At 65.4% G+C, this 115343-nt stretch carries 118 protein-coding genes (2 of these 118 cut by a window edge); 97 read left to right on the top strand and 21 right to left on the bottom strand.

Going from position 1 to position 115343, the window contains the following annotated elements; translation table 11 throughout:
• From BM197_RS13085 to BM197_RS13270, 38 genes are all read left to right on the top strand, one after another.
• Positions 1-710, top strand: partial view of an FHA domain-containing protein gene (locus BM197_RS13085; protein ID WP_090712246.1) — the 3' portion only. 589 nt of this gene lie to the left of the window's left edge; only the last 710 of its 1299 coding nucleotides appear in the window; its start codon lies beyond the left edge, outside the window; the stop codon is at positions 708-710.
• A 1-nt stretch (position 711) separates the two neighbouring features.
• Positions 712-2352 (top strand): serine/threonine-protein kinase, encoded by a 1641-nt coding sequence (locus BM197_RS13090; protein WP_090712248.1) that lies wholly within the window; start codon positions 712-714, stop codon positions 2350-2352.
• Entirely contained in the window at positions 2349-3077 is a 729-nt protein-coding gene (locus BM197_RS13095) for a hypothetical protein (protein ID WP_090712250.1), read from the top strand. Before BM197_RS13090 ends, BM197_RS13095 begins: the two co-directional genes overlap by 4 nt.
• A gap of 127 nt (positions 3078-3204) precedes the next feature.
• Entirely contained in the window at positions 3205-8454 is a 5250-nt protein-coding gene (locus tag BM197_RS13100) for an Ig-like domain-containing protein (protein ID WP_143095079.1), read from the top strand.
• 25 nt (positions 8455-8479) lie between these two features.
• A complete protein-coding gene (locus tag BM197_RS13105; protein WP_090712253.1) occupies positions 8480-9448 on the top strand; it encodes an AAA family ATPase in 969 nt (322 codons plus the stop codon).
• Between the two features lie 20 nt (positions 9449-9468).
• A complete protein-coding gene (locus BM197_RS13110) occupies positions 9469-10836 on the top strand; it encodes a DUF58 domain-containing protein (protein WP_090712255.1) in 1368 nt (455 codons plus the stop codon).
• Positions 10833-13286 (top strand): transglutaminase TgpA family protein, encoded by a 2454-nt coding sequence (locus BM197_RS13115; RefSeq protein ID WP_090712257.1) that lies wholly within the window; start codon positions 10833-10835, stop codon positions 13284-13286. The genes BM197_RS13110 and BM197_RS13115 overlap by 4 nt, the downstream gene beginning before the upstream one ends.
• Before the next feature lie 4 nt (positions 13287-13290).
• Complete coding sequence (locus tag BM197_RS13120) at positions 13291-13893, top strand: FHA domain-containing protein (protein ID WP_090712259.1); 603 nt, start codon at positions 13291-13293, stop codon at positions 13891-13893.
• 4 nt (positions 13894-13897) lie between these two features.
• The gene (locus tag BM197_RS13125) at positions 13898-14440 is read left to right on the top strand and encodes a DUF6121 family protein (RefSeq protein ID WP_090712261.1); all 543 of its coding nucleotides are present in this window, start codon (positions 13898-13900) and stop codon (positions 14438-14440) included.
• 19 nt (positions 14441-14459) lie between these two features.
• Positions 14460-15098, top strand: coding sequence for a spermidine/putrescine ABC transporter substrate-binding protein (locus tag BM197_RS13130; RefSeq protein WP_090712263.1), 639 nt, complete (start codon positions 14460-14462; stop codon positions 15096-15098).
• 317 nt (positions 15099-15415) lie between these two features.
• Positions 15416-15790 carry a 30S ribosomal protein S12 gene (gene rpsL, locus BM197_RS13135; protein ID WP_090712265.1) on the top strand — a complete coding sequence of 125 codons (375 nt, stop codon included), beginning with the start codon at positions 15416-15418 and terminating at the stop codon, positions 15788-15790.
• Positions 15790-16260 (top strand): 30S ribosomal protein S7, encoded by a 471-nt coding sequence (gene rpsG, locus BM197_RS13140; RefSeq protein ID WP_090712268.1) that lies wholly within the window; start codon positions 15790-15792, stop codon positions 16258-16260. Before rpsL ends, rpsG begins: the two co-directional genes overlap by 1 nt.
• Positions 16261-16350: 90 nt before the next feature.
• Entirely contained in the window at positions 16351-18465 is a 2115-nt protein-coding gene (fusA, locus tag BM197_RS13145) for an elongation factor G (protein WP_090712270.1), read from the top strand.
• Positions 18466-18608: 143 nt separating this feature from the next.
• On the top strand, positions 18609-19802 hold the full coding sequence (gene tuf / locus BM197_RS13150; RefSeq protein ID WP_090712272.1) for an elongation factor Tu: 1194 nt from the start codon (positions 18609-18611) through the stop codon (positions 19800-19802).
• An 857-nt stretch (positions 19803-20659) separates the two neighbouring features.
• Positions 20660-20968 carry a 30S ribosomal protein S10 gene (gene rpsJ / locus BM197_RS13155; protein WP_005050520.1) on the top strand — a complete coding sequence of 103 codons (309 nt, stop codon included), beginning with the start codon at positions 20660-20662 and terminating at the stop codon, positions 20966-20968.
• Positions 20969-20976: 8 nt separating this feature from the next.
• Positions 20977-21633, top strand: a complete 657-nt coding sequence (gene rplC / locus BM197_RS13160) for a 50S ribosomal protein L3 (protein WP_090712274.1) — start codon at positions 20977-20979, stop codon at positions 21631-21633.
• Between the two features lie 4 nt (positions 21634-21637).
• The gene (gene rplD / locus BM197_RS13165) at positions 21638-22336 is read left to right on the top strand and encodes a 50S ribosomal protein L4 (protein WP_090712276.1); all 699 of its coding nucleotides are present in this window, start codon (positions 21638-21640) and stop codon (positions 22334-22336) included.
• A 2-nt stretch (positions 22337-22338) separates the two neighbouring features.
• Positions 22339-22638 carry a 50S ribosomal protein L23 gene (rplW, locus tag BM197_RS13170; protein ID WP_090712278.1) on the top strand — a complete coding sequence of 100 codons (300 nt, stop codon included), beginning with the start codon at positions 22339-22341 and terminating at the stop codon, positions 22636-22638.
• Between the two features lie 17 nt (positions 22639-22655).
• On the top strand, positions 22656-23495 hold the full coding sequence (gene rplB, locus BM197_RS13175; RefSeq protein ID WP_090712280.1) for a 50S ribosomal protein L2: 840 nt from the start codon (positions 22656-22658) through the stop codon (positions 23493-23495).
• 12 nt (positions 23496-23507) lie between these two features.
• Positions 23508-23789, top strand: coding sequence for a 30S ribosomal protein S19 (rpsS, locus tag BM197_RS13180; protein WP_090712282.1), 282 nt, complete (start codon positions 23508-23510; stop codon positions 23787-23789).
• A gap of 25 nt (positions 23790-23814) precedes the next feature.
• A complete protein-coding gene (gene rplV, locus BM197_RS13185) occupies positions 23815-24180 on the top strand; it encodes a 50S ribosomal protein L22 (protein WP_090712284.1) in 366 nt (121 codons plus the stop codon).
• Positions 24180-24935 (top strand): 30S ribosomal protein S3, encoded by a 756-nt coding sequence (gene rpsC, locus BM197_RS13190; RefSeq protein WP_090712286.1) that lies wholly within the window; start codon positions 24180-24182, stop codon positions 24933-24935. The genes rplV and rpsC overlap by 1 nt, the downstream gene beginning before the upstream one ends.
• Positions 24936-24937: 2 nt before the next feature.
• Positions 24938-25357 (top strand): 50S ribosomal protein L16, encoded by a 420-nt coding sequence (gene rplP, locus BM197_RS13195; protein ID WP_090712289.1) that lies wholly within the window; start codon positions 24938-24940, stop codon positions 25355-25357.
• Positions 25357-25680 carry a 50S ribosomal protein L29 gene (gene rpmC, locus BM197_RS13200; protein ID WP_090712290.1) on the top strand — a complete coding sequence of 108 codons (324 nt, stop codon included), beginning with the start codon at positions 25357-25359 and terminating at the stop codon, positions 25678-25680. The genes rplP and rpmC overlap by 1 nt, the downstream gene beginning before the upstream one ends.
• Complete coding sequence (gene rpsQ / locus BM197_RS13205; RefSeq protein WP_090712293.1) at positions 25680-25994, top strand: 30S ribosomal protein S17; 315 nt, start codon at positions 25680-25682, stop codon at positions 25992-25994. Before rpmC ends, rpsQ begins: the two co-directional genes overlap by 1 nt.
• Before the next feature lie 34 nt (positions 25995-26028).
• Positions 26029-26397, top strand: a complete 369-nt coding sequence (gene rplN, locus BM197_RS13210; protein WP_090712295.1) for a 50S ribosomal protein L14 — start codon at positions 26029-26031, stop codon at positions 26395-26397.
• Positions 26398-26399: 2 nt separating this feature from the next.
• Positions 26400-26759, top strand: coding sequence for a 50S ribosomal protein L24 (gene rplX / locus BM197_RS13215; RefSeq protein WP_090712297.1), 360 nt, complete (start codon positions 26400-26402; stop codon positions 26757-26759).
• Positions 26759-27346, top strand: coding sequence for a 50S ribosomal protein L5 (gene rplE / locus BM197_RS13220; protein ID WP_090712299.1), 588 nt, complete (start codon positions 26759-26761; stop codon positions 27344-27346). The genes rplX and rplE overlap by 1 nt, the downstream gene beginning before the upstream one ends.
• A gap of 243 nt (positions 27347-27589) precedes the next feature.
• A complete protein-coding gene (rpsH, locus tag BM197_RS13225; protein WP_090712301.1) occupies positions 27590-27988 on the top strand; it encodes a 30S ribosomal protein S8 in 399 nt (132 codons plus the stop codon).
• A 6-nt stretch (positions 27989-27994) separates the two neighbouring features.
• A complete protein-coding gene (rplF, locus tag BM197_RS13230) occupies positions 27995-28531 on the top strand; it encodes a 50S ribosomal protein L6 (protein ID WP_090712303.1) in 537 nt (178 codons plus the stop codon).
• Positions 28532-28533: 2 nt separating this feature from the next.
• A complete protein-coding gene (gene rplR, locus BM197_RS13235; RefSeq protein ID WP_090712305.1) occupies positions 28534-28893 on the top strand; it encodes a 50S ribosomal protein L18 in 360 nt (119 codons plus the stop codon).
• Positions 28890-29612, top strand: a complete 723-nt coding sequence (rpsE, locus tag BM197_RS13240; protein ID WP_090712307.1) for a 30S ribosomal protein S5 — start codon at positions 28890-28892, stop codon at positions 29610-29612. The genes rplR and rpsE overlap by 4 nt, the downstream gene beginning before the upstream one ends.
• Complete coding sequence (rpmD, locus tag BM197_RS13245) at positions 29612-29794, top strand: 50S ribosomal protein L30 (protein WP_177216840.1); 183 nt, start codon at positions 29612-29614, stop codon at positions 29792-29794. Before rpsE ends, rpmD begins: the two co-directional genes overlap by 1 nt.
• Entirely contained in the window at positions 29794-30471 is a 678-nt protein-coding gene (rplO, locus tag BM197_RS13250; protein ID WP_090712309.1) for a 50S ribosomal protein L15, read from the top strand. Before rpmD ends, rplO begins: the two co-directional genes overlap by 1 nt.
• 161 nt (positions 30472-30632) lie before the next feature.
• Positions 30633-31955, top strand: a complete 1323-nt coding sequence (gene secY / locus BM197_RS13255; protein WP_090712311.1) for a preprotein translocase subunit SecY — start codon at positions 30633-30635, stop codon at positions 31953-31955.
• Positions 31952-32545 (top strand): adenylate kinase, encoded by a 594-nt coding sequence (locus BM197_RS13260; RefSeq protein WP_090712313.1) that lies wholly within the window; start codon positions 31952-31954, stop codon positions 32543-32545. The genes secY and BM197_RS13260 overlap by 4 nt, the downstream gene beginning before the upstream one ends.
• Entirely contained in the window at positions 32545-33372 is an 828-nt protein-coding gene (gene map, locus BM197_RS13265) for a type I methionyl aminopeptidase (protein WP_090712315.1), read from the top strand. The genes BM197_RS13260 and map overlap by 1 nt, the downstream gene beginning before the upstream one ends.
• Positions 33373-33404: 32 nt before the next feature.
• Entirely contained in the window at positions 33405-34289 is an 885-nt protein-coding gene (locus BM197_RS13270) for an aminodeoxychorismate lyase (RefSeq protein WP_245762542.1), read from the top strand.
• Between the two features lie 136 nt (positions 34290-34425).
• On the opposite strand, the gene BM197_RS13275 is transcribed toward BM197_RS13270, so the two are convergent.
• Complete coding sequence (locus BM197_RS13275) at positions 34426-36330, bottom strand: BglG family transcription antiterminator (RefSeq protein WP_090712317.1); 1905 nt, start codon at positions 36328-36330, stop codon at positions 34426-34428.
• Positions 36331-36559: 229 nt separating this feature from the next.
• Between BM197_RS13275 and BM197_RS13280 the strand changes: the two genes are divergently transcribed.
• The 16 genes from BM197_RS13280 to glmM all read left to right on the top strand — a co-directional run bounded on the left by BM197_RS13280 (position 36560) and on the right by glmM (position 48800).
• A complete protein-coding gene (locus BM197_RS13280) occupies positions 36560-36916 on the top strand; it encodes a PTS sugar transporter subunit IIB (RefSeq protein WP_090712319.1) in 357 nt (118 codons plus the stop codon).
• On the top strand, positions 36909-37175 hold the full coding sequence (locus BM197_RS13285; RefSeq protein ID WP_090712321.1) for an HPr family phosphocarrier protein: 267 nt from the start codon (positions 36909-36911) through the stop codon (positions 37173-37175). Before BM197_RS13280 ends, BM197_RS13285 begins: the two co-directional genes overlap by 8 nt.
• Before the next feature lie 64 nt (positions 37176-37239).
• Positions 37240-38850 (top strand): phosphoenolpyruvate--protein phosphotransferase, encoded by a 1611-nt coding sequence (ptsP, locus tag BM197_RS13290; protein WP_245762548.1) that lies wholly within the window; start codon positions 37240-37242, stop codon positions 38848-38850.
• A 2-nt stretch (positions 38851-38852) separates the two neighbouring features.
• The gene (locus BM197_RS13295) at positions 38853-40433 is read left to right on the top strand and encodes a PTS mannitol transporter subunit IIBC (protein ID WP_090712325.1); all 1581 of its coding nucleotides are present in this window, start codon (positions 38853-38855) and stop codon (positions 40431-40433) included.
• On the top strand, positions 40430-40870 hold the full coding sequence (locus tag BM197_RS13300) for a PTS mannitol transporter subunit IIA (protein WP_090712328.1): 441 nt from the start codon (positions 40430-40432) through the stop codon (positions 40868-40870). The genes BM197_RS13295 and BM197_RS13300 overlap by 4 nt, the downstream gene beginning before the upstream one ends.
• Entirely contained in the window at positions 40867-42012 is a 1146-nt protein-coding gene (locus BM197_RS13305; protein ID WP_090712330.1) for a mannitol-1-phosphate 5-dehydrogenase, read from the top strand. Before BM197_RS13300 ends, BM197_RS13305 begins: the two co-directional genes overlap by 4 nt.
• Positions 42013-42157: 145 nt before the next feature.
• Positions 42158-42379: a translation initiation factor IF-1 gene (gene infA / locus BM197_RS13310; protein ID WP_090712332.1), complete on the top strand. Its 222-nt coding sequence runs from the start codon at positions 42158-42160 to the stop codon at positions 42377-42379.
• Positions 42380-42461: 82 nt separating this feature from the next.
• Complete coding sequence (rpmJ, locus tag BM197_RS13315; protein ID WP_090712353.1) at positions 42462-42575, top strand: 50S ribosomal protein L36; 114 nt, start codon at positions 42462-42464, stop codon at positions 42573-42575.
• A gap of 142 nt (positions 42576-42717) precedes the next feature.
• On the top strand, positions 42718-43092 hold the full coding sequence (rpsM, locus tag BM197_RS13320; protein WP_090712355.1) for a 30S ribosomal protein S13: 375 nt from the start codon (positions 42718-42720) through the stop codon (positions 43090-43092).
• A 43-nt stretch (positions 43093-43135) separates the two neighbouring features.
• Positions 43136-43534 (top strand): 30S ribosomal protein S11, encoded by a 399-nt coding sequence (gene rpsK / locus BM197_RS13325; protein WP_090712357.1) that lies wholly within the window; start codon positions 43136-43138, stop codon positions 43532-43534.
• A 127-nt stretch (positions 43535-43661) separates the two neighbouring features.
• Complete coding sequence (locus BM197_RS13330) at positions 43662-44654, top strand: DNA-directed RNA polymerase subunit alpha (protein WP_090712359.1); 993 nt, start codon at positions 43662-43664, stop codon at positions 44652-44654.
• A gap of 49 nt (positions 44655-44703) precedes the next feature.
• Positions 44704-45249 carry a 50S ribosomal protein L17 gene (rplQ, locus tag BM197_RS13335; RefSeq protein ID WP_090712361.1) on the top strand — a complete coding sequence of 182 codons (546 nt, stop codon included), beginning with the start codon at positions 44704-44706 and terminating at the stop codon, positions 45247-45249.
• Positions 45250-45395: 146 nt separating this feature from the next.
• A complete protein-coding gene (gene truA, locus BM197_RS13340; protein WP_090712363.1) occupies positions 45396-46313 on the top strand; it encodes a tRNA pseudouridine(38-40) synthase TruA in 918 nt (305 codons plus the stop codon).
• A gap of 137 nt (positions 46314-46450) precedes the next feature.
• Positions 46451-46897 carry a 50S ribosomal protein L13 gene (gene rplM, locus BM197_RS13345; protein ID WP_090712365.1) on the top strand — a complete coding sequence of 149 codons (447 nt, stop codon included), beginning with the start codon at positions 46451-46453 and terminating at the stop codon, positions 46895-46897.
• Between the two features lie 28 nt (positions 46898-46925).
• Positions 46926-47411 carry a 30S ribosomal protein S9 gene (rpsI, locus tag BM197_RS13350; protein ID WP_090712367.1) on the top strand — a complete coding sequence of 162 codons (486 nt, stop codon included), beginning with the start codon at positions 46926-46928 and terminating at the stop codon, positions 47409-47411.
• Between the two features lie 27 nt (positions 47412-47438).
• Complete coding sequence (gene glmM / locus BM197_RS13355) at positions 47439-48800, top strand: phosphoglucosamine mutase (RefSeq protein ID WP_090712369.1); 1362 nt, start codon at positions 47439-47441, stop codon at positions 48798-48800.
• Positions 48801-48861: 61 nt separating this feature from the next.
• Here the strand turns inward: glmM and coaA are convergent, their stop codons facing one another.
• Entirely contained in the window at positions 48862-49818 is a 957-nt protein-coding gene (coaA, locus tag BM197_RS13360) for a type I pantothenate kinase (RefSeq protein WP_090712371.1), read from the bottom strand.
• Between the two features lie 34 nt (positions 49819-49852).
• On the opposite strand from coaA, the gene glmS reads away from it, so the two are divergent.
• The 10 genes from glmS (at position 49853) to BM197_RS13410 (ending at position 58121) form a co-directional block, all read left to right on the top strand.
• Positions 49853-51703 (top strand): glutamine--fructose-6-phosphate transaminase (isomerizing), encoded by a 1851-nt coding sequence (gene glmS / locus BM197_RS13365; RefSeq protein WP_090712373.1) that lies wholly within the window; start codon positions 49853-49855, stop codon positions 51701-51703.
• A gap of 67 nt (positions 51704-51770) precedes the next feature.
• Entirely contained in the window at positions 51771-52157 is a 387-nt protein-coding gene (locus BM197_RS13370; protein WP_090712374.1) for a holo-ACP synthase, read from the top strand.
• Positions 52154-53260 (top strand): alanine racemase, encoded by a 1107-nt coding sequence (gene alr / locus BM197_RS13375; protein ID WP_090712376.1) that lies wholly within the window; start codon positions 52154-52156, stop codon positions 53258-53260. The genes BM197_RS13370 and alr overlap by 4 nt, the downstream gene beginning before the upstream one ends.
• Positions 53257-53736, top strand: coding sequence for a tRNA (adenosine(37)-N6)-threonylcarbamoyltransferase complex ATPase subunit type 1 TsaE (tsaE, locus tag BM197_RS13380; RefSeq protein ID WP_090712378.1), 480 nt, complete (start codon positions 53257-53259; stop codon positions 53734-53736). Before alr ends, tsaE begins: the two co-directional genes overlap by 4 nt.
• Positions 53737-53765: 29 nt before the next feature.
• Entirely contained in the window at positions 53766-54383 is a 618-nt protein-coding gene (tsaB, locus tag BM197_RS13385) for a tRNA (adenosine(37)-N6)-threonylcarbamoyltransferase complex dimerization subunit type 1 TsaB (RefSeq protein ID WP_090712380.1), read from the top strand.
• The gene (gene rimI, locus BM197_RS13390; protein ID WP_090712382.1) at positions 54380-54868 is read left to right on the top strand and encodes a ribosomal protein S18-alanine N-acetyltransferase; all 489 of its coding nucleotides are present in this window, start codon (positions 54380-54382) and stop codon (positions 54866-54868) included. Before tsaB ends, rimI begins: the two co-directional genes overlap by 4 nt.
• Complete coding sequence (gene tsaD / locus BM197_RS13395) at positions 54865-55938, top strand: tRNA (adenosine(37)-N6)-threonylcarbamoyltransferase complex transferase subunit TsaD (RefSeq protein WP_090712384.1); 1074 nt, start codon at positions 54865-54867, stop codon at positions 55936-55938. Before rimI ends, tsaD begins: the two co-directional genes overlap by 4 nt.
• A gap of 280 nt (positions 55939-56218) precedes the next feature.
• A complete protein-coding gene (locus BM197_RS13400) occupies positions 56219-56959 on the top strand; it encodes a DUF4190 domain-containing protein (RefSeq protein WP_143095080.1) in 741 nt (246 codons plus the stop codon).
• Positions 56960-56976: 17 nt separating this feature from the next.
• Positions 56977-57300, top strand: a complete 324-nt coding sequence (locus BM197_RS13405) for a hypothetical protein (protein ID WP_218151871.1) — start codon at positions 56977-56979, stop codon at positions 57298-57300.
• A gap of 5 nt (positions 57301-57305) precedes the next feature.
• Positions 57306-58121 (top strand): nitroreductase family protein, encoded by an 816-nt coding sequence (locus BM197_RS13410; protein WP_090712388.1) that lies wholly within the window; start codon positions 57306-57308, stop codon positions 58119-58121.
• 14 nt (positions 58122-58135) lie between these two features.
• On the opposite strand, the gene BM197_RS13415 is transcribed toward BM197_RS13410, so the two are convergent.
• Both BM197_RS13415 and BM197_RS13420 read right to left on the bottom strand, forming a co-directional pair.
• Entirely contained in the window at positions 58136-58609 is a 474-nt protein-coding gene (locus tag BM197_RS13415; RefSeq protein WP_090712389.1) for an SRPBCC family protein, read from the bottom strand.
• A 115-nt stretch (positions 58610-58724) separates the two neighbouring features.
• Positions 58725-59909: a class I SAM-dependent methyltransferase gene (locus BM197_RS13420; RefSeq protein WP_090712391.1), complete on the bottom strand. Its 1185-nt coding sequence runs from the start codon at positions 59907-59909 to the stop codon at positions 58725-58727.
• A gap of 145 nt (positions 59910-60054) precedes the next feature.
• On the opposite strand from BM197_RS13420, the gene groES reads away from it, so the two are divergent.
• The 3 genes from groES (at position 60055) to BM197_RS13435 (ending at position 62873) form a co-directional block, all read left to right on the top strand.
• A complete protein-coding gene (gene groES / locus BM197_RS13425; RefSeq protein WP_090712393.1) occupies positions 60055-60351 on the top strand; it encodes a co-chaperone GroES in 297 nt (98 codons plus the stop codon).
• A gap of 97 nt (positions 60352-60448) precedes the next feature.
• Positions 60449-61447: an EamA family transporter RarD gene (rarD, locus tag BM197_RS13430; RefSeq protein ID WP_090712396.1), complete on the top strand. Its 999-nt coding sequence runs from the start codon at positions 60449-60451 to the stop codon at positions 61445-61447.
• Positions 61448-61595: 148 nt separating this feature from the next.
• The gene (locus BM197_RS13435) at positions 61596-62873 is read left to right on the top strand and encodes an ABC transporter substrate-binding protein (RefSeq protein WP_090712399.1); all 1278 of its coding nucleotides are present in this window, start codon (positions 61596-61598) and stop codon (positions 62871-62873) included.
• A 134-nt stretch (positions 62874-63007) separates the two neighbouring features.
• On the opposite strand, the gene BM197_RS13440 is transcribed toward BM197_RS13435, so the two are convergent.
• From BM197_RS13440 to BM197_RS13455, 4 genes are read right to left on the bottom strand one after another with little or no spacing between them, the layout of a single operon-like run.
• Positions 63008-63757, bottom strand: a complete 750-nt coding sequence (locus BM197_RS13440) for an ABC transporter ATP-binding protein (RefSeq protein WP_090712401.1) — start codon at positions 63755-63757, stop codon at positions 63008-63010.
• A complete protein-coding gene (locus BM197_RS13445) occupies positions 63754-64758 on the bottom strand; it encodes an ABC transporter ATP-binding protein (protein ID WP_090712403.1) in 1005 nt (334 codons plus the stop codon). Before BM197_RS13445 ends, BM197_RS13440 begins: the two co-directional genes overlap by 4 nt.
• Positions 64745-65728 (bottom strand): branched-chain amino acid ABC transporter permease, encoded by a 984-nt coding sequence (locus BM197_RS13450; protein WP_090712404.1) that lies wholly within the window; start codon positions 65726-65728, stop codon positions 64745-64747. Before BM197_RS13450 ends, BM197_RS13445 begins: the two co-directional genes overlap by 14 nt.
• Positions 65729-65737: 9 nt before the next feature.
• On the bottom strand, positions 65738-67045 hold the full coding sequence (locus BM197_RS13455; RefSeq protein ID WP_425435728.1) for a branched-chain amino acid ABC transporter permease: 1308 nt from the start codon (positions 67043-67045) through the stop codon (positions 65738-65740).
• Positions 67046-67313: 268 nt separating this feature from the next.
• Between BM197_RS13455 and guaB the strand changes: the two genes are divergently transcribed.
• Positions 67314-68816, top strand: coding sequence for an IMP dehydrogenase (gene guaB / locus BM197_RS13460; protein WP_090712406.1), 1503 nt, complete (start codon positions 67314-67316; stop codon positions 68814-68816).
• A gap of 283 nt (positions 68817-69099) precedes the next feature.
• Positions 69100-70218 carry a GuaB3 family IMP dehydrogenase-related protein gene (locus tag BM197_RS13465; protein WP_090712408.1) on the top strand — a complete coding sequence of 373 codons (1119 nt, stop codon included), beginning with the start codon at positions 69100-69102 and terminating at the stop codon, positions 70216-70218.
• 10 nt (positions 70219-70228) lie between these two features.
• Here the strand turns inward: BM197_RS13465 and poxB are convergent, their stop codons facing one another.
• The gene (gene poxB / locus BM197_RS13470) at positions 70229-71959 is read right to left on the bottom strand and encodes a ubiquinone-dependent pyruvate dehydrogenase (protein ID WP_090712410.1); all 1731 of its coding nucleotides are present in this window, start codon (positions 71957-71959) and stop codon (positions 70229-70231) included.
• A 211-nt stretch (positions 71960-72170) separates the two neighbouring features.
• Between poxB and BM197_RS13475 the strand changes: the two genes are divergently transcribed.
• The 6 genes from BM197_RS13475 to guaA all read left to right on the top strand — a co-directional run bounded on the left by BM197_RS13475 (position 72171) and on the right by guaA (position 78770).
• Positions 72171-73901 (top strand): glycerol-3-phosphate dehydrogenase/oxidase, encoded by a 1731-nt coding sequence (locus BM197_RS13475; protein ID WP_090712411.1) that lies wholly within the window; start codon positions 72171-72173, stop codon positions 73899-73901.
• Between the two features lie 88 nt (positions 73902-73989).
• A complete protein-coding gene (locus tag BM197_RS13480; RefSeq protein WP_090712413.1) occupies positions 73990-74520 on the top strand; it encodes a cation:proton antiporter regulatory subunit in 531 nt (176 codons plus the stop codon).
• 2 nt (positions 74521-74522) lie between these two features.
• Positions 74523-75899: a cation:proton antiporter gene (locus tag BM197_RS13485; RefSeq protein ID WP_090712415.1), complete on the top strand. Its 1377-nt coding sequence runs from the start codon at positions 74523-74525 to the stop codon at positions 75897-75899.
• Complete coding sequence (locus BM197_RS13490; protein ID WP_245762543.1) at positions 75886-76737, top strand: SURF1 family protein; 852 nt, start codon at positions 75886-75888, stop codon at positions 76735-76737. Before BM197_RS13485 ends, BM197_RS13490 begins: the two co-directional genes overlap by 14 nt.
• Before the next feature lie 4 nt (positions 76738-76741).
• Positions 76742-77191 carry a DUF3817 domain-containing protein gene (locus BM197_RS13495; protein ID WP_090712417.1) on the top strand — a complete coding sequence of 150 codons (450 nt, stop codon included), beginning with the start codon at positions 76742-76744 and terminating at the stop codon, positions 77189-77191.
• The gene (guaA, locus tag BM197_RS13500; protein WP_090712419.1) at positions 77187-78770 is read left to right on the top strand and encodes a glutamine-hydrolyzing GMP synthase; all 1584 of its coding nucleotides are present in this window, start codon (positions 77187-77189) and stop codon (positions 78768-78770) included. The genes BM197_RS13495 and guaA overlap by 5 nt, the downstream gene beginning before the upstream one ends.
• A 522-nt stretch (positions 78771-79292) precedes the next feature.
• On the opposite strand, the gene BM197_RS13505 is transcribed toward guaA, so the two are convergent.
• Positions 79293-80300 (bottom strand): EamA family transporter, encoded by a 1008-nt coding sequence (locus tag BM197_RS13505; protein ID WP_090712421.1) that lies wholly within the window; start codon positions 80298-80300, stop codon positions 79293-79295.
• An 86-nt stretch (positions 80301-80386) separates the two neighbouring features.
• On the opposite strand from BM197_RS13505, the gene BM197_RS13510 reads away from it, so the two are divergent.
• Positions 80387-80941, top strand: coding sequence for a CGNR zinc finger domain-containing protein (locus BM197_RS13510; protein ID WP_090712523.1), 555 nt, complete (start codon positions 80387-80389; stop codon positions 80939-80941).
• Positions 80942-81093: 152 nt separating this feature from the next.
• On the opposite strand, the gene BM197_RS13515 is transcribed toward BM197_RS13510, so the two are convergent.
• Entirely contained in the window at positions 81094-81750 is a 657-nt protein-coding gene (locus BM197_RS13515; protein ID WP_090712423.1) for a pentapeptide repeat-containing protein, read from the bottom strand.
• Between the two features lie 100 nt (positions 81751-81850).
• On the bottom strand, positions 81851-82657 hold the full coding sequence (locus tag BM197_RS13520) for a Bax inhibitor-1/YccA family protein (RefSeq protein WP_090712425.1): 807 nt from the start codon (positions 82655-82657) through the stop codon (positions 81851-81853).
• 160 nt (positions 82658-82817) lie between these two features.
• On the opposite strand from BM197_RS13520, the gene BM197_RS13525 reads away from it, so the two are divergent.
• From BM197_RS13525 to panD, 3 genes are read left to right on the top strand one after another with little or no spacing between them, the layout of a single operon-like run.
• Complete coding sequence (locus BM197_RS13525) at positions 82818-83834, top strand: glycerophosphodiester phosphodiesterase family protein (RefSeq protein ID WP_090712426.1); 1017 nt, start codon at positions 82818-82820, stop codon at positions 83832-83834.
• 35 nt (positions 83835-83869) lie between these two features.
• Entirely contained in the window at positions 83870-86266 is a 2397-nt protein-coding gene (locus tag BM197_RS13530; protein WP_090712428.1) for an ATP-dependent helicase, read from the top strand.
• On the top strand, positions 86266-86676 hold the full coding sequence (panD, locus tag BM197_RS13535) for an aspartate 1-decarboxylase (protein WP_090712430.1): 411 nt from the start codon (positions 86266-86268) through the stop codon (positions 86674-86676). The genes BM197_RS13530 and panD overlap by 1 nt, the downstream gene beginning before the upstream one ends.
• 107 nt (positions 86677-86783) lie before the next feature.
• Here the strand turns inward: panD and BM197_RS13540 are convergent, their stop codons facing one another.
• The gene (locus BM197_RS13540; protein WP_177216841.1) at positions 86784-87551 is read right to left on the bottom strand and encodes an oxygenase MpaB family protein; all 768 of its coding nucleotides are present in this window, start codon (positions 87549-87551) and stop codon (positions 86784-86786) included.
• Positions 87552-87712: 161 nt separating this feature from the next.
• On the opposite strand from BM197_RS13540, the gene sucC reads away from it, so the two are divergent.
• The 8 genes from sucC to BM197_RS13580 all read left to right on the top strand — a co-directional run bounded on the left by sucC (position 87713) and on the right by BM197_RS13580 (position 98808).
• Positions 87713-88876 carry an ADP-forming succinate--CoA ligase subunit beta gene (gene sucC / locus BM197_RS13545; RefSeq protein WP_090712434.1) on the top strand — a complete coding sequence of 388 codons (1164 nt, stop codon included), beginning with the start codon at positions 87713-87715 and terminating at the stop codon, positions 88874-88876.
• 16 nt (positions 88877-88892) lie between these two features.
• Positions 88893-89780 carry a succinate--CoA ligase subunit alpha gene (sucD, locus tag BM197_RS13550; protein WP_090712436.1) on the top strand — a complete coding sequence of 296 codons (888 nt, stop codon included), beginning with the start codon at positions 88893-88895 and terminating at the stop codon, positions 89778-89780.
• A 97-nt stretch (positions 89781-89877) separates the two neighbouring features.
• Positions 89878-91155 carry a cell division protein PerM gene (locus tag BM197_RS13555; RefSeq protein WP_177216842.1) on the top strand — a complete coding sequence of 426 codons (1278 nt, stop codon included), beginning with the start codon at positions 89878-89880 and terminating at the stop codon, positions 91153-91155.
• Positions 91156-91206: 51 nt separating this feature from the next.
• Positions 91207-91821 (top strand): phosphoribosylglycinamide formyltransferase, encoded by a 615-nt coding sequence (gene purN, locus BM197_RS13560; RefSeq protein ID WP_090712438.1) that lies wholly within the window; start codon positions 91207-91209, stop codon positions 91819-91821.
• Positions 91822-91824: 3 nt separating this feature from the next.
• The gene (gene purH / locus BM197_RS13565; protein WP_090712440.1) at positions 91825-93414 is read left to right on the top strand and encodes a bifunctional phosphoribosylaminoimidazolecarboxamide formyltransferase/IMP cyclohydrolase; all 1590 of its coding nucleotides are present in this window, start codon (positions 91825-91827) and stop codon (positions 93412-93414) included.
• A gap of 94 nt (positions 93415-93508) precedes the next feature.
• Positions 93509-94720, top strand: a complete 1212-nt coding sequence (gene ddaH, locus BM197_RS16755) for a dimethylargininase (RefSeq protein ID WP_090712441.1) — start codon at positions 93509-93511, stop codon at positions 94718-94720.
• Between the two features lie 393 nt (positions 94721-95113).
• Positions 95114-96994 (top strand): ABC transporter ATP-binding protein, encoded by a 1881-nt coding sequence (locus BM197_RS13575; RefSeq protein ID WP_090712444.1) that lies wholly within the window; start codon positions 95114-95116, stop codon positions 96992-96994.
• A complete protein-coding gene (locus BM197_RS13580; RefSeq protein ID WP_090712447.1) occupies positions 96991-98808 on the top strand; it encodes an ABC transporter ATP-binding protein in 1818 nt (605 codons plus the stop codon). Before BM197_RS13575 ends, BM197_RS13580 begins: the two co-directional genes overlap by 4 nt.
• Before the next feature lie 95 nt (positions 98809-98903).
• Here the strand turns inward: BM197_RS13580 and BM197_RS13585 are convergent, their stop codons facing one another.
• Positions 98904-99242 carry an MGMT family protein gene (locus BM197_RS13585; protein WP_090712449.1) on the bottom strand — a complete coding sequence of 113 codons (339 nt, stop codon included), beginning with the start codon at positions 99240-99242 and terminating at the stop codon, positions 98904-98906.
• Entirely contained in the window at positions 99211-99660 is a 450-nt protein-coding gene (locus BM197_RS13590) for a GNAT family N-acetyltransferase (RefSeq protein ID WP_090712451.1), read from the bottom strand. Before BM197_RS13590 ends, BM197_RS13585 begins: the two co-directional genes overlap by 32 nt.
• A gap of 188 nt (positions 99661-99848) precedes the next feature.
• On the opposite strand from BM197_RS13590, the gene BM197_RS13595 reads away from it, so the two are divergent.
• Complete coding sequence (locus BM197_RS13595; protein WP_090712453.1) at positions 99849-101063, top strand: NADP-dependent isocitrate dehydrogenase; 1215 nt, start codon at positions 99849-99851, stop codon at positions 101061-101063.
• Positions 101064-101124: 61 nt separating this feature from the next.
• Here the strand turns inward: BM197_RS13595 and BM197_RS13600 are convergent, their stop codons facing one another.
• Positions 101125-101544, bottom strand: coding sequence for a hypothetical protein (locus tag BM197_RS13600; RefSeq protein WP_090712455.1), 420 nt, complete (start codon positions 101542-101544; stop codon positions 101125-101127).
• A gap of 115 nt (positions 101545-101659) precedes the next feature.
• Here BM197_RS13600 and nagB point away from each other — a divergent pair, with 115 nt between their 5' ends.
• Complete coding sequence (gene nagB, locus BM197_RS13605; RefSeq protein WP_090712457.1) at positions 101660-102439, top strand: glucosamine-6-phosphate deaminase; 780 nt, start codon at positions 101660-101662, stop codon at positions 102437-102439.
• A gap of 125 nt (positions 102440-102564) precedes the next feature.
• Positions 102565-102825: a hypothetical protein gene (locus BM197_RS13610; RefSeq protein WP_090712459.1), complete on the top strand. Its 261-nt coding sequence runs from the start codon at positions 102565-102567 to the stop codon at positions 102823-102825.
• A gap of 43 nt (positions 102826-102868) precedes the next feature.
• Here the strand turns inward: BM197_RS13610 and BM197_RS13615 are convergent, their stop codons facing one another.
• The 3 genes from BM197_RS13615 to purU are packed head-to-tail and all read right to left on the bottom strand — an operon-like array spanning position 102869 to position 105470.
• Positions 102869-104224 carry an FAD-binding oxidoreductase gene (locus BM197_RS13615; RefSeq protein ID WP_090712461.1) on the bottom strand — a complete coding sequence of 452 codons (1356 nt, stop codon included), beginning with the start codon at positions 104222-104224 and terminating at the stop codon, positions 102869-102871.
• Entirely contained in the window at positions 104221-104574 is a 354-nt protein-coding gene (locus BM197_RS13620) for a YrdB family protein (RefSeq protein WP_245762544.1), read from the bottom strand. The genes BM197_RS13615 and BM197_RS13620 overlap by 4 nt, the downstream gene beginning before the upstream one ends.
• Before the next feature lie 20 nt (positions 104575-104594).
• Positions 104595-105470 carry a formyltetrahydrofolate deformylase gene (gene purU, locus BM197_RS13625; protein WP_425435730.1) on the bottom strand — a complete coding sequence of 292 codons (876 nt, stop codon included), beginning with the start codon at positions 105468-105470 and terminating at the stop codon, positions 104595-104597.
• 167 nt (positions 105471-105637) lie between these two features.
• Between purU and BM197_RS13630 the strand changes: the two genes are divergently transcribed.
• The 7 genes from BM197_RS13630 (at position 105638) to mnhG (ending at position 113159) form a co-directional block, all read left to right on the top strand.
• Entirely contained in the window at positions 105638-106873 is a 1236-nt protein-coding gene (locus tag BM197_RS13630) for an MFS transporter (protein WP_090712465.1), read from the top strand.
• A gap of 75 nt (positions 106874-106948) precedes the next feature.
• On the top strand, positions 106949-109870 hold the full coding sequence (locus BM197_RS13635; protein ID WP_090712466.1) for a Na+/H+ antiporter subunit A: 2922 nt from the start codon (positions 106949-106951) through the stop codon (positions 109868-109870).
• Positions 109867-110343 carry an NADH-quinone oxidoreductase subunit K gene (locus tag BM197_RS13640; RefSeq protein WP_090712468.1) on the top strand — a complete coding sequence of 159 codons (477 nt, stop codon included), beginning with the start codon at positions 109867-109869 and terminating at the stop codon, positions 110341-110343. The genes BM197_RS13635 and BM197_RS13640 overlap by 4 nt, the downstream gene beginning before the upstream one ends.
• Complete coding sequence (locus BM197_RS13645; RefSeq protein ID WP_090712470.1) at positions 110340-111902, top strand: Na+/H+ antiporter subunit D; 1563 nt, start codon at positions 110340-110342, stop codon at positions 111900-111902. Before BM197_RS13640 ends, BM197_RS13645 begins: the two co-directional genes overlap by 4 nt.
• Positions 111899-112483 carry a Na+/H+ antiporter subunit E gene (locus BM197_RS13650; RefSeq protein WP_090712472.1) on the top strand — a complete coding sequence of 195 codons (585 nt, stop codon included), beginning with the start codon at positions 111899-111901 and terminating at the stop codon, positions 112481-112483. Before BM197_RS13645 ends, BM197_RS13650 begins: the two co-directional genes overlap by 4 nt.
• Positions 112483-112746 (top strand): MrpF/PhaF family protein, encoded by a 264-nt coding sequence (locus tag BM197_RS13655; protein ID WP_090712475.1) that lies wholly within the window; start codon positions 112483-112485, stop codon positions 112744-112746. Before BM197_RS13650 ends, BM197_RS13655 begins: the two co-directional genes overlap by 1 nt.
• Positions 112743-113159: a monovalent cation/H(+) antiporter subunit G gene (gene mnhG / locus BM197_RS13660; protein WP_090712477.1), complete on the top strand. Its 417-nt coding sequence runs from the start codon at positions 112743-112745 to the stop codon at positions 113157-113159. The genes BM197_RS13655 and mnhG overlap by 4 nt, the downstream gene beginning before the upstream one ends.
• Here the strand turns inward: mnhG and nagA are convergent.
• Both nagA and BM197_RS13670 read right to left on the bottom strand, forming a co-directional pair.
• Positions 113156-114322, bottom strand: a complete 1167-nt coding sequence (nagA, locus tag BM197_RS13665) for an N-acetylglucosamine-6-phosphate deacetylase (RefSeq protein WP_245762545.1) — start codon at positions 114320-114322, stop codon at positions 113156-113158. The genes mnhG and nagA overlap by 4 nt on opposite strands.
• A 110-nt stretch (positions 114323-114432) precedes the next feature.
• On the bottom strand, positions 114433-115343 hold the 3' portion of the coding sequence (locus BM197_RS13670) for a 1-phosphofructokinase family hexose kinase (RefSeq protein WP_090712479.1). 4 nt of this gene lie beyond the right edge of the window; only the last 911 of its 915 coding nucleotides appear in the window; its start codon lies off the right edge, out of view — the gene reads right to left on this strand; the stop codon is at positions 114433-114435.

The raw sequence follows: 115343 nt of genomic DNA on the forward strand, positions 1-115343 counted from the left end.
TACCAGCAGGTCCGGCCCCGGTTCACGAAGAGACCCGGGTGTTCCACACCAGCACGGGCAGCGGCGCACCGGCTACGGCAGAGGCTGAGACAGAGGCCGACGGCTACGACTACCTCTTCGGGGCAACGGTGTTCCGCCCGATCGGAGCCGCCGCCGTGCTCGCCGACGACGACGAGGATGCCGCGTCGTCGATGCCCGAGACACACTTCCTAAGCGAGGCGGAGGCCCCGCCGCGCCCGGCAGCACCGGGACCGGTTCTCGGTGACCATGACGGACGGACGATGCTCGCCGCCGACATTATGGCTGCCCGCAAACGGCCGGGTTCAGGATCGGCACCCACCTCAGGTCCCACCCCGAACGCGCCCCGGCCGCCCGCCCACCGCTACGTGCTCTCCCTGCCGGAGGGTAAGTCGCAAGCGCTGTCGGCGCCGGTCATCCTCGGCCGTGCGCCGAGCGTCTCCAACGTCCCCGCATCGGTTCTGCCCCACCTCGTCACGCTGGTCGGTGACGACATCTCCCGCAGCCACCTCCGCGTCGCTGTTGAAGGCGACACGGTGGTCGTGACCGACCTGCACTCGAGCAACGGCACGCACATCATCGCCCCCGGCAAGCTTCCCCAGTTGCTGCGGGCAGGCGAACCGACCCCGGTCATCACCGGTACGACCATCGACCTCGGCAGCGACGTGCTTCTTCACGTCACGGAGGCGTAGGGTGCCGGCGCGTTCCGTCGCAACCCCGCCCGAGCTGCCCGGCTTCCGGTACACGCGATTGCTCGGCTCCGGCGGGTTCAGTGACGTGTACCTGTATGAACAGGACCTCCCGCGCCGGCTCGTCGCCGTCAAGGTCCTCGCGTCCGAAGAGCTCAGCGACACATCGCAGGCCGCGTTCGTCGCCGAGGCGAACCTCATGGCGCAGCTGTCTGCGCACCCCTACATCGTCACGATCTATCACGCCGCCGTGGCCGCAGACGGCCGGCCGTACTTCGTGATGGAGTACTGCTCAGGCCCGAGCCTGGCCGAGCAGTACAAACGCGCTCCGTTCGGCGTGGCCGACGCCCTCCGCACTGGCGTGCGGGTCTCCAGCGCCGTGGCCACCGCCCATGCCGCCGGCATCCTGCACCGCGACATCAAGCCGGCCAACGTGCTGACGAACAGCTACGGCTGGCCTGCGCTCACCGACTTCGGCATCTCCAGTGCGGTCGACATCGAACTACCCTCGAACACGACGACGCGCGACGCCGCAACCGCCCCAACCGCTGCAGCCGCAGCCACCGCGACGGGCACGATCGGCATGTCCATCCCGTGGTCACCGCCCGAAATGTTCGACGACCATCCCCAGCCCGACGTCCGCAGCGATGTGTTCTCCCTCGCGGCAACCCTGTATACGCTGCTCGTGGGGCACACACCGTTCGAGGTGCCGGGCAAGCCGAACGGCACGGTGGACCTGATCGGACGGATCGAACGCGGCTCGATCACCCCGATCACGCGCACGGACATCCCGCGATCGCTCGTCTCGATCCTCCACAAGGGCATGGCGCCGTCCGCCGACGACCGCTTCGCCACCGCCGTGGACTTCGCCCGTGCGCTCCAGCGCGTCGAGATGGAGCTCTCCTACGCCCCGACCGCCATCGACGTACCGAACCTCACCGTCCTCGAGCGGGTTCACGACAACGAAGCTGCCGAAGCCGGTGCCGCAACCCGCATCCGCGGCGTCGCCAGCGTAGAGGCCCAGCCGGTAGCGCCGCCGGACGCCGCATCCGCGGACGCTGCGAAGGACCGCGGGGCCGAGCTGGGCGCGGATCCGACCGTGATCCGGCGGATGCCGTCCGTCCAGCCCGATGGGAACCCTGCCCCGTCGGTAGCGGCGGAGAACACGGTCATCCGCCCGCGGGCTACGGCCGAAGTGGAGCAGGAACCCACAGCCGTCCCTGCGCCGCGCCGGAGGCTTTGGCCGGTTCTCGCCGGTGCCGCCGGTGTGCTTGTTCTCGGAGGCGTGGTGTCATCAGCACTGCTCCTCGCGCCGGAGCAGCCGGACGCCGCCCTGGCCCCGACACCCAGCGCGACATCCAGCCTCGTGACCCTCGGGGTACCGACGCCGGCCGCGGTGGGGGTGACCCCGAGCGCCGACGGCACCAGCGTCACGTTCGAATGGGAGAACCCAGAACCGCAGGACGGCGACAAGTTCGTCTGGAACCGCAGCGACGGCCCGAACCGAGGACCGAAAACCCCGACCGGATCCACCTCGGTCACCATCGACGGAGTGGACTCGAACACGCAGGTCTGCGTCGAAGTCCTCATCGTCCGCACGAACGGCAAGCTCTCTACCGAGCCATTGGAGATGTGCAGCAAGTGAAGCCGCCACGCATCGAATTCTGCGGCGAATGGTACGACCTGACCCCCGGGCAGCCGTTCTTCGTCGGCCGGGAATCAGACCTCGTCATCGACGAAAACCCGTTCCTGCACCGGCGCTTCCTCTCGATCACGCTCGAGAACGAGCTCTGGTGGCTGAGTAACGTCGGCAACCTTCTCTCCGCCACCGTCACGGACACGACCGGCCAGGTGCAGGCGTGGCTAGCGCCCGGCGCCCGGCTTCCGCTCGTCTTCCCCGAACTCCAGGTCCTGTTCAGCGCAGGGTCGACCACCTACGAGTTCGCGATCCACTCCGAGTCCGAGTTCTTCGGGACGACCGCGCTGACGACAATGCAGGCAGGCACCACCACCGTCGGCCCGGTGCACCTCACGAGCAGCCAGCGCCTTCTCGTCGTGGCGCTCGCCGAGAACGTGCTGCGCCAGGACTCACCCGGTCGGGGAGAGATCCCCACATCAGCGGATGCCGCGGCACGGCTCGGCTGGACCCTCACCGCTTTCAACCGCAAGCTCGACAATGTCTGCGACAAGCTCGACCGGGTCGGTGTCCGCGGGCTGCGCGGCGGTCGGGCCAAGCTCGCGACGGGACGCCGTGGGCGACTGGTCGAATACGCCGTGTCGTCCCGCCTCGTCGACGCCGACGATCTCGTGCTGCTCGATCGGGAAAAGGACGCTCCTGCTGCCTCTCCGGCCGAGGGGTCAGGGTCGTGAATGGTGACGGGCAGGCGCATTCATATGACTGTAATTTCCCCGTGACCGGCGTGTTAGCGTAGGACCCGCTCCTGTCGAGGATTCCGGGGAACACAAACAACAATGCTGATCGTGGGGGGACGACAACGTGTTGAGGTGGCTGAAGGCGCGCAAGGTGACGGCATCCGTCGTCGCGCTCTCGGTTCTCGTCGCCGTTCCCGTCACCGTCGCGGTGTTGCACGAGGGATTCCCCGTCACCGACGTCGACCTAAGCGCCCGTGACGTCTGGGTCACGAATGGTACTGAACTGCAGGCAGGCCGGCTCAACCGCCAGATCGAAGAGCTCAACGCCTCGGTCGCGACCGTATCCAACGACATCGATGTGCTGCAGAACGGCGAGAACGTGCTCCTGCACGACCGCTCGGCGTCGAGTGTCGAGCGCATCGACTCGGCTTTCACCACGCTGGTGCAGCGCGCCGACCTGCCGCCGAACGCCGCTGTGTCGCTCGGCGACACGAACCTCTCCATCCTAGAGCCGGACACCGGTGAGCTCTGGGTGACGAGCACCGCGGGGGAGCTCCGGTTCTCGACCATCGACGCGAAGCCGATCGCGAAGCTCGGAGCAGAAGCGCAGAGCGTCGTCTCGAGCAAGGGAACGGTCTTCGCCGTCTCACCGACGAAGAAGAAGCTGTACACGTATCCGGTCGCCGGCGGAAAACCGACCGTCACCGAGCTCCCAGCGCTCACGGACTACCAGTTGTCTGCGGCAGGCGAACAGGCCGTCATCCTCGACCTCGCCAAGAACCGCCTGGTTCTGGATGCCGCGACGACGATCGCGCTGCCGGACACCGGCATCAAGATCCAGCAGGTGAGCGCCACCGGGGGAGAGGTGATCGTGGCCACCGGCTCGTCCCTGCTCCGTGCCCGGCTGAACGACAGCACACCCCAGGCGATCAAGGCCAACATCACCAACCCGGTCAAGAAGGCGGGCGGGGTCTCGTCGCCGGTGAACCTCAACGGCTGCGCCCACGGCGCCTGGTCGGGCGCGAGTCGCTACCTCGCTGTCTGCGGCGATGCGTCGCCGAGCCGGCAGGACATCGAACCTCTCGCGGAGGGCACGGCGCTCGAGTTCCGGGTCAACCGCAACGTCATCGCGCTGAACAACCTGCAGACCGGTGACGTCTGGCTGGTCGACGCGAACATGCGCCTGGTGAAGAACTGGGAAGAAGTCACTCCTCCGCAGGAGGAGGACGGCGAGGAGGGCGACGAGAAAGCGTCCACGCAGTCGTTCGAAGACACCCTCGCCGACCGCACCGAGCAGAACCGCCCGCCGATCGCGCGCGATGACGCCCTCGGCGCGCGCCCGGGCAAGAGCACCATTCTGCCGGTGCTCGACAACGACACAGATCCCGACGGCGACGTCCTCACCATCGGGCGGAACCTCCAGGGACTTGCGCCGGAATCCGGCAACGTCGAGTTCATCGACGGGGGCAGGGCGCTGCAGTTCACGCCGAACCCGGAACAGTCAGCCGGGACGGTCTCGTTCCGGTACTCGGTCTCAGACGGTCGCAGCGGCGGCGTCTCCGAGGCGAACGTCAGCGTGACGATCATGCCGACTGAGGCGAACTCTGCACCGGTCGAGCAGCGCAAGGGCGCCGTCTCGGTCGAGGCGGGCCAGAGCATCACATACAACCCGCTGATCGACTGGCGCGATCCTGATGGGGACGACGTCTTCCTGCAATCCGCCGTCAGCGATAACGGTGATCTGGTCCGCTTCTCGCACGAAGGTTTCGTCACCGTCACCCACACCTCCGGCCAGCTCGGTCCCCGCGATATCGTCTACGTTGTCTCCGACGGCACCGAGACGGCATCCGGAACGTTCACCGTCGACGTCAAACCGACAGGAACCCTCAACCCGGTCGGCACCCCCGACCACGTGGAGACGTTCGTTGGCGAGCCGGTCGAAGCATTCCCGCTCGCCAACGACCTGTCGACGAATGGAGGACAGCTTGCCCTCCTCGGCGCCGAAGCGCTGCAGGGCGGCATGTCGGTCATCCTGAAATCCGACACCAATTCGATGCAGCTCGTCTCGGGCAAAACCGGCACCTATTACATCCAGTACACCGTCGGCGCCGGGGCAGCGACGAGCATCGGCATGATCCGGGTCGACGTGAAGGACGTCCCCGAAGAGGTCCAGCCGCCGATCGCCGTGCACGACACCGGGTACCTGCGCCCGAACGAGCCGACTGTGCTCAACGTGCTCACGAACGACGTGTCGCCGAGCGGCAAGGTGCTCGCCGTCCGTTCCCTCGACATCCCGGATGCCGCCCGGGTCCTGTCGATCGAAGTGCTCAACTCCTCAGTGGTGCGCGTCACGTCGAGCGCCGCCGTCACCGAGCAGCTGCAGTTCAGCTACACCGTCTCCGATGGCCAGAACGAGACGGTCAGCACTGTCGCGATCGTCCCGGTGCCGCCGCTGACCAAACATCAGGCGCCGATTGCCGCCGACGACGTCGTCACGGTCCGCGCCGGCGACATCGCTAGCGTCCCCGTGCTCGACAACGACATCCACCCCGACAACGCCGTCATGACACTCGACCCGGAACTCGCCGAGCCGGTTCAGGCGGGGCTGGCCTTCGTTTCCGGCGACAAGGTCCGGTTCCAGGCACCGCGCGAGACCGGCGTGTACTCGGCCACCTACTCGGTCACCGACGACTTCAAGCAGAAGGCCGTTGCCCGCATCACGTTCAACGTCGTGGCCGCCGACGAGAAGGTCAATGAGGAACCCGCACCGAGGACGCTTACCGCGCGCGTCTTCGCCGACTCGTCGGTCACCGTCAATGTCCCGCTCGACGGCCTTGATCCCAACGGGGACTCAGTTGTCTTCGACGGACTCTCCAGCGCCCCGGAGCTGGGGAGCGTCACCGACTCCACCAGTCAGAGCTTCACCTACACTGCCGCGCCCGGTTCAGCCGGAACAGACGTGTTCAGTTACGCGGTGAAGGACGCCTACGGTGCCTCCGCGCTGGGAACCGTGCGAATCGGTGTGATCCAGCGCCCGGCGCAGGATTCGCCGCCGATCGCCGTCGACGACACGATCGAGGTCCAGCCGGGCCGGGTCGCGACCGTGCCGGTGCTCGGAAACGACTCCGACCCCAACGGCTACACGATCGAGGTGAGCAAAAAACTCAAGGACGTGCCGGAGGGCATCACCGCGAGCGTGGAGAAGAAGCGCCTCGTCGAGATCGAAGCGCCCGACGAGGAGACGAGTTTCGTCGTCCGCTACGAGATCACCAACGGCCAGGGCGGCTTCGACACTGCTTTCGTGCAGGTGCGCGTGACGAAGGATGCCACGATCGCCCCGCCGACGCTGGTCGACCACATCGTCGAACCCGATGAGGTGATCGGCGAGAAGACCGTCGACATCGACGTGCGAGACGGCGCCAACAACTCCGGCGGCAGCGTCGACGACCTCGCGATTTCCGTCGAGGGACCGAACCAGGGCAGCGCCGAACTCCTGCCGAACGGGCTCGTGCGGGTCACCCTCGGCGACGACCGCACCGCGATCGCCTACCGGCTCACCAACACGATCGATGCCCTCAGCTCGGCTGCGTTCATCGTTGTCCCGCCGTTCTCCGACGGACTCCCTCCCCGGATCAAGCCGAATCTGGAGACCCAATACGTCGACATGAACGAGACGAAGACCTGGAAGCTCTCCGACGTCGCCGAGTCGCCGTCCGGCAAGGAGATCCGGATCACCGGAGCGAACACGGTAAGCGCGATCAAGAGCGACGGAACGCCGAACTACGTCAACGACCAGACCCTGACCTTCACTCCTGCGCTGGATTACCGGGGCCCGGCTAGCATCACCTTCGAGGCCACAGACGGTTCACGCACTGGCGTGGACGTCCTCGTGCTCCCGATCACCGTCGGCGACCCGGAGATGAAGGACGTCGCCCCGACCTACACACCGCCCGAACTCACCATCGAGGCCGGCGAGCCCGCGCAGACCCTCGACCTGCGGATGGCCAGCGACCACCCGAACCCCGAGGTCCTCGCCGCGCTCAGCTACAGCGGGCTCTCCGCCGCGACCGGGGGCATCCAGGCCGGCCTGTCGGGTTCGACCCTCACCGTGTCGGCTCCGTTCGGAGTGCAGCCGGGCACCGCCACGACGCTGAACTTCACGATCACCTACAAGAAGTTCACGATCCCCGGCACCGTGCACGTGCGCGTCGTCTCGTCGTCGCAGCCGCTCGCCTCAGCCGTCGACGACTCCTACGCCGATGGCCGCTCGAGCACGCCGGTCACTCTGCCCGTGCTCGCAAACGACTTCAACCCCTTCCCCGGCCAGCCGCTGAAGATCATCGATGCCGGCGTGAGCAACGGGGCCAACGCGACCGTGAGGATCAGCGGCTCCAACCTCGTGATCACGCCCGGCCCGGACAAGACCCAGCAGATCAGCGTGATCTACACGGTCGAGGATGCCACCGCGGACCCGAACCGCCACGTGCAGGGACGCGCAGACGTCATGGTGACGAGCGCGCCCGACCAGCCACCTGCTCCGACGCTCGCGGCGAGCCCGAAGAAGATCGCAGCGACAATCAAGCCGTCACCGTCGAACAACGGAGCGGCGATCTCGAGCTACACGGTCACGCGCAACGACGGTGTCAAGCAGAGCGGGCAGGCCGGGGAGACGCTGACCTTCGCCGGAGAGAACGGAACGCAGTACAGCTTCACGGTCTTCGCCACGAACAAGGTCGGCAACAGCGAAAAGTCGGCGTCGAGTTCGGCGACGTCGTACGGCAAACCAACTGTTCCCCGCAACGTGTCTCTTGAGAACCCGAGTGGGGACTACGCCCCGACTCCGCTTCGGCTGACCTGGGCGGCCCCGAGCGACGACGGCGGCGGGGTCACCAGCTACAACTGGCAGGTGGAAGGCGTCGAGTCCGGAACGACCGGAGGATCGACAACCCGAGCAACGACACAGGCGAACACCGGGGACAAGAATTACAACGGACGTGTTCAGGCGTGCGGCCCCGGAGGCTGCAGCGACTGGTCCGAGTACTCCAGTGTGTACGTGAAGGAAAAACCACCGCCGCCACCGCCCCCACCACCACCACCACCGGGGCCGAAGTACGAAAAAAATCTGTCACTTGCAAAGGGGCCGTCTGCCGGTGGTGGAAAGTTCTATCACCACATCACAATGAGTGACTGGGCGCCTAACACCACCTACACCTGGCAGTGCTACGCCAATGGCGGTGTCTACCGCACGTACACCCTGACGACCGACGGCAACGGCGGTTTCGATGATTCGCCACGCACCTGCTACTCGGGATACCCGGACACGAAGGTGATCGTCGACGGCAAGAGTTCGAACACCGTCGACTTCCGCCCCTAGCCGATCGATAAAGAGAGAGAAACACGTGTCAGTAACGCAAGAACAGTCGGAGTGGTTCGCGGGGGCATTCGAGTCCCTGGTGTCCAGCGTGAGCCTGGCGATCCTCGGCAAGGAGGAGACGATCCGACTGGTGATCGCCTCGATGCTCTCCGAGGGGCACGTGCTGCTCGAGGACTACCCAGGCACCGGTAAGACGGTGCTGGCTAAGGCGCTGGCGAACACGCTCGAGGGCACCAATTCGCGCATCCAGTTCACGCCTGATCTTCTGCCGTCCGACGTCACCGGAGTGACGATTTACAACCAGTCGACGAACAAGTTCGAGTTCCACAAGGGCCCGATCTTCGCTTCCGTCGTCCTCGCGGATGAGATCAACCGCGCGTCACCGAAAACCCAGTCGGCGCTCCTCGAAGTGATGGAGGAGGGTGTGGTCACCGTGGACGGTGAAAGCTACCCGGTTGGTAAGCCGTTCATGGTTATCGCGACGCAGAACCCGGTCGAGCAGGCCGGAACCTACAAGCTCCCTGAAGCACAGCTTGACCGGTTCCTCATCAAGACCTCCCTCGGCTACCCGGACCGCGCCACCGCCGTCGACCTGCTGCTCGACTCGGCCAACCGCTCACGTGCGGCTCAGATCAGCCCCATCATCGGCGGTCCGTCACTCCTCGCGATGTCGCAGCTGGCATCCGCCGTTCACGTCGACCGGTCGGTGATGGAGTACATCACCGATATCGTGCACGCCACCAGAGCGCACAAGGACATCGCGCTCGGCTCGAGCATGCGTGGCGGCCTCGCGCTGGCCCGGATGATCAAAACCTGGGCACTCGCCCACGGTCGCACGTACGCGACCCCGGACGACGTCCACCAGCTCGCCGTTCCGGTGCTCGCGCACCGGCTCATCGTCGATGCCGAAAGCGAGTTCGCCGGAGTCAAGGCCGAGGATGTCGTCGCAGGCATCCTCGTCGAACTCCCCGTTCCCGCATACCGCGCAGCGTAGATTCCGGGTTCCCCGACGTCATGACCAGCACAGTAACGACCGAGCCCGAGACCGCGGCGCTTGCCGACCCGGCTGAGGAACCGCAACCTGTCGAGCGGACGCCTCACGCCACGTCCGCCACCCGTGGATCCCGCCTGGCAGCGGCGAAGCGGGCGGGCAGGAGCGCTAAAGTGCCGTTCGTGTTGCTGGGGCGGATCGTTTCATCCTGGGTCGTGTGGCTGTGGGAGGTCAGCAAACCGTACCTGGCCGCGGTCAGCGGACTCGGCGCGCTCGTTCTCGGTGCCGCGGTCGTGACCCTGGTCGCCGGGCTGCTGCTCGGCTGGGCGGAACTCACGGTCGTGGCGATCACCCTGTTCGCGGCGTTGGCCGTCGCGGCGCTGTTCCTGATCGGACGGGCCACGTACGCCGTCGACATCGCCCTCAACCCGAGGCGGGTGACCGTGGGGGAGCGCGCGATCGGGCGCGTGCTCGTCACCAACACCGGCAAAAAGGCGTCAACGGCCACAACACTTGAGGTTCCGGTCGGGCAAGGCCTCGCCGAGTTCTCCATCGGGGCGCTCCAGCCGGGCGCTGACGTCGAAGAGCTCTTCGCTGTGCCGACCAACCGTCGCGCCGTCATCCTCACCGGCCCCGCCGTCTCGATCCGCGGTGACCAGCTGGGTCTGTTCCGGCGTGTCGTGCGCTGGACGGATCAGATCGAACTGTTCGTTCACCCGGTCACCACCCGGCTGCATCCCACGGCGGCTGGACTCGTGCGCGACCTCGAGGGCCAGGTGACCAAGAAGATCACCAACAACGACATCTCCTTCCACGCCCTCCGTGCGTACGTGACCGGAGACGACGTCCGCTACGTCCACTGGCGGACGTCGGCGAGGACCGGGCAGCTCATGGTTCGTCAGTTCGAGGAGTCGAGGCGGAGCCAGCTGACCATCATCCATTCCAGCGACGAGCGCTACTACGCCGGAGACGACGAGTTCGAACTCGCGGTTTCGGTGACGGCATCCATCGGATCCCAGGTGATCCGGGACGGAACCCAGATCAGCGTCGTCACCGAGGGACGCGTCCTCAAGACCCACTCCGTGACATCCCTCCTCGACGACACCTGCCGGGTCGAGAAAATCGTCGGATCTACGGCCACCCCGCGCGACTTCGCCCGCGACGCGACGAAACGGCTGCCGCCGCCGAGCGTCGTCGTCATCGTTGCCGGTTCAGGAATGGAGGCACCGGACTACCGCGCCATCCAGAGGCTGTTCGGCGGGGAAACCAACGTCATCGCGCTCAGGATCGAGAACGGCTCCCGGCCGCGCGTGCAGGACGTCGCCGGGCTCTCGATCGTCACGATCGGTTCTCTCGGCGACCTGCCTCGCGTGATGGCGAGGGCGGTATGAGCGAGAAGACACCAAAGGCCTCGCGATCGGCACCGGCGCCGAGGCTTCCGCGCGGCGAGGTCAGCACCGCTACCTGGCGGGACCTTGCCGTCGTATCCGTGCTCTCGGCGCTGGGGATCTGGGGCCTTGCCCCCGCTTTCAGCGACAACGGTTACCTCCTCGCCGGCCTCGGCGGCCTGCTCGTGGGAACCGCTGCCGGCTACCTTTCGCACCTGTTCCGGCTCAACGCGTTCTTCACCGGTCTGTCGGCGATCGTGCTCTACTTCATGCTTGGAAGCGCACTGGCCATGCCCGGGTATGCGCTGTTTGCCGTTCTCCCGACCTTGACCACCCTCCGCGGGCTGGCGCTCGGGGCGGTGTTCGGCTGGACGGACCTCGTCACCCTGTCCGCCCCCGCCGGTGCGCCCGAGTACATCACCGTTCTGCCGTACGCAGCTGCCTGGCTGGTGGGGCTGGTCACGACGGTGCTTGTGCTCCGCTGGCTTCCGCGGCACGACCGTTCGCCGGCGCGGCTGTCGGTTCTGCTGATCGGGCCCACCGCCCTGTACCTGCTCGGGATCCTCTACGGTACATCCACTCCGTTCCTCGCCGGGCTGCGCGGAATCTCCTTCGCCGTGCTCGCGCTGCTGTGGCTCGGCTGGCGGCGGGGCGGGGTGACGAACGCGAGCCTCCAGGAACGCCGCGGTCTCAACCGCACCAAGCTTCTCGGCAGTGCGATCGTCGCGGTAGCCGCCATCCTCGTGGCAGCCGTCGCCGGCTCGATCCTCATCCCGCCGCCCGAGTCGCGCTTCGTTCTGCGCGAAGAGGTTGTGCCGCCATTCGACCCGCAGGACTACCCCAGCCCGCTCAGCGGGTTCCGTAAATACACGAAAGACCTGGGCGAGACCGACCTGTTCTCGGTGACCGGCCTGGCGGCATCCGATCGTGTCCGCCTCGCTGTGATGGACAGTTACGACGGCCGGCTCTGGGACGTCTCCGGGGCCGAGGACCAAACAGACGGCTCCGGTTCGTTCCGGCTCGTGGGCGACGAACTCCCGGCGCCCGCGTTGCTCGAATCCTCCGGCGCCCGATCGGTCAGCGTGAGCGTCAGCGGATACTCCGGTGTGTGGCTGCCGATCGTCGGCTACCCCGAGACAATCTCTCTTCCCACCGAGCCGACCGATACGTCCCAGGACTTGCGCTACAACGCCGAAACCGCCACCACCGTGATCACGTCCGGCGTCGACACCGGGTACGAGTACAGCTTCACGACGGAGGTGCAGGATGCGTTCAGCGACCAGGCGCTCTCGAACGTGCCCGTCGCGCGGGTGGAGCTGCCGCTCGTCGAGCGCGTTCCGGATGTCGTCGCCGCGAAGGCCGCCGAGTTCGCCGGAGCGGCCACGACCCCGATCGATCAGCTCCGTGCACTCGAGCAGGCCCTGAAGATCAACGGCTTCCTCAGCCATGGCCTTGCCTCTGACAGCGTCCCCTCCCGCGCCGGCCATGGCGCCGACCGCATCGAGGAATTGTTCACCCGGAACCAGATGATCGGCGACGAAGAACAGTTCGCCGCAGCATTTGCGCTGATGGCCCGCTCACTGGGTCACCCGGCCCGTGTCGTGATGGGATTTGCGCCGAAGGATGTGAAGGAGGGGGAGACGGTCACGGTCACCGGCGACGACGTCACCGCGTGGGTCGAAGTGCCGTTCCAGGGCGTCGGATGGGTCGCTTTCTCTCCCACTCCGGACGAGAAGGAGATCCCACAGGACCAGAACCCGAAGCCCAAGACGGAGCCTCAACCGCAGGTCCGGCAACCGCCGCGGGCGGAAAAGCAGGACGACGACCTGCTCACCGAAGTGGACATCAACGACAGCGAAGAGGATGAGAAGAACGAAGACGCCTTCGCTCTCCCTCTGTGGGTCTGGATCCTCGGCGGCGCCCTCGGAGCATCCCTTCTCCTCTACCTCGTGCCCCTGCTCGTGATCGCCGCCATCAAGAGACGACGGATGCGCCTCCGCCGCACCGCGGCTACCGCTGACGCGCGCGCTGCCGGCGCCTGGGACGAACTACTCGACCGCTACGCCGAGGTCGGCTATGTGCTGCCCGAGATCGGAACCCGGCGGATGTTCGCCGCAGACCTGGGCAGCCAGGTCGAAACCGAGGCGGCGCAGGCAAACGGAACAGCAGAGCGGGCGGACCGGCCCGGCGGGCTGGCCACTCTCACCCGCCTCGCGCACGGCACGGACGAGGCCGTATTCTCCGGGCGGAACCTGCCGGAGAAGCGCATCGATGAGCTGTGGCAGACGTCGGTGGAGTCTTCGACCGGCGCGGCGTCGGCGGTAGGCTGGTGGCGCCGGCAGCTGAGCCGGTTCCGGGTTCACACCGGACGGACGATGACGGACCGCCTCACGGCTCCTGGCCGCGGCACGCGATCCGGGCACAAGGGTCAACGCAAGAAAACGGCGGAGTAGAGAAATGAGTGGCGACGGCGTGAACGAGTGGAACGGCTTCGAGCTTCCGCCCCGCCCGCCGCTGCCCGCGCCGGCGACGGATGCTCCCATTCGGAAGATCGGGATGCCACCAGGCATGGAACCGGCGCTCGACACGGTGCCCTCCTCTGATCATGGCATTCCCGTTCCTGTCGCGAGGCCGGAATTCGGCCTCGCCCCCAAGCCATTCGCTCCTCAGCCGACTGCCGCGGACCAGCCCGCCCCGGCCACCGCGCCGACGCCCGTTGCGAAATCAATCGGGAATCCGCGACTCGAACTGCCCGACGGCAGCGTGCTGCCGCTCGGCGAAGGGCTCATCGTCGGCAGGGATCCCCAGCACCAGGAGGGCTACGGGGTCACCGCGCGGGCCCGCCTGCACGACGTCGAACGCAGCGTCTCCAAGACGCATGCCATTCTCGGGGTCGCCGACGGCCGGGTCTGGGTCCTCGACCTCAACTCGACGAACGGCACGGTCCTGATCGCCGCAGATGGCACCGAGACGCTCTGCGCCCCCGAGGTCGCCACGCCACTCCTCGCCAATACGGCCGTGCGGTTCGGTGAGTACCGGGTGCAGGTCGTCTTCGACTGAGCCGATGTCGATACCCAACCCCGCCGAGGGCGCGCAGGGCCGGCCCGCATCCTTCCCGTACACTCTCGCGATCTTCGCCACCGTCCTCTACTTTGCCCTCGTCGTCTGCGCGTTCGGGTTCGTGAGCCTCCTCACCGATACCGATGTCGTTCCCCAGGCGGATGCCGGTCCTCTCGTCGGTCCTGTCGCCACCGCATCCGCCGTGGTGACCGTGCTGCTGTACCTGCTGGGAATCGGGCGTCGCTATCTGCGCGACCTGCACGAGGCGATCGCCGCATCCATCGGCGATCCGGTGAGACTCCCGCTCGGCCGCTCGGTCCTGATCGGAATCGTCAGTTATGTGGTCTACGTCCTCGCCGGCGCGATCGCCTATTCGATCGTGACGGCTGAGGTTTTCACCATCGTCCTCTTCGCCGCCGGGTCCGCCCTCAGCGGGTATGCCATCGCAGTGGGGGTGCTCGCCGCCGCGGTCTCTGTGGTCTACATGCTCGTCCTCGGCAGTGGGGGAGAACATCCGGCGCGTCCGTTATGGCCGTGGGAGCGATAAGGCGAGTACTCTCAGAGTCATGGACCGGTCGCTCGACACGCGAGTGAGCCAGGCGGTCGACGCGTGGCTGCGCTGGCTGCCGCGCTGGCAGCCATCAACGCACCGCGGACGCACGAGGTTGTGCCGTCGCTGTTTCGGATCGCCGATCATGGCGGCCGTCGGGCTCGACCACGACGTACCGCACGCGGTGCAGCACGGACTCTCCACCCGGGTGAAATCGATCGTCGACGACATCGTCGACGACTACACCCAGCGCAATCTTCCCCTGCTGCAGCGCGAGCTGGCCGAGGCGGAACTTCGCCGCGCGCGCCAGTACCGCCCAGAGCGGGGTCTCGAACCGGAGTACGACGGCCTCCCTGTCGACCCGGACCCGATCCCGGGGGAACCGTACCTGTTCACCCTCGCCGGGCTCGCAGGGGAGGAGCCCGCCGACGACGAAGACCTGCCCGTTCCGCTCACCGACGACGAAAAAGCGGCGCTGCGAACCGAGATCCGCCTCGCTGACGAATGTGCCATTCACGCGGGGAAACTCGTGTGCATCTCGATCGAGTCGCACCGTGAGCGGATCCAGGCCGCCGTCGCCCAATACGTCGAGCCGCAGATCGAAGCGCTGCTCGCCGACCTCACCCTCGAGCTGGATTCTCCACCCTCCTTGTGATCGGCGAACATCGGGCCGTACGCTGCCTGGTGCGCTGCCGGGAACAAGCCCCCGTCATTTGACCGGGACACCCCCGGCGGTTAGAATTTCTGAGGTGTGTGCTTTGTCATGCTTCTGAATCGTGCCTTCGGGTGCGACAAAGGGTTCGCAAGGCCGCATCATCAGGGCCGGATAGCTCATGCGCCTGCCCCCACGGCATACCCACCACTTTCAGCTTCGCTCTTCTGCGATGGCGGTGGGTCCAAATGAACTCGCCTCGTGCGAATGCTAGCAAACACATTGCAGCTGTCACCGTGCAGCAAAAACAAGGAGAAGTAGTGCCAACCATTCAGCAGTTGGTCCGCAAGGGTCGCACGCCGAAGGTCGTCAAGACCAAGGCCCCCGCCCTGAAGGCCAACCCCCAGCAGCGTGGCGTATGCACCCGTGTGTACACCACCACCCCGAAGAAGCCGAACTCGGCGATGCGCAAGGTCGCTCGTGTGAAGCTCTCCAACGGCACCGAGGTCACCGCCTACATCCCCGGTGAAGGCCACAACCTTCAGGAGCACTCGATGGTTCTCGTCCGTGGCGGACGTGTGAAGGACCTCCCGGGTGTCCGTTACAAGATCATCCGCGGCGCACTCGACACGCAGGCCGTGAAGAACCGCAAGCAGGCTCGCAGCCGTTACGGCGCAAAGATGGAGAAGAAGTAATGCCTCGTAAGGGACCAGCACCTAAGCGCCCCGTCGTCGCAGACCCCGTCTACGGCGCACCGATTGTCAGCCAGCTCGTCAACAAGATCCTTGTTGACGGGAAGAAAGGCCTCGCCGAGCGCATCGTCTACAACGCACTCGAAGGCGTTTCGTCGAAGAACGGCCAGGACGCCGTCGTCACACTCAAGAAGGCGCTCGACAACGTGCGCCCCACCCTTGAGGTCCGGTCACGCCGCGTCGGTGGTTCGACCTACCAGGTGCCGATTGAAGTCAAGCCGCACCGCGCGAACACTCTCGCACTCCGTTGGCTCACCACCTACGCCAAGGGCCGTCGCGAAAAGACGATGACCGAGCGTCTCACCAACGAGATCCTCGACGCGTCGAACGGCCTCGGTGCCGCGGTCAAGCGCCGCGAAGACACTCACAAGATGGCCGAGTCGAACAAGGCCTTCGCTCACTACCGCTGGTAGTCGCGATCGGATGCCCCGACGCGGCTCCCGCGCCGGGGCATCCGCTCCGCCTGTTCGGCCTTTCCACATTCAACTTCCTGGAGGAACCCAGTGGCACTTGACGTGCTCACCGACCTGAACAAGGTCCGCAACATCGGCATCATGGCCCACATCGATGCCGGTAAGACAACAACCACAGAGCGCATCCTGTTCTACACGGGCGTCAACCACAAGATCGGTGAGACCCACGACGGTGCCTCCACGATGGACTGGATGGAACAGGAGCAGGAGCGTGGCATCACGATCACCTCTGCGGCCACCACGTGTTTCTGGGACAACAACCAGATCAACATCATCGACACCCCCGGTCACGTCGACTTCACCGTCGAGGTGGAGCGTTCGCTCCGCGTTCTCGACGGCGCTGTCGCGGTGTTCGACGGCAAGGAGGGCGTTGAGCCCCAGTCCGAGACCGTCTGGCGCCAGGCCGACAAGTACGACGTCCCGCGCATCTGCTTCGTCAACAAGATGGACAAGCTCGGCGCTGACTTCTACTTCACCGTCGACACCATCATCAAGCGCCTCGGCGCCAAGCCCCTCGTGATCCAGCTCCCCATCGGCGCTGAGAGCGAGTTCGAAGGCGTCGTCGACCTCGTCGAGATGCGTGCGCTGACCTGGCGCGGTGACTCCAAGGGTGACGTCGAGATGGGCGCCAAGTACGCCATCGAAGAGATCCCCGCCGACCTCGTCGAGAAGGCTGCCGAATACCGCAAGCTCCTCCTCGAGACCGTCGCCGAGACCGACGACGCGCTGCTCGAGAAGTACTTCGGTGGCGAAGAGCTGACCGTCGCCGAGATCAAGGGTGCGATCCGCAAACTCACCGTCAACAGCGAGATCTACCCGGTCCTCTGCGGCTCGGCGTTCAAGAACCGCGGCGTCCAGCCGATGCTCGACGCCGTCATCGACTACCTGCCGAACCCGCTCGACGTGCCGGCAACCGAAGCCCGCGACCCGCGCGACGAGGAAAAGATCATCCTCCGTCACCCGGACGCTGCCGAGCCGTTCGCGGCGCTGGCCTTCAAGGTCGCCGTCCACCCGTTCTTCGGTCGTCTGACCTATGTGCGCGTCTACTCCGGCCGGCTCGACTCCGGTGCCCAGGTCATCAACTCGACCAAGGGCAAGAAGGAGCGCATCGGCAAGATCTTCCAGATGCACGCCAACAAGGAAAACCCCGTGGACTTCGTGACCGCAGGTCACATCTACGCCGTCATCGGTCTGAAGGACACCACCACCGGTGACACCCTGAGCGACCCGAACGAGCAGGTCGTACTCGAGTCGATGACCTTCCCTGAGCCCGTCATCTCGGTCGCTATCGAGCCGAAGACGAAGCAGGACCAGGAGAAGCTCGGCACCGCGATTCAGAAGCTGGCAGAAGAGGACCCGACGTTCCGCGTCGAGCAGAACCAGGAAACCGGCCAGACCGTCATCCACGGTATGGGCGAGCTCCACCTCGACATCCTCGTCGACCGGATGAAGCGCGAATTCAAGGTTGAGGCGAACGTGGGCAAGCCCCAGGTCGCCTACCGCGAGACGATCCGCCGTGCGGTTCCGAAGCACGATTACACCCACAAGAAGCAGACCGGTGGCTCAGGCCAGTTCGCGAAGATCCAGTTCGGCCTCGAGCCGCTCGAGATCTCCGCTGAAAAGACCTACGAGTTCGACAACAAGGTCACCGGTGGTCGTATCCCTCGCGAATACATCCCCTCCATCGATGCCGGATTCCAGGACGCACTCCAGGTCGGAATCCTCGCCGGTTACCCGCTCGTCGGTGTGAAGGCGATCCTGCTCGACGGAGCCGCCCACGATGTTGACTCGTCTGAAATGGCGTTCAAGATCGCTGGATCGATGGGCTTCAAAGAGGCCGCACGCAAGGCTGACCCGGTTCTTCTTGAGCCGCTCATGGCCGTCGAGGTGCGTACCCCTGAGGAGTACATGGGCGACGTCATCGGCGACATCAACTCCCGCCGTGGACAGATCCAGTCGATGGAAGACGCCTCTGGCGTCAAGGTGATCGCTGCCAAGGTTCCGCTGTCGGAGATGTTCGGTTACATCGGTGACCTGAGGAGCAAGACCTCGGGTCGCGCGGTGTACTCGATGACGTTCGAGAGCTACGCAGAGGTTCCGAAGGCAGTAGCCGAGGAGATCATCCAGAAGAGCAAGGGCGAGTAATCGCTCTGCGGCGGGGGAGGGCCCTGAGACTCTCCTGTGCAATCCCCCGTCGCGACCTAGTAACATAAACACACAAATCCCCGTAGCAAACCGGTCGCAAACCAGTGCCCGGCTTCGCTACATCAGTCCTGAGGAGGACCATAGTGGCTAAGGCCAAGTTCGAGCGGACCAAGCCGCACGTAAACATCGGTACGATCGGTCACGTCGACCACGGCAAGACGACCCTTACCGCTGCCATCTCCAAGGTGCTTGCTGACAAGTACCCTTCGGCAACGAACGTTCAGCGCGACTTCGCGTCGATCGACTCGGCTCCCGAAGAGCGCCAGCGCGGTATCACGATCAACATCTCTCACGTCGAGTACGAGACGCCTAACCGTCACTACGCTCACGTTGATGCACCCGGCCACGCCGACTACATCAAGAACATGATCACCGGTGCTGCTCAGATGGACGGCGCGATCCTCGTGGTTGCGGCAACCGACGGTCCGATGGCTCAGACCCGTGAGCACGTGCTGCTCGCCAAGCAGGTCGGCGTTCCGTACCTGCTCGTCGCGCTCAACAAGTCCGACATGGTCGACGACGAAGAGATCCTTGAGCTCGTCGAGCTCGAGGTTCGCGAGCTTCTCTCGAGCCAGGGCTTCGACGGCGACGACGCTCCCGTCGTCCGCGTCTCGGGCCTCAAGGCTCTTGAGGGCGACGAGAAGTGGGTCAACTCGGTCCTCGAGCTCATGGAAGCCGTCGACAAGAGCGTCCCGGACCCGATCCGCGACAAGGACAAGCCGTTCCTCATGCCGATCGAGGACGTCTTCACGATCACCGGTCGTGGAACGGTCGTCACCGGCCGCGCCGAGCGTGGAACCCTCCCGATCAACTCCGAGGTCGAAATCGTTGGCATCCGCCCGACGCAGAAGACCATCGTCACGGGTATCGAGATGTTCCACAAGCAGCTCGACGAGGCATGGGCCGGCGAGAACTGTGGTCTCCTGCTCCGCGGCACGAAGCGTGAAGACGTTGAGCGCGGCCAGGTCGTCGTCAAGCCGGGTTCTGTGACCCCTCACACCAACTTCGAGGGAACCGCCTACATCCTGTCCAAGGACGAGGGTGGGCGTCACAACCCGTTCTACGCGAACTACCGCCCGCAGTTCTACTTCCGCACCACCGACGTCACCGGCGTCATCACGCTGCCCGAGGGCACCGAGATGGTCATGCCCGGCGACACCACCGAAATGACCGTTGAGCTGATCCAGCCCATCGCCATGGAAGAGGGCCTCGGCTACGCAATCCGTGAGGGTGGCCGCACCGTCGGTGCAGGCACCGTCACCAAGGTTCTCAAGTAGCACGAACCTGTAGCTCCTGAAGAGGGCCCGGCCGAAAGGCCGGGCCCTTTGTGCGTTCGTCTACATTCACACGGGGGACACCCGAACTGGGGGATGGGCCGAGTTCCGAAAAGGATGTGAAGATTCCTCATGTCTGGCAGTCTGGAGTCAGCCGTGACGACCCCCCTCGGTCACGACCACCGGCGGCCCCACCCCCCTCAGGGGCCGTCGGTTGGGGGTGTTCCGCTCCGGGTGCTGGTTCGGGGCCGCGGCGTTGGGGTGCGCACAACTCCTGCTGGATGGCCGGTTGCAGCACTGCCAGTACCGAATCGCGCGGCTGGGTGTTGCCTCGAGCCGCGGTTTGGCGGAGTTATGCGCCGGATTCGGTGCTGAGGCGTGGGGTGTGCACAACTCCTGCTGGACGGTGGGCCGCTGGGCTACCAGTGCCGTGATCCCGCCGCCGACTGCCGAGTCGTGGCCAGGTTTGGCGGAGCTGTGCGCCCATGTGGCGGGGTCGATCGGCGCGACACGCCCGGGTTGCACTATGCCGGTCTTTCTGTCAGACTCATCTAGTTCAACATTTCCGTGCCTTCGCGCCGGAATCACTGCCAGGCAGTGCATAGGTCACGTTCGTAACTGAGCAAGTAAACCTAGGCCGCGGGTAGCAGAACATCGACTTGGTCGACAATCCCAACACTGGCACACGCCGCAACCGCAGGGTATCTCTGCGTGCGCGGAGCCCGGGGCGGGAAGCCGACAAAGACTTGACAGTAAAACAGTGGTGCGACAGCAAGTAGTGCCCAGCGTTGTCCTCAACGCTAAGAAGCGCGTCCAATGCGAAGGAATTCGTAAGACGCAAGACAGAGAGCGAGTCAAAAATGGCGGGACAGAAGATCCGCATTCGACTTAAGTCATATGACCACGAGGTCATTGACACCTCGGCGCGGAAGATCGTCGACACGGTAACCCGCGCGGGTGCCACGGTTGTCGGCCCGGTGCCGCTTCCGACGGAGAAGAACGTGGTGTGTGTCATCCGTTCTCCCCACAAGTACAAGGACAGCCGGGAGCACTTCGAGATGCGCACCCACAAGCGTCTGATCGACATCATTGACCCGACGCCCAAGGCCGTCGACTCGCTCATGCGACTCGACCTGCCGGCCGACGTCAACATCGAGATCAAGCTCTAAGGGAACGCATGTCTACGCAGAACAAGACCAGCAAGGGTCTGCTCGGCAAGAAGCTTGGCATGACCCAGGTCTGGGACGAGAACAACAAGCTCGTGCCCGTGACCGTTATCGAAATCACCCCGAACGTCGTGACGCAGATTCGCACGCCCGAGGTTGACGGCTACAACGCGGTTCAGATCGCTTACGGCCAGATCGACCCGCGCAAGGTGAACAAGCCGGACGCAGGACACTTCGACAAGGCAGGCGTCACGCCTCGCCGCCACGTCACCGAGGTCCGCACCGCTGACGCCGGCGACTACACCCCGGGCCAGGAGCTCACCGTTGATGGAACGTTCGAAGCCGGCCAGAAGGTCGACGTCGTCGGAACCAGCAAGGGTAAGGGTTTCGCCGGTGTGATGAAGCGCCACAACTTCAAGGGTGTCTCCGCATCTCACGGTGCGCACCGCAACCACCGCAAGCCCGGTTCCATCGGTGCTTCGTCGACCCCGAGCCGTGTCTTCAAAGGCATGCGCATGGCCGGTCGCATGGGTGGAGAGCGCGTGACCGTGCTCAACCTGCACGTCCACTCGGTTGACGCCGACAAGGGCCTGCTGCTCGTCAAGGGTGCCGTTCCCGGCGCTCGTGGCCGCATCGTTTTCGTTCGCAACGCAGTGAAGGGAGCGTAGTTAGATGACCGACGCAACTAGCACCGCAACGCTCGACGTTCTCGACACGAAGGGCAAGAAGTCCGGCACTGTCGAACTGCCCGCCGAGTTGTTCGACGCAGTAACCAACGTTCCGCTGATCCACCAGGTCGTTGTCGCGCAGCTCGCTGCCGCACGCCAGGGAACCCACAAGACCAAGCGTCGTGGCGAGGTTTCCGGTGCAGGTCGCAAGCCGTTCAAGCAGAAGGGAACCGGTCGCGCTCGTCAGGGCTCGATCCGCGCCCCCCAGATGACCGGTGGTGGCGTCGTCCACGGACCGCAGCCGCGTGACTACTCGCAGCGCACCCCCAAGAAGATGATCGCCGCCGCCCTGCGTGGAGCGCTCTCCGACCGGGCCCGTGGCGAGCGTATCCACGTCGTCGAAACCCTCGTGATCGCTGAAGAGCGCGTCACCAAGGCCGCCGTGGACTACCTGGCAACCATCGCCACCTCTCCTCACGTGCTCGTCGTTCTCGAACGCGCCGACGTTGAGAGCTACAAGGCGGTTCGCAACATCCCAACCGTTCACGTCATCAACCATGACCAGCTGAACGCCTACGACGTGCTTGTGTCAGACGACATCGTCTTCACCAAGGCAGCCTTCGACGCTTTCGTCGCCGGCCCCGCCAAGGGCAAGTCGGTCACGGCTGTCGCTTCGTCTGCTGACGTCACTGAGGAGGCCTAGCCATGACCAACATCAACAAGGACCCGCGCGACGTCATCATCTCGCCGGTCGTATCAGAGAAGAGCTACGGCTTGATCGACGAGGGTAAGTACACCTTCGTCGTCGAGCCGAACGCGAACAAGACCGAGATCAAGCTCGCTATCGAGAAGATCTTCAACGTCAAGGTCGCCTCGGTCAACACTCTGAACCGCACCGGCAAGACCCGTCGCACCAAGTTCGGTATCGGCAAGCGCAAGGACACCAAGCGCGCCATCGTGACGCTCAAATCCGGTTCCATCGACATCTTCACGGCTGTCGGCTAGGAGCGTAAGGAAAAACTATGGCTATTCGTAAGTACAAGCCCACGACCCCAGGTCGTCGTGGATCGAGCGTCGCTGATTTCGCTGAAATCACGCGTTCGACCCCTGAGAAGTCGCTGCTGCGTCCCCTCTCGAAGACCGGTGGTCGCAACAACCAGGGCCGCATCACGACCCGTCACATCGGTGGTGGCCACAAGCGCCAGTACCGCGTTATCGACTTCCGTCGTAACGACAAAGACGGCGTCAACGCCCGCGTCGCTCACATCGAGTACGACCCCAACCGCACGGCGCGCATTGCGCTCCTGCACTTCGTCGATGGCACCAAGCGCTACATTCTCGCTCCCAACAAGCTCTCACAGGGTGACGTTGTCGAGTCGGGTGCCGGCGCTGACATCAAGCCGGGCAACAACCTGCCGCTGAAGAACATCCCCACAGGTACCGTCATCCACGCAATCGAATTGCGTCCGGGTGGAGGCGCCAAGATGGCTCGCTCAGCAGGCGCTTCGGTTCGTCTCGTCGCCAAGGATGGCATCTACGCGCAGCTCCGCCTGCCGTCCGGTGAAATCCGCAACGTCGACGCACGCTGCCGCGCGACGATCGGCGAGGTCGGCAACGCCGAGCAGTCGAACATCAACTGGGGAAAGGCCGGCCGCAAGCGCTGGAAGGGCGTTCGCCCGACCGTCCGCGGTGTCGCCATGAACCCGGTCGACCACCCACACGGTGGTGGTGAGGGCAAGACCTCCGGTGGACGCCACCCGGTCAGCCCGTGGGGCCAGAAAGAAGGCCGCACACGCCACCCGAACAAGGAAAGCGACAAGCTCATCGTTCGTCGCCGCACCGCCACCAAGAAGCGTAAGTAGGAGTTGTAGAAGATGCCACGCAGTCTTAAGAAGGGCCCCTTCGTTGATGACCACCTGCTCCGCAAGGTGGTTCGCGCGAACGAGGCCAAGAGCAAGAACGTCATCAAGACCTGGTCGCGCCGTTCGATGATCGTCCCGGCCATGCTCGGACACACCATCGCGGTGCACGACGGTCGCAAGCACATCCCGGTGTTCGTCACCGAGACGATGGTCGGGCACAAGCTCGGCGAGTTTGCACCCACCCGCACCTTCCGTGGACACGTGAAGGATGACAAGAAGGGTCGTCGCCGCTAACGCGGTGACGAAAAGGAGGAGAGAAATGGTGGAGTCAGTCGCACGCGTGCGTCACATCCGCGTCACCCCCATGAAGGCCCGCCGCGTCGTCAACATGATCCGCGGAAAGCAGGCCGCTGAGGCCCTGGCCATTCTGAAGTTCGCACCGCAGGGTGCGTCAGAACCCGTCTACAAGCTGGTCGCCTCTGCCATCGCGAACGCTCGCGTCAAGGCAGACAAAGACAACCAGTTCCTGGACGAGCAGGACCTGTACATCGCCAAGGCATTCGTCGACGAGGGTGCAACCCTCAAGCGTTTCCAGCCGCGTGCCCAGGGCCGCGCATTCCAGATTCTGAAGCGCACCAGCCACATCACTGTTGTGCTCGCCACTCCTGAGGAGGGTACGAAGTAATGGGTCAGAAAGTAAACCCGTACGGCTTCCGCCTCGGCATCACCACCGACCACGTGTCGCGTTGGTTTGCCGACAGCACCAAGCCGGGCCAGCGTTACAGCGATTACGTCGCCGAGGACGTCAAGATCCGTCGACTGCTGGGCACCTCGCTTGACCGCGCCGGTGTCTCGCGCATCGAGATCGAGCGCACCCGTGACCGTGTTCGCGTCGACATTCACACCGCCCGCCCGGGCATCGTGATCGGTCGCCGCGGCGCCGAGGCGGAGCGCATTCGCACCGACCTCGAAAAGCTCACCGGCAAGCAGATCCAGCTGAACATCCTCGAGGTCAAGAACCCCGAGGCTGACGCCCAGCTGGTCGCGCAGGGCATCGCCGAGCAGCTCTCCGCACGTGTGGCCTTCCGCCGCGCAATGCGTAAGGGACTGCAGGGCGCCCAGCGCACGTCCACCGTCAAGGGTGTTCGCATCCAGGTCTCCGGCCGCCTCGGTGGCGCCGAGATGAGCCGTTCCGAGTTCTACCGCGAAGGCCGTGTGCCGCTGCACACGCTCCGCGCGAACATCGACTACGGCTTCTACGAGGCAAAGACCACCTTCGGCCGCATCGGCGTGAAGGTCTGGATCTACAAGGGCGACATCACCAACAAGGAACTCGCTCGCGAGCAGGCCAACGCCAAGTCGACCCGCCCAGAGCGTAGCGACCGTCCGCGCCGTGCACCGCGTGCCGAGGCTCCCGTCGCAGAAGGGGCAAGCGCGTAATCATGCTTATTCCACGTCGAGTCAAGCACCGCAAGCAGCACCGTCCCCACCGCACTGGCCAGGCCACCGGTGGAACCGTTGTCAGCTTCGGCGAGTACGGCATCCAGGCCCTCACGCCTGCTTACGTGACCAACCGTCAGATCGAGTCCGCTCGTATCGCGATGACGCGTCACATCAAGCGTGGTGGAAAGGTGTGGATCAACATCTACCCCGACCGTCCGCTCACCAAGAAGCCTGCCGAAACCCGCATGGGTTCCGGTAAGGGTTCGCCCGAGTGGTGGGTCGCGAACGTCAAGCCCGGCCGTGTGCTCTTCGAGGTCGCCGGCGTCTCTGAGACGCTTGCCCGCGAAGCACTCACCCGTGCAATCCACAAGCTGCCTCTCAAGGCACGCATCATCAAGCGCGAGGAGGGCGACGCATAATGGCGATCGGTTCCAAGGAGCTCACCCCCGTTGAGCTCGACACATTTGAAGACGAACGTCTTGTCGACGAGCTGCGCAAGGCCAAGGAAGAGCTGTTCAACCTGCGCTTCCAGGCCGCTACCGGCCAGCTCGAGACCCACGGCCGCCTGCGTGCCGTGAAGCGCGACATCTCTCGCATCTACACGATCATCCGTGAGCGCGAGCTCGGCATTCGGGCAACCCCCGTCGCCGCAGAGGTGCCTGCCAAGGCTGCGAAGAAAACCAAGAAGAAGGATGCGGCCGCTGAGGCAGCACCCGAAACCGAGACTGAGGAGGCCAAGTAATGGCTAAGTCTGACGCTAAGAGCGCAGCACCCGAGGTCGCCGCAGTAGAGGCCCAGGCCGTTGTTCGTGGCTACCGCAAAACCGCACGTGGCTACGTCATCAGCGACCGCATGGACAAGACCATCGTCGTTGAGGTCGAAGACCGCGTAAAGCACCCGCTTTACGGCAAGGTCATCCGCCGCACCTCCAAGAGGAAGGTGCACGACGAGCTCAACGCCGCCGGCATCGGTGACCTCGTCCTGATCAGTGAGACCCGTCCGCTGAGCGCCACCAAGCGCTGGCGCCTGGTCGAGATCCTCGAGAAGGCCAAGTAAGCCTCGCGGCTTGCTTGTCATAAGGAGTTAGAAAATGCTTCAGCAGGAATCCCGAGTAAAGGTCGCCGACAACACCGGCGCCAAGGAGCTTCTCACCATCCGTGTTCTCGGTGGATCAGGCCGTCGTTACGCCAGCCTCGGCGACACGATCGTTGCAACGGTCAAGGACGCGATCCCCGGTGGGAACGTCAAGAAGGGTGACGTCGTCAAAGCCGTCATCGTTCGCACCAAGAAGGAAGTCCGTCGTCCGGACGGCTCCTACATCAAGTTCGATGAGAACGCAGCAGTGATTTTGAAGAACGACGGCGACCCCCGCGGTACCCGTATCTTCGGACCGGTCGGTCGCGAGCTTCGCGACAAGAAGTTCATGAAGATCGTCTCGCTGGCACCGGAGGTTATTTAGTCATGGCGAAGATCAAAAAGGGCGACCTCGTCCAGGTCATCTCAGGTCCGACCCAGGCTCGCGGCGGTTCTCGCGGCAAGCAGGGCAAGGTCATCGAGGTGCTGGTCGAGAAGAACCGCGTCATCGTTGAGGGCGTCAACTACGTCACCAAGCACGTCCGTCAGGGACAGAGCCAGCGTGGAACGAAGACTGGTGGGATTGAAACCCACGAGGCTCCGATTCACATCTCGAACGTGGCGCTCGTCGACCCCGAGACCAAGAAGCCGACTCGCGTCGGCCACCGTAATGAGCAAGTAACGAAGAACGGCGTCACCAAGACGGTCCGCGTTCGTTACGCCAAAAAGTCAGGTAAGGACCTTTAATGACTGACACGGCAGTGGAGGCTGGCAAAATCCAGCCCCGCCTCAAGCAGAAGTACAAGGCAGAGCTCCAGGAGCAGCTGCTCAAGGACCTCGGCCTGACCAACGTGCACCAGATCCCGACGCTCACCAAGATCGTCGTGAACATGGGTGTCGGCGAGGCAGCCCGCGATGGCAAGATCATCGATGGCGCCGTCGCCGACCTGACCAAGATCACCGGTCAGAAGCCGCAGATCACGAAGGCACGCAAGTCGATCGCACAGTTCAAGCTGCGCGAAGGACAGCCCATCGGAACCCACGTCACGCTTCGTGGAGACCGCATGTGGGAGTTCCTCGACCGCCTGCTGAGCCTCGCGCTCCCTCGTATCCGCGACTTCCGCGGCCTGAGCCCGAAGCAGTTCGACGGCTCGGGAAACTACACCTTCGGTCTGACCGAGCAGTCGATGTTCCACGAGATCGACCAGGACAAGATCGACCGGGTTCGCGGTATGGACATCACGGTCGTCACGACCGCGAAGAACGACGAACAGGGTCGCGCGCTGCTCAAGGCGCTCGGCTTCCCGTTCAAGACCGCTGAAAACCAGGCGTAACAGAACACTCAGCAAAGTAGCGGTATATTAGGTCGGTTGCTTGCAGCCGGCTTGGATGCCGCGGCACAACTGAAGAACTTGATCGCCTCGGCGCCGGTCGACCGATTTCCTCGTGAAATCGGGAGGCCGGCGCATTGCGGCGAAAAAGATCAGGGGGGCGGAGCATCCGCTTCACCCCTAACCACCACAGGTCGTCATTCGTGTAACGGGTGAACGAAACCTGGTGAACGAAGGAAATCACCTATGACAATGACAGATCCGGTCGCAGACATGCTGACCAGACTGCGCAACGCGAACTCGGCACACCACGACACCGTGTCGATGCCGCACTCGAAGCTCAAGTCGCACATCGCCGACATCCTCACCTCTGAGGGCTACATCTCCGGCTGGGAAGTTGCAGACGCTCGCGTCGGCCAGACCCTCACCCTGAACCTCAAGTTCGGCCCGAACCGTGAACGCTCCATCGTGGGCATCAAGCGCGTTTCGAAGCCCGGCCTCCGTGTCTACGCAAAGTCGACCGAGATCCCCAAGGTTCTCGGTGGCCTCGGCGTCGCCATCCTGTCCACCTCCTCCGGTCTGCTCACCGACCGTCAGGCCGAGAAGAAGGGCGTAGGTGGGGAAGTCCTCGCCTACGTGTGGTAGCCACAAATGTCGCGTATTGGAAGACTCCCCATTGAGATCCCCGCAGGCGTCACCGTCGCGGTCGACGGCTCCGTCGTCTCCGTCAAGGGCCCGAAGGGCGAGCTGATGCTCACCGTCGCCAGCCCGATCGAGGCCACGGTCGAGGACAACCAGGTTCTGGTTACCCGGCCGGACGACGAGCGTGAATCGCGCTCCCTGCACGGGCTCACCCGTACCCTCATCAGCAACCAGATCATCGGCGTCACCCAGGGTTACACCAAGGGCCTCGAAGTTGTCGGAACCGGTTACCGCGTGGCTCAGAAGGGCAGCTCGGTCGAGTTCGCCCTCGGCTTCTCCCACCCGGTCCTGATCGAGCCGCCTGCTGGCATCACGCTCACCGTCGAGGGCAACAACAAGCTCACGGTGTCCGGGATCGACAAGCAGGCCGTCGGCGAGGCTGCTGCCAACATCCGTAAGATTCGCAAGCCTGAGCCCTACAAGGGCAAGGGTGTGCGTTACGCCGGCGAGATCGTTCGCCGCAAGGCCGGAAAGGCTGGTAAGTAACCATGGCCGTAAAGTCCAAGTCGGCTGCCCGTGACCGTCGTCACGCGCGCCTCCGTAAGAAGATCGATGGAACCGCGGCTCGCCCGCGTCTCGTCGTGACCCGTTCGGCTCGTCACGTATTCGTCCAGGTCGTTGACGACAGCAAGGGTTTCACCCTCGCGTCGGCATCCACCCTCGAAGCTGACCTCCGTACCTTTGACGGTGACAAGACCGCCAAAGCCAGGAAGGTCGGCGAGCTCGTTGCAGAACGTGCGAAGAGCGCCGGTATCGAAGAAGTCGTTTTTGACCGTGGTGGTAACCGGTACGCGGGTCGCGTTGCGGCCATCGCCGAAGGTGCTCGAGAGGGTGGGTTGAACCTGTGAGTGATGCAAGCAAGGTTGAGGCCGCTACCGCGGACCAGCCAGTTGAGAAGCCGGTCGAGACCGCTGCCGGAACCGAAAGCTCCGGGCGCGTTGACGCACGGGGCGACCGCGGCAGCCGTGGCGGCCGGGGCGAACGCAACCAGGGTCGCGAGCGCAACAGCCGCGACGCTGACAAGAGCCAGTTCCTCGAGCGCGTTGTCACCATCAACCGCGTGTCCAAGGTCGTCAAGGGTGGTCGTCGCTTCAGCTTCACCGCTCTCGTCGTCGTCGGAGACGGAAACGGTCTCGTTGGTGTCGGCTACGGCAAGGCACGCGAAGTTCCCCTCGCGATCTCGAAGGGCGTCGAAGAAGCCAAGAAGAACTTCTTCCGCGTTCCCCGGGTCGGATCGACCATCCCGCACCCCGTCCAGGGTGAGGCTGCTGCCGGAGTCGTCCTCCTGCGTCCGGCCGCTGCAGGTACCGGTGTTATCGCCGGTGGTCCTGTGCGCGCCGTTCTGGAGTGCGCCGGCATCCACGACGTCCTGAGCAAGTCGCTCGGTTCGTCGAACACGATCAACATCGTTCACGCCACTGTTACGGCGCTGAAGATGCTCGAAGAGCCCCGCGCTGTTGCAGCCCGCCGTGGCAAGGAGTACTCAGAAATCGCTCCTGCCAAGCTGCTCGAGATCGAGGCTCAGGCCGCTGCCAAGGCTGCGGCTACCGCAAAGGTAGGTGCCTGATGGCTCAGCTGAAGATCACGCAGACCAAATCCAAAATTAGTGAGAAGCAGTACCAGCGCGACACGCTGCGCAGCCTGGGACTGAAGCGCATCGGTGCTGTCGTCGTCCGCGAGGACAACGCGCAGAACCGTGGCTACGTCAACACTGTTGCTCACCTCGTAAAGGTTGAGGAGATCGACTAATGGCTGACGACAAGAAGGACGTCACCGAGGAGACCGCCAAGAAGGCTCCCGCGAAGAAGGCGCCCGCCAAGGCTGCTGCCGACAAGGCTCCAGCCAAGAAGGCTCCTGCGAAGAAGGCTGCTGCTCCGAAGGAATCGGCCAAGGCTGAGACCGTTGCGGCTGACGCGCCGAAGGCTCCCGTCAAGAAGGCTCCGGCAAAGAAGGCTCCGGCCAAGAATGCCGAAGAAGAGACCCCACGCGCCCAGGTGCTCAAGGTCCACCACCTCCGCCCGGCAGAAGGATCCAAGAAGGCACGCCAGCGTGTCGGTCGTGGTGAAGGCTCGAAGGGTAAGACGGCTGGCCGCGGTACCAAGGGTACGAAGGCGCGCAACACGGTTCGGCCTGGCTTCCAGGGCGGACAGCTTCCGCTGCACATGCGTGCTCCGAAGCTGCGCGGGTTCAAGAACCCGTTCCGCGTCGAGTACCAGGTCGTGAACCTCGAGAAGCTCGCTGAGCTCTACCCGAAGGGCGGAGACGTCACCGTCTCCGACCTCGTGGCCAAGGGCGCCGTTCGCAAGAACGAGAAGGTCAAGGTCCTCGGAGACGGCGACATTTCCGTGAAGCTGACGATTTCCGTAGACAAGGTCTCCGGGTCGGCTGAGCAGAAGATCGTCGCCGCTGGCGGTTCTGTAAAGTAATTCCACAGACGCCGGTCTGTCCGTCGCGCAAAGCGAACGGGGAACCGATTGTTCGACGGGCCCGGTAATCGAGTAGATTCGATTGCCGGGCCTGTTTGACGACTGGACCATTTACCGGCACCAAGAGCTGAAATACTCGGCTCGAAACCAGGAGGCCTTTTTTGTTTAGCGCCGTTGCGCGGATCTTCCGCACACCAGACCTTCGCCGGAAGATCGGGTTCACACTGGGCATCATGGCCCTGTACCGACTCGGGTCGTTCGTGCCCGCGCCGTTCGTTGACTTCGGTAACGTCCAGTCCTGCCTCGAGCAGAACCAGGGCACCTCCGGCCTCTATGAGCTCGTCAACCTGTTCTCGGGTGGCGCGCTGCTCCAGCTGTCGATCTTCGCGCTGGGCATCATGCCGTACATCACGGCCTCGATCATCGTGCAGCTCCTGCGCGTGGTCATCCCTCACTTTGAAACTCTGCACAAAGAAGGCCAGTCGGGCCAGGGCAAGCTGACCCAGTACACCCGTTACCTGACGATCTTCCTCGGCATCCTCCAGTCGACGACGCTGATCACCGTGGCGCGAAGCGGCGCCCTCTTCGGCACGAACACGAGCGCCGAGTGCAGCCAGTTGCTCACCAACGACACCTGGTACGCCGTCCTGCTCATGGTCATCACCATGACAGCGGGCACCGGCCTGATCATGTGGTTCGGTGAGATGATCACCGAACGCGGCATCGGCAATGGCATGTCGCTCCTCATCTTCACCTCGATCGCTGCCACGTTCCCCGGCTCGCTCCTCGCGATCATCCAGTCCAGGGGCTTCGACACGTTCCTGCTTGTCCTCGCCGTCGGCCTCCTCATCATGATGGCTGTCGTCTTCGTCGAGCAGTCGCAGCGGCGCATCCCGGTGCAGTACGCAAAGCGGATGGTCGGACGCCGGACTTTCGGCGGCAACAACACGTACATCCCGATCAAGGTGAACATGGCCGGCGTGATCCCCGTCATCTTCGCGTCGTCGCTGCTGTACCTGCCCGCCCTGATCGCGCAGTTCAACACGCCAGCCGCGGGTGAGGAACCCGCAGCCTGGGTGACATGGATCACCACGTACCTCACCAGCGGAGACCACCCGCTGTACATGGCCCTGTACTTCCTGCTGAACGTCGGCTTCACCTACTTCTACGTCGCGATCACCTTCAACCCCGAAGAAGTCGCAGACAACATGAAGAAGTACGGCGGCTTCATTCCCGGCATCCGTGCCGGCCGGCCGACCGCCGAGTACCTCGACTACGTGCTGACCCGCGTCACGCTGGCCGGTGCACTGTACCTCGGCTGCATCGCGCTCATCCCGCTGATCGCACTCGCCCTCGTCGGCGCCAACCAGAACTTCCCGTTCGGCGGCGCGAGCATCCTCATCATCGTCGGTGTCGGACTTGAGACGGTCAAGCAAATCGACGCGCAACTGCAACAGCGTCACTACGAAGGGCTGCTGCGATGAGCGCGCGTCTGCTGATCGTCGGCCCGCCAGGAGCCGGCAAGGGAACGCAGGCGGCAGTCCTCGCGGACGCGCTCGGGATCCCGGCGATCTCTACCGGAGACATCTTCCGCGCCAACATCAAGGAAGGCACGGAGCTTGGGCAGAAAGTCCAGGCGATCGTGTCCTCCGGCGGGTACGTTCCGGACTCCCTCACCAACGCCATCGTTCAGGACCGGCTGCACCAGGCGGATGCTGTCAACGGCTTCCTCCTCGACGGCTATCCGCGGACCGCGGACCAGGTAGCCGAACTCGACCGCATCCTCGCCGAAACCGGTTCGGAGCTTGGCGCCGTCGTCCAGCTCGTCGCTGACCCTGACGAGGTCGTTAAGCGGCTGCTGAAGAGGGCTGCCGAGCAGGGCCGCGCCGACGACACCGAAGAGGTCATCCGTCACCGCCAGGACGTGTACCACGAGCAGACCGAGCCGGTGATCGCCGCGTACAAGGACCGTGGCATCGTCGTCGAGGTCGACGGGCTCGGCGAGGTCGACGAGGTCAGCGAGCGTGTCCGCGCCGCTCTCGCCGAGCACGGCGTTCGGTTCCCAACGTCCTGATGCTTCGCAAATCGATCTACAAGTCACCGGCGCAGCTCCGGCTGATGCTGGAGCCAGGCCGGATCACCGCAGCATCGCTTGTCGCGGCCAGGGAAGCTCTGCGCGTCGGCGGGACGACCGCACAGGTGGATGCCGCCGCGGAGAAGGCCATCCTGGACCTGGGCGCGTCACCGAACTTCAAGCTCGAAGCCGGTTATTTCCACACGATCTGCGCATCGGTAAACGAGGACGTCGTCCACGGGATCCCCAACGGCCGCGTTCTCGAGCCTGGTGACATCGTCTCGATCGACAGCGGAGCGATCCTCGGCGGCTGGAACGGCGACGCCGCGATCAGCATCGTTCTGCCTGACCCGGCGCGGCCCGAGCTGGTCGCCGAGCGACAGAAGCTTTCGGATGTGACCGAGGGCTCGCTGTGGGCTGGAATCGCCCGGCTCGCCACCGCTAAGCACCTCAATGAGGTCGGCGACGCGGTACAGGGCTATGTCGAAGACCGTGGCACCTACGGCATCCTCACCGACTACGTCGGGCACGGTATCGGCCGATCCATGCACGAGGCGCCGCCCGTTTTCAACTACCGGGTGCGGCAGAAGGGCCCCGAGGTCAAACCAGGGCTCGTCGTCGCGATCGAACCGATGGTCGTACTCGGCAGCATCGACACGCACACCAAGGACGATGACTGGACCGTCGCAACCGATGACGGCCTCGCCGCCGCCCACTGGGAGCACAGTGTCGCCGTGCACAAGGACGGCATCTGGGTGCTCACCGCCGAAGACGGCGGGGCACGCGGTCTGGCACCGTTCGGGATCACGCCGACGCCGATCGCCTGATCCGGATCTCCGGCCGCGCTAGGGTCGAGTCCATGACGACGCCACACGTGATCCTGCTCGACCCGATCCCCGCGGACGCCGAGGCGACGAAAGCTTCGATTTCGGCCTCCCTCCGCTTCGTGTCGGCAGACGAGCCGATCCTCACCGCCTTCGACGCCGGCGCCGGCCGGGGCGACGGCATCTTCGAGACTCTCGGGGTGAGCGATGGTCGCGCGCGGGGTATCGACGCGCACCTCGCCCGCCTGGAGGCGTCCGCCGAGAAGCTGGACCTGCCCGCACCGAACCTCGCGCAGTGGCGCGGGGGAGTGGAGGCGCTTCTGGCTGCCTTGCCGCCCAAGGGCCAGGCATCGGTCCGCCTCGTGATCACCCGGGGAACCGACGAGGCCGGCCCGCCGACCTGCTGGCTCACGGGCACGCCTGTTTCAAGCGATTTCCCGGAGCGTACCGACGGCATCCGCGTCGTCACTCTCAGCCGCGGCTATGCGAACGACGTCGGCGAAAACGCACCCTGGCTGTTGGTCGGCGCGAAGACCCTGTCGTACGCGATCAACATGGCCGCTCTCCGCGAAGCGAAAAGCCGCGGGGCTGACGACGTCGTGTTCACTTCCACCGACGGATTCGCGCTCGAGGGGCCGACCTCGTCGCTGATTCTGCGACAGGGCAACACCATCCTCACGCCGGCGATCCAGCACGGAATCCTCGCGGGAACCACGCAATCGGACCTTTTCGAGTTCCTCCAGGACGACGGCTTCGAGTGCGTGTACCGAACGATCGAGGTCGGCGAACTTCTACGGTCGGATGCCGCCTGGCTGGTCTCCAGTGTGCGGCTGGCTGCCCCGATCACGGCCGTCGACGGCGAGGCTGTTCCGACCGACCTCGAGCTGACAGCGCGGATGAACGCGGCGCTGCTCGCCTGACGCCGCTGTTGCTCGGTCGTTATTGGCTGGACGGGGCGTTGCCCGGTCGGATTCGGCTGGAGTTCATCGTGCGGAGCAACCGTTTTCGACCGAGCGGCGGGGGACCACGCCGGCGGTCGGCGCACAAGCCCGGGTGTCAGGAGTCCATCGTCCGGACGAGCTCATCGATGAACGAGCCGAAGTCGACAGACTTCTTGACGATCCGCTGAACGTCCTCCCGTTCGGAGAAGACCTCAACGAACTGATCGAACACCCGCTGGAAGCTGGCGCGTTCGCTCGCGCTGAAAGCGATGAACGCGACCACATTCACCCGGTTCTCACCCCACGGCATGCTGGACTCGTTCACGGCGATCGCGATGGACGTGCTCCTGGCGGTCATCGCCATCGCGTGGGGGACGGCGAGGGAGTCGGTGAACGCGGTCGACGACATCCGTTCCCGCTCGATCGCCCCGTCGACATACGCCTCGTCGATGATGCCGCGTGCGACCATGAGCTCACCGAGCTGCCGGATCATGCCCGCTTCGTCCTTCGCGCCGGCGTTCCGCACGAACAGTGACGCATCGAAGTACTGCAGCACTTCATCCTTGATCAGGGCCCGCCGGTGAACCCGCCGCACCCGGCTGACCACCTGGCGCACCCGGTCGGCGTCACCCTCGGTGAAGAACGGCTGGATGACGACGATGGACTCGTCAGGCACCGGCGGCTCGATCGTCGTCAGTACGATGTCGGCGTCAAGATCCGCCCAGGAGACATCGCTGCGCGTCACGACCCGAACAACCTCGATCGCGTCGCCGAGCATCAGCGTGATCCGGTCTCGCAACAACAGGTGCATGTCGTAGTAGTTCGGGCAGACGAGAACGCCGCGCAGCAGATCGTCCGACCGCGACCGTTGCTGCAGGTGGGCGCCGACGTGCATGGCGATGTAGGCGATCTCGTCGTCGTTGATTTCCACGTCGCCGTGCGTCTGAAGCCGGCTGGCGATGTACACGGCGAGTTCGTAGATCATCGGGTATGACGTCTTGATCGACCGCGCCAGCGGGTTACGGGAGTATGAGTGCTCGTGCGCCCGGCGAAGCAGGTTCTGCACGTGCAGGGCCAGCCGGGTGATGAAGTCCTCGTCTGACAGGTCGACGAGATACTCCTCGCCCGCGTTCAGCACGATGGTCCGCACCACATCGAGGTCGGCCTGGTTGAGGTAACCGGGATCGGCGACATCCTCAGTCCTTCTCGCCGCACGAGTGGTGATCAGGTACGCGAGGTAGTCGATATCGGCCGCGCCGAGCGGGACGCCGAAATGCTTCGTGATGAGAGCGGACAGCGCGGCGGGGATGCCGTCGTCCGGCTCGGTGTTCGCTCTCTCCGGCTCAGGGACCCGCTGATTCTTTGACACCCGGTCGACAGCGATCGCGATATGCAGCAGCACATTGTCGATGCCGTAATCGTTGAGCAGGTAGCCCCGATCGCTGAGCATGTCGATCACGTCGGTCTTGAATGCGCCGAGGCTCTGGGACGAGAACTCGCGCTGGATGGCCTCGAGTTCGATCATGCCGCGGTCGGTCTCCTCCCGGAACATGCGCGACAACAGCCGGCGGCGGGCCAGCTCCGTCCCCTCGAGAGCGACGGTGCTCCCGCGCCGGGTCAGCGACAACTCCGCCTCCGACAGCAGCAAGCGGACGCGGGCGAGATCTGATTCGACTGTCGACTCCGAGACATACAGGCTCTCGGCGAGGTCGAACACGTTCAACCCGTCCGGGCTGTCGACAAGCCGGCGCACGATGCCATACAAACGGTCCCTGGGGGTCTCCGATGAACCCGGTGCGGCCTTGGACCGGAAGGCCGCATAGCCATCCGCATCGATCCGGTACCCGTTCGGGCCGGCCTCGACCACCGTGTGCGGGGAGGCCCGCGACTTGACGGCGGTGACATAACTGCGGATGCTGCGGGGCGTCACACCGAGGACGTCGGCAAGCTCCCCGGCCGTCACCCAGGTGCTTGCCCTGGAGAGGTAGGTCAGGATCCGATCCTGTCTGTCGCGTGTCATGCTCGCTGGCTCCTTCAGGCGCTCGGGGGGAAAACAACCTGGGGCGTGAGCGTCTCTTCCGAGTCAACCACTTGTTCGTCGCATCGAGGCGCAAAATCGGGCGTTTCCGCAGGGGCGGAAAGCTTCATGGTGGCGGGCGTCGACGCCCCGGCAGGAGAATCGGGGAAGCCCGTGATCTTGCGGGCCCTCAGCGAGTGCACGAAAACGAAACGGCAACGGAGGCGCGTCGATGAGAATCCTCGTGGTGTGTGGCGCGGGAGCGTCAAGCACCTTCGTTGCGCTTCGGATCCGCAAAGCCGCCACGGCGCGTTCGCTCCCGGTGACCGCCGAAGCCTGTCCGCTGGACTCGCTGGCTGAACGGCTCCCAGCGGCTGACGCCATCCTGCTCGGCCCTCACCTCGGCGATCGCCTTGCAGCCATCCGGCACACCGCGGATCTTGCCGGCGTCGGCGTTGCCGTGCTGCCCGACACCATCTTCTCGTCGCCGGCCGGCGACGATGCCCTCGACCTCGCCCTGAATGCTGCAGGGGCGGCGCCGGTACAGGGTGAACCACAACGCAGCGACGGAGGACCCACCCATGGCTGAACGCACCGTTCGAATCGGATCGTCACACGGGCTGCACGCGCGCCCGGCGAAGCTCTTTACCCAGGCGGCCAGCTCATCCGGGGCATCCGTCACCCTCGCCAAAGGTAGTGGCAAGCCGGTCAACGCGGCAAGCATTCTCGGGGTCATCTCGCTCGGCGTCGACCACGGCGACTACGTCACCCTGACCGCAGACGGTGACAACGCCGAACAGGTCCTCGACGACCTCGCCGAACTGCTGGTGACCGACCATGACGAGTAGCACGCCGGCCCTCGTATCGGGCACCGGAATCGGCCAGGGCGTCGCCATCGGCGTCGTGGCCCGGATGTCAGACCCGTTGCCGCCGCCCGCCGATTCCCCGAGCACGAGGACGCAGGCCGACGAAGCCGAACGCGCACGAACGTCGCTCAGAATCGTCGCCCGTGAACTCGAGTCCCGGGGCCAGGCCGCCGGCGGTGCCGCACGAGACGTGCTCGAGGCCCAGGCCATGATGGCCGAGGACCCGATGCTCTCCGAAGCGATCGACGAAGCGCTCGCCGCAGGCAAGACCGCTGAGCGTGCCGTGTTCGAAGCTTTCGCCTCGTTCCGCGACCAGCTCGCCGCCATGGGCGGTTACCTCGGTGAACGCGCCGCCGACCTCGACGACGTGTCACAGCGGGTCATCGCCGATCTCGGGGGAGTGCCTGCCCCAGGCGTCCCCAGCCCTGAGCATCCGTTCGTCCTCGTCGCCCGCGACCTCGCCCCCGCCGATACCGCCATGCTCGACCTCGACAAGGTGCTCGGGCTCGTCACGAGTGACGGCGGACCGACCTCCCACACCGCGATCCTCGCGAGGGAGAAGTCGATCGTCGCCGTCGTCGGCGCAACGGATGCCACCGGTCTGGCCGACGGGACGGTGGTCATCCTCGACGCTGCGTCCGGCACCGTGATCGCGAACCCGACCGACCAGCAGAAAGCCGACGCCGAACGGCGCATCGCCGAACGGCAGGCCGCAGCTGTCGCCCCGGTCACCCCCGGAGCCCTCGCCGACGGGACGGCCATCCCGCTCCTGGCCAACCTCGGTTCCTCCGCGGGCGCCCAGGCCGCTGCTGACGCCGGTGCCGAAGGCGTCGGGCTGTTCCGCACCGAATTCCTCTTCCTCGACGCCGGAGGCACCGCCCCCACCATCGAGCAGCAGCGTGAGCACTACCTCCGGCTGCTCCAGGCGTTCCCCGGCAAAAAGGTCGTGGTCCGCGTGCTCGACGCCGGTGCCGACAAGCCCCTGCAGTTCCTCAACGACGCCCACGAAGAGAACCCGGCGCTCGGTCTTCGCGGTCTTCGCGCCCTTCGCGCCAGCGAGGACATCCTCCGCGAGCAACTTACCGCCCTCGCCCAGGCGGACGCCGCAACGCAGGCGGAACTGTGGGTGATGGCTCCCATGGTCTCCACGGTTGAAGAGACCGGATACTTCGTCGGGCTTGCGCGCGAATGCGGAATCCGCACTGCCGGAGTCATGGTCGAGGTCCCGTCGGCGGCGCTGTTGGCCGACCGGGTGCTGGGCCGGGCGGACTTCGCGTCGATCGGAACGAACGACCTCACCCAGTACACGCTCGCCGCTGACCGGATGCTCGGTTCGGTCGCCGCGCTCCAGGACCCCTGGCATCCGGCGGTCCTCCGCCTGGTCGGCGAGGTCGGGGCCGCGGGAGCAGCCGTAGGCAAACCGGTCGGAATCTGCGGCGAGGCAGCAGCAGACCCGCTCCTGGCCGTTGTGCTCGTCGGGCTCGGAGCAACAAGCCTGTCCATGTCCACGCCCGCCCTCACCGATGTGCGGGCATCGCTTCTCAACTACACCATCGACGAGGCACGACAGCTCGCCGAGATCGCCCTGGCCGCCGACGGGGCGGCCGAATCACGCGCAGCGGTTGCCGCCGCTGCACTTTCCATGAAAGAGGCATAATCATGACGACGACGTCTTCCCCCGCCAAGCCGGGAGGTACCCGGGTCCGCGTCCAGCGGTTCGGCACGTTCCTCTCCGGCATGGTGATGCCCAATATCGCAGCATTCATTGCGTGGGGCCTCATCACCGCATTCTTCATCGCCACCGGCTGGCTGCCCAACGGCATCCTCGGCGGGTTCGGAAACGCGGATGTGATCGGCTGGCAGGGCGCGGCGACCGCGCTCGCGCAGGCCGACGACGGAACGACCTTCCAGCGGTACGTCGGACTGGTCGGCCCGATGATCACCTACCTGCTCCCGCTCCTCATCGCCAACACCGGTGGACGGATGATCTATGGCGAACGCGGCGGTGTCGTTGGCACCATCGCCACCATGGGTGTCATCGTCGGATCCTCGATCCCGATGTTCATCGGCGCCATGATCATGGGTCCGCTCGCCGCGTGGCTGATGAAGAAGATCGACGCCATCTGGGACGGCAAGATCAAAGCCGGCTTCGAGATGCTCGTCAACAACTTCTCCGCGGGCATCCTCGGTGCGATCCTCGCGATCGTGGGCTTCTTCGGTATCGCTCCGATCATCACCACGTTGAGTGCGCTGCTCGAAAGCGTGGTCAACTGGCTCGTCGCCCTCTCACTCCTGCCGCTCGTCAGCATCTTCGTCGAACCAGGCAAGATCCTCTTCCTCAACAACGCCATCAACCACGGCGTCTTCACCCCGCTTGGCGTGCAGCAGGTCGAGGAATCCGGCAAGAGCATCCTGTTCCTCATCGAGGCCAACCCCGGCCCTGGGCTCGGCATCCTGCTGGCGTACTCGTTCTTCGGACTGGGCATCGCCCGGGCCAGCGCCCCCGGTGCGATCATCATCCAGTTCTTCGGCGGCATCCACGAGATCTACTTCCCGTACGTGCTGATGAAGCCGCTCCTGGTCGTCGCCGCGATCGCCGGCGGAATGACCGGTGTCGCCGTGAACGCGCTGTTCCAGAGCGGACTTCGCGCCCCTGCGTCGCCCGGCAGCATCATCGCTGTCCTCATCCAGACTCCGTTCACCAGCATGGTCGGTGTGGTCCTCTCGGTGCTCGCCGCAGCAGCGGTATCGTTCACCATCGCGGCGATCATCCTCCGTGCGTCCCGCAAGCGCGACCTGGCCGCAGGCAACGCCGGGGACATCAGCGCTGCGGTCGCTGCCACCGAGTCGAACAAGGGCAAGAAGAGCTCAGTGCTCGGCGGCCTCGTCGCGGAAGGCACCTCGGACACCGGATCGGCGACGGGGACGGCTACCGCGACGCTCGTGAAGAACATCGTGTTCGCCTGCGACGCCGGAATGGGATCGAGCGCCATGGGTGCGTCTGTGCTGCGCAACAAGATCAAGAAAGCCGGCGTAACTGACGTGACGGTGACCAACCAGTCGATCGCGAACCTCACCGGAGACGCCGACCTCGTCATCACCCACCAGGACCTCACCGACCGGGCGCGTGAGAAGTCGCCGAACTCGCAGCACATCTCGGTCGACAACTTCATGAACAGCCCGAAGTACGACGACGTCGTTGAGATCGTCAAGCGCAACAACGATGGGGGAACCGCATGACCGACAACATCCTGACACCTGAGAACGTGGTGGCCCAAGGATCCGCGACGACGAGGGACGACGCGATCCGCGAAGCGGGCGGCCTGCTCGTCGCCGCGGGAGCGGTCAGCCCAACGTATGTCGACGCGATGCTCGAACGGGAGGCGTCCGTGTCGACCTACATGGGCAACTACCTCGCCATCCCGCACGGCACGAACGAAGCGAAGGATGCCATTTCCCGTTCAGCACTCTCGCTCGTGCGGTACGCGGATCCGATCGACTGGGGCGGTGAGCAGGTCAGGTTCGCGGTCGGTATCGCCGGGATCAACAACGAGCACCTCGAGATCCTCTCCAAGATCGCGATCGTGTTCTCCGACGAGGACGAAGTCCAGAAGCTTCTCGACGCGGCGGACGCGAACGAACTGTTCGCGCTGCTCGAGGAGGTCAACGCAGAATGAAAGCCGTTCACTTCGGCGCAGGCAACATCGGGCGAGGTTTCGTCGGTCTGTTGCTTCATGATGCCGGCTACGAGGTTGTCTTCGCCGACGTGAACGCGGAGCTCATCGACGCGCTCAACCGAGCGCCGAGCTATCAGGTGCACGAAGTCGGTGACGGTGGGGGAGTCCGCACCGTCACCGGCTACCGTGCGATCAACAGCGCCAGCTCTGAGAACGAGCTGATCGCCGAAATCCAGACCGCAGACGTGGTCACCACCGCGGTCGGGCCCAACATCCTGCGATTCGTGGCGCCCGTTATCGCCAGGGCCCTGGCGCTCAGGGACTCCGGGCTGCCGCCGCTCGTCGTGATGGCCTGCGAGAATGCAATCAACGCCACCGACCTGCTGAAGACCGAGGTGCAGTCGAGCGTCGGCCCCGATGAGTGGGAGGCGATCGCTCCGCGGGCGATCTTCGCCAACACCGCGGTCGACCGCATCGTGCCTGGGCAGGACCCGGCGGCGGGCATCGACGTCACGGTGGAGACGTTCTACGAATGGGTCATCGAGTCACCGCCGTTCGGGGACGCACGCCCGGAGATCCCCGGCGCCACCTTCGTCGATGCGCTCGGCCCGTACATCGAACGCAAGCTCTTCACGGTCAACACCGGCCACGCCACCGCCGCATACTACGGCTTCGCCGCGGGCATCGACAGGATCTCCGACGCTCTCGCTGCCCCCCGCGTCGCGGATGCCGTCCGCGCGGTCCTCGAAGAGACAAGCGCGCTCCTCGTGGCCAAGCACGGCATCGACCCGGACGTGCAGCGTGTCTACCGCGAGAAGATCCTTGGGCGGTTCGCCAACCCGCACCTCCCGGACACCGTCCAGCGGGTCGGGCGACAGCCCCTCCGGAAGCTGTCGAGGAACGAGCGCTTCATCGGCCCGGCCGCCGAACTGGCCGAACGGGGCATCCCGCGCACGGCACTTCTGGACGCCGTGGGCACAGCCCTGCGTTTCGATGTGGCCGACGATGAGCAGAGCGTCGAGATGCGCTCCCTGCTGGTGGAACTGGATGCGCCTGCGTTCGTCGAGCGCGTCACAGGACTCGCACCGGGGCATCCGTTGTTCAGCGAACTGGTCGCCGTCGTCTCGACGTCACGGGCCTGACGCCGATTGGCTAAATAGCGCTCCTTAACATAAGATTGTCCGTTGGTGCTTTGTGCACGCTTAAGGCGTGTTCTCCGTTCGGAGCAAGTGGCACCACAATCCATCCGCACGACCAGTGCGAACTACCTTTAGCGACAGTGAGTGTATGGCCAAAAAAGACGGTGTCATCGAGATCGAAGGCTCAGTAGTCGAAGCTCTGCCCAACGCGATGTTTCGCGTTGAGCTGACCAACGGCCACCGAGTTCTTGCCACAATTAGCGGCAAAATGCGCCAGCACTACATCCGCATCCTCCCAGAGGATCGCGTGATCGTTGAGCTCAGCCCATACGATCTGACCCGCGGCCGGATCGTTTACCGCTACAAGTAGGACGCGCTGTAAGTAACGGCCTGGCTACCCCCAATGCATTGCGGGAGCTCCAGGCACGACGACAGCGAAAAGAGAGAATCACATGAAGGTCAACCCCAGCGTCAAGAAGATCTGTGACAAGTGCAAGGTCATTCGTCGCAATGGACGCGTCATGGTCATCTGCGACAACCCGCGCCACAAGCAGCGTCAGGGTTAGTCCTTCTTTCCTGAAGGCAACCGCAGCACAACCAGCAACACAATATCGGCAGTTCCAGAACTCTTTTCGAGGGACACCTCGGGTCGGAGGCCCGGGCACAGGACCTGCTCCACACCTCCACTAACTCCTAGGAGAAGCCACCATGGCACGTCTCGCCGGCGTAGATATTCCCCGCGACAAGCGCGTGGAAATCGCACTGACGTACATCTACGGTGTTGGACGCACGAGGGCAATCAAGACCCTCGCCGACACCGGTATCAGCGGAAACATTCGCGTGAAGGACCTCAGCGACGACCAGCTGATCCTGCTTCGTGACTACATCGAAGGGAACTACAAGGTAGAGGGTGACCTCCGCCGTGAAGTTCAGGCCGACATCCGTCGCAAGGTCGAAATCGGCAGCTACGAGGGAATCCGCCACCGTCGCGGCCTGCCCGTCCGTGGTCAGCGCACGAAGACCAACGCCCGTACCCGCAAGGGACCGAAGCGCACCGTAGCCGGCAAGAAGAAGGCTCGCTAGGCCTCCGGCCTCGAGTCTCGCCAGGAAGATTTAGGAGAAATCAATGGCAGCACCCAAGTCGGCTACTCGCAAGCCGCGTAAAAAAGAGAAGAAGAACATTGCTGTGGGCCAGGCCCACATCAAGTCAACCTTCAACAACACGATCGTGTCGATCACGGACACCACTGGTGCCGTCATCAGCTGGGCTTCCTCCGGTGGAGTTGGCTTCAAGGGTTCACGCAAGTCGACCCCCTTCGCCGCTCAGCTCGCCGCAGAGTCGGCAGCCCGCCAGGCGCAGGAGCACGGCATGAAGAAGGTTGATGTCTTCGTCAAGGGTCCCGGTTCAGGCCGCGAGACCGCGATCCGCTCGCTTCAGGCCGCAGGCCTCGAGGTCGGTTCGATCAACGACGTCACCCCGCAGGCGCACAACGGTTGCCGCCCGCCGAAGCGTCGCCGCGTTTGATTTTTCACCCATTGGTCGATTGAGCAGTGCCTGTCAGGCGCTGCTCAATCGCCCGTTGACGAACACAACTTCATACCTCGCCATTGCAAGTGTCATATAGCGGACACTTAGCCGAAAGGAATTCATAGTGCTTATTGCACAGCGCCCAACGCTCACCGAAGAGAACATTTCAGAGTTCCGCAGCCGGTTCGTGATTGAGCCCCTGGAGCCTGGCTTCGGTTACACCCTCGGAAACTCACTCCGTCGCACCCTGCTTTCCTCGATTCCGGGCGCTGCTGTAACCAGCATCCGTATCGACGGTGTGCTGCACGAGTTCAGCACCATCCCCGGTGTGAAAGAGGATGCCACCGAAATCATCCTAAACATCAAGGGCCTCGTCGTCTCCAGCGAGCACGATGAGCCGATCACCGCGTACCTGCGCAAGACCGGCGCAGGCCAGGTCACCGCAGCCGACATCTCGGCTCCGGCCGGCGTCGAGGTACACAACCCGGACCTCGTCATCGCCACCCTGAACGACCAGGCGAAGTTCGAGCTCGAGCTCACCATCGAGCGTGGCCGCGGTTACGTGTCCGCCACCCAGAACCGCAACGAGTTCTCTGAGGCCGGTCAGATCCCGATCGACTCGATCTACTCGCCCGTGCTCAAGGTCACCTACCGTGTCGAGGCGACTCGTGCCGGTGAGCGTACCGACTTCGACCGTCTGGTTGTCGATGTGGAGACGAAGGCGGCCATCACCCCGCGCGACGCCATCGCGTCCGCCGGTACCACCCTCGTCGAGCTGTTCGGTCTCGCCCGCGAACTGAACAACGCCGCTGAAGGCATTGAGATCGGCCCAGCGCCGGTCGATGCTGTCCTCTCCAGCGAGCTTTCGATCCCCATCGAAGACCTCGACCTGTCTGTGCGTTCGTACAACTGCCTCAAGCGTGAGGGCATCAACACCGTGTCCGAGCTCGTCGCACTGAGCGAGACGCAGCTGATGAACATCCGCAACTTCGGACAGAAGTCGGTCGATGAGGTTCGCGACAAGCTCGTGGAAATGGGGCTTTCGCTCAAGGATTCGGTTCCCGGATTCGACGGCGCCCACTTCTACTCGGGTTACGAAGACGAGACAAGCAACTAAGGCTCGTCCTCGACGCCTTTTTCACTTTTGATACTGGAGATAACTTTTCATGCCTAAGCCCACCAAAGGCCCCCGCCTGGGAGGCGGCCCAGCGCACGAGCGCCTGATGCTCGCCAACCTGGCCGCTGCCCTGTTCACCCACAAGAGCATCAAGACCACCGAGACGAAGGCCAAGCGCCTCCGCCCGGTGGCAGAGCGCCTCATCACGTTCGCGAAGCGCGGAGACCTCCACGCCCGCCGCCGTGTCATGCGCGTCATCGGTGACACCACGGTCGTCCACGAACTCTTCACCGAGATCGCTCCGCTCGTCGCCGAGCGCGACGGTGGATACACCCGAATCACCAAGCTCGGTTTCCGCAAGGGCGACAACGCGTCCATGGTGCAGATCGAACTGGTTCTCGAGCCCGTCACCCCCAAGGTGAAGAAGTCGAAGACCACCGCAGCCGCTGCACCCGTTGCAGAAGCACCGGTCGAGGAGACCGACGTTGCGGCTGACGAAGCCGCGACCGAAGAGGCTCCAGTAGAAGCACCCGAAGCTGAGGCTGTCGAAGCCGATGCAGAGGCAGTCGAGGTTGAGAAGGCCGACGACAAGTAATTCTGCCGTTCTGTTGAAACCCCCGGTGTCCGAAAGGATGCCGGGGGTTTCGTCGTTCAGCCTCGACGAAAGCATGGGATTCGTCGCGATCACCCAGCCGGTCGCGCTCGTCAAGGAGTGCTGACGGCTTCTCGTAAACTGGGCCAGTGACCCAGCCGCAGCGATTCAGACTCGACATCGCTTACGACGGCACCCATTTTGCCGGGTGGGCCAAGCAGCCGGGGCTCCGGACGGTGCAGGGGGTTTTGGAAGAGGCGATCACGACGATCCTCGGAAAACACGGCGATCGGATCGTCGTCACGGTCGCCGGACGCACCGACACCGGCGTGCATGCGACCGGGCAGGTTGCGCACCTGGACCTTGACGAGGACCGCGCGGCCCGGGTGCGGAGGGGCCGGCCGGCGAAGGACGGACTGCACCCGACCGGCAGCGCCCTGCGCCGCAAAGTGAACGGTGTGCTCGGGCAGTACCCCGACGTCCTCATCACAAACGCTGCCCCGGCCCCCGACGGGTTCGATGCCCGCTTCTCCGCCGTCTGGCGCCGCTACGAATACCGCATCGCCGACAGCCTCTCCTTCCGCAACCCACTCGAACGGGCTCAGACCGTCTGGCACCCATCGCCGCTCGACGTCGACCTGATGAACGCCGCCGCCCAATCCCTCGTCGGGCTGCACGACTTCGCGACGTATTGCCGCCCGCGGGACGGCAGGACCACCATCCGTACGCTGCAGCGGTTCGGCTGGACGCGGGATGCACGGGGTGTCCTCGTCGCGGATGTCCGGGCGGATGCTTTCTGCCACAGCATGGTGCGCGCCCTCGTCGGCGTGTGCGTCGCCGTGGGGGAGGGCAAACTCGACGTCGCCGACGCCGAACGGCTCCGCAGCGGACTCGAGCGATCGAACGAGTTCGCCGTCATGCCTGCACGCGGTCTGACGCTCGCCGAAGTGGGCTACCCCTCCGACGCACTGCTCGGCCAGCGTGCCCTGCTGACGCGGCAGCGGCGTTCGCTCACCGACGGGCGGGACCCCTTCGCCGAGTTTGACCCGGACGACGACGCCGGGTAACATTGCTCCTTGGTGTCTGCGCTGACTGCAGCACGGCATCCGAAGTTGAGCCCTCCACCTGCGGCGTTCCAGATCTGGAACTCCCAACGGAGCGGGATTCACGAGCAACCAACTTACGACAAGAAAGCAGCACTACTGTGACGCGCACTTATACCCCCAAGGCATCTGAGATCCAGCGGGACTGGTTCATCATCGACGCCACCGACATCGTGCTCGGCCGACTGGCCAGCCACGTCGCCGTCCTCCTCCGCGGAAAGCACAAGGCAACCTTCGCCAACCACATGGACACCGGTGACTTCGTCATCATCATCAACGCCGACAAGGTTGCCCTCACCGGCCAGAAGCTCCTCCAGAAGAAGGCCTACCGCCACTCCGGTTACCCGGGCGGCATCAAGGCTGTGACTTACGCCGAACTGCTCGAGAAGAACCCGGGCCGTGCGGTGGAGAAGGCTGTTCGCGGCATGCTCCCGAAGAACTCCCTCGGCGCCGCGCAGCTGCGCAAGCTCAAGGTTTACACCGGGTCAGAGCACCCGCACGCCGCGCAGCAGCCCAAGACGTACACCCTCGACCAGGTCGCCCAGTAAGCGCCGAAGAGACATAAGGATTACTACAGTGGCGAACATTTCAGATTCCATCGCAGAGACCCCGGAGAGCTTCTCCACCGAGACGCCGACCCAGGATGCCCCCAAGGCAGCCCGCCCGGCCCTCAGCGTTCCCGGCGCAGCCGTCGGCCGTCGCAAGCAGGCCATCGCCCGCGTGCGCCTCGTCCCCGGTTCAGGCACCATCACGGTCAACGGCCGCGAGCTCGCCGACTACTTCCCGAACAAGCTGCACCAGCAGCTGATCAACGACCCGTTCACGGTTCTCGACCTCGCCGGTGGCTACGACGTCATCGCGCGTATCTCGGGCGGTGGCCCCTCCGGCCAGGCAGGAGCGCTTCGCCTCGGCATCGCGCGTGCGCTCAACCAGATCGACGAAGAGAACAACCGTCCGACCCTGAAGAAGGCCGGCTTCCTGTCCCGTGACGCTCGCGTCAAGGAGCGCAAGAAGGCTGGACTCAAGAAGGCACGTAAGGCACCCCAGTTCTCGAAGCGCTAATCGCGCCTCGGTCCTGGACTCGACCTTATGCCTCGCCTGTTTGGTACTGACGGTGTTCGCGGTCTCGCGAACGCCGACCTGACGGCAGATCTCGCTCTCGGCCTTGCCCAAGCCACCGCAGTGGTGCTTGGGCAGGGCCGTAGTGCTGAGGCACGCCGCGCCGCCGGCAAGCGCCCCGTCGCCGTGCTCGCCCGCGACCCGCGTGTGTCAGGCGATTTCCTCGCAGCAGCGGTCGCTGCGGGCCTCGCCTCCAGTGGCGTGGACGTGCTCGACGCCGGCATCATCCCGACTCCGGCCGCAGCCTTCCTCATCGCCGACATCGACGCCGACTTCGGCGTGATGATCTCCGCGAGCCACAATCCTGCCCCCGACAACGGCATCAAAATCTTCGCCCGCGGTGGCCGCAAGCTTCCCGATGAGGTCGAAGCCCGCATCGAGCACCACCTCACCGAACCGAACCTCGCTCCCACCGGGGCAGGAGTCGGCCGCATCCGCCGCTTCGCCGATGCTGAGGACCGATACGTTGTCCACCTCCTCGCGAGCCTGCCGCACCGACTTGACGGCATCCACGTCGTCCTCGACTGCGCACACGGCGCAGCCGCCGGCGTCTCTCCCGAAGTCTTCCGCGACGCCGGAGCGACCCTCACGATCATCGGCAACGACCCCGACGGCATGAACATCAACGACGGTGTGGGATCGACCCATCTCGATCTTCTGGCCCAGGCCGTTATCGAGAACGGCGCCGACATCGGCATCGCGCATGATGGCGACGCCGACCGGTGCCTTGCCGTCGACGCCGACGGCAACATCATCAACGGCGACCAGATCATGGCGATCCTCGCTGTGTCGATGAAGGAACGCGGACACCTCACCGACAACACACTCGTCGCAACGGTGATGAGCAATCTCGGCCTTCGCGTCGCGATGGACGAGCACGGAATCTCGATGGTCCAGACCAAGGTCGGTGACCGATACGTGCTCGAGGAGATGAACGAGCACGGCTTCGCCCTCGGTGGTGAACAGTCCGGACACGTCATCATGAGCGAATTCGCGACGACGGGTGACGGCATCCTCACCGGTCTTCACCTGGTCAGCGAAATGGCGCGCACCGGCAAGACCGCTGCGGAGCTCGCCTCGGTGATGGATGTTTACCCGCAGATTCTCGTCAATGTGAAAGACGTCGATCGGAACGGCATCCACACCGATGAGATCCTCGCTGCGGCAGTGCTGAGCGCGGAAAAGGAGCTCGGTGACACCGGGCGCGTCCTCCTCCGCCCCAGCGGGACCGAACAACTCGTCCGTGTGATGGTCGAAGCAGCCGACCAGCCGACGGCCGACCGTCTGGCACACGCCCTCGCCGACGTCGTGCGGGAGCGCCTCACCGTCTGAACCTGTGAGAAGAGGCCCTGCCTGTCCGCTTCCCGCGGACAGGTAGGGCCTTTCTTCGTTGTCAGACCTTGCGGAGAAGCACCTGTCGAACGGTGTGGTCCGATGCCTTCCGGAGCACAAGCTTCGCCCGCGCCCTGGTGGGGCGGATGTTCTCGAGCAGGTTCGGTTCGTTGACCTCACGCCAGTAAAACCTGGCCTTCTCCCTCGCTTCCTCTTCGGTGAGCGAGGCGTAGACGTTGAAGAATGAGTTCGGGTTGGTGAACGCTCCCCGCTGCAGGGCCATGAAACGTTCTTCGTACCAGGACGCGATGTCCGAGACACGCGCGTCGACGTAAACGCTGAAGTCGAACAGGTCACTCACCGTGAGGCGGTGGCCGTTCCCGGCGGGCTGAAGCACGTTGAGGCCCTCGACGATGAGAACATCCGGGCGGCGCACGACGACCTGCGCGTCGGGGACGATGTCGTACTTGAGGTGCGAGTAGAACGGTGCCCGGACCTCGGGGGCGCCGCTTTTGACGGCACTGACGAAGCGGAGCAGGGCGCGGCGGTCGTACGACTCCGGGAACCCCTTCCTCGCCATGATGCCCCGGCGTTCCAGTTCCGCGTTCGGGTACAGGAAACCGTCGGTGGTGATCAACTCGACGCGGGGAGTGTCTGGCCAGCGCGACATCAGCTCGCGCAGAAGCCGGGCAACGGTCGATTTGCCGACGGCGACCGACCCTGCGACGCCGATCACGAACGGGGTCCGCTCGGTTTTCTCCCCGAGAAACGCACTCGTCGACTCGTGGAGCCGTTTGGCGTTGGCCACGTACAGGCTCAACATCCGGCTGAGCGGCAGGTACACCTCGGCGACCTCGTTCAGGTCGAGGCGGTCCCCGAGTCCCCTCAGCTGGAAGATCTCCGCATCGGTGAGGGGAGACTCGGTGGTGGGGGAGAGTCTCGACCAGTCCGAACGGTCGATTTCGACGAAGGGCGTCGACTGGGCGTGGGACGCTGAGCCGTGGGAGGGGTCCGACATAGGTTCCCAGTCTATTGCCGGTATCGTTGTGCCCATGTGTGGAATCGTCGGTTACGTTGGCAACAACGACAGCATCAATGTCCTTCTCAGCGGCTTGGGCCGCCTCGAGTATCGAGGGTACGACTCAGCCGGTGTAGCTGTCATCGATGAGAACGGATCGATTCGTACCCGCAAGCGGGCCGGAAAGCTGGCCGTCCTCGCCGGTGACGTGAAGAACAGCGCCATGGAAGTGAGCCACACCGGCATCGGGCACACCCGCTGGGCTACCCACGGTGCCCCCACCGACCAGAACGCCCACCCGCACCTCGGCGACGACGGCAAACTGGCCCTCATCCACAACGGCATCATCGAAAACTTCGCGCCGCTCAAGAAGGAACTGCTCGCCGACGGGTACAGCTTCATCAGTGAAACCGACTCCGAAGTCGCCGCCGTGCTGCTCGGCCGGGAGTACACCAAGACCAAGGACCTGCGCGAGGCGTTCCAGAACGTCGTCGCCCAGCTCGAGGGTGCATTCACGCTCCTCGCCGTGCACGAGGAACAGCCGGGCCTCGTCGTCGGCGCCCGCCGCAACTCGCCCCTCGTCATCGGACTCGGCGACGGCGAGAACTTCCTCGCCTCGGATGTCGCCGCTTTCGTCGAATACACCCAGAGCGCCCTCGCCATCGGCCAGGACCAGATCGTCTCGATCACCCCGGACAAAGTCGAGGTCACCGACTTCTTCGGAGCCTCCGTCGAGGTCGAGCCGTTCGAGATCCAGTGGGACGCGTCCGCCGCAGAAAAGGGCGGCTGGTCCAGCTTCATGGCCAAGGAGATCGACGAAGAGCCGGATGCCGTCGCCAACACCCTGCGGGGCCGCATCGATGAGAGCGGCCAGGTCGTCATCCCCGAGCTGAACGGGCTCGACGATTTGTTCACCGACATCAACCGCATCGTCGTCATCGCCTGCGGTACCGCTGCGTATGCAGGCCAGGTCGGCAAGTACGCGCTCGAGAAGTGGGCGGGCATCCCGGTCGATGTCGAACTCAGCCACGAGTTCCGGTACCGCGAGCCGGTCATCACCCCGCAGACGCTCGTCGTGTCGATCAGCCAGTCCGGCGAGACCATGGACACGCTCATGGCCGTCAAGTACGCGAGCGAAGCCGGCGCGAAGACGCTCTCCATCTGCAACACGCAGGGGGCGACGATTCCGCGCGAGTCCGACGCGGTCGTCTACACCCACGCCGGGCCTGAGGTCGCAGTCGCATCCACCAAGGCCTTCGTCGCGCAGATCACTGCCCTGTACCTGTTCGCCCTGCACCTCGCTCGGGTGCGCGGCACCCAGACTCCTGAGGTCCTCGCCGAGCAGTCGGCCGAGCTCGTCGGCATCCCGCAGAAGATCCGTACCATCCTCGGTGAGCAGGATGTCGTCGTCCAGCTTGCGCGCTGGATGAGCGACTCCCGCGCCGTGCTGTTCCTCGGCCGCCACGTCGGGTTCCCGATCGCGCTCGAGGGTGCGCTCAAGCTCAAGGAACTCGCCTACATCCACGCGGAGGGCTTCGCCGCCGGTGAGCTCAAGCACGGTCCGATCGCGCTGATCGAGCCGGGGCAGCCGGTGTTCGTCGTCGTCCCGAGCCCGCGGGGCTCAGCGACGATCCACTCCAAGGTCGTGTCGAACATCCAGGAGATCCGCGCCCGCGGGGCGAAGGTCATCGCGATCGCTGAAGAAGGCGACGCCTCGGTACTGCCGTTCACCGACGTGGTCATCCGGATTCCGCTGGCCGCGCCCCTGTTCGAGCCGCTCCTGGCCGTCATCCCGATGCAGATCTTCGCAATGGAACTCGCCAGTGCAAAGGGGCTCGACGTCGACCAGCCACGCAACCTGGCCAAGTCCGTCACAGTCGAATAAGCACAGTCAACTAAGCACGAAAGCACAGTCGAGTAACCAGACTGGTGAGAAAGAGCGGCAGAACAGCGTGATCGTCGGAATCGGCGTCGACCTGGTCGACCTTGCGCGGTTCGAACGCGCGGTCGACAGGACGCCGAGACTGCGCGATCGCCTGTTCGCCGCCAGTGAGCTGGACAAGCCGCTCCGGTCGCTTGCCGGTCGGTTCGCTGCCAAGGAGGCGCTCATCAAGGCGCTGGGCAGCTCCGACGGTGTGCACTGGCTCGAGATCACGGTGACGAACAACGCGCAGGGCGACCCGCGCTTCGATCTGACCGGCGAAACCGCAGCCGTTGTGGCCGCCAGGGGGATCACGTCCCTGCACCTTTCAATGAGCCACGACGCCGGCGCGGCCATCGCCTTCGTGGTCGCCGAACGAGCAGATGACGCCGTGCCGTCAGGGATGGACGACGCATGACCGGTTTTCGTGAGGCCGTCATCAACCTCGACGCGGTGACCCGGAACATCCGGACGCTCCGAGAGGTGGCCGGCACCCCGCACCTCATCGCCGTCGTCAAGGCGGACGGTTACGGCCACGGTGCTGTTCCCGTTGCCCGGGCTGCGCTGGCCGGCGGAGCCGACTGGCTGGGCACAGCGGACATCGAGGAGGCCCTCGAACTGCGGACCGCCGGTATCGGGTCTCCGATCCTGTGCTGGCTGCACGCGAACGGCGCCGACTTCGCCGCCGCGATCCGGGCGGATGTCGACCTTGGCGTGTCGTCTCTCGCCCAGCTCGACGACATCGCGGATGCCGCCGACGGCGGAACCGCATACGTCCACCTGAAACTCGACACCGGTCTCAGCAGGAACGGCGTCGTGGAGGGGGAATGGGCGGAGTTGTTCCGCCGGGCGGCCGACCTGGAGAACGCAGGGGTGGTCCGTGTGCGGGGCATCTTCTCGCACCTGTCCAACACGTCGGCCGATGACGACCGAGCCGCGCTTGGCGTGTTTCACCGCGGACTCTCCGTCGCCACCAATGAGGGGCTTCGTCCTGACCTGGTTCACCTCGCCGCGACGGCGGCGGCGATCGACCTGCCGGAGACCCGCTTCAACGCCGTGCGAATCGGTATCGGCATGTATGGCCTGTCGCCGTTCGATGACCGCACTCCGGCCGACCTCGGCCTCACCCCTGCCATGACCCTGCAGGGCAGGATCGCCGCCGTGAGGCGCGTCCCGCTCGGAACCGGTGTCTCGTACAGCTACACCTACCGCACGGCCAGCGAGTCAACGCTCGCCCTCGTCCCGCTGGGCTACGCCGACGGCGTGCCGCGCCAGGCATCCGGTGCCGGCCAGGTCCTGATCGGCGGTCGCCGGTTCTCTGTCGCCGGGAGGGTCGCCATGGACCAGTTCGTCGTCGATGTCGGCGACGCCGACGTTGCTGTCGGCGACGACGTCGTCCTGTTCGGCGACCCCGCAGCGGGCGCGCCGAGCGCATCCGACTGGGCCACAGCGGCGGGCACCATCAACTACGACATCGTGACCCGAATCGGCGCGCGTGTGACCCGGCGGTACCCCGGATGATCGACGCTGAGAACATCGTCGTGGCGACATCCGACGACATGCACGCGTTCGGGGTGCGGCTCGGCCGGTCCCTGTCCGCAGGCGACCTGCTCGTGCTCACCGGACCGCTTGGCGCGGGAAAGACCACCCTCGCCCGCGGCATCGGTGAAGGGCTCGGCGTGCGCGGACCCGTGACCAGCCCGACCTTCGTTCTGGCCCGAACCCACCCGAGTATTGTCGGCGGCCCCCCGCTCGTACACGTCGACGCCTACCGCCTCAGCGAGCCGATCGAACTCGATGACCTCGACATCGACTTCGCCGGAAGCGTCGTACTCGTCGAATGGGGCCGTGGCATGGTGGACGCCGTCGCGTCACGCTGGGTCGACGTCGAGATCGAACGGCCCACCGGCGCAGTCGGGTCCGACGAGAACGAAGCGGATGCCGTCGACGAACCCCGTCACATCCGGATCACCCGCCACGACCAGGACCCCGCCTGACCACCGCTGTGACCGCGTAGGCTGGACGGGTGCTTCTCGCCATCGATTCTTCCACCGGGACCTCCGTCGCCGTGGTCGACCGCGACGGCGGGATCCTCGCCGAAAACGCCGTCGACGACACCATGCGACACGCCGAGGTCGTCGGTGCGCTGATCCGCGACACCCTCAGCGAGGCGGGGGTCGTCGCGGCAGATCTCTCCGCCGTCGCGTGCGGCATGGGCCCCGGACCCTTCACCGGGCTGCGGATCGGCATCGCCGCTGCGAGAGCGTTCGCTCTCGGTGCAGGCAAGCCTGTCGTTCCCCTCGTCAGCCATGACGCTGTCGCCTTCGCCTGGTACGCGGCAGGGAACAGTGGCGACCTCCTCATCGCCACCGACGCCCGCCGCCGTGAACTGTACTGGTCGGCATACTCCGGAGTCACTGCGGTGGGACTACCGGTTCGTTCCGCCGGGCCCGGCCTTTCGCACCCCGAGGATGTACCGGCGAGCACAGGCTCCCGGATCGACGCGGACACGGTCTCGGCGGGGTCGCTCGGCATGCTCGCCGAACTCACCTGGGCTGCCGGCGCGAGCTTCGCAGCCGACGAACCGCTCTATCTCCGGTCCCCGGACGTCACAATGTCTTCACGCAAGCGGGTGACCGCATGACCTGGCAGCTACGGAAGGCATCCGCCGCGGACCTTCACCACATCATGCAGATCGAACAGTCCGTCTTCGTCACGGACGCCTGGTCGGAGTCCGTGATGCGTGCCGAACTCGAATCGGGCAACACCGTGTACGTCGTGGCGACGGCGCTCGGCGCTCCTGATGTCGTCCAGGGGTACGCGGGCCTGATGGTGCCGCCTGGGGCGACCGAGGCTGACGTGCAGACCATCGCCGTCGCCCCGGACGTACGCCGGATGGGACTGGGCCGAGCACTCATGCACGCCCTGCTCAAAGCTGCCAGGTCCGCGGGGGTCCGCGACGTGTTCCTCGAGGTCCGCGCCGACAACGCGGGGGCCCAGGCCCTCTACGAGTCGCTGGGGTTCGTGGGCATCGGCGTGCGCCCGGGGTACTACCAGCCGGATGATGTGGATGCACTTGTGATGAAACTCGAACTTCCCCGCCAGAGCACAGCGGTCGGTGCCTCGTGAGCGCAGGGACCCTGAACCGGGACGCTCCGCTCGTCCTCGGTATCGAAACCTCCTGCGACGAAACAGGAATCGGCATTGTGCGTGGCCGCACCCTGCTGAGCAACACCATCGCCTCGTCGATGGAGGAGCACGCCCGTTACGGTGGCGTGGTTCCGGAGGTCGCCGCGCGCGCGCACCTCGAAGCGCTCGTCCCGGCGCTGACCTCGGCGGTGGCCGAGGCAGGAATCACGCTCGACGACCTCGACGCGATCGCCGTGACATCCGGTCCGGGCCTCTCCGGCGCGCTGATGGTCGGTGTTGGCGCCGCGAAGGCGCTCGCCGTGGCCCTCGACAAGCCGATCTACGCGGTGAACCACCTCGTCGGACATGTCGGCGCTGACATCCTCGACGAGTCAGGCACCCCGTTCGAATACCCCACTATCGCGCTGCTGGTGTCAGGCGGACACACCTCCCTGCTCCTCGTCCGTGACCTCGTCGGCGACGTCGAGCTCCTCGGTGAGACGATCGACGACGCCGCGGGGGAGGCGTTCGATAAGGTCGCCCGGCTCCTGGGGCTCGCATACCCGGGCGGACCTGAGATCGACCGGCTCGCCGCTCTCGGTGACCCAAAAGCCATCCGCTTTCCTCGCGGGCTGACCCTTCCCAAGGACATGGCGAAGCACCGCTACGATTTCTCGTTCTCCGGGCTCAAGACATCCGTCGCCCGTTGGGTGGAGAAGCAAGAGGACCTCGGAAACGAGGTGCCCGTCGCGGATGTCGCGGCGAGCTTCCGCGAAGCGGTCGCGGACGTGCTCCTCACCAAGGCGATCGCTGCCTGTGTCGACTACAACGTGCCGCGGCTGCTCCTCGGCGGTGGCGTCGTCGCGAATGCGCGGGTTCGGTCTCTCGCAACGGAGAGGGCCGCAGCGGCCGGGGTTGCGCTTCGGATCCCGCCGCTGTCGCTGTGCACGGACAACGGCGCGATGATCGCCGAGCTCGGCGCACAGCTGATCATGGCCGGACACGCGCCGTCGACGCTGGACTTCTCGGCTGACTCGACACTCCCGGTCACTGAGATCCAGGTCCGCTGAGATCCAGGTCCGCTGAGATCCAGGTCCGCTGAGCCGGCGCGGCTGCGTCGCCGTTGATGGCTGGAGGGTGCGTCGCGTCGTCGCTATTGGTCGAAGATTTCGTCGAGGTCCAGTCGCCTGTGACCGAGCGGCGAAAGAACAGCGAAATGTAACCGAGCGATGGTGTGCCGGGCTGCAACGCGTGGGTCGCGGGATGCCTCGCGATAGGGTGTCATTCTGGATGCCGGTTGTTCGCCTCACGCGCCCCGGTCGACCTCGTGCTTGGTGACAGGAGAGAACTTTGTCAGACCCCCAGTCTCCCGAGCACGCCCCGGCGCGACCGCCGCTTCCTCCCCAGCCCACGCCGTCCGTCGAGCCACCAGCGGCCGAGGCTGTGCCAGAGGCGGACGGACAAGACCGAGGCAGGCCAGAGCCCGACCTGGACGCTGCCCGGGCGCCAGCCGCGACTCCTCCGTACGCCCCATCCTCATCGCCCGCATACGGCGGAGCATCCACACCGCCACCGAACCCATTCGGGCAGCCGACCGCCGGTCGGCACGCGAGTCCATCGACCTCGGCTGAGCAGTCGCTCGGGTTCGCCCCGCCCAGTTCCCCGAGCTTCGCCGCACCGGCCGGAGCGGCGGCAGGGTACGGTTCGTACCCGCAAGCACCATCGGCGCAGCGGCATGGCCAGCCCGCCAACGAAGCTTCCGGTTACCGAACGCCCGGTTACCCGACGAACCCGCAGGCCCAGCAGTACCCGGCTCCGGTAACGCCGCCGAGGCCAGCGAAGCCCTCCACGAAGCTCGCCAACACCGGCCTCGCCCTCGGCGTCGTCGGGGTGATCGGCGGCATCTTCTTCGGCTGGACGCTGCCCTTCTCGATCGCCGCCATCGTGCTCGGCTTCCTCGCCCGGCCGAGGGAACCGCGCGCCCGCGGCGTTGCCCTGAGCACGATCGTCACGGGCGCCGTCGGAGTGCTGCTCTCGCTGGGCTGGCTCACCTACAGCATCCTCACCTGGCTCGCGCTGACGGCGTCATAGCGAAAGGACCCCGTCCCGTGAACCCCGCCATTCTCTTCACCGCAGCCACGACCAGCTACCTGGCCAACTGTGCCCTTGGCACCGCGGTCGCCACAGGCACCCTGAACACCGGTCGTGCGCACTGGGTGCACCACGCGCTGTACATCTCGACGGCCAGCCTCGCGGCAGTCGCCACGAGTTCGCTGTTCTGGAGCCGGAACCGCGCCGGGCTGTTGTTGCTTCCCGCCGCTGTGCCCCTCGCCCTCATTCCTGCCATCAGTTCGCACTCACGCCGGCACATCGTCACGGCGCTCGCCGCAGCACCGTTCTTCGTGGCGAGTCTCGTCAAAGCCTGGAGGTAATACGCATGGAATTCCTCGACGTCGTTCGCCGGCGCAAGACGACCAACGGACCGTTCCTGCCCGACCCGGTCAGCGAAGAGCATCAGCGACTGCTCATGGAACTCGCCGGCCGGGCGCCGTCGCAGCTCAACAGCCAGCCATGGCGGTTCGTGATTGTCGAAGACCGCGCGACGATCGAGCAGATCGCGACGATCAGCGGTGAGAGCATGACCGAGGCGATGTCGAACGGCACGTTCTTCGAACGCTACAAGCCCTACTTCCGGTTCAGCGCCGAAGAGATGGCGACGAGGAGGGACGGGATGCTGTTCGACCGGCTCCCGGCCGCGCTCCGTCCGTTCACCGGCCAGGTCTTCACCGCGCGCGGGCAGAAGCTGATGAACACCATGCGGGTGCCGCAGAAGCTCGGTGAGGAGAACCGCAAACTCGTCGCCGGTTCGCCGATGCTCCTCGGGGTGATGCTCGACAGGTCCGAGTACCGGCCGGGCGAACTGTCATCGTTCTACTCGGTATTCAGCATGGGCGCCGCGATGGAGAACGTGTGGCTCGCAACCGTTGAACTGGGCATGGGCATCCAGTTCGTGTCGTTCCCGATGGAGGTCCCAGGCAATTGGGCCAAGATCGAATCGCTTCTGCGGGTGCCTGACGACCTGGAGCTCATGGCCGTCTACCGCCTCGGCTACCTGCCGCACGAGCAGCGCCGCCCCGCCATCGACTGGTCGAGCCACGAGCGCAAGCTGCCGTCGCAGTACGTCTTCCGCGGCACATGCGAAACGCCCCAGGCCGGGTGGGATGTTCCCGCCGAAGCGGGCGACCCGGCCTGAGGCGTCGCGAAGTCCTAGCGTCCGGTTGCGTCCTGCTCCCGCTCGACTGAGCCGCGCCAGGCGCCGGTCTCAAAACCGTTCGACTCGATGAGTTCCTTGAACTTCTTCAGGTCGCGGCCGATCTGGATGTCATCGACCTGCAGGAGCGCACCGGCCTTCTCGACGATGCCCTGCGGGGTCCAGTCGAGCTGCACCGAAATGCGTGTCTCATCGTCGTTGAGGCGGTAGAACGTGACGACTCCGGCGTGGTCTTCGCCACCGGTGCTCTTCCAGGCGATCCGCTCATCCGGGTGCTGCTCGGTGATCTCAGCATCGAACTCACGGGTGACCCCGGCGATCGACACCTTCCAGTGCGTCAGGGTGTCCGTCTTCTGAACGACCTCGTCCACTCCGCTGAGGAACTGGGGGAACGATTCGAACTGGGTCCACTGGTTGTACGCGGTGGTGATGGGAACGGTGACGTCGATATCCGATTTGACAGTTGCCATGGGCATCCTTCTCTCTTCTCGGTTTGCTGGATTCCCTCAGGACATCACGACGGGCTTCGCGCTGTCGAGGGGTTGCGACCGGCCACCCGACCATGCCACGCGAGACGGATGCCGGTCAGAGACGCTCGCAGAGAAGCGCGGCGTGCCTCCCGGCAACGCGCGTGAGTACGAGGGTCGCGCTGTTCGGGCCTTTCAGGTTCATGCGGGTCCGGAACGCGGCAGGGTCGATGTCTGCCCCGCGCTTCTTGACCTCGAGCGTGCCGATGCCGCGCGCTCGCAGTGCCCGTTTGAGGGTGCGCTCGTCGAGCGGAAAACGCTCGAGAATCCTGAACCCCGTCGCGAACGGGGTCGTCCGTGCCTCATCGCCGGTCAGGTAAGCGATTCCGTCGCTCAGCATGCCTGCGCCGAGCGTCCGGGCGACGTCGCCGATGAGGCGGGCGCGGATGACGGCTCCGTCCGGCTCCCAGAGATACTCCCCGAGCGGCGCGACGTCGACGTCGTCGCTGTCGGCCCCCGCGTGCAGCTCGTGGCTGCCATTGCTGTCGAGGACGAGGGCAGAGCGGTGGATGCCGTCGCGTGCGACAGCGCCGAACCACAGGCCCAATTCCACCACGTGCCCGTCGACGCTCACCCACTGGGCTTCGGCGTCGTCGGGGATCAGTGACCGGTCAAACCCTGGCCCGAGCTTCACCCCCGTCGGCCGGGCCGCTGCAGCAGCGAAGACAAAATCGAGGGACGGCGTGTAGTCGGAGGGCTGGGTGAGGCGGGCGGTGTTCGAATGACCGGCGGTGCGCCTCGCCGGGTCGAAGTACAGCGCGTCGAACCGATCCAGGTCGATGTCCTCAGCGGATGCGTGCTCCACTTGTGCCGATTCGAACGGGGCGAGGTTGTAACTGGCGACGGTCGCCGTCACCTCGTCGACGTCGACGGCGGTCACCTCCAGATCGAGGGCAGCGAGTGCCATGGCGTCCCCGCCGATCCCGCAACCGAGGTCGGCGACTCGCGTCAAACCGGCGGAATCGAACCGCCCGGCGTGAAGCGCGGCCACCCTGAGGCGGGTGGCCTGCTCGAGCCCCGCTTCGGTGAAGAGCATCCGTGCAGCGAAAGCCCCGAACTTGCCCTGGGCCTTCGCGCGCAGTTTGGCCTGGGTCAGCACCGATGCGACGAGGGAGGGGGAATGGCCGGCCGCTCGCAGCCGCGACACGGTGGCGACGACGTCGCCAGTGTCCGCTCCTGCCACCTCATCGAGCAGGGTCAAACCCTCCGGGGTGAGCAATTCGACCAGTTCGGCTCTTTCCATCCCGCAAACCTACCAAGCGTCTGGGGGCGATTCCCGCGTGGGTTGGCACTCACGTTGCGAGAGTGCCAACGGATCCCTAGACTGGCGTTAGCACTCTCGATGTGAGGGTGCTAACTCACAGTCTTAGTTCAGAAAGAGGTCAACCGTGTCGGTCTCCATCAAGCCGCTCGAGGATCGCATCGTCATCAAGCAGGTCGATGCCGAGCAGACAACTGCTTCCGGTCTCGTCATCCCTGACACCGCCAAGGAGAAGCCCCAGGAGGGCATCGTCGAAGCTGTAGGCCCCGGCCGCGTCGACGACAACGGCAACCGCGTCCCGCTCGACGTCGCCGTCGGCGACAAGGTCATCTACTCCAAGTACGGCGGAACCGAAGTGAAGTTCGACGGCCAGGACTACCTGGTTCTCTCGGCTCGCGACGTTCTCGCCGTGGTGGTTCGCTAGCACGCACCGCACTCAGTCGGATCCCGGATGGCGAAAGCCGTCCGGGATTCGTCCGTTAAGCGGCGAAGAGGAGTCCAGCCAGCGGTAGCATCGGGGGATGCCCCCCGCGTCCGATCCTGCAGACATCGACGTCGTGACCGGCGGTACTGTCACCGTCCGGACCGGCGCCGTCCCGGAGCGGCTGAACCGTTCAGGCCTCGCATACGCGGTTACTGCCTACGTGCTCTGGGGTATGCTACCGCTCTACTTCCTCCTGGTTGCCCCGACCGGCCCGTTCGAGCTCGTCGCCGTGCGGGTGATCTTCTCCCTCCTCTTCTGTGCGCTGCTGCTCACGGTGACCCGAGCCTGGAAGCCCTTCTTCCGGCTGCTCGTGACACCCAAGATCAGCTTCACCATGGCGCTCGCCGGCGCCCTCATCTTCGTCAACTGGCAGACCTACGTCTTCGGGGTTCTCAACGGGCAGGTGGTCGAGGCGTCGCTCGGGTATTTCATCAACCCCATCGTCACCGTCTTCCTGGGCGTCTTCTTCCTTCGCGAGCGGCTGCGTCTTATCCAGTGGATCTCGGTCGGGATCAGCATCCTCGCCGTCCTCGTCCTCGCTGTCGGCGCCGGCGGTGTCCCGTGGATCGCTCTCATCCTCGCCTTCTCTTTCGGGCTGTACGGCTATATCAAGAAGCGGGTCGGGCCGCGGGTGGATGCCGTCGCCGGTCTCACGCTCGAAACCACCTGGCTGCTCCCCGTCGCGATCCTGCAGCTTGTCTTCGTCGGGCTCACCACCGGGCTGACGATCGGCACGGTGAGCCCGGTGCACACGGCACTGCTCGTCGGCACCGGCGTGATCACCGCCGTCCCACTTCTCCTCTTTGCTGCAGCATCGCGACGGCTGCCGCTCGTGTGGATGGGATTCATCCAGTTCTTCGCCCCGGTGATCCAGTTCCTCTTCGGGGTCCTCGTGCTCCACGAAGAGATGCCGCTCGAACGGTGGATCGGGTTCGCTCTGGTGTGGCTTGCGCTCATCGTGCTCACCGTCGACATGGCGGCTGGGGCGCGGCGATCGGCCGTTCAACGCAACAAAGCCGCTGGAACTCGCCCCTGACCGCGGAAAAAGATCACGAACTGTAACGATTGTGCACGCTGTTACACGGATGTAATCACTTTGTATTGTTCCCTGACGATTGCTCGAATAGGTTGGCACAACGACAGCGCTAGAGCGCTGTCGATTGGACACGACAGCAAGGAGCAACATGGGCGTTTTCACCCGGGCTACGGCCTCCCGCTCACGCAAAGCCACTCTCAGTGGACTTGTCTTCCTCGGGGCCAGCGCGCTGGTTCTCACCGGATGCTCAAGTTCGGGCGGAGGCGAAGGCAGCAGCAACGAAAAGCCGACAGGCGAGGATCTGACCCTCAAGGTGGGAACGCTCCTGCCGCAGACCGGACAACTGGCATTCCTCGGCCCGCCCGAAGAAGCCGGTGTTGGCCTGGCGGTCAAGGAGATCAACGACGCAGGTTTGGGCATCACCGTTGATGTCACATACGGCGACTCCGGCGACCCCGATAACAAGGCATTCGCGACAACTGTCCCGAACCTGCTCGGAGAAGGCGTCTCAGCCATCATCGGCGCCGCATCCAGCGGTGTCACGAAGCTCGTCATCGACGAGGTCACCGGCGCAGGCGTCATCCAGTTCTCGCCGGCGAACACGTCCGCTGACTTCACCACGTGGGACGACAACGGGCTGTTCTGGCGAACAGCGCCCAGCGACGTCCTCCAGGGTGAGGTGCTCGGCAACCTGATCGCCGAAGACGGCAACGAAACCCTCGGCATCCTCTACCTCAACGACTCCTACGGAACCGGTCTGGCCAAGTTCACCAAGGAGGCGTTCGAGAACGCAGGAGGCGAAGTCGTCGAGGAAGTGTCGTACAACGCCGGTGACACGACGTTCGACGCGCAGGTCAGCTCGCTGAAGGCCGCGAACCCGGATGCGATCGCCCTGGTCGCATTCGAGGAGACCAAGACGATCGTCCCCGCTCTCGCCGGCTACCCGGCAGACAAGATGTACTTCGTCGACGGAAACCTGGCTGACTACTCGGCCGACTTCGCTCCCGGGACCCTGACGGGCGCCAAGGGCACCCTGCCCGGTCTCGACACCGACGAGCTCGGTGACTTCACCGATCGCCTGCAGGAGTTCTGGCAGGGAGAGGGCAACGAGGAGCTGAAGGACTACAGCTACGCAGCTGAGTCCTACGACGCTGTCGTGCTCATCGCCCTTGCGGCGCTCCAGGCGGGATCGACGGAAGGCAAGGACATCGCAGCCGAGCTGCAGAGTGTCTCCGGAGGCGGTGAAGACGCCGGTGAGAAGTGCACGACTTTCAAGGACTGCGCTGCTCTCATCAACGATGGCGAAACCGCCGACTACGACGGCTACTCCGGACCGGTCACGTTCGATGAGAACGGCGACCCGACCGAGGCGACCATCGGTATCCACCAGTACAAGGAAGACAACACCTACGAGCGCATCAACTAGATCGCTCCGGTAACAGGGAGGTGGCCGCGGGAAACCCGCGGCCACCTCTTTGTCGTCGTCCGGGCAGACAGACCCGGCCCGCAAGCGAAAAGCCCCGCAGACGCCGTCTGCGGGGCTTTCTGTCGTAAGCCGGCTTACTCGTCGTCCTGGCCCAGGGTGCCGAGGTAGAGGCCGATCACCTTCTTGTCGTTGAGCAGTTCGCGGCCGGTTCCGGTGTAGGCGTCCGTGCCCTGGTCGAGCACGTACCCGCGGTCGCAGATCTGCAGGCAGCGGCGTGCGTTCTGCTCGACCATGATCGTCGTCACGCCCGCCTTGTTGATGTCGGAAACGCGGATGAACGCGTCATCCTGGCGGACGGGGGAGAGACCGGCGCTCGGCTCGTCGAGGAGCAGAACGTGCGGGTCCATCATGAGCGCACGGGACATGGCGACCATCTGGCGTTCACCACCCGACAACGATCCGGCCCGCTGCTTGAGTCGCTTGCCCAGCTCGGCGAAGATCCCCGTGACGAACTCGAGCCGCTCGGAGTAGATCTTCGGATTCTGGAAGAGACCCATCTGCAGGTTCTCCTCGATCGTCAGGCTCGGAAACACATTGTTCGTCTGCGGGACGAAGCCGACACCACGTGCGACGAGTTTGTCCGCCTTCAGGCCGGTGATGTCTTCTCCGTTGAGCCGGATTTCGCCGCCCCGCACGCGCACCTGGCCGAAGATCGCCTTGAGCAGCGTCGACTTGCCTGCACCGTTCGGGCCGATGATGCCGATGAGCTCGCCCTTGGCGGCGACCAGGTTCGCCGAGTTGAGGATGTTGACGCCGGGCAGGTACCCGGCAGTCAGGTTCTTGACCTCGACGACCGTTTCCGGGGCGAGTGTGGCTGTGGTCACTTGGTGTCCTCCTCTTTCGCGGTGTCGTCCGTCGGGGTGTCTGCGATGTACGCCGACGAATCCGTCAGTCCGACCTCGGCGTCGATCTCCGCGAGGAGGTCTTCGACTTCTGCCGTCTTCTCGCCTGAGATGCGTCCTGTGACGACTCCGAGGTCGACGTCCTGGTGGCTTCCCAGGTAGGCGTCGATCACCGCGGCGTCCTGCATGACCGTCTCCGGGTCTCCTTCTGCGACGATCCGGCCTTCGGCCATCACGATCACCCAGTCGGCGATGTGCCGGACCATGTGCATGTCGTGCTCGACGAAGAGCACGCTCATCCCTTCTGTCTTCAGGTTCAGGATGTGGTCAAGGAGCGACTGGGTCAGAGCCGGGTTCACGCCGGCCATCGGCTCGTCGAGCATGACGAGCTTGGGGGAACTCATGAGGGCGCGTGCCATCTCGAGGAGTTTCCGTTGCCCGCCGGAGAGGCTCGCAGCGAAGTCGTCCTTCTTCGTGTCGAGCTTGAACCGCGCCAGGATTTCCATCGCGCGTTCCTCGATCTCCACCTCCTGCTTGCGCCACAGCGGTTTGAGGAGGCTCGAAAACACGTTCTCGCCTGTCTGTTTCTGCGCGCCGAGCTTCATGTTCTCGAGCACGGTGAGCAGGCCAAGCGCCTTGGTCAGCTGGAAGGTTCGCACCTGCCCCATCCGCGCCACCCGGAAAGCGGGGATGCCGTTGAGCCGCGTGCCGTCGAAGGTCCAGGTTCCTGTGTCCGGTTTGTCGAAACCGGTCAGCAAATTGAACAGAGTTGTCTTTCCGGCGCCGTTGGGGCCGATCAGAGCCGTGATCGCGCCCCTCGGGATCTCCACGTGTTCGACGTCGACCGCTTTCAGGCCCCCGAAGGTGCGGGTTACGTTGTCGGCGATGATGATCGGGTCCACCTTGGCGACGCCAGGAGCAGCGTCGCCGATGTGCAGGCCCGTCGTCTTGACGGGGGACTGCGAAGAGCTATTGCTTGACAAAGGTCAGCTCCTTCTTGTTGCCGAGGATTCCCTGGGGTCTGAAGATGACAATCAGCATCAGGGCCAGTCCTACGAAGATGAATCGAAGTGTCGCTGCCTGCGTGGTCGACATGAACGGCAGCAGCCCGCTGGATGCCATCGCGGGCAGGACGTTCGACAGGAATCCCATGATCACCCAGAAGATGACGGCGCCGAGGATCGGCCCGAAGACCGTTGCCGCACCGCCGAGCAGGAGGATGGTCCAGATGAAGAACGTCAGGCTCGTCACGTACACGCTCGGCACAACCGCCGAGGGAAGGGCAAAGACGACGCCGCCAAGGGCGCCGAAGATGCCACCGATGATGAGCGCCTGCATCTTGTAGGCGAAGACGTTCTTGCCGAGCGCGCGGACGGCATCCTCGTCTTCACGGATTCCCTTGAGGACGCGTCCCCACGGGCTCCGCATGAGCAGCCAGACGAGGAGCGCGGCGATGATCAGCAGGCCGATGCCGAAGATCCGCACCCACCAGCCGTTCGCGTTGTAGGTCCACGGTCCGAAACCGTACGTCCCTTCGGGGAACGGGTTGGCGGCGCGGAAACCCTCGTGGTAGTTACCGAGGCCGTCGGCCGAGTTGGTCACCGCGTCAAAAACCTGCGTTGTGAACAACAGGCGCACGATTTCGGCCGCCGCGATTGTGACGATGGCGAGGTAGTCCGCTCGAAGCCTCAGTGTCGGGATGCCGAGGATGAACGCGAAGACGACGGATGCCAGGCAGCCGACGAGAATTCCGGCCCACCACGGCAGGCCGAAGGTGAGAATCGAGATGGCGTAGCCGTAGGCGCCGAGCGCCATAAAGCCGGCCATACCGAAGTTGAGCAGTCCGCCGTATCCGAAGTGCACGGCGAGTCCGAGGGCCGCCAGTGCGTATGCGATGGTTTCCGGGCTGATCAGCCAGGAGGCGGTGTTCGACAGAATTGCTTCCCAGTCCATGGCGTCCTCCTATCCGATTCGTTCTTTACGGCCGAGGAGGCCCTGGGGTTTGACGAGGAGGACGCCGATGAGCACGACGAGGGCTCCGACATATTTGATGTCCGACGGAATCCACAGCGTGGAGAGTTCAACGAGGAGCCCGACGATGAGCGAGCCCAGGAGGGCGCCGAACGCCGTGCCGAGCCCACCGAGGACGATGGCGCCGAAGACGAGCAGCAGGATCTGGGTTCCCATGTCCCATTTGATGCCCGGGCGGAAGTACGCCCAGAGGATTCCGGCGAGACCGGCGAGCGCGCCGGCGAGGATCCAGACGATGCGCACGACCCGGTCGACGTCGATTCCGCTGGCGGCCGCGAGCGACGGGTTGTCCGAGATCGCCCGTGTGGCCTTGCCGGTGCGGGTCCGAACGAGCCACCAGGCCATCGCCAGGAGAACGACGGCGGACGTAGCCATGCTGATCATGTCGGTGATCGAGAGGGTGACCGAGCCGAACAGATTGATTCCTGCCTCGCCGGCCCCAGGCAGCTGGTACGTGCCTCCACCGATGAAGTACAGGTACACATAGCGGATGAGCAAGGAGAGGCCGATGGAAACGATCATCACCTGCACGATGCCGATCCCCTTGCGGCGCAACGGTCTCCACAGTCCCGTGTCAAGCACGTAGCCGAACACGCCGCTCATCACCACCGCGGCAGGCAACGCCGCCCAGAGCGGGAGTTGGAGGTTGGTGAACATGAGCGCCATCACCGCGCCGAAGGTCACCATTTCACCGTGCGCGAAGTTCGACAGCCCCGTCGTCCCGAAGACGAGGGAGGCACCGACGGCTGCGAGGGCGAGGAGAAGGCCGAAGTTCAGGCCGTTGACCGTGCGTTCGACGAACTGGTCGAAGAAGCTCGTCGTCTCACGCACGCCTTCACCGAGGAAGTAGTTGACGATCTTCGAGTTGGTCAGCGCGATCTCTGATTCGACCGATGCGGACCCCTCCGCGACGATGACGCCCTCCGGGAGGGTCTCCTCGTCGAGAGTGACCGTGTACGTGCCCTTCTCAGGGACGCCGATCTTCCACTTTCCTTCGGCATCCGTGTCGACGTCGGCCTTGTAGCCGTTGCCTTCCACGGTGATATTGACGTCCTCGAGCGGTTCGCTGTCGTATTTGACGTTGCCGGCGAAATAGAAGTCGTATTCGGTGCCGACCTCATCAGCCTGAGCGGGTGCCGCTGACGCCGACTGCAGTATCAACGCGCCGAACAGAAGTGCGAAGAACAGCAGGATCGTGCGCGCTCGGCGCGGGGCAGGGACTGAATGAGGGGAACTCACTGCACCTCCAGTGCGGGACCGCCAGGTCCCTCGGGCAGAGGACCGTTAGGCCTCTGCGCAACTTCTCGCCAAACGGCATTGTTTGACGATACGACCCGATTATGACCTACATGTTTCGAACATGGGTATTCCTTAACTCAAAGTGCACAAGTTCCGGGCATAATCGTTACCTTTCTGCGGTTAGCATTAACTACCGGTCCCCATGCACAGTGTTTTCTGGCATTCGTCACCGCCCGATGACGCCGGTACACCACCGTGAAGGGAAGCAATGGAAAACTCAGACCCGTTCGGCTTTGTCGGACTGACTTATGATGACGTCCTGCTGTTGCCCGGCCACACGGATGTCATCCCGAGCGAGGCAGAGACCTTTTCGCGGCTAACCAAGCGCATCACGGTGGCCACGCCGCTCCTGTCCAGCGCCATGGACACCGTCACCGAGGCGCGCATGGCCATCGCCATGGCACGCCAGGGCGGAATCGGCATTTTGCACCGCAATCTTTCCATCGCAGACCAGGCCGAGCAGGTCGACCTCGTCAAGCGCAGCGAGTCTGGCATGATCACGAACCCGGTCACAACGACTGCGGATGCCACGGTGGCGGAAGTGGACGCGCTCTGCGGCCAGTTCCGCGTTTCGGGCCTCCCGGTCATCGATGGCGACGGTGTTCTCGTCGGAATCATCACCAACCGCGACATGCGCTTCGTCGCCCCGTTCGAAAAGGCCACGACGCCGGTTCGCGACGTCATGAGCCGGATGCCGCTCATCACCGCGCCGGTCGGTATCGACCCTGACGACGCCATCGCGATCCTCGCGCAGCACCGGATCGAGAAACTGCCACTCGTTGACGACGCAGGCAAGCTCAAGGGGCTCATCACCGTCAAGGACTTCGACAAGAGCGAAAAGTACCCGAATGCCACCAAGGACGAAGAGGGCCGGCTCCGTGTCGGAGCCGCAATCGGTTTCTTCGGCGACGCCTGGCAGCGCGCCTGTGCTCTCCGCGACGCCGGAGTCGACGTTCTCGTGGTCGACACAGCCAACGGCGATTCCGCCGGTGTGCTCGACATCATCCGTAAGATCAAGGCCGACCCGGCATTCGACGGCGTGGATGTCATCGGCGGCAACGTCGCGACCCGCGAAGGTGCCAAGGCCATCGCCGAAGCCGGTGCTGACGCCATCAAGGTCGGAGTCGGTCCTGGATCGATTTGCACCACCCGTGTGGTCGCCGGTGTCGGTGTGCCCCAGATCACCGCCGTGTACGAGGCATCCCTCGCTGCGCGTGAATACGGTGTCCCGGTTATCGCCGACGGCGGGCTGCAGTACTCGGGAGACATCGCGAAAGCGCTCGTCGCCGGGGCGGAGACCGTCATGCTCGGGTCGCTGCTCGCCGGTTGCGATGAGAGCCCGGGCGAGCTCGTCTTCGTCAACGGCAAGCAGTTCAAGACGTACCGCGGCATGGGATCGCTCGGCGCACTGCAGACCCGTGGCGAGAAGACTTCGTACTCGAAGGACCGCTACTTCCAGAACGACGTGCCCAGCGACGACAAGCTCATCCCAGAGGGCATCGAAGGCCAGGTCCCCTACCGTGGACCGCTCTCCGCCGTGGCGTACCAACTCATCGGCGGCCTGCGCCAGTCGATGTTCTACGTCGGTGCCCGCACGATCGAAGAGCTCAAGCAAAAGGGCAAGTTTGTGCGGATCACCCCCGCCGGGCTCAAGGAGTCGCACCCGCACGACGTGCAGATCGTCGTCGAAGCGCCGAACTACAGCCGCTAGGCCTCACCCACGAAGTCACCCGTTCCGGTCGAATCCACGCGCTACGCCGCGTGAGTTCGACCGGAGCGGGTGTTTTGGTTCGGCAGGAGGCCGCGGCGCGGAGATGGTTGGCGGTCGCCGTCTCGTTTTCGAGGTTGCCTCCCCGGTGTTGCGTTCCCGAGATGGCTGCGGGTCGCCGTATCCTTCTCGAGATTGTCTTGGTTAGGGCTGCCGCCTTTCTCGGAGCTGCGCTCCGAGCCTTTCGCGGAGCTCCGCTCCGCGCGGGTAGGCTGGGGGAGTGAGTATGGAAACTGAGATCGGTGCGTCCAAGCGCGCACGCCGCGCGTACGCCTTCGATGACATCGCCATTGTGCCGTCCCGTCGGACCCGCGACCCCGAAGATGTCTCCATCAGCTGGAGCATCGACGCGTACCAGTTCGACGTTCCGTTCCTCGCTGCACCAATGGACTCCGTCGTCTCACCGACGACCGCCATCATGATGGGCAAGCTCGGGGCGCTCGGTGTTCTCGACCTCGAGGGCCTATGGACCCGGTACGAGAACCCGGAGCCCCTGCTCGCCGAGATCCGCACCCTGCCCGAGGCGAAGGCAACGGCACGGATGCAGCAGATCTATTCCGAGCCGATCAAGCCCGAACTCGTCACCGCGCGCCTCGCCGAGATCCGTGCAGCAGGCGTCACCGTCGCCGGCGCGCTGTCGCCGCAGCGCACCCAGGAACTCTACGAAACCGTCGTCGCGGCCGGCGTCGACCTGTTCGTCATACGCGGTACGACGGTCTCCGCCGAGCACGTCTCGAAGAACCAGGAACCGCTGAACCTCAAGGAGTTCATTTACGAACTCGACGTCCCGGTCATCGTCGGCGGCGCAGCCACGTACACGGCCGCTCTGCACCTCATGCGCACAGGCGCCGCCGGCGTCCTCGTCGGTTTCGGCGGGGGAGCGGCGTCGACCACCCGGGCAACCCTCGGCATCCACGCGCCGATGGCCACCGCCGTCGCCGACATCGCCGGCGCACGCCGTGACTACATGGACGAGTCAGGCGGACGCTACGTCCACGTCATCGCGGACGGCGGTCTCGGCACGGCCGGCGACATCGTCAAAGCCATCGCCTGCGGAGCCGACGCCGTCATGCTCGGCACCACTCTTGCCCGGGCAACGGATGCTCCCGGCGGCGGCTACCACTGGGGCACGGAGGCATACCACTCCCAGCTTCCGCGCGGGCGGCGCGTCGAGGTCGGCCAGATCGGCTCGCTCGAAGAGGTTCTCTACGGCCCGGCGACCGTCGCCGACGGCAAGGCGAACCTCGTCGGGGCTCTGCGCCGTTCGATGGCGACGACCGGGTACTCCGACATCAAGGAATTCCAGCGGGTCGAGGTCGTGCTCTCGCCCTACCACGCGCACTGAACGTCTGCGCTCAGTCGAACATGCGGCGCACGACGTTCGTGTTCGCCAGGTCGAGGAGTTCTTCGCCGCGCCCTGACAGGACGGTGCGAATCGCGTAGAGGGTGAACCCTTTCGCCTGCTCCGCACTGATCGCCGGGGGAATGGACAGCTCCTGCCGAGCTGTGACGACGTCGACGAGCGCCGGGCCGTCGTGCGCGAACGCCTCAGCGAGCGCCGACGGCAGATCGTCCGGACGCTCGATTCGTCGGCCGTGTATCCCCATCGCGTTCGCCACGTCGGCGAAGTTCGGGTTCTCGAGCCCGGTGCCGTAGTTCACGAGCCCTGCCGCCTTCATCTCGAGTTCGACGAAGCCGAGGGACGAGTTGTTGAACACGACGACCTTCACCGGCAGCCGGTTCTGCACGAGGGTGAGCAGTTCCCCCAGCATCATCGTCAGGCCGCCGTCACCGGCGAGCGCGATCACCTGGCGGCCCGGGTGGGATGCCTGTGCCCCGATTCCCTGCGACACGGCGTTCGCCATGGTGCCATGGCTGAACGAACCGATCAACCGCCGCTGGCCGTTCATCGACAGGTAGCGGCTCGCCCACACGACAGGGGAGCCGACATCCGGGAGGAAAACCGCATCCGCATCCGCCTGCTCATCGATCAGCCGGGTCAGGTACTGCGGATGAATCGGCGCCCGGTTGCGGTCGTTCGTCGCGAGATCATCGAGCCCCGACCTGCTCTTCTGGTAATGCTTGACCGAGCGATCGAGGTGATCGCGGTTCGTCTTGGGTTCGAGCAGCGGCAGGAGCACCTGCGCGGTGTCCCGCACCGTCCCCACGAGGCCGAGATCCAGGGGGGTTCGCCGTCCGAGTTGCTCGCCACGCACGTCGACCTGGATCTTGACGGCATTCTCCGGAAAGAACTGCTGGTACGGGAAGTCCGTGCCGAGCATCAGAAGCGCATCGCAGGATTCCATGGCCCGATAGCCGGATGCGAAACCGAGCAGCCCGGTCATGCCGACGTCGAACGGGTTGTCGTATTCGATGTGCTCTTTGCCGCGCAGCGCGTGGACGATCGGAGCGCCGAGCGCGTCGGCAAGCGCCAGGACCTCGGCATGGGCGCCTGCCACTCCGGCGCCGGCCAGGATCGTGACCTTCTCAGCGGTGTTGAGCAGGCGGGCGGCCTCGGCGAGGGCTTCAGCGGACGGGAGCACCGAGCTCGAGGTCGGGCGGATCGGCACCCTCCGGTCCAGGGCGGCCTTGGCCCCGAGGACGTCGCCCGGGATCACGATCACCGCAACCCCGCGACGTTCGATTGCCGTGCGCATCGCGATCTCGAGCACGCGAGGCATCTGCTCGGGGGTTCCGACCATCTCGCAGTAGACGCTGCATTCACGGAACAGCTCTTGCGGGTGTGTCTCCTGGAAGTAGTTGCTGCCGATCTCGGCGCTCGGAATGTGCGAGGCAATGGCAAGCACAGGGACGCGCGACCGGTTGGCGTCGAAGAGACCGTTGATGAGGTGCAGGTTACCCGGCCCGCAGCTCGCCGCGCACACGGCCAGGTCGCCGGACAGCGCAGCGTCAGCGGACGCGGCAAGGGCTGCCGCCTCCTCGTGCCGCACATGCACCCAGTCGAGGTTCCCGCCTGCCCGAATCGCATCGGTGAGCGCGTTCAGGGAGTCGCCCGGGAGCCCATAGATCCGCTTCACCCCGCTCAATTCCAGCGTTGCGACGATGTTCTCAGCGATCGATCCCATGACTGCTCCTGACCGGGTCAGCGAATTGGTGTGTCCATCGAGTCCATCACAGTTCGCTCGCGAATGGCAGAGCGCATGGCCCCGGCGCAAGGCAGTTGTGACGTATGTCCCCGTGCGTTAGCGTCGAGGGACATTGAGTGGCGTAGCCTGCCGGTGCCACCACGAGCGGGATCCGGGAATCGCGGCAGGTTCGATCCCGGTGGAGGAAACAATGGCTAATTCCAACACGGTTTCGCGCTCGACCAAGCTCGGTGTCGAAGAACGCATCGCCGCAATCGAAGCCCTCAAAACGAAGGAACTCGACGTCCTCGTCGTCGGCGGCGGGATCGTCGGAGCGGGAAGCGCGCTGGATGCCGTCACCCGCGGCCTGTCCACCGGCATCCTCGAGGCGAGGGACTGGTCGAGCGGAACCTCGAGCCGGTCATCGAAACTCGTTCACGGCGGCATCCGTTACCTGGAACAACTCGACTTCCGGCTCGTGCGCGAAGCCCTCATCGAGCGCGGACTGCTGCTGCAGCGCATCGCCCCGCACCTCGTGAAGCCGGTGAAGTTCCTGTACCCCCTCAACCGCCCGGTCTTCGAACGGCTCTACATCGGCGCGGGTATGCTGCTTTACGACCTGTTCAGCTACACCGGCGGCCGTCCCCCCGGGGTGCCGCACCACAGGCACCTCACCAAACGCCAGGTGCAGAAGTCGATCCCGTCGCTGCGGGACAACGCCTTCGTCGGTGGACTCACCTACTACGACGCCCAGGTCGATGACGCCAGGTATGTCGCATCCCTCGTGCGCACCGCCTCCTTCTACGGCGCCCACGCCGCGAGCCGGGTCCGCGTCGAAGGCTTCCTCAAGGTCGGCCAGCGCGTGGTCGGCGTCAAGGCTCACGACCTCGAGACCGGCGAACGCTTCGAGGTCCGTGCCCGGCAGGTCGTCAACGCGACGGGAGTGTGGACCGACGACACGCAGGCGATGGTCGGCGAACGCGGCCAGTTCAAGGTGCGTGCGTCGAAAGGCATCCACCTGCTGGTCCCGCGCGACCGGTTCCAGTCCACCATGGGCCTGCTGCTGCGCACCGAGAAGAGTGTGCTGTTCGTCATCCCGTGGGGCAGGCACTGGATCATCGGCACCACCGACACCGACTGGAACCTCGACAAGGCGCACCCGGCCGCAACCGCCGCTGACATCGACTACCTTCTCGAGCACGTCAACAAAGTGCTCGCGGTGCCGCTCACCCGCGACGACGTCGAAGGCGTCTATGCCGGGCTTCGCCCGCTGCTCGCCGGCGAGTCCGACCAGACCTCCAAGCTCTCCCGTGAGCACCTCGTCGCCCATTCCGTCCCAGGGCTCGTCGTCATCGCCGGCGGCAAGTGGACCACGTACCGGGTCATGGCGAAGGATGCCATCGACGCAGCGGCCGACGCACTCGACGGCAAGGTCCCGCAATCGATCACCGACAACATCGCCCTGCTCGGCGCCGAGGGATACCAGGCTGCGTGGAACAAACGCGGCAAAATCGCTCGCGCCTTCGGCGTCCACAAGGTCCGGATCGAGCACCTGCTCAACCGGTACGGCGTGCTCACCGATGAACTGCTCGACCTCATGCGCCAGCGCCCGGAACTGAACGACGCTCTCCCCGGTGCCGACGACTACATCGGCGCCGAAGTCGTCTACGCGGCATCCCACGAGGGAGCACTCCACCTCGAGGACGTGCTCGCCAGGCGCACCCGGATCTCGATCGAAGCCTGGGACCGCGGTGTTTCCGCAGCCCCCGTCGCCGCGCGGCTCATGGCCGGGGTGCTGGGCTGGGACGAGGAACGCATCGAGCGTGAAGTCGCGACCTACCTCAAGCGGGTCGCAGCCGAGCGTGCCTCCCAGGAGCAGCCTGACGACGAGTCCGCCGACCGGATCCGTCTCGAAGCCCCGGACATCGTGACAGTGAAGTGATCGTCGTCTCCCAGCCGACATCGACAGGGAGGCGGACCGGGCTCCGTTAGACTTGGGTTACTGCATCCAAGCGTTGAGGAGTCCGGCGATGGTCGATGTTCGGCGGGTCAAGCTCCCGGGAGTGGGCGTCCTGCACACGTTCGTGACCGACGACGGCGGCAAGGTGGGCGTCATCGCCCACCGCTCCGGACACAGCGACCTGATCACGTTCGCCGACGACGAAGACGGATCGGATGCCAGCAAGGTTTCGCTCCGCCTCAGCGAAGACGAGGCGCACACCCTCGCTGAGCTGCTCGGCGGAACGCAGATCACCGAGTCGCTGACAGCGCTCGACCAAATTCCCGGTCTCTCGATCGACTGGTTCCGTGTGGACTACGACGATCACATCGCCGGTCAGCCCCTCGGTGACCCCGCCGATCGCGGCATCGTCGGCCTCACCGTCGTCGCCGTTGTGCGAGGCGAGTCGGCCAACCCCGCGCCGTCGAAAGACTTCCGCGTGTTTCCCGGCGACACGCTCGTCGTCGCCGGCAGCCCTGAGAAGGTCGCCAAGGCATTCTCGTTCTTCCGCACCGGCGAATCACACCTGGCTGGGGCGACCGAAGCTCCGCCGGGAAGCTAACGATGTTCGCCGCCGCTGCAGGTGAAGGCTCGTCGCTGGGAACGGATCTCGTCGTTCTCGGAACACTTCTCGTCGTCGCCTACATCTTCGGTCGCCTCGGCAAGATCATCGGGCTTCCCGCGATCCCGATCTATATGATCGTCGGGTTCCTGGCGAGTCCGAATAACGGCTGGTTCCCGCTCAACTTCCAAAGCGGGTACATCGAACTCATCGCCGTGTTCGGCCTGATCCTGCTTCTGTTCAACCTTGGCCTCGAGTTCGACCAGGACGAGTTCTTCGGCAACGCGGGAAAGCTGCTCATCTCGGGCGGTTCCTACCTCGTCCTGCTCATGGGGGCCGGCCTGATCTTCGGGTTCGCTCTCGGCTGGGGCACCCGGGAAGCACTCATCGTCGCCGGCATCATCGGCACCTCCTCCAGCGCCATCGTCACCAAGCTCCTGATCGAACTCAATCGGCTCGCCAACCGCGAGACGCCGATGATCCTCGGGGTGACGGTTGTGCAGGACATCTTCCTCGCCGTCTACCTCGCCATCGTGTCCGTCATCCTCAGCGGCGAATCGGACCCCTGGCTGGTCGTCGGAAAACTCGCGATCGCGTTCACCTTCCTCGTCGTCATGTTCAGCGTTGCCCGCTGGGGCGGGGCGTACGTCAGCCGCTTCTTCCGTACCAAGGACGACGAACTCTTCACGATCCTGTTCTTCGGGCTTGCGGTACTGTTCGGCGGGCTCGGCGAAGTTCTCGGCGTCAGCGACGCCATCGGCGCCTTCCTGATCGGGCTCGTCCTCGGCGCGACCAGGTACAGCGCCAAAATCGAACATGTCGCCGTTCCGCTCCGCGACGTCTTCGGGGCGTTTTTCTTCCTCAACTTCGGATTGACCCTGGATCCGAGCCAGTTCGCCCTGGTCATCTGGCCCGTCATCCTCGCGGTGCTGCTCACGCTTGTGCTCAACGTCGTCGCCGGGCAGTTCATGGCCCGGCTCTACGGTTTCAGCACACAGGCCGGGATCAACGCCGCAGCGATCCTGATGAACCGGGGCGAGTTCGCGCTCATCCTCGCCATTCTCGCTCTCACGGCCGGCCTCGACGAGCGCCTGCAACCGTTCGCCGGACTGTACGTGCTCGTGATGAGTGTGATGGGTCCCCTCCTGGCATCAAACTCTGAGAAAATCGGCGCTGCGCTGCTCCGCACGAAGACCGTTGCGGTCAAGCCGCGACCACGAAACGTGTTGCTGGAGGAGCAGATCGCCCTTGTCGAAGCGGCGACATCAGACGACAGCAGCGCCGACACGGCGCGGGTCGTCGACCGGATCGTCGACCAGGCCGGCACCCCGAGCGACCACCCACCAGAACAGACAACGAAGCGAGATGACGATTACTAGCAGTACCCCGGCCGACCCCACCGAACCCCCGCAGACCCTCGCCCGCACGATGCGCCAGCCGCGCTGGATTGCGATGCTCCTGCTCGCACTCCTCGTCTCCGGCGCCTTCGCGTGGCTCGGGCAGTGGCAGCTTGAACGGGCCGTGGTGTCATCGGAGAACGTCGATAAACCGACCGAATCGGTCGTGAAACTGAGCGACGTTGCCACCCCGGGCAAGCCGCTCCGCGACGTCTCCGTCGGTCAGCTCGTCACGGTCGAAGGAACCTGGGTGCCCGGCGACTTCCTCATCATCTCTGAACGGGTGAACCTCGGCGTCACTGGTTACTGGGTGGCGGGGCACCTTTCCACAGGAACCAACCCGGAGGACCCGTCCGTCGCCGTCGCGTTCGGCTGGACCGAGGATCGTGAAACGGCTGACCGGGTCGCGGCCGACCTCAACGCCGTCGCCGACGCATCCGTTGTCGACATCACCGGCCGCCTCAACGCCTCGCAGGGTCCTGAGGTGCCCGACGAGGGGGAGGACCCGTTCGAACTGAATCGGATGTCCGTCGCCGCGCTCATCAACATCTGGCCGGGCATGGCGGAACGACCGATCTACAACGGCTACGTCGTCGCTGCGGCTGCTCCCGCCCCGCTGACCTCGATCGACGCACCGGCCGTGGAGCAGGAGACAACAGTCAACTGGTTGAACATCTTCTACGCCATCGAATGGGTGGTGTTCGCGGGCTTCGCCATCTTCCTCTGGTACCGGCTCGTGAAGGACTCGTGGGAGCGGGAACAGGAGGAGCGGGCGCTCACAGCGCCCGGGTCCGACACCGAAACCGGGCGGGTAGAATAGACCCATGCCCCTCCAACCTCGAGAGAGAGATCTGCCGCGTATCCCCGCGGCGCTCGTCTTCTACAAGGTCTCTTCCATCGTCACCGGCACCCTGCTTCTTCTGCTCTGCGCCGAGATGATCATGAAATACGCCTTCGGCCTCGAACTCGAACTCGGTGGCGCCTATGGGTTCCTCGCGTTCGTGCCGAGCGACAGCCTGCAGGCGATCAATCTTTCGCTGGGCATCCTGATGATCCACGGCTGGGGTTACGTCGTTTACCTCTTCGCCGACTTCCGGATCTGGAGCCTCATGCGTTGGCCGTTCCCGAAGTTCCTGCTCATCGCCCTCGGAGGCGTCATCCCATTCCTGTCGTTCTTCCTCGAAGTGCGCATCGTCCGTGAAGTGAAGGCGTACCTCGCCTCGCGCGCGGCATCCGCCAACCTCAACCCCGAATCAGTGGAGGCAACCCATTAGCGAGCAGGCCACCAGCGCGCGCCCCGTCCTCGTCGTCGACTTCGGCGCCCAGTACGCCCAGCTCATCGCGCGCCGCGTGCGCGAGGCGGGGGTTTACTCCGAAATCGTCCCGCACTCGATCAGCGCTGCAGAAGTTGCCGAGAAGAACCCGGTAGGCATCGTCCTCTCCGGCGGTCCGTCGAGCGTGTACGAAGACGGCGCCCCCTCACTCGACACAGGGATCTTCGATCTCGACGTGCCGACGCTCGGCATCTGCTACGGATTCCAGGTCATGGCCCGCGCGCTCGGCGGCGAGGTCGCGAACACCGGCCTCCGTGAGTACGGATCGACGGATGCCGCCCTGTCGACCGACGGCGGAGTCCTCCTCGGCGGCCAGCCCGCCGACCAGACGGTCTGGATGAGCCACGGCGACTCGGTGGCCCAGGCGCCTGAAGGTTTCACCGTGCTCGCGTCGACGGCATCCACCCCGGTGGCTGCATTCGGAAACGACGAACGCCGCCTCTACGGCGTGCAGTGGCACCCCGAGGTGAAGCACTCCCTGTACGGGCAGAACGTGCTCGAGAACTTCCTGCACAACGCTGCCGGGATTCCGTCGGACTGGAACCCCGGAAACGTCATCGCGGAGCAGGTTGAACGCATCCGTGCCCAGGTCGGCACCGGCAAGGTCATCTGTGGCCTGTCCGGAGGCGTCGACTCCGCCGTTGCTGCCGCCCTCGTGCACGAAGCCGTCGGCGACCAGCTCGTCTGTGTCTTCGTCGACCACGGGCTGCTCCGCCAGGACGAGCGCAAGCAGGTGGAAGAGGATTACGTCGCCGCGACCGGTGTACGGCTGATCACCGTCGACGCGCGTGAGCAGTTCCTCAACGCCCTCGCCGGTGTGAGCGACCCCGAAACGAAGCGCAAGATCATCGGCCGCGAGTTCATCCGCACCTTCGAGAAGGCGCAGGCGGACCTCATCGCCGAGTCGCTCGAGGACGACGGCGACCCGATCGCGTTCCTCGTCCAGGGCACCCTGTACCCCGACGTCGTCGAATCCGGCGGCGGCGCAGGCACCGCGAACATCAAGAGCCACCACAACGTCGGCGGGCTCCCTGACGACCTCACCTTCGAGCTCGTCGAACCGCTTCGCACCCTTTTCAAGGACGAAGTCCGCGCCATCGGCCGCGAACTCGGCCTGCCGGAGGTCATCGTCGGCCGGCAGCCGTTCCCCGGCCCCGGTCTCGGTATCCGCATCGTCGGAGAGGTGACCGCCGAACGTCTCGAACTGCTTCGTAAAGCGGATGCCATCGCCCGCTTCGAGCTGTCGGCCGCCGGCCTCGACAACGAAATCTGGCAGTGCCCGGTCGTGCTGCTTGCCGACGTGCGCTCGGTCGGTGTCCAGGGAGACGGACGCACCTACGGGCATCCGATCGTCCTCCGCCCCGTGAGCTCGGAAGACGCGATGACCGCGGACTGGACACGCCTGCCGTACGACGTGCTTGCGAAGATCTCGAACCGGATCACGAACGAGGTCGAGGGCGTGAACCGGGTCGTGCTCGACGTCACGTCGAAGCCGCCGGGCACCATCGAGTGGGAGTGAGGGTGGGGAGCGAGAGTTCTGCTCCTCAGCTCACACAATGACGATTCCGGGACCGGCTCGCTGAGCCGGTCCCGGGTCCGTTAACCCCGCTCGTCCAGGTTGTGGTGAGCCGGCCCCGGAATCGTTCCAACTCCCCGCAAACACTCGATCCTCACCAGAGGTGGCTTGGGGTGAATCGTCGACCCGAGGAAAGGAGATCGGCGCCAGGTAAGGACCTCACCGCTGTGGCGTCCTTACCTCGGGGCTTTCTCCTTACCTCGGGTTGGTTGTCGGCGACGGGACTGCACTCGGTGACCGCACGATGAGCAGGGGATCGCACGGTTTTCAAGAGCGTTTCGCGGGTTCTGGCCTGATAAGCGTGCCATCTCCTGATAACCGTTCGGCCGGGACACGTATGGGCCCACACCGTTCGAGCCGGCGCCTCGGCCCACACCGTTCGAGCCGGGCGATGGCGTGTCGGCTGACCATCAGCGCGGGACAAGGAGATCGGCGCCAGGTGAGGACCCCATAGCTATGGCGTCCTTATCGCGGGGCTTTCTCCTTCTCCCGGGTCGCGGACACGCGAGGCACGGGCGGGGTGAGGTCGAGGGCGTACTTGTCTGCACGAACGAGGATGACGCCCGCCAGGATGCCGACTCCACCGAGCAGCTGCAGGAGCCCGGGCAGCTCAGCCAGCAGCAGCCACGACGCCAGCACCGCGAACACCACCTCGGAGAGCCCGACGAACGAAGCCAGCCGCGTGCCGAGCCGCGCCGTTGCGATGATCCCGGTGACGTAGGCCGCCGCCGTCGAGATTACCGCAAGGGCGAGCATCGGAACGAGCCACGACATCTCGACCCCGAGCATCGTCACATCCGACGTCGAGAAGGCCAGCGGGAGCAGCCCGATCAGTCCGCAGACGGCGACCGTCACGGTCCCGACGATCAGGCCTCCGCCGGCGAGGACGAGAGGAGGCAGTTCATCGCTGATCCTGGTCCCGAGCACGAAATAGGTGGCCAGCGAAACCGCCGCGAGAAGCGCCCAGGCGACGCCGAGCGGGTGCACGGTCTGTGCACCGGTGAGGTCCAGCACGCACACCATGCCGACGATCGCGACGACCGTGCCCACAATCGTGAGCACGCCCGGCCGACGCCGCGTGCGAGCCCAGACTAGGAGGACGAGAAGCACCGGCGCCAGGTACTCGATGAGAAGGGCAACGCCGACCGACATGTACGACACCGCGTTGAAGAACCCGACCTGGGCGCCCGAAATCGCGATGACACCGTAGAGGACGATGATCTTGCTGCTCTGACGCAGGGTGGCCCACCGGCCGCGCATCAACAGCAGGGTGGGGATGAGGAGGACCAGCGCGGCTCCACCGACCCGGACCAGCACCGCTGCTCCGGGCGACCAGCCTGAATCCATCAGGGCTTTCGCGAACGGCCCGCTCAGGGCAAACGTGAAAGCCGAAACGAGTGCGATCGCGACACCCGTGATCTGTCCTCGTGCGGCCGGCCGAACGGCATCCGTCGCGGTTGTTGGTGCGGTCATGGTGACATCCGCCTCGGGATTTTCCGGTAAGGAGTGAAAAGGGGTTATGCTCATGACAGTAGACCCGAATGCCGTCAGGAGTCAACATGCTTTTTGCACATGACACTGAGGTGTCGCTCGCCACCACTGCGGCACTTCTCAACACGCTGCCCGGTGCATCCCACAGCGGCACAGACGAGCTCTCAACGCCCGAGCAGCTCGTCGCGTTCCTGGATCGGTTCGAGTTCACGGGTTCACGAACAGGGGATGCCACAGAGCTGGCGGAAATGCGCGCGCTGCGTCCGCGACTGCGCGAGCTGTGGACCCGCGGCGAAGAGGGCGTGGTGCACCTGGTGAACGACCTGTTGCGTGAGGCGAACGCCCTGCCCCAGCTCGTGAAGCACGACGCCTGGGACTGGCACCTGCACGCGACTCCGGCCAGCGCGCCGGTGGCGCTGAGGGCGCAGGTCGAGGTGGCGATGGCGATGGTGGACTTGATCCGGGCGCAGGAACTGTCGCGGTTGCACGAGTGCGCCGCGGAAGACTGCAGCGCGGTGGTCGTCGACCTTTCCCGCAACCGCTCGCGCCGGTACTGCGACGTCGGCAACTGCGGCAACCGCGCCAACGTGGCCGCGTACCGGCAGAGACTCCGCGGGGCGTAGCCGGCGGCGAGAAGCAACGGCACTGTTCGCAACTTCGGAGATGTCTCGCTACTAGGTGGGATTTCGCACGGATATAGTCGTCGAGCTCGGATTCCTCCGAAGTTGAACACGGCGGACACACACCAGAAGCGCGCGGACGCTGCCGCCCGGCGTCAGCCCTCGACGACGATCCCCAGCTGCGCGGCGAAGAGCTGAGCGAGCTCGGCCACCTGCACTTCGTTGACCGTCGCGCCGGCGAGCCCCTCGAGACCGTGGACAGCGCGAAAGTCGAGGCCGCGCAGGTCCACGTGCTTGAGCGTTGCCCGCGTGACATCCAGCGTCTTCACGGTTGTCCCCGGAAATGCGACGCGGGTGGCGGTCACGCCGCCGAGGTCGAGTTCGTCGATGGTGCAGTCCTCGAAGATCACATCGGTGAGGTGCGATCCGCGCAGGTTGACGTAGCCGAGCTTGCATTGCCGGACCCGCACGCCGTTCCAGGTCGTGTCGAACAGCTCAGCGGAGCCGAGCCGGGAGCGCTCCAGCACGACGTCCCGCAGTGTTGAGCGTGACATCCGCAATATCGGGGCATGCACACCACTGAGCGTCGTCTCGAGGAACCGGGCACCCCGCAGGTTCGCATCGTCGAGGTCGACCCCGTCGAAGGCGCACTCCCGCAGGGTCAGGCCGGCCAGGTCGCGGCCGCTGAAGTCGGTATCGGCGAACGACTCCAGCTCCAGGTCGTCGTCAGCGTCGACGGATGCCGCGTCGCCGTCGGTGCGCTGGACGTCGCGGAGCGCGTCGATTCGGGGCGGGTGGGTGCTGGACTTCATGGCGAATCCTGATCTGCGCGGGGGGCCGGGGGAGGCGGCGGCGAGAAAAAAACCCCCGCCGCACCGGTAAGCCGGGCGACGGGGGTTCGAGCGGAAGATTTTATTCGCGCGTGATGGCGATCATCCGCAGGATTTCGAGGTACAGCCAGATAACGGTGACCATGACGCCGAAGGCGCCCGACCAGCCGAACTTCCGCGGTGCGCGGTTCTGCACGCCCCGCTGGATGAAATCGAAGTCGAGAACCAGCGAGTATGCGCCCATGATGACGCAGAGCACACCGAGGATGAGGCCGAGCGGAATGCCGAAGATCTCTTCGCTGCGGAGTCCGAAGGCGTTGTCGGTCAGGCCGAACAGCTGCATTCCGACGTTGATGAGCGAGAACACGAGGTACCCGACCATCGCGATGAGGAAGATCTTCGTGGCCTTCTTCGACGCGCGGATCTTTCCGCTCGCGAAAAGGGCGAGCGTCACGCCGACGACGGTGAGGGTGGCGAGCACGGCCTGGACGACGATGCCCGGCCAGGCTGCCTCGAAGATGTAGGAGATACCACCGACGAAAACGCCCTGGGCTGCCGCATAGGCGAGGACCAGCGGAGCGGACGGCTCCTTCTTGAAGATGTTGACCATCGCGAGGATGAAGCCGATGATGGCGGCGCCGAAGACCAGGGCGGGCATCGTCGCACCGAGTGCCCAGCCGGCAAGAGCACCGACAACGAGCACACCGAATGCGATTCCGCTCTTCATGACGGTGTCCTCGACCGTCATCCGGTCAGCCTGCACCGGGCCGGCGGCCGGGCGGTTGTACATGTCCTGCAGCTCGGTCGCACTGGCCGTCTGAACGGCGAATGCCTGCGCGTTCGGCTGCGTGAATGCCGGGTTCTTGAACGCCGGGTTGCTCGTTGCCATGTCTGTGTTGTTCCTTCTCAGTCGTATCGGCTGGAATGTGTTCGGACCGCGGAGCGGAACCTCCCTTTAATCTAGCGCTCTTTGCTGGGAAAAGCCGAGGATTCCGGGGTATTCCGCCCTCTTTCTCTGATACGGATCCCTCGGAACTAGGCTCGGGAGCATGACGTTTCCCGGTCCGAACCGACCGCTCATCATCGGCCACCGCGGCGCCCCGGGCTACCGGCCCGAGCACACGCGGTCGTCCTACGAGCTGGCGCTCGCCCTCGGTGCGGATGCCGTCGAGCCTGACATCGTCGCGACGAAAGACGGCGTCCTGGTCCTGCGCCACGAAAACGAGATCTCCGGCACGACCGACGTGGCCTCCCGCCCCGAATTCGCCAGCCGCCGCACGACGAAAATCGTTGACGGCGACGAACTGACCGGCTGGTTCACCGAAGACTTCACCTGGCGCGAACTCTGGACCCTCCGCTCGCGGGAGCGGATCGCTGCGCTGCGCTCGTCGAGCGCGACGTTCGACGGGACAGCCGGGATCCTCCGGCTGCGCGACCTGCTCGGAATCCTCGATGCCTCAGCAAAAAGCACCGGCCGGATGCCCGGACTGGTGGTCGAGATCAAGCACGCGACCTACTTCGAACGGGCTGGGCTTCCGCTCGATGAACTGCTGGCGTCCGAGCTCGCTGGCACGCAATTCGCTGACGGCTCCGGTCTCGTCATCGAAGCGTTCGAGCACACGGTGCTGCGAAAGCTGGCCGTTCGCGGGGTCCATGCCGCGTACGTCTACCTCCTGGAGAGAAAGGGCGCACCGTACGATGCTGTCGCCGCGCTCGGAACGGACGCACCGCCGTACTCCGAGACGCTGACGGATGCCGGCCTCGACGCGCTCGTCGGCAGCGTCGACGGCATCAGCGTCGACAAGGCTCTGCTCTTCTCCGGGAACGCCGACGGGTCGACCAACGATCTCGTGGCGCGGGCGCACCGCCGTGGCCTCGCCGTCTTCACCTGGACTCTGCGGCCCGAGAACGCGTTCCTGGCACCCGCGTATCGGTCGGACGGAGAACCGGCGGATTTCGGACACTGGGAGGCCGAGTTCGACGCCATCCTCCGAACCGGCGTGGACGGCGTCTTCTGCGACCACCCCGATCTCGGCGTCGCAGCGAGAGATGCTCTCCTCGGGTAAGCGATGTCGGATGCCCGGCCTAAACTGGAAGGGATATGGCGAGCACCCCTACCCCAGACGCACACTCAGCGACCCCGGTCATCATGGACGGCTGGAAGACCGCCGCCATCCCAGGCGCGGGCGGTGAGAAGCGCGCTGGAGGCAGTCGTCTTCTCGACGGCCTCAACCCGCAACAGCGCCAGGCCGTGGAGTACCGCGGACAGGCTCTGCTCATCGTCGCCGGCGCTGGTTCGGGCAAGACCAGCGTCCTCACCCGCCGCATAGCAAGTCTTCTCGAGAATCGCGAAGCCTGGCCGAGCCAGATCCTCGCCATCACCTTCACGAACAAGGCCGCGGCCGAGATGCGCGACCGGGTTCGGGCGCTCGTCGGGCAGGCAGCTGAGGGTATGTGGATCTCCACGTTCCACTCGGCGTGCGTGCGCATCCTCCGGCGCGAAGCCGAGAACTTCGGATTCACCAAGAACTTCACGATCTACGACTCCTCCGATTCCCGGGTGCTCATCAAGCGGATCATCAAGGAACAGGGCGCCGACGTGCTCGGCTTCACCCCGGCGAACGTGTCGGCGAAGATCTCGAAGCTCAAGAACGAGCTCGCCGACGTCGACAGCTACGCCAGGAACGCCAACATGGACGACCCGAACGAAGCGGCGTTCCTCTCGATCTTCCGGGCATACACCCGCGCGCTCACCGCAGCCAACGCCTTCGACTTCGACGACCTCATCGGCCAGACGGTGTACCTGTTCCGGGCCTTCCCCCTTGTGGCGGCCGCTTACCGCACCCGGTTCCACCACGTGCTCGTCGATGAGTACCAGGACACCAACCACGCCCAGTACGCCCTCATCCGGGAACTGACCAGGCCGCCGGCCGTCGAAGACGGCGCCCTCGTCGCCGCCGGCAATGGGGCATCCCTCACGGTGGTCGGTGACTCTGACCAGTCCATCTACGCGTTCCGCGGCGCCGACATCCGCAACATCACCGAGTTCGAGCATGATTTCCCGGGCGCGGAGGTGATCCTGCTCGAACAGAACTACCGATCGACGCAGAACATCCTCACCGCCGCGAACTCGGTCATCGCCAACAACTTCGACCGCAAAGACAAGAAGCTGTGGACCGCCGTCGGCGACGGAGAGAAGATCGTCGGCTACACCGGGTACTCCGGTCACGATGAGGCCCAGTTCGTTGCCGACGAGATCGAAAAGCTCCACGCCGCCGGGACCCCGTACAGCGACGTCGCCGTGTTCTACCGCACCAACTCGCAGACGCGCGCGCTCGAGGAAATCTTCATCCGCTCCGCGCTTCCGTACCGGATCATGGGCGGCACCAAGTTCTACGAGCGCGCCGAGGTCAAGGACGCGATGGCGTACCTCGTCTCCGTGGCCAACCCGGCAGACACGCTTGCGCTTCGCCGCATCCTGAACACACCGAAGCGCGGAATCGGGCCGGCCACCGAGACGGCGTTGTTCAGCTTCGCCGAAGACAACGGGCTCAGCTTCCGCGACGGCATGCGGGAAGCCACCGCCCTCGGCCTCGGGCCGAAGGTGACGAACGCGATCCTGTCACTCTCCGCGCTGCTCGACGAGGGCGCGAAACTCGTCGCCGAGGGCAAGGTGGCCGACGTGCTCTCGCTGCTCGTGACCCAGAGCGGGCTCATCGAAGCACTGCGGCGCAGCCACGACCCTCAGGACGAAGCGCGCGCCGAGAACATCGAAGAACTCGTGGCGGTAGCGAAAGAATTCGAGCGCAACAACCCCGACGGAGAACTGGTCGACTTCCTCACCGAGGTGTCGCTCGTCGCCGCGGCGGACGACCTCGACGACTCCAGCGGAACCGTCTCTCTGATGACCCTGCACACCGCGAAGGGTCTCGAGTACGACGCCGTGTTCCTCACCGGAATCGAAGAAGACCTCCTGCCGCACAGGATGAGCGCGTCCGAGCCGGGTGGACCGGCCGAAGAACGTCGCCTGTTCTACGTGGGAATCACCCGGGCCAGGAAGCGCCTGTACCTGTCACTCGCGATGACTCGCGCCCAGTACGGCGAGACCGCGGTCGCGATGCCGAGCCGCTACCTGCAGGAGATCCCCGCCGAGCTCATCGAGTGGCGCCAATCGCCAGGCATGGCGAACTCGCGCGGCGGAACACAGCCCCGCGCGCTCAACGCGAACCGGTCCGGCTGGTCGGGCACCACGGGCAACGCGCTCGCCGACCGGCCGCTCACCGAGAAACGGGACTGGCCCAACCGGATCACGAACCAGGTGCGCAACAACGGCGACCTCGAGCTGGCCTCCGGTGATCGCATCCGTCACACCGACTTCGGCGAGGGACGCGTGCAGACCGTGACAGGTGAAGGCGCCAAACGCATCGCGCATGTCGCGTTCGACTCGGCCGGTTTCAAGAAGCTGCTCATCAAAATTGCCCCGATTGAGAAGATCTGATGCTCCGCACCATGTTCACGGCCAAAATTCACCGCGCCACCGTGACCCACGCCGACCTGCACTACGTCGGCTCCGTCACCGTTGATTCCGACCTGCTCGAGGCTGCCGACATCCTTCCGGGTGAACTCGTCTCGATCGTCGACGTGACCAACGGCAGCCGGCTGGAGACGTACACGATCGCCGGGGAGCCTGGAAGTGGCGTTATCGGGATCAATGGCGCTGCCGCCCACCTGGTCGGCGTCGGCGACACCGTCATCCTCATCGCTTTCGGGCAGATGACAACCGAGGAAGCCAGGGAGTACGTGCCACGCGTCGTGCACGTCGACGCCGACAACCGGGTCATCGCGCTCGGCAGTGACCCGGCGGCTGCGCTCGTCCCAGGAGTCGAGCGGGCGCCCCTCTCCCTCTGAGGCTCCCCTCCCGCTGAGGCTCCCCTCCCGCTGAGGCTCCCCTCCCGCTGAGGCTCCCCTCCCTCTGAGGTACCTCTCCCTCTGGGCCGGTCAGCAGTCGGCGCCCGTCAGCGCCGAAGACGCCGGAGGTAATACCGCACGGGAAAATGACGGATGCTTCGCGGAACGGCCGGCCAGACGACACGGACAACGCCGAGCATCCGGTCGAATCGACGTTGTTGCCGTGGCGTCCACCGGAAGCCGAATGCCTCCCGCAGCCGCGGCGGAAGAAGCGCGGCCGTCACCAGCCTCACGGCTGGCAGCCCGGCCCGCAGCCAGAGTGGTGCTCCGGCCAGCGTCAGAAGCTGCCGGGAGACCGACAGCGCCTCGGGGGAGACCTCGAGATTGTCGAGTTCCGCATCGAACCAGGAGCGGAACGCCGCCCGATCCTCCGGCCACAGGTCGGCCGGCATCTGCAGGGCGGTGCCAAGGACGGCGTACCCGCTATACACCTCGTCGGCGTCTTTCTTGGACAGGGGGCCGAAGACGAGTTCATGGACCTGAGCTGCTGTGTCGTACAGGGTCGCCGCCACCCACAGCTGCAGCGTCGGGTCGAACGCGGAGTAGCCGGCTGAGTGGGCGTTTGGAGGTTTGGTCACCGGGGCGTGGGCCGCATTCACCCGCCGAGCGATCGCCTTCCGGTCCGCGTCCGTGCCGTAAACCTGCGCATAACAGAAACCAAGAGTGCCGTGCAGCCGGTCGAGCGGGCGGGAGGTGAAGTCGCTGTGGGCGGCAACGCCGGCGCCCACAGCGGGATTCGCGATCTGCAGCAGGATTGCCCGGCCACCCCCGGCAACGAGGACGGCGTCGCCCCCGATGTCCTGCAGTGTCCTCACCCCGGCCACTGTAGTCGAGCCTCGCTGAGCGTACCGCCGGTGTTGCCGTGACAAAGTAGAGTGGGGAGCGGCCCTCTTTTCTCTCGGCGTCGAGATACCTCACACCGGGACTGCCACCCAACGCGAATACCAGCAATGCACTCAGCGGAACGGAAACCCACGTGGATCTTTACGAGTACCAGGCACGAGACCTGTTCGAAAAATACGAGGTCCCGGTGCTGCCGGGTATCGTCGCAGAAACGCCCGAGGAGGTACGCGCAGCTGCTGAGAAGATCGGTGGCGTCGTCGTCGTCAAGGCGCAGGTGAAGGTCGGAGGCCGAGGCAAGGCAGGCGGCGTCAAGGTCGCCAAGACCCCCGACGAGGCGTTCGAAGCAGCAAAGGCCATCCTCGGCCTCGACATCAAGGGCCACATCGTCAAGCGCGTGATGGTCGCCGGTGGTGCCCGCATCGCCCAGGAGTTCTACTTCTCTGTGCTGCTCGACCGGGCCAACCGCTCCTACCTCTCGCTCACGAGCGTCGAGGGTGGAATGGAGATCGAGATCCTCGCCGTCGAGAAGCCCGAAGCTCTCGCCCGCATCGAGGTCGACCCGCTCGAGGGCATCGACATCGACAAGGCGCGCGAGATCGCCGTCGCAGCGAACTTCCCGTCCGAACTCGTCGACAAGGTCGCCCCCGTCTTCGTCAAGCTGTACAACGTCTACAAGGGCGAAGACGCGACGCTCGTCGAGGTCAACCCGCTCGTCCTCACCGAGGAAGGCGACATCATCGCCCTCGATGGCAAGGTCTCGCTCGACGAGAACGCGGATTTCCGCCACCCCTCCCACGCGAAGCTCGAGGACAAGGATGCCGTCGACCCGCTGGAGGCCAAGGCCAAGGCCAGCGAGCTCAACTACGTCAAGCTCGACGGTGAAGTAGGCGTCATCGGCAACGGTGCAGGCCTTGTCATGTCGACCCTCGACGTCGTCGCGTACGCCGGTGAGAACCACGGCGGCGTGAAGCCGGCCAACTTCCTCGACATCGGAGGCGGAGCATCCGCCGAGGTCATGGCTGCCGGCCTCGATGTCATCCTCGGCGACCCGCAGGTCAAGAGCGTCTTCGTCAACGTATTCGGTGGAATCACCGCGTGCGACGCCGTGGCCAAGGGAATCGTCGGCGCGCTCGCCGAGCTCGGCTCCGCCGCGAACAAGCCCCTCGTCGTCCGTCTCGACGGCAACAACGTCGAAGAGGGCCGACGCATTCTCAACGAGGCCAACCATCCGCTGGTCACCCTCGCCGCAACCATGGACGAAGGCGCCGACAAGGCCGCCGAGCTGGCTTCGAAGTAAAAGGACGAACGAACACATGTCAATTTTCCTCAACAAGGATTCCAAGGTCATCGTCCAGGGCATCACCGGCGGTGAAGGCACCAAGCACACCGCTCTGATGCTCAAGGCAGGTACCAACGTCGTCGGCGGGGTCAACGCCCGCAAGGCAGGCACCACCGTCCTGCACGGTGACGTCGAGCTGCCCGTCTTCGGTACGGTCGCAGAGGCCATGGAGAAGACCGGCGCTGACGTGTCGATCGCCTTCGTGCCACCCGCATTCACGAAGGATGCCGTGATCGAAGCCATCGACGCAGAGATCCCTCTGCTCGTCATCATCACGGAGGGTGTTCCCGTCGGCGACTCCGCCGAGTTCTGGGCTTACGCGCAGAAGAAGGGCAACACGACCCGCATCATCGGCCCGAACTGCCCAGGCATCATCACCCCGGGCGAAGCCCTCGTCGGCATTACCCCGGCGAACATCACCGGCAAGGGCCCGATCGGCCTCGTCTCGAAGTCGGGCACCCTCACCTACCAGATGATGTACGAGCTGCGTGAGATCGGCTTCTCGACCGCCATCGGCATCGGTGGAGACCCGATCATCGGCACCACCCACATCGACGCCCTCGCCGCGTTCGAGGCGGACCCGGAGACCAAGGCGATCGTCATGATCGGCGAGATCGGTGGGGATGCGGAAGAGCGTGCCGCCGACTACATCAAGGCTCACGTCACGAAGCCCGTCGTTGGCTACGTCGCAGGCTTCACCGCGCCAGAAGGCAAGACGATGGGTCACGCAGGCGCCATCGTGTCCGGTTCGGCCGGAACCGCCCAGGCCAAGAAGGAGGCCCTCGAGGCCGCCGGCGTCAAGGTCGGAAAGACCCCGTCGGAGGCCGCACGCCTCATGCGCGAGATCATCGCCGGACTCTAAACGAGTTCCCGAAAAACCCGAAGGGCGGCAGGAAACTGCCGCCCTTCGGAGTTTTCAGCGGAGCCCGCGGCTTTTGGGCGGCTAAACTTCGAGTCGAATGAACCGCACAACTGTCGCCATGCTCGCCGCGCTTGAGGCGCTCATCACCGTCGCTATCGGCATCGGGATCTCGCTCGTCCCACTCACGATTCTGTGGGCCGTCGATGCAGGATTCTCCGTCGACTGGACCCTCTTCTGGCAGGGCTCGGTAGACATCTGGCTGCTCAGCAATGGCGTCGACATCGAAGTCACCCTCCCATCTGCGGTCGTGGCGGGGACCGGTCTCGCGGCTGCAGCAGATCCGTTCTTCGTCACCATCGCGCCCCTCGCCCTGACCGCGTGCACCGTTCTCATGGGCGCTCGTGCCGGCATCCGCGCTTCGGCCACCCGGTACTGGCAGACGGCCGTTGCCGCCGGCCTTGGCACCGTTCTGCTGCTCAACGCCCTCATCTCAGTCAGCAGCGTCGGCGAGACTCTCCGGCCGTCCCTCGCGCAGGCACTGATCCTGCCAGGAGCGGTCTACGGGCTCGGCCTCGCCATCGGTGTTCTCCGGGGCATGCACCGCATCCCTGCGGGCAACGGCGGTGCCGTCGGCCGGCTCCTGTCCGGAGTGCAGGACCGATTCGATGAACGTTTCGACAGGTTCGACCGGGCCGTGGCAGGCGCTGCCCTTCGCGGTGGCCTCGCAGCGGCGACCGGCATCCTCGGGGTGTCCGCCGTGCTTCTCGCACTCCTCGTCCTGATCAACTTCGGGCTCATCACCAGCCTGTACCAGGGTGCCCAGCTCGGCATCGTCGGCGGTGCAGCGACCACGCTTGCGCAGATCGCGTTCGTGCCGAACCTCGTCGTCTGGACCGCATCCTGGCTCGTCGGACCCGGCTTCGCCCTCGGCGCCGGCAGCGCGATCTCGCCGGTCAGCACCGTTGTCGGCCCGGTCCCCGGCCTCCCTATCCTCGGCGCAGTGCCCAGCGGAACCTTCGCCTTCGGCTTTCTCGGTCTGCTGGTGCCCGTGCTCGTCGGATACTTCGCCGCAGTGCTTCTCCGCCCGCGACTCGTCTGGGTTCTCGGCGCCCGCTCACTCGTCCGTCGCCTGCTCGTCACCGCTGCGGGCATGGGCCTGGTCGCCGGTGTTCTCCTCGGGTTGCTTGCCTGGTTCTCCGCCGGGGCGATCGGTCCAGGGCGACTCGCCGTCGTGGGCCCGAACCCCTGGCTCGTCGGCCTGTTCACCACCATTGAGGTGGGGGTCGCCGCGGCAATCGGGATGGCGTCGGGCAGCAGCCGGCCCAGCTCGACGCCGGACGTTTCTCCGCTCCGCACCGCCGACCGGGTCCGGTAGCCGGTCCGACATCTGGCGAGCCGGTCCCCGACTCGACGATAGAATTGCCGAGTGCTCTCAATCGTCGTGCTGATCTCGGGCACGGGGTCCAACCTCCGTGCGCTCCTCGAAGCCTCCGCCGACGCGGAGTATCCGGCACGCGTGATCGCCGTCGGCGCCGACCGTGAGGCTCCAGGCCTCGCGTACGCCGAGGAGTTCGGCGTCCCCTCGTTCATCGTCCCGTTCAGCTCATACGATTCGCGCGAAGCGTGGGGCGCCGCACTGCTCGAGCAGATCCGGGTCTGGAACCCCGACCTCGTCGTGCTCAGCGGCCTGATGCGCCTGCTGCCGCCGAACGTGGTTGAGGCGCTCACCCCGAATCTCATCAACACCCATCCTGCCTACCTGCCCGAATTCCCTGGGGCGCATGGGGTGCGCGACGCCATTCGCGCGGGAGTGGAGCAAACCGGGGCGTCGATCATCGTCGTTGACAATGGAGTCGATCAGGGTCCGATCATCGTGCAGGAGCGCGTGCGCGTCCTTCCAGGCGACACGGAACACGAATTGCACGAACGCATCAAACCCGTCGAACGCCGGCTGCTCGTGCAGACCGTGCTCGACATCGCCAACGGCCTCGACCTCGGCGCGCTGTCGACGAGACGCCTCCCAGCCTCAATCAAGGAGTAGACCATGGCAGGCCCCAGTCACGACAAGAGTCTTTATCGCGAACGCGATCTCGTCCCCATCAGCCGCGCGCTCATCTCGGTGAGCGACAAGACCGGGCTGATCGACCTCGCACGGGCGCTTGCCGGCGCCGGCGTCGAGATCGTCTCCACCGGCTCAACCGCCAAGGTCATCCGCGACGCTGGTTTCGACGTCGTCGACGTGGCCAGCGTCACCGGCTTCCCCGAATCGCTCGACGGCCGGGTCAAGACGCTTCACCCGTCGGTCCACGCCGGTCTTCTCGCCGACCTGCGGCTGGCGTCGCACGAGCAGCAGCTCGACGACCTCGGCGTCGAGCCGTTCCAGCTCGTCGTCGTGAACCTGTACCCGTTCGTCGAAACCGTCGCGAGCGGTGCGGCGAACGACGACGTGGTCGAGCAGATCGACATCGGCGGCCCTGCAATGGTCCGCGCCGCGGCGAAGAACCACCCCAACGTCGCCATCGTCGTCTCCCCGGAGAGCTACGGAGACGTCATCGAGGCGGTGCAGTCCGGCGGAACCACGCTTGCCCAGCGTCGTGAGTTCGCCGCCCGCGCGTTCTCGCACACCGCCGCGTACGACACCGCCGTCGCCGGCTGGTTCACCGACACGGCAGAAGGATTCGGTGCATCGCTCACCATCCAGGCCGAGCTCGCCCACGTGCTCCGTTACGGCGAGAACTCCCACCAGGAAGCCGCCCTGTACCTCCGCGCCGGTGGCCAGGGCATCGCACAGGCCACGCAGCTGAACGGCAAGGAGATGAGTTACAACAACTTCGTCGACGCCGACGCCGCCGTGCGCGCCGCATACGATTTCACCCAGCCGGCCGTGGCGATCATCAAACACGCCAACCCGTGCGGCATCGCGGTCGCCGCGCCGAAGGCGCCGGACGCCATCGCCTCCGCGCACAGCCGCGCGCACGCATGCGACCCCGTTTCGGCATTCGGTGGAGTGATCGCCGCCAACCGCATGGTCACCCTGAAAATGGCGGAGACCGTCAAGGAGATCTTCACCGAGGTGCTCGTCGCGCCCGGCTTCGACGACGACGCGCTCGACGTTCTGCGGACCAAGAAGAACCTGCGCATCCTCCAGCTCCCCGAGGGTTTCGTGCCCGAGCCGCTCGAAGCCAAGCAGGTTTCCGGTGGCATCCTCGTGCAGCAGGCCGACCGGTTCCCGCGCGAATCCGTCACCGCCACCTGGAGCCTGGCCTCCGGTGAACCGGCCGATCCTGAAACGCTCGCCGACCTCGCCTTCGCGTGGAAGGCGTGCCGCTCCGTGAAGTCCAACGCGATCCTGCTCGCCAGCCACGGGGCATCCGTCGGAGTCGGAATGGGACAGGTGAACCGGGTCGACTCCTGCCAGTTGGCCGTCACTCGCGCGGGCGACCGCGCGGCCGGTTCCGTCGCCGCGTCCGATGCCTTCTTCCCCTTCGCTGACGGGCTGCAGGTGCTACTCGACGCCGGTGTGCGCGCCGTCGTCCAGCCCGGCGGGTCTGTGCGTGACCCGGAGGTCATCGCCGCCGCCCAGGCAGCAGGGGTGACCATGTACTTCACCGGAGAACGTCACTTCTTCCACTGAGTTCGCTCTCACCCAGCCGGGAAACTGCCGTCAGGATGCCCGGGGGAGCGACATGCGGAACGTGCGTCTTCCCCGGGCCGATAGGCTCGAACCCATGACGATTTCGTGGGGCCGTCGGCTCGCATCCTCCTTCCTGGCCGCTCTGACCGTCGCGGTCGTCACCCACGCGGCGAGCATGTTCATCTTCTTCGTCTCGCAGCAGTACCAGGTCGCGACGCTGACCCAGGTCAGTGGCTTCTACTTCTTCACCACCCTGTTCAGCGTCATCCTGCTCTTCGCCGTTGGCCTCGTTGGAGCCTTCGTTCGCTGGTACACGGCGCTCGTCGCGGGATTCCTGGTGGGCATCATCGCGTGCCTCGCCGGTAGCGGACTGACGACGATGCTCGGAGGCTTCGCCCTCGACGCAGCCACCATCGCCTACCTGTGGAGCACCTTCCTCAGCCTCAATGGCGTCTATGTCATTGTGCTTGCCGTCGTCACCGCGACAATCGGCCGCTCCATCTACCGCCGCGCTCTCGCATTCCGCAGCCCCAAGAACGCCACCGACCGCCTGATCGCACTGGTGCGGATGCCCGCCGGCAATCTCGCGGAGGGGCAGCTCACCCACGTCGAGCGCACGGAGGTCGACACCGAACTCGCCGACAAGCAATGGGACGGGTACGTCGCCGCGCTCGAAGAGAACGGCTGGACCACCCGCGAAGTCGGGTTCGCCGACACGATGGCCGATTCCGTCTTCGTCGAGGACACCCTCGTACTGCTCGGTGAAACCGCGATCGTCACCCGTGCGGGGACCGAGAGCCGCCGGGCCGAAACCGAAGCCGCCGAAGAGACGGCTCGCGACCTCGGCCTGCGCATCGAACGGATCATGAGCCCCGGCACCCTCGAGGGTGGCGACGTGCTCAAGGTCGGCTCAACCGTGTATGTCGGGCGTTCCAGCCGGACCAATGCCGACGGCATCCGTCAGCTCCGCGCGATCGCCGCGCCGCTCGGATATTCGGTCATCGCCGTCCCGGTGACGCGCGCCCTGCACCTGAAAACCACAATGACCGCCCTGCCTGATGGCACGATCCTCGGCCACCCGGACCTCGTCGACGATCCATCCTTCTTCCCGCACTACCTCGCCGTCCCCGAGCGGGAGGGCGTCGCCGTCGTCGTCCTTTCCGAGAACACCGTGCTGATGTCTCAGTCTGCACCGGCGACCGCCGCGCTCCTCGAGGACCGCGGCTACACCGTCGTCTCCGTCGACATCAGCGAGTTCGAGAAGCTCGAAGGATGCGTCACCTGCCTGTCCGTGCGGGTGCGCTGACTCCGGCCGAATCGGCCCGAGAAAGTTCTTGCCTGATTCGCAAGGCTGGGCATAAGCTGAAAGGCTGTCGCCGCCCGGGCTCGTCGAAAGGCTCGGACGACGACGATTCAGGTTGAGGAGCACTGTCATGACGTACATCACGAACGCGCCGACACATGGGGCGACCGCTCACCGCGTCGCCGTCCGTTGCGCCTCCGCCGAGCGCCGACCGGCCACCCCCGGGTCATAACACCGGAGTCATAACCCCCGCTCGCCTGCGCCTCGGCGTGAGCTCGAACTGGATTGCGGTCGCCACGAAATCCAGTCGCTGTGTGGCGTCGTGTGACGCAACCTCATTTTTCGCGAAATGTACTGCGCTGCCTCCGGGCTGCGCAGAGAAGAGAAGTCTTTGAAATGTCTCGTCCACACGACGGTCAGAAGTCCCATAAATCCGAGTTGTCGACGGCCGCCGCAATAGCGCGGATCCTGCCGTACGCGCGCAACGCGATGCCGCGCATCCTCCTCGGGATGGGTGCAGCCCTCGGCGCCGGACTCGTCGCCCTCTGCATCCCCCTCGTGCTCGAAGCGCTCGTCGACGGCCCGCTCTCCACCGGGGACACCTCCCAGATCTGGTGGGCGGTTCTCGCCGTGCTCGGACTCGGTGTGCTTGAGGCGGCAATGATCGCGCTTCGCCGGTGGTTCGTGCTCAAGCCAGGAACCTACGTGGAAGCGGGGATGCGCAACGCGCTCTACGCCCGCTTGCAGGACCTGCCTGTCTCGTTCCACGACCGCTGGCAGTCCGGGCAACTGCTGTCCCGTGCCGTCAGCGACCTCAACCTGATCCGGCGCTGGCTGTCGTTCGGGCTCGTCCTTCTCGTGGTCAACACCATCACCGTCATGATCGGCGCCGTGGTGCTGTTCTACTGGCACTGGCTGCTCGGCACGATCTTCCTGGCCCTCGCCGTGCCGATCTGGATCTACGGATACGTCTTCGAGAAGAAGTACTCGATCATCGCGAGGCGCAGCCAGGACCAGGCAGGAGACCTGGCGACCGCTGTCGAGGAGTCCGTGCACGGCATCCGCGTGCTGAAGGCATTCGGTCGCGGAAAATATGCCCTGCGGAACTTCGAGTCGCAGGCGGAGAACCTGCGAGGCACCGAGATCGAGAAGGCGAAAGCCATCGCCGGGATCTGGCTGTGGCTTATCCTGCTGCCGGATGTCGCCTTCGCACTGTGCCTGCTGACCGGTGTCTGGCTCGCATCGAGCGGTGAGATCACCGTCGGGCAGCTTTTCGCGTTCTTCGCGACGGCGACGGTGCTGAGGTTCCCGATCGAGTCGATCGGATTCCTGCTGGCGATGACCTTCGACACGCGTACCGCGACCGACCGCTTCTTCGAGGTGCTCGACACGCCCAACACGATCACCGACCCTGAGCATCCGAAAACGATTGAACACGTTCGCGGCCGCTTGAGCTTCGAGGACACTCACTTCCGGTACCAGGATTCCCCCGAGAACGTCGATGACCTGCTCAACGGTGTGACCCTCACCGTTGAACCGGGGGAGACCATGGCGCTCGTCGGTCTGACCGGGTCGGGCAAGTCGACGCTCACCGCGCTCACCACCCGGCTGTATGACGTCACCGGCGGGGCCGTCAAACTGGACGGCGTCGATGTCCGCGACCTCAGCCGGGAAGAGCTGCGCACCCACATCGCCATGGCCTTCGAGGACGCCACGCTGTTCTCGGCATCCGTTCGCGACAACATCCTGCTCGGCCGGGGCGACCTCGACCCGCACGGCGCCGAAGCGCAGGCGGTCCTCGACGAGGCGCTCGAGATCGCGCAGGCAGGCTTCGTTCGGGACCTCCCTGACGGTTTGGAGACAAAAGTCGGCGAGGAAGGCCTCAGTCTCTCCGGCGGCCAGCGCCAGCGTCTCGCCCTCGCCCGTGCCGTCGCCGCCAAGCCCGCTGTGCTCGTGCTCGACGACCCGCTTTCGGCACTCGACGTCGACACCGAAGCGCTCGTCGAGGCCGCGTTGCGTCGCATCCTGGCATCGACGACGGCCCTCATCGTCGCGCACCGCCCATCGACGGTGACGCTCGCCGACCGTGTCGCGCTGCTCGAGGACGGAAAAGTCACCGCCGTCGGGAAGCACAGCGAGCTTCTCGCGTCGAGCGAGCATTACAAGTTCGTGATTTCGAGCCTCGAGGACGAAGAGAAGCGCGAAGCCGCCGAAAAGATCGACAAGACCCTGGACGAATCACGTTTCGATTCCGAGACCGTGGAGGCCGGAGCATGACGACCATCGGAGTGTTGGGTGTCGAAGGCGAAGAGCGCGACGACTTCACCAAACAGGAGAGCGCCCAGATCCGCGCCCGCTCGCTCCGGCTGCTCGGGTCGCTACTGAGGCCGCTGCGCACGCGTGTCGTCCTGACGATGATCGTCGTCGTCGTGTCGACCGCAGCCCAGGTTGCCGGGCCCGCCCTCATCGCCTTCGGTATCGACCGCGGTCTGCCGGCGGTGCTCGAGCGGAACGACTGGATGCCCGCCTTCTTCATCGTCGGCGTGTACCTGGTCACCGGCCTCGCCGGTGCGCTGCTGATCGCCTGGTACATGGTGCTCAGCGCACGGATCAGCCAGGCGATCCTCATCGACCTGCGCAAACGGGTGTTCCTGCACACGCAGAAGCTGAGCCTCGAGTTCCACGAGAGTTATACCTCCGGCCGGATCATTTCGCGCCAGACCAGCGACCTCGACGCCATCAAGGAGTTGCTCGACTCGGGCATCAACCAGCTGGTGTCCGGGTTCCTCTACATGCTGTTCACCGGCATCGCGCTGTTCCTGATGGACGGAATAAGCGGCCTCGTCCTGCTCGGAGCGCTCGTTCCGTTGTTCGTGCTGACCCGGTGGTTCCAACAGCGGTCGCAGGCGCTGTTCCGGCAGTCCCGCGTCGCATCCGCCCGCGTCATCGTGCAGTTCGTCGAGACGATGACCGGCATCCGTGCGGTGAAGGCGTTCCGTAAGGAGAAGCGTAACGAGAAAGAGTTCGGTGGGGTCGTCGAGGAGTACCGCGACGTCAACGCGCGCGTCATCCAGCTGTTCGGCGTGTTCGACCCGGGTCTGATCCTGATCGGCAACGTCGCCGTTGCGGTCGTGCTCCTCGTCGGTGCCTTCCGCGTCGTCGACGGGTCGCTGGCGATCGGCGCCCTTCTCGCTGTCGTGCTGTACACCCGTCGGTTCTTCGATCCGATGGAGGAGATGGCGATGTTCTACAACTCCTACCAGTCCGCCGCCGCGGCGCTCGAAAAAATCTCCGGGGTGCTCGAAGAGAAACCGACGGTGCCTGATCCGGTCTCGCCGGTGGACCTGTGGAGTGCGCGCGGGCACGTCCAGTTCGACGACGTCACCTTTGCATACAAAGGCGACACGGTCGTGCTTCCGCACTTCAGCCTGGACCTGCCTGTCGGCCAGACCGTCGCGCTCGTCGGTTCCACCGGAGCGGGAAAGTCGACGCTGGCGAAGCTGATGTCACGATTCTACGACCCGACGGAAGGCACAGTGAGTCTCGACGGTGTCGACCTCCGCCAGTTGCACCCGAAGGACCTCCGCCGTGCCATCGTCATGGTCACGCAGGAGGCGTACCTGTTCTCCGGGTCGGTTGCAGACAACATCGCGCTCGGGAAACCGGATGCCACAGCGGACGAGATCAGGGCGGCCGCGAAGGCGGTCGGCGCCGACGAGTTCATCCGCGCCCTCCCGAACGGGTACGCCACGGACGTGAACAAGCGCGGCGGTCGGGTGTCGGCGGGTCAGCGCCAGCTGATCTCCTTCGCCCGTGCGTTCCTCGCCGACCCGGCCGTACTCATCCTCGATGAGGCGACCGCGTCACTCGACATCCCCAGCGAGCGGCTGGTTCAGGAAGCGCTGCAGACGCTTCTCGCCGACCGCACCGCCGTGATCATCGCGCACCGGTTGTCGACGGTGGCGATCGCCGACCGGGTGCTGGTGATGGAGCACGGCAAAATCGTTGAGGACGGGACTCCGCGCGACCTCATCGCCGGCACCGGGCGCTTCGCACAGTTGCACGCAGCCTGGCGGGACTCGCTGGTCTAGCCGGACCCGAGCGGGTGTTTCGGCAACGGGGGGGTGTTTTTTCACCCGCGCGAAGCTGTTTTACCCGCGCGAGCCGAGCAGTGGGGCGAACGTCGTCACACGAAGGCGGATGCCGCCAGTCGGTAGCCGCCGTCAGCCCGGGGAGCCATCGGGGTCGCCTCGGCGAGGTAGTGCTCGAGGGCTTCGACTTCGTGGCAGGAGGGAGGAAGCCCTTCCGCGCGGACGACGCGCCACCAGGGCACCTCGTTGCCGTGATGCGCCATCACCCGGCCGACGCCGCGGGCCGAACGCGAGCCGATCGTCGCGGCGACCTGCCCGTAGCTCATGACCCGACCGGGCGGGATCGCTGCGACGACGTCGAGCACACCGTCGACGAAGTCGTCCGGCGCCAGCCGACCGGGGTCAGAGCTTACGGACGGCGATGGTTTCGCCATACTGCGTCTCGCCGACAGGCTCGAAGCCGACGTGGAGGAAGAACTGCTCAGGCCCGGACTCGCCCGGTTCGAAAATAACGTTGACATGGTCGAAACCACGCTTTGCGGCTTCTTCGCTGAGCGCCTTGACGGCGTAGGTGCCGACACCGCGACCCTGGTCGTCGGCGTCAACGTTGATCCGCCACAGGATGCTGGCGAATTCGTCGTCGGAGTCCGGGTCGAAATTGGCCTGCACGAACCCGACGACTTCGTCGCCGTCGAGGACAACCCGCTGCCACGTGGTGGCAGGGTTCACGACAGCTGCCGCGACCGAATACGACACGGGGGCCACGAATTGCTCCTGGCCGGGCTTGAGCGTCAATGCGTTGACCGCGACGATCGTTGAGGCGGACAGTTCTTCAAGTCTGAGCTCAGGCATGGTGCAAGGCTATCCGGAACCGAGCCCGGACCGGTAGCAAGATCACCGCGGCCGACATATATTTCGCGGAGTGTTCATCCTGGGAGCGGCAGGCGGGATGTCGCCGAATCTCTCGATATCAAGATAGTTGCGTCGCTCCGGTAAGCTTGACCGCGGCCCGTACGGCCCCACAAACGAGGAGCTTTCTTTTGTCAAAAATTAAGGTTGAAGGCACGGTCGTCGAACTCGACGGCGATGAGATGACCCGCATCATCTGGCAGTCCATCAAGGACACCCTGATTCACCCGTACCTCGACGTGAATCTCGAGTACTACGACCTCGGCATCGAGAAGCGTGACGAGACGAACGACCAGATCACCATCGACGCCGCGCACGCCATCCAGAAGCACGGCGTGGGCGTCAAGTGCGCGACGATCACCCCGGACGAGGCGCGGGTCGAGGAATTCGGCCTCAAGAAGATGTGGAAGAGCCCGAACGGCACCATCCGCAACATCCTCGGCGGTGTCATCTTCCGTGAGCCGATCATCATCTCGAACATCCCGCGCCTTGTGCCCGGCTGGAACAAGCCGATCATCATCGGCCGTCACGCGTTCGGCGACCAGTACCGTGCCACCGACTTCCTGTTCAAGGGCAAGGGCACGCTCACGGTCGAATTCACGCCTGAGGACGGCTCTGAACCCCAGAAGTTCGAGGTCTACTCGGCGCCCGGCGACGGAATCGCCCAGGTTCAGTACAACCTCGACGCGTCCATCCGCGACTTCGCGCGGGCCAGCCTGAACTACGGTCTCACCCGCAACTACCCGGTGTACCTCTCCACGAAGAACACGATCCTCAAGGCATACGACGGCCGGTTCAAGGACATCTTCCAGGAGATCTTCGACGCTGAGTTCAAGGAGCAGTTCGACGCTGCCGGGCTCACCTACGAGCACCGCCTCATCGACGACATGGTGGCATCCGCCATGAAGTGGGAGGGCGGTTACGTCTGGGCCTGCAAGAACTACGACGGTGACGTGCAGTCGGACACCGTCGCGCAGGGCTTCGGCTCGCTCGGCCTCATGACGAGCGTTTTGGCCACCCCGGACGGCAAGATCGTCGAGGCTGAGGCAGCGCATGGCACGGTGACCCGTCACTACCGCCAGCACCAGCAGGGCAAGCCGACGTCGACCAACCCGATCGCGTCGATCTTCGCGTGGACCCGTGGGCTTCAGCACCGCGGCAAACTCGACAACAACGATGCCCTGATCGAGTTCGCGTCGACGCTCGAGGATGTCGTCATCAAGACCGTCGAGTCCGGCAAGATGACGAAGGACCTCGCTCTCCTGGTCGGCCCTGAGCAGCCGTACCAGACCACCGAGGAGTTCCTCGCTGAGATCACGGCGAACCTCAAATCCCGCCTGGGTTAAACCCCGCAACAATGAATGCCCCCGATCGCGAGATCGGGGGCATTCGTTGGTTAAGCGGCGGTCAGGCGGCGCAGGCGGTCTGGATGTCGGCGAACGTCGTCTGGATGCCTTCGAGTGCGTCGGTCAGCGCCTCGGAGTCCACATTCGTGGGATCGTCGGCGGCAGTGCGCATCTCGGCGGCGAAGGCGCCGAGCGCTTTCTCAGCTGCGTCGGTCGTCTTCTTCACGTCGGCGTTGCTGATCTTGTCGTTCGCGCCGGAGAACGAGGCCGCCAGGTCGTCGACGGCGTCGGCGCCCGCGGTCGGGTCGCTTCCGAACGAGGCGACGCTCTCGCTGAGGTCCTCCTGGGCTTTCTCCATGGTGGTCTGCACGATCGAGCATGCTTCAGCCGCGGACTGGCCTCCTGCGCAGCCGGTGAGCAACAGTCCCGCGACGGTGGTGATGCCGAGAACGGATGCTCGGGCAAGACGGGTACTGGGCACAAAACGTCCTCTGCTCGGTGGGGTGGGAATGCGAGAAGAGTACCAGTAGCAGGCTCGAGAAAACCGGGTGAAAGGTTCTGCCAGACTGGGAGGACTTCAGGGAAAGCAGGCGTGGATGGCTGAAATCGTAATCGTTGAGGACGCACAGGCGGCGGGTGAACTCGTCGCCGATGCCGTGAGCGCGTTGATCGCCCGAAAGCCGGATGCCGTGCTTGGCCTGGCGACCGGATCGACGCCCCTCGCGGTCTACCGGGCGCTCGCAGATCGAGCGGGTTCCCTCGACCTCGGCCAGGTATCGGGTTTCGCTCTTGACGAATATGTCGGGCTGCCCGCGTCCCATCCGGAGAGCTACCGGTCCGTCATCACGCGTGAAGTCGTCGAGCCGCTCGGCCTCGACCCGGACCGCGTCCACGTCCCGGATGGGACGGTGGACACCATCCAGACGGCCGGTGCCGATTACGAACGCGCCATCATCGCCGCAGGGGGTATCGACCTGCAGATCCTCGGCGTCGGAACCGACGGGCACATCGGCTTCAACGAGCCGGGCTCGTCGTTCGCGTCGCTCACCCGTGTGAAGACCCTCACCGAGCAGACCCGCCGCGACAACGCGCGCTTCTTCGACTCGCCCGACGACGTGCCGATGCACTGCATCACCCAGGGGCTCGGAACGATCCTGCGAGCTGAGCACCTGGTGATGCTGGCGTTCGGTGAGGGTAAGGCGAAAGCGGTCGCGGCATCCGTCGAAGGGCCCCTTTCGGCCATGATGCCCGGCTCAGCCATCCAGCTGCACCCGCACGCAACGGTAGTCATCGACGAGGCTGCCGCGTCCGAGCTGAAGCTGGCCGACTACTACCGGTACGCGTACGCCAATAAGCCGGAGTGGCAGGGCGTCTAGCCGCCAGCGAGTCGCCCACTTTGCCGGGTGTTGGCGGGCTCAGACCCGGCAAAAGTGGGCAACTCGCGTCGCTTCGTTACCGGACGAACAGCGCCTCCACGCCCGCGAAGCAGGGGAACTACCTCGTGAATGCTGGTGCGATCGCGCTGTCGCTCCTCGCGATCGCGGCTCCCATGGTGGGGTTGAGTGCGCTGTTCGGCCGGCCAGGTCTTGCGATCGGTGCGGTTCTCTTCGTGCTGGTCGCGAACCCGATCGCATCCGCCGCGTTGCCGCTGCATTTCCTCCCGGAGCCCTGGGGAGCGATCGGGGCAAGCACGCCGTGGGCGCACCTACGCGCACGGAGACGCCGCAACCGGCAACAGTCTGACGCGAGTTGCCCACTTTGACGGGTGTTCGCGCGCGCGGACCCGGCAGAGTGGGCAACTCGCGCTAGAAGACCTTGCCCGGGTTGAGGATGCCCAGCGGGTCGAAGACCTGTTTGATCTGCCGTTGCAGGTCGAGCTGGTCATCGCCGAGCTCAAGCCCAAGCCACCTCTTCTTGAGGATCCCGATACCGTGTTCCCCCGTCAGGGTGCCTCCGAGCCGGAGCGCTGCGCCGAACAGTTCGTCCGCCGCCTGCCAGACCTTCTCAGGCACCTCGGTGCCGGAGAAAACGAAGTTCGGGTGCAGGTTGCCGTCTCCGGCGTGCGCAACCGTCGGGATCCGGATGCCATAGTGCTGCTCGATCCGGACGATCTCCGCGAACATGGCCGGCAACGCCGAGCGGGGGACTGAGACGTCCTCGATGAGCGTCGTGCCCAGCCGCTCCATTGCGGGGTGCATCGAACGGCGCACGGCGAGTAGCCGTTCTCCTTCGACCAGGTCGGTTGACAGCGCGGCGCGGCCGCCGAGCGAGCCGATCACGGCGTAGGCGGCGTTCGCCTCTTCCTGCGCAGCGGGACCGTCGGTCTGGACGACCAGGTGAGCCTCTCCGGTGCTGATCCCCGGAAGGGCGAGCAGGGTCGCGGCGGCCTCCAGTGAGGCCGAGTCCATCAGTTCCATCACAGCCGGCTGGATCCCGGCGGAGGTGATCGCCGCCGCTGCCGCCGCGGCATCCGTCACGCTGGGGAAGTAAGCGGCGATCGTCGCAACAGTGCCTGGCACCGCACGACGGATGCGGACGGTCGCCTCGACGATCACGCCGAGGAGTCCCTCTGAGCCGACCATGAGCGCGGTGAGGTCGAGGCCGGTGACCCCTTTGACGCTTCGGTGGCCGAGGTCGAGCAGGCGGCCGTCGGCCAGAACGACCTTGAGGCCGAGGACCGCGTCACGGGTCACCCCGTATTTTGCGCACAGCAGGCCGCCGGCGTTGGTGGCGATGTTGCCGCCGACGGTCGAGATCGCCCGTGAAGCGGGGTCAGGGGCGAACCAGAAGCCCCGCGCGGCGAGGATCTCGTTGAACCGGCCGTTCAGGATACCCGGCTCGACGACGGCGAGTTGGTCGGCTTCGGAGATCTCGAGGATGCGGTCCATTCTCGCGACGTCGAGCACGATCTCACCGGCGGACGCAATCGCCCCGCCCGCAAGGCCGGTTCCGGCGCCGCGGGTGACGACCGGCGTCCCTGTCGCTGTGGCGATGCGCATCACCGACTGCACGTCAGCGATCGAGCGCGCAGAGACAACAGCGAGGGGCGCGGATGCCGACCGATGGCCCGACTTGTCGGCTTGCGCGGCCACCAGTGTGGCGGCATCCGTGGAGACGGCGTCGCCGAGTGCGTCGACGAGCTGCCCCAGGACGAGCCTCATCCGAGTTCCCGGCGGCCGTTGATGATGCCGCTGACCGTTGCGAGGAGCCCGAAGCTGAGAGCGACGATGGGCACGCCGAGGTCCCACCAGGCGAGCGCTGCGGCACCCATCACGGCGATCTCGACGATGGCCTTGCCGAAGACGTCGACTCTGAACACTGCTTTCGGCGAGCGGAAGAGCGCCCAGAGCAGGATCCCGGCGACGGGCAGCACGATGCCAAGGACGATGTTCCATGGCATCGGCCACGATGCGAATCCCCACACGGCGAGGCTGACGATCGCGAAGATTTCGAGGAAAAACCTCAGGATGTCATTGGGGGTGAGAGTGAACTTGTCGCTGGTTTCCGGCACTACCCCAGTGTAAAGGTTCGTCATTTGAAGATGATGGTGCGGGCGCCGTCGAGCAGCACGCGGTCCTCGGCGAACCACTTCACCGCCTGGGTGAGGGTGCGGCTCTCTTCGTCCTGGCCGATGGCGACGAGCTCACTTGCGCTCCGCGAGTGGTCGACCCGTACGACGTTCTGCTCGATGATCGGGCCCTCGTCAAGGTCGCTGGTGACGAAATGGGCGGTCGCCCCGATGAGTTTCACACCGCGGGCGTGGGCCTGCCGGTACGGGTTCGCTCCCTTGAAGCCGGGCAGGAAGGAGTGGTGGATGTTGATGGCACGGCCGGCGAGGCGCTCGCAGAGTTCAGGGGAGAGGATCTGCATGTACCGGGCGAGAACGACGAGTTCGATGTCGAACTCGTCGACGGCGTCGAGGATGCGTTTTTCGAACGCGGCCTTCGATGCGGCATCCGTCACCGGCAGCGACTCGAACGGGACACCGTAGAACGACGCGAGGTCACGGAGGCTTCCGTGGTTGGAGAGGACGAGTGGGATGTCGACGCTCAATTGCCCGGCCCGCTGCCGGAACAGCAGGTCGTTGACGCAGTGCGCAGCGGTCGACGCGAGCACGAGGGTGCGCAGGGGCCGGCCGACGACGTCGAGCCGCCAGGCCATCTCGTAGGTGCTCGTGACCGGGCCGATCGCCGCCTCGAATTCGGCACGATCGCCGGGGGACTCCACCTGCAGGCGCATGAAGAACCGGCCGGTGTCCGCACTGGAGAACTGCTGGCTCTCAGTGATGTTGCCTCGCGCCGACACGATCGCCCCGCTGATTGCGTGAACGATGCCCGGACGGTCGGCGCAGACGAAGGTCAGCACCCAGTGGTTGTGGTGTTCGCGCGGAGCGTTGGGGATAGTCACGCCTCTAGGCTATTGCAGGCGGAGCCGCCCCTTTTCCGCTCTGTGAACCCTCGGTTAGACTGGTCACGGTCGGCGCAACCCGTTCGGCCCTGGGCGCGCACATCGGCGCGTAGACGAACTCGGCTCTCGCTCCCGCGGCCGAGTGAACGCCGTCGTTGGATTCCCCGATGACCACTTCTCCCATTCCTGTCGCGCCTCGCGCTGTGCACCCGCCGGCCGGGCCGCTTCCGTTCCCGTGGATCGGGCTGATCGCCCTCTCGGCGACGGTCTTCCTTTCCATTTCGAGCGAGATGATCCCGACCGGCCTGCTGCCGGAGATGAGCGAGTCGCTCGGCGTCTCGCCGTCGCAGGTCGGCCTCCTCGTCACGGTGTTCGCTTTCACCGTGGTGATCTCGAGCGCCCCACTCACCGCCATGACCGTGAAGGTCCCCAGGCACACGATGATGGTGGCGATCCTCGCGGTACTCGGCCTGAGCAACCTGCTGACCGCGATCGCACCCACCCACGAGCTCGTCCTCGCTACGCGCATTCTCGGCGGTCTCGCGCACGGGCTGTTCTGGGCGATGGTGCCGGCATACGCCGCGCATCTCGTGGACCGCGACCACATCGCCAGGGCGGTGTCGATCACCCTGGCCGGCGGAACGATCGCGCTCGTGCTCGGGGTGCCGCTCGGCACAGTGCTCGGCCAGGCCGCCGGCTGGCGGTGGGCGTTCGCCGCGATCGCGTTCGCACTGTTCCTCGGCGTCCTCGCCGTGATCCGCTGGCTGCCCCCGGTGGAGAGAGATAAGGCGGTCCACGCGGATGCCGTCTCCCGCCGCGACCCAACGATCCTCGCCGTCGCTCTGCTCTGCGTCACGGTGGCGATCGTGATGATCGGCAACTATGCGTTTTACACGTACATCGCGCCGTACCTGATCGACCGTCTCGGAGTCGCCCCCGAGTTCCTCAGCGCCGTGCTCTTCGCGATCGGTGCTGCCGGGGCGCTCGGGCTCATCCTTGCCGGAACCGTCTTCGGCAGACGCACGAGCACCGGGCTGATGATCGGCCTCATCGCGACCGCCGTCGGCGCCGGTGTCGCAGCAGTGGCGACACCGGTCCTGTGGGTCTCTCTCGCCGGAATCGTCCTGTGGGGGCTCGCCTTCGGCCTCGTCCCGCCCCTGCTTCAGACCCGCCTGCTGCACTCGGCGAGCACGCGGATCCGGGACACCGCCAGTGCGTTTTACACCACCGCGTTCAACATCGGAATCGGCGGCGGGGCGCTCATCGGTGCTCTGCTCCTCGACTGGCGTGGCCTCGCGGCGCTGCCGGTGGCGACGATCGTGCTCGTCCTCCTCGGGCTGGTCGTCGTGCTCGTGACGCTTCGGGTCTCCGCCCGGCAGTCGTCCCCGAAAGCACACCGTTAGCGTCGCCGTGGTCCAGACGGGCTCTCCGGGCGGTTAAACTGGGGTCATCCACCACTCGCAACCCGAGAGACCTCCATGGTATTAATCCTGCTGGCCTTCCTCGTGGTTTCGTGTGCGACGACGCTGCTGACGAAGTGGCTGTCCACGCGGGTTTTCTACCTCATCTCCGTTCTGCCGTTCGCCGCGTTCGCGTACACGCTGGCCCAGACACCGGCGGTTCTCACCGGCGGTGCGGTGACCGAAAGCATCCCGTGGATTCCCCATCTGGGAATCGCACTGTCGTTTCGTGTCGACACGCTCGCCTGGCTGCTCGCCCTCATCGTCACCGGTGTCGGCGGGCTCGTCCTGATCTACTGCGCGCGGTATTTCACCCCGACGGAGCCAGGCCTCGGCCGGTTCGCCGGGCTCCTGCTCGCCTTCGCCGGAACCATGTACGGGCTCGTCACCGCCGACGACATCCTCGTGCTGTTCATGTTCTGGGAGATCACGAGTGTGCTCTCGTATCTGCTCATCGGACACTACGTCGACCGTAAGGAGAGCCGGGGTGCCGCACTGCAGGCCCTCCTGGTGACGACTTTCGGTGGCCTCGTCATGCTCGTCGGCGTCGTGATGATTGCGGTTCAGGCGGGGACCACCTCGATGGCGTCGATCATCGAGGTGGGTCTCGAAGGGTCGGCAACGACCGTCGCGATCCTCCTCATCCTCGTCGGCGCCCTGTCGAAGTCGGCGATCGTGCCCTTCCACTTCTGGCTTCCGGCGGCGATGGCCGCCCCAACCCCGGTCAGCGCCTACCTGCACGCCGCAGCCATGGTCAAGGCCGGCATCTACCTCGTCGCCCGCTTCGCGCCCACGTACGCCGATACCCCGGGCTGGACCGAGAGCCTCGTCGGGCTCGGCGTCCTGACCATGCTCGTCGGCGCCTGGCGGTCGCTGCGGCAGTACGACCTCAAGCTTCTCCTCGCCTACGGAACCGTGAGCCAGCTCGGGTTCCTGATGGTCATCGTCGGTTTCGGCGGGCACGATGCGGGCCTGGCCGGCGCCGCACTCCTCCTCGCCCACGCCCTGTACAAGGCGGCGCTCTTCCTCGTCGTCGGCATCGTCGACCACCGCGCCGGCACCCGCGACTGGCGCAAGCTCTCCGGCGTCGGCAACCAGTCCAAGATGCTCGCGGCGATCTCCCTCATCGCCGTGGCGTCGATGGCCGGGCTGCCGCCACTTCTCGGATTCGTCGCGAAAGAAGCCGTGTTCACCGCGTTTCTCGAGGCCGCTCTCGACGGTGACGTCTGGGGCTGGATCGCCCTCATCGGCACAGCGGTAGGTTCGGTCCTCACCGTCGCCTATAGCGTTCGCTTCTTCTGGGGAGCATTCGCCACCCGCAAAGAGTCGGCTCCGTCAGAGCTTCACGCCGACGGTTGGGGCATCCTCGTCGCGCCCGGCATCCTCACCGCTGCCACGATCGTGCTCGGCGTCGGAGCGGGGCCCCTCCTCGATCCGGCACTCCAGCCGTACGCGAAGACGATGCCCGGTCCGGCCGACTACCACCTCGCACTGTGGCACGGGTTCGAGCCGGCCCTTGCTCTGTCCGCCCTCGTCGTCGCGCTCGGCCTTGTCATGTTCTGGCGGCGCGTCTGGGTTGCGCGGGCGCAGGGTGCTGTTCCGTCGACACTGGACGCGTCACGCGGGTACTGGCTCAGCGTCCGCCTCGTCGACCGCCTGGCTGCTCGCACGACCATTTTCGCGCAGCGCGGCGGCCTCCCTCAGTACCTCGGCACCATCCTCATCGTCTACGTGCTCACCCTCGGCGTCGCCAGCCTCCTGAATCGGACCTGGCCCGACAGCATCCGGGCGTGGGACTACCCGGAGCAGGCGCTCATCGCCGTCGCCATCGCGATCGCGGCGATCATGGCCGGCCGGGCGCGGCAACGGATGACCGCGGTGCTTCTCGTGGGAACGACCGGCTTCGGCATGGTCGCCCTGTTCGCCCTGCATGGCGCGCCTGACCTCGCCCTCACCCAGGCTCTCGTCGAAATGGTCACCCTCGTCGTCTTCGTGCTCGTTCTCCGGCGCCTGCCGACGAAAATCGCGCAGCGGAACAGGCCCGTCAAACGACTGGTGCGAGCCAGCGTCGGCATCGCCGTCGGCGCGACCATGGCGGTCGTCGCCGTGATCGCGCTCGGTGCCCGCCAGGACGAGAGCATCGGCACCGAATGGCCACGGCTCGCGTTCGAAGAGGCACACGGCCGCAACATCGTCAATACGGTGCTCGTCGACATCCGGGCCTGGGACACCATGGGCGAGATCTCCGTGCTCGTCGTCGTCGCGACCGGCATCGCGAGCCTGCTGTTCGTCACCGGTCGCGTCGGGCCGATCCCGAGGGTGGTCGGTTCCCGCCAGCAGCGCAGGGGACAAAACCGCAGGCGTGTGCTCGTCGACCCGCTGGCCCCGGGCCCCGAAGCCAGTTCCAGCCGGATGAGCTGGCTGCTGGCCGGCCGCACCTTGGCCCCTGACCACCGCTCGATCCTGCTCGAGGTCCTTGTCCGGCTGCTCTTCCACCCGGCCATCCTCGTCTCGATCTACTTCGTCTTCGTCGGACACAACGCGCCAGGCGGTGGATTCGCCGGGGGACTGCTTGCGGGTCTCGCCCTGGTTGCGCGCTACCTCGCCGGCGGACGCTACGAACTGGCCGAGGCGATCCCGATCGACGCAGGCAAGATCCTCGGCGCTGGCATCGCCCTTGCCGCAGGCTGCGGCGTCGTCTCGCTTTTCTTCGGCGTGGAGACGCTGAGTTCGGCGTACTTCGAAGCGGACGTGATCCTCCTCGGGCACCTGTCCTTCGGCACGTCGACGATCTTCGACGTCGGCGTCTACCTCGTCGTGGTCGGTCTCGTGCTCGACATCCTCCGCAGCCTCGGCGCTGAAATCGACCGCCAGCAGGAAGAGGCGGACCTGGCCGAGGAATCCCGCGACGACTTCTCCGAGAGCGAGGCAGCCCGATGACCGCCTCCGCCACCCTCATCCTGCTCATGGCCGTGCTCTACGCCGTCGGCATCACCGTGATGCTCGAACGCAGCCTCACCCGCGTGCTCATCGGATTCATGCTCGTCGGCAACGCCACCAACCTGCTCATCCTGCTGGTCAGCGGGCCCAACGGAACCGCACCGATCGTCACGGGCACGAGCGCGGACGAGACCATGGCTGACCCGGTGCCCCAGGTGCTCATGCTCACTGCCATCGTGATCAACTTCGGTATTACAGCCTTCGTCCTCGCGCTGATCTACCGGTCCTGGTGGCTCGCCCAGCTCGGCGACCAGGGTGACGCAGTGCCCGACCAGCACACTGACGACACCGAAGCGGCGACGGATGCCACCTTCGACGCGGTCGACCTGGACGACGCGGCAATCCAGAAGATCCTCGCAGACAGCAACGAACACCCCGACGAACCAGACCGCGGATTGGAGGAGAAGCGATGAGTGCTCTCGTTCCCCTCCTTGTGCTGCTACCCCTGCTGGGGGCGGCGACCGCCCTCGTTCTCGGTGCGCACCGCAGGGCGCAGGTTCTCGTCAGCGCGCTGACCCTGACCGTCGTCACCGTGCTGAGCGCAATCCTGCTCGTGTACGTCGACCAGGTCGGCCCCGTCGTCGTCGACGTCGGTGGCTGGGACGCACCGTTCGGTATTGTCCTCGTTGCCGACCGGCTCGCGATGATCATGGTGCTGATCGCCGCCCTCATGCTCCTCGGCGTGCTCCTCTTCGCCGCCGGCCAGGGTATCGCCGACGGCGACAGGGAAACCCCCGTCTCGATCTTCCACCCGACCTACCTGGTCCTGGCGGCTGGACTGTTCGACGCGTTCATCGCCGGTGACCTCTTCAACCTGTACGTCGGTTTCGAGATGCTGCTCTCCGCGAGCTATGTCCTGCTCACGTTGGCAGGCACCGGAGCACGCATCCGCGCCGGCGTGACGTACATCATCGTCAGCCTGACCTCGTCGATCATCTTCCTGGCCTCGATCGCCTTCATCTATGCCGCCACCGGCACGGTGACGATGGCGCTGATCGCGGAACGGGTCCGCGACTTGCCCGCTGACGTGCAGCTGATTCTCTGCATCTCGCTCCTCGTCGCCTTCTGCATCAAGGCCGCGGTGTTCCCGATGTCGTTCTGGCTCCCCGACTCGTACCCGACCGCGCCGGCCCCCGTCACGGCCGTGTTCGCCGGGCTGCTGACGAAAGTGGGCGTGTACGCCATCATCCGCACGGACACGGTGATGTTCACGGATGTCGATATCGACATCCCGCTCATGGTGGTCGCGTTGCTCACCCTGCTGATCGGGATCCTCGGCGCCCTGGCCCAGGCGGACATCAAGCGACTGCTGTCGTTCACCCTTGTCAGTCACATCGGATACATGATCTTCGGTATCGCGATCGGTAGCCAGGCGGCGCTCGCCGCCACGATCTTCTACATCGTCCACCACATCATCGTGCAGACCACGCTGTTCCTCGCGACGGGACTCGTCGAGCGGGTCGGGGGGACAACGTCGATCAACCGGGTGGGCGGCATTCTCAAGGCGTCGCCGCTCGTGTCGGTCCTCTTCTTCATCGGGGCGATGAACCTCGGCGGGATCCCGCCGTTCTCCGGCTTCCTCGGCAAGGTCGGGCTGTTCGAAGCCGGTGTCGCGCTCGGCACCCCGCTGTCGTACATGCTCATCGCCGCCGGCGCCGCGACGTCGCTTCTCACCCTGTACGCCCTCGTCCGAGTCTGGAACATGGTGTTCTGGCGGCCGAGCGGCGACGTCGAAGGGTACTCATCGCCGTTGCTCGATTCACTCCGCGAGAACCCCGACGACCCGGGTGGAACGGTCCGCACCAAGAGCGTGCCCCGCCTGATGCTCGCGGCCACGACCGGGATGGTGGCCCTCACCGTCGCCCTCACGATCTTCGCCGGCCCGCTCTTCGACCTTGCCAGCCGCACGGCGGCGGACTTCGATTCACCGTCCACCTACGTCGAAGCCGTCTTCCCGGAGGCCACCCCGTGAGCCCGGAATCCGGCGGTCGCCGCATCAGCGCCCGCAGCCAGATCGTGCTCTTCTGCGGGCTCGTCGTTCTGTGGTGCCTGCTCTGGGGCCAGTTCACCGTCCTGAGCGTCGTGAGCGGCGTGGTCCTTGCCGTCGTGATCTCGCTTCTGTTCTATCTGCCGGCGATCGACCTCAGCGGCCGAATCAACATCTGGCACACCGCTGTCTTCTTGGTCCGCCTCCTCGTCGACATCGCCCGCGCCTCACTCGACGTTGCCTGGCTGGTCATCGATCCGCGATACAAACCGTCGAGTGCCATTCTCGCGATCGCCCTCGATACACGATCGGATCTCATCATGACCTGGACGGCGGAGGCGATCTCGCTCGTTCCGGGATCCATCGTCGTTGACGTCGACCGGCAGGAATCGGTTCTGTACGTGCACGTGATCAACGTGGCTGACGATGACGGCCTGGAGGACTTCCGCGCGAGCGTGTTCGCGACCGAGAAGCGTCTGGTGATGGCGATAGGTTCCGTGGATGACGTGTGGCGCGTCAACCAGCCCAATGAACTGACCCGATCCGTACGACGGGGGAGGAACTGATGCACATCGCGATCATTGTTGCCGGCGTGCTCTTCGGCACCGGCGCCGTCGCAGCGCTGTACCGCGTCATCCGCGGGCCCAGCCTTCTCGACAGGGTCATCGCGTCCGACGTTTTCGTCGTCACCATCATGTGTGTGCTGGCGGCCGAGATGGCGTTCAACTCCCATACGGAGACGCTGCCGGTCCTGCTTGTCCTCGGCGCGTTCGCGTTCGTCGGTTCGGTGAGTTTTGCCCGCTTCATGGCGAAACAGGACCAAACATGATCAGCGACGACATCCGCGAGATCATCACCGTCGTCCTGGTCCTGGTGTCCGCGCTGATGTGCTTCGCGGCCGGTGTGGGGCTCATGCGCTTCCCCGACGTGCTGTCGCGCCTCCACGCTGCCACCAAGCCACAGATTCTCGGCCTGATGGCCATTGCAGCGGCAGTCGCCGTCAACAATGCCACGATCGCAACGTTCGCGCTGCTCACAGCGATCATCATCTTCCAGGCACTGACGGCGCCGATCACGGCGCACATGGTTGGTCGTGCCGCCTACCGGTCAGACCACCTGCGCCGCGACCTGCTGATCCGTGACGAACTCTCGGACAGCGTCGACCGGGCAGAGCAGGATGGCGCCCCGCCCGCGCCCCATGGAACCCCACCGGCCCCGCGCGACGACCGACCCTCCGGTTAACGCAGCCGCTCACCGTTCGCCCACACAGCGGTGACGGAGTATGCGTCGTCGAGCAGGACCGCGTCGGCGGCGAACCCGACCTCGAGCCGCCCGAGGTCATCGGCGCGGCCGATTGCCCTCGCCGGGGTCTCGGTCAGCGCGGCCACAGCCTCGGGGAACCCGATTCCGACCTCAGTGACCGCCCGGCGCAAGGCGACGTCCTGCGTGAGCGTCGACCCGGCGATCGATCCGCCGCCGGCGAGCCTGGCCACCCCGTCGACCACGTCGACACTCAACGACCCGAGCTGGTAGGTACCGTCAGACGATCCAGCGGCCGCCATGGCATCCGTCACGAGTGCGATGCGCCCCGGAGCAGCGCCGAAAGCGATGCGCACGACCTCCGGGTGCACATGGACACCATCGTTGATGATCTCCAGGGTGACCGACCCAGCGGCGGCGGCCGCGGCGACCGGACCCGGATTGCGGTGGTGGATGCCGTTCATCGCGTTGAAGGCATGGGTCAGGATGCTCGCGCCCGCCTCGAAAGCGGCTTGCGCGCCATCGAAATCGGTGTCGGTGTGACCGACGGCGACGGTGACACCTGCCGTCGTGAACTGCCGGATGGCATCCATCCCGCCCGGAAGTTCGGGGGCGAGGGTGACCTGGCGGAGCGTGCCGCGGGCCGCCGTAAGGAGCCGCTCGATGGATGCCTCGTCCGGTGCGCACAGCTGCGCCGGGTCATGCGCGCCCTTGTGCCCCGGGTCAAGGAACGGGCCTTCGAGGTGCGAGCCCAGGATGGTCGGGTCCTCTTCGGCGAGCCCGGCGACGAGCGCAAGCCGATCGACGAGGTCGTCGAGCGAGCCGGTGACGAGCGACAGCACGGATCGCGTCGTTCCGTGCGCCCGGTGCACGGCGAGGGCGGTGCGGATGCCGTCCGCGTCGCTGTCGAAGGAGCATCCGCCGCCACCGTGGCCGTGGATGTCGATGAACCCGGGAACGAGGTGCGCTCCGGCGGCGTCGACGGAGTTCACGGGGTCGAGGCTGCGCCAGCCGTCGCCCGTTCCGGTGGCGGAGATCGTTCCGCCGCTGAAGGCGACGTAGCCGTCGTCAGATTGCGTGCCCTCGCCGAGAACGCGAGCGGAGTGAATGATCAGGTCGGGAGGCGAAGACGGGAAAGGGCTCACATCGCCACGATAACGTCGATGCGGCACGGAGCGAAAGCGACGCACAGGAGCAGGCCGGTCTGCCGGGGGTTCGTTGCGAAGAGGCCGGGTCTGCTCAGGTCGGGTCTCTGTCAGGCGGGTTCTTCGGTGATGGTGAGCCGGCGTTCGAGTTCGTCGCAGTCCGGGTGGATGCTGCCCGCCTGCGGCTCGAGAACGGCCGCAGCACCCCACGCGGTGGCGCGGGACAGCAGGGTACGGATGTCGAGGATCCCGGAGTCGACGAGGGATGCCGCACCGGCGACCGCTGCGTCTCCGGCCCCGGTGGGGTTGCCCGCGAATACCACGTCGAGCCGCGCGCGCAGCACAGCGCCATGCCGAGGAACCGCCATCATGCCGTCCTCGCCGAGTGACACGAGGACAAGGTCGGCCCCGGCGGCCTGGAGCGCCCGGGCACCGGCAAGCGGGTCGAGCTCGCCGGTGGCGTCGGCCAGCTCCCGCCGGTTGGGTTTGAGAAGGGTGGCCCCGGCCGCCGCCGCGCTCAGCAGGTAGTCGCCTGACGCATCGGCGATGGTGGGGATGCCGGCACCCCGGCCGAGAGCGATCAGGTCGGCAACCAGCGATTCGGGAGCGCCGGGAGGGATGCTGCCAGAGACGACCAGGCAGCCGGTGTGGCCAAGCCGGGACCGGACGGCATTCACCACCTGTTCCCAGGTTTCCGCCGGGAGGGTCCGTCCGGACTCGTTGAGCACCGTTGTCCGCCCCGACTGCTCCACGATCGCGGTCGAGCGGCGTGCGCGGCCAGGAACAGGCAGAAGAAGCGACGGGATGTCGCCGAGGTCGCGCTCGAACTCATCGAAGTCGTCCTCGCCGACCGGGGCGACGGCGAGGGTCTCCACGCCCTTCTGCAGCAGTACCCGCGCGACGTTGATGCCCTTGCCTCCCGCCCGCGTGACCGCAGGAGGAACCCGGTGGCTCTCTCCGATGTCGAGCCGGTCGAGGGTGATGGTGCTGTCGAGTGCGGGGTTCGCTGTCACGGTGAGGA

Source organism: Mycetocola miduiensis, assembly GCF_900115155.1.
GTDB classification, from domain to species: domain Bacteria; phylum Actinomycetota; class Actinomycetes; order Actinomycetales; family Microbacteriaceae; genus Mycetocola_A; species Mycetocola_A miduiensis.

Bases quoted from the DNA above. Each gene is read 5' to 3' on its own strand.
- rplN (WP_090712295.1), top strand. From the start codon at position 26,029: ATGCTTCAGCAGGAATCCCGAGTAAAGGTCGCCGACAACACCGGCGCC.
- coaA (WP_090712371.1), bottom strand. From the start codon at position 49,818: ATGTCGGACCCCTCCCACGGCTCAGCGTCCCACGCCCAGTCGACGCCC.
- rpsJ (WP_005050520.1), top strand. From the start codon at position 20,660: ATGGCGGGACAGAAGATCCGCATTCGACTTAAGTCATATGACCACGAG.
- alr (WP_090712376.1), top strand. From the start codon at position 52,154: ATGACCGGTTTTCGTGAGGCCGTCATCAACCTCGACGCGGTGACCCGG.
- rpsC (WP_090712286.1), top strand. From the start codon at position 24,180: ATGGGTCAGAAAGTAAACCCGTACGGCTTCCGCCTCGGCATCACCACC.
- glmS (WP_090712373.1), top strand. From the start codon at position 49,853: ATGTGTGGAATCGTCGGTTACGTTGGCAACAACGACAGCATCAATGTC.
- rpmD (WP_177216840.1), top strand. From the start codon at position 29,612: ATGGCTCAGCTGAAGATCACGCAGACCAAATCCAAAATTAGTGAGAAG.
- BM197_RS13510 (WP_090712523.1), top strand. From the start codon at position 80,387: ATGCTTTTTGCACATGACACTGAGGTGTCGCTCGCCACCACTGCGGCA.
- rplV (WP_090712284.1), top strand. From the start codon at position 23,815: ATGGTGGAGTCAGTCGCACGCGTGCGTCACATCCGCGTCACCCCCATG.
- BM197_RS13130 (WP_090712263.1), top strand. From the start codon at position 14,460: ATGGACCGGTCGCTCGACACGCGAGTGAGCCAGGCGGTCGACGCGTGG.
- BM197_RS13520 (WP_090712425.1), bottom strand. From the start codon at position 82,657: ATGGCAACGAGCAACCCGGCGTTCAAGAACCCGGCATTCACGCAGCCG.
- BM197_RS13475 (WP_090712411.1), top strand. From the start codon at position 72,171: ATGGCTAATTCCAACACGGTTTCGCGCTCGACCAAGCTCGGTGTCGAA.
- rplF (WP_090712303.1), top strand. From the start codon at position 27,995: ATGTCGCGTATTGGAAGACTCCCCATTGAGATCCCCGCAGGCGTCACC.
- BM197_RS13630 (WP_090712465.1), top strand. From the start codon at position 105,638: ATGACCACTTCTCCCATTCCTGTCGCGCCTCGCGCTGTGCACCCGCCG.
- BM197_RS13490 (WP_245762543.1), top strand. From the start codon at position 75,886: ATGACGATTACTAGCAGTACCCCGGCCGACCCCACCGAACCCCCGCAG.
- rplX (WP_090712297.1), top strand. From the start codon at position 26,400: ATGGCGAAGATCAAAAAGGGCGACCTCGTCCAGGTCATCTCAGGTCCG.
- BM197_RS13495 (WP_090712417.1), top strand. From the start codon at position 76,742: ATGCCCCTCCAACCTCGAGAGAGAGATCTGCCGCGTATCCCCGCGGCG.
- BM197_RS13420 (WP_090712391.1), bottom strand. From the start codon at position 59,909: ATGGAAAGAGCCGAACTGGTCGAATTGCTCACCCCGGAGGGTTTGACC.
- BM197_RS13270 (WP_245762542.1), top strand. From the start codon at position 33,405: ATGACGACGCCACACGTGATCCTGCTCGACCCGATCCCCGCGGACGCC.
- BM197_RS13300 (WP_090712328.1), top strand. From the start codon at position 40,430: ATGACCGACAACATCCTGACACCTGAGAACGTGGTGGCCCAAGGATCC.
- BM197_RS13645 (WP_090712470.1), top strand. From the start codon at position 110,340: ATGAGTGCTCTCGTTCCCCTCCTTGTGCTGCTACCCCTGCTGGGGGCG.
- BM197_RS13280 (WP_090712319.1), top strand. From the start codon at position 36,560: ATGAGAATCCTCGTGGTGTGTGGCGCGGGAGCGTCAAGCACCTTCGTT.
- rplR (WP_090712305.1), top strand. From the start codon at position 28,534: ATGGCCGTAAAGTCCAAGTCGGCTGCCCGTGACCGTCGTCACGCGCGC.
- BM197_RS13295 (WP_090712325.1), top strand. From the start codon at position 38,853: ATGACGACGACGTCTTCCCCCGCCAAGCCGGGAGGTACCCGGGTCCGC.
- panD (WP_090712430.1), top strand. From the start codon at position 86,266: ATGCTCCGCACCATGTTCACGGCCAAAATTCACCGCGCCACCGTGACC.
- rplB (WP_090712280.1), top strand. From the start codon at position 22,656: ATGGCTATTCGTAAGTACAAGCCCACGACCCCAGGTCGTCGTGGATCG.
- rpsQ (WP_090712293.1), top strand. From the start codon at position 25,680: ATGGCTAAGTCTGACGCTAAGAGCGCAGCACCCGAGGTCGCCGCAGTA.
- rpsG (WP_090712268.1), top strand. From the start codon at position 15,790: ATGCCTCGTAAGGGACCAGCACCTAAGCGCCCCGTCGTCGCAGACCCC.
- infA (WP_090712332.1), top strand. From the start codon at position 42,158: ATGGCCAAAAAAGACGGTGTCATCGAGATCGAAGGCTCAGTAGTCGAA.
- ptsP (WP_245762548.1), top strand. From the start codon at position 37,240: ATGTCAGACCCGTTGCCGCCGCCCGCCGATTCCCCGAGCACGAGGACG.
- rpsS (WP_090712282.1), top strand. From the start codon at position 23,508: ATGCCACGCAGTCTTAAGAAGGGCCCCTTCGTTGATGACCACCTGCTC.
- rarD (WP_090712396.1), top strand. From the start codon at position 60,449: ATGCCCCCCGCGTCCGATCCTGCAGACATCGACGTCGTGACCGGCGGT.
- ddaH (WP_090712441.1), top strand. From the start codon at position 93,509: ATGACGATTTCGTGGGGCCGTCGGCTCGCATCCTCCTTCCTGGCCGCT.
- BM197_RS13580 (WP_090712447.1), top strand. From the start codon at position 96,991: ATGACGACCATCGGAGTGTTGGGTGTCGAAGGCGAAGAGCGCGACGAC.
- BM197_RS13555 (WP_177216842.1), top strand. From the start codon at position 89,878: ATGAACCGCACAACTGTCGCCATGCTCGCCGCGCTTGAGGCGCTCATC.
- rplC (WP_090712274.1), top strand. From the start codon at position 20,977: ATGTCTACGCAGAACAAGACCAGCAAGGGTCTGCTCGGCAAGAAGCTT.
- map (WP_090712315.1), top strand. From the start codon at position 32,545: ATGCTTCGCAAATCGATCTACAAGTCACCGGCGCAGCTCCGGCTGATG.
- rpsK (WP_090712357.1), top strand. From the start codon at position 43,136: ATGGCAGCACCCAAGTCGGCTACTCGCAAGCCGCGTAAAAAAGAGAAG.
- BM197_RS13435 (WP_090712399.1), top strand. From the start codon at position 61,596: ATGGGCGTTTTCACCCGGGCTACGGCCTCCCGCTCACGCAAAGCCACT.
- rpmC (WP_090712290.1), top strand. From the start codon at position 25,357: ATGGCGATCGGTTCCAAGGAGCTCACCCCCGTTGAGCTCGACACATTT.
- rplD (WP_090712276.1), top strand. From the start codon at position 21,638: ATGACCGACGCAACTAGCACCGCAACGCTCGACGTTCTCGACACGAAG.
- rplW (WP_090712278.1), top strand. From the start codon at position 22,339: ATGACCAACATCAACAAGGACCCGCGCGACGTCATCATCTCGCCGGTC.
- nagB (WP_090712457.1), top strand. From the start codon at position 101,660: ATGGCTGAAATCGTAATCGTTGAGGACGCACAGGCGGCGGGTGAACTC.
- BM197_RS13615 (WP_090712461.1), bottom strand. From the start codon at position 104,224: ATGAGGCTCGTCCTGGGGCAGCTCGTCGACGCACTCGGCGACGCCGTC.
- BM197_RS13515 (WP_090712423.1), bottom strand. From the start codon at position 81,750: ATGAAGTCCAGCACCCACCCGCCCCGAATCGACGCGCTCCGCGACGTC.
- poxB (WP_090712410.1), bottom strand. From the start codon at position 71,959: ATGGGATCGATCGCTGAGAACATCGTCGCAACGCTGGAATTGAGCGGG.
- BM197_RS13285 (WP_090712321.1), top strand. From the start codon at position 36,909: ATGGCTGAACGCACCGTTCGAATCGGATCGTCACACGGGCTGCACGCG.
- BM197_RS13125 (WP_090712261.1), top strand. From the start codon at position 13,898: ATGTCGATACCCAACCCCGCCGAGGGCGCGCAGGGCCGGCCCGCATCC.
- BM197_RS13575 (WP_090712444.1), top strand. From the start codon at position 95,114: ATGTCTCGTCCACACGACGGTCAGAAGTCCCATAAATCCGAGTTGTCG.
- BM197_RS13585 (WP_090712449.1), bottom strand. From the start codon at position 99,242: ATGGCGAAACCATCGCCGTCCGTAAGCTCTGACCCCGGTCGGCTGGCG.
- tsaE (WP_090712378.1), top strand. From the start codon at position 53,257: ATGATCGACGCTGAGAACATCGTCGTGGCGACATCCGACGACATGCAC.
- BM197_RS13120 (WP_090712259.1), top strand. From the start codon at position 13,291: ATGAGTGGCGACGGCGTGAACGAGTGGAACGGCTTCGAGCTTCCGCCC.
- rplE (WP_090712299.1), top strand. From the start codon at position 26,759: ATGACTGACACGGCAGTGGAGGCTGGCAAAATCCAGCCCCGCCTCAAG.
- rpmJ (WP_090712353.1), top strand. From the start codon at position 42,462: ATGAAGGTCAACCCCAGCGTCAAGAAGATCTGTGACAAGTGCAAGGTC.
- BM197_RS13115 (WP_090712257.1), top strand. From the start codon at position 10,833: ATGAGCGAGAAGACACCAAAGGCCTCGCGATCGGCACCGGCGCCGAGG.
- BM197_RS13635 (WP_090712466.1), top strand. From the start codon at position 106,949: ATGGTATTAATCCTGCTGGCCTTCCTCGTGGTTTCGTGTGCGACGACG.
- BM197_RS13110 (WP_090712255.1), top strand. From the start codon at position 9,469: ATGACCAGCACAGTAACGACCGAGCCCGAGACCGCGGCGCTTGCCGAC.
- rplO (WP_090712309.1), top strand. From the start codon at position 29,794: ATGGCTGACGACAAGAAGGACGTCACCGAGGAGACCGCCAAGAAGGCT.
- guaB (WP_090712406.1), top strand. From the start codon at position 67,314: ATGGAAAACTCAGACCCGTTCGGCTTTGTCGGACTGACTTATGATGAC.
- BM197_RS13465 (WP_090712408.1), top strand. From the start codon at position 69,100: ATGGAAACTGAGATCGGTGCGTCCAAGCGCGCACGCCGCGCGTACGCC.
- BM197_RS13640 (WP_090712468.1), top strand. From the start codon at position 109,867: ATGACCGCCTCCGCCACCCTCATCCTGCTCATGGCCGTGCTCTACGCC.
- mnhG (WP_090712477.1), top strand. From the start codon at position 112,743: ATGATCAGCGACGACATCCGCGAGATCATCACCGTCGTCCTGGTCCTG.
- BM197_RS13485 (WP_090712415.1), top strand. From the start codon at position 74,523: ATGTTCGCCGCCGCTGCAGGTGAAGGCTCGTCGCTGGGAACGGATCTC.
- sucD (WP_090712436.1), top strand. From the start codon at position 88,893: ATGTCAATTTTCCTCAACAAGGATTCCAAGGTCATCGTCCAGGGCATC.
- BM197_RS13530 (WP_090712428.1), top strand. From the start codon at position 83,870: ATGGCGAGCACCCCTACCCCAGACGCACACTCAGCGACCCCGGTCATC.
- BM197_RS13480 (WP_090712413.1), top strand. From the start codon at position 73,990: ATGGTCGATGTTCGGCGGGTCAAGCTCCCGGGAGTGGGCGTCCTGCAC.
- BM197_RS13305 (WP_090712330.1), top strand. From the start codon at position 40,867: ATGAAAGCCGTTCACTTCGGCGCAGGCAACATCGGGCGAGGTTTCGTC.
- BM197_RS13275 (WP_090712317.1), bottom strand. From the start codon at position 36,330: ATGACACGCGACAGACAGGATCGGATCCTGACCTACCTCTCCAGGGCA.
- glmM (WP_090712369.1), top strand. From the start codon at position 47,439: ATGCCTCGCCTGTTTGGTACTGACGGTGTTCGCGGTCTCGCGAACGCC.
- BM197_RS13590 (WP_090712451.1), bottom strand. From the start codon at position 99,660: ATGCCTGAGCTCAGACTTGAAGAACTGTCCGCCTCAACGATCGTCGCG.
- BM197_RS13655 (WP_090712475.1), top strand. From the start codon at position 112,483: ATGCACATCGCGATCATTGTTGCCGGCGTGCTCTTCGGCACCGGCGCC.
- rplP (WP_090712289.1), top strand. From the start codon at position 24,938: ATGCTTATTCCACGTCGAGTCAAGCACCGCAAGCAGCACCGTCCCCAC.
- rplQ (WP_090712361.1), top strand. From the start codon at position 44,704: ATGCCTAAGCCCACCAAAGGCCCCCGCCTGGGAGGCGGCCCAGCGCAC.
- BM197_RS13415 (WP_090712389.1), bottom strand. From the start codon at position 58,609: ATGGCAACTGTCAAATCGGATATCGACGTCACCGTTCCCATCACCACC.
- BM197_RS13505 (WP_090712421.1), bottom strand. From the start codon at position 80,300: ATGACCGCACCAACAACCGCGACGGATGCCGTTCGGCCGGCCGCACGA.
- rpsM (WP_090712355.1), top strand. From the start codon at position 42,718: ATGGCACGTCTCGCCGGCGTAGATATTCCCCGCGACAAGCGCGTGGAA.
- rpsH (WP_090712301.1), top strand. From the start codon at position 27,590: ATGACAATGACAGATCCGGTCGCAGACATGCTGACCAGACTGCGCAAC.
- BM197_RS13450 (WP_090712404.1), bottom strand. From the start codon at position 65,728: ATGGACTGGGAAGCAATTCTGTCGAACACCGCCTCCTGGCTGATCAGC.
- rimI (WP_090712382.1), top strand. From the start codon at position 54,380: ATGACCTGGCAGCTACGGAAGGCATCCGCCGCGGACCTTCACCACATC.
- BM197_RS13525 (WP_090712426.1), top strand. From the start codon at position 82,818: ATGACGTTTCCCGGTCCGAACCGACCGCTCATCATCGGCCACCGCGGC.
- BM197_RS13410 (WP_090712388.1), top strand. From the start codon at position 57,306: ATGGAATTCCTCGACGTCGTTCGCCGGCGCAAGACGACCAACGGACCG.
- purH (WP_090712440.1), top strand. From the start codon at position 91,825: ATGGCAGGCCCCAGTCACGACAAGAGTCTTTATCGCGAACGCGATCTC.
- BM197_RS13260 (WP_090712313.1), top strand. From the start codon at position 31,952: ATGAGCGCGCGTCTGCTGATCGTCGGCCCGCCAGGAGCCGGCAAGGGA.